120 protein-coding genes, 1 tRNA gene and 1 rRNA gene (1 of these 122 cut by a window edge) are annotated in these 110,305 nt (G+C 71.4%); 51 read left to right on the top strand and 71 right to left on the bottom strand.

What is annotated here, in order from left to right; translation table 11 throughout:
* The 13 genes from J2X63_RS13700 to J2X63_RS13640 form a co-directional block, all read right to left on the bottom strand.
* Positions 1-288, bottom strand: partial view of an FtsQ-type POTRA domain-containing protein gene (locus tag J2X63_RS13700; RefSeq protein ID WP_309978182.1) — the beginning only. 792 nt of this gene lie to the left of the window's left edge; the window shows 288 of its 1,080 coding nt (coding positions 1-288); the start codon lies at positions 286-288; the stop codon falls past the left edge of the window.
* Positions 289-301: 13 nt separating this feature from the next.
* A complete protein-coding gene (gene murC, locus J2X63_RS13695; RefSeq protein ID WP_309978180.1) occupies positions 302-1,702 on the bottom strand; it encodes a UDP-N-acetylmuramate--L-alanine ligase in 1,401 nt (466 codons plus the stop codon).
* Between the two features lie 75 nt (positions 1,703-1,777).
* Positions 1,778-2,878, bottom strand: coding sequence for a UDP-N-acetylglucosamine--N-acetylmuramyl-(pentapeptide) pyrophosphoryl-undecaprenol N-acetylglucosamine transferase (locus tag J2X63_RS13690; RefSeq protein WP_309978178.1), 1,101 nt, complete (start codon positions 2,876-2,878; stop codon positions 1,778-1,780).
* Entirely contained in the window at positions 2,875-4,128 is a 1,254-nt protein-coding gene (gene ftsW, locus J2X63_RS13685; RefSeq protein WP_309978176.1) for a putative lipid II flippase FtsW, read from the bottom strand. The genes J2X63_RS13690 and ftsW overlap by 4 nt, the downstream gene beginning before the upstream one ends.
* On the bottom strand, positions 4,088-5,644 hold the full coding sequence (gene murD / locus J2X63_RS13680; RefSeq protein WP_309978174.1) for a UDP-N-acetylmuramoyl-L-alanine--D-glutamate ligase: 1,557 nt from the start codon (positions 5,642-5,644) through the stop codon (positions 4,088-4,090). Before murD ends, ftsW begins: the two co-directional genes overlap by 41 nt.
* Positions 5,629-6,726 carry a phospho-N-acetylmuramoyl-pentapeptide-transferase gene (mraY, locus tag J2X63_RS13675; protein WP_309978172.1) on the bottom strand — a complete coding sequence of 366 codons (1,098 nt, stop codon included), beginning with the start codon at positions 6,724-6,726 and terminating at the stop codon, positions 5,629-5,631. The genes murD and mraY overlap by 16 nt, the downstream gene beginning before the upstream one ends.
* Positions 6,723-8,135 (bottom strand): UDP-N-acetylmuramoyl-tripeptide--D-alanyl-D-alanine ligase, encoded by a 1,413-nt coding sequence (gene murF / locus J2X63_RS13670; protein ID WP_309978170.1) that lies wholly within the window; start codon positions 8,133-8,135, stop codon positions 6,723-6,725. The genes mraY and murF overlap by 4 nt, the downstream gene beginning before the upstream one ends.
* The gene (locus tag J2X63_RS13665; protein ID WP_309978168.1) at positions 8,132-9,679 is read right to left on the bottom strand and encodes a UDP-N-acetylmuramoyl-L-alanyl-D-glutamate--2,6-diaminopimelate ligase; all 1,548 of its coding nucleotides are present in this window, start codon (positions 9,677-9,679) and stop codon (positions 8,132-8,134) included. Before J2X63_RS13665 ends, murF begins: the two co-directional genes overlap by 4 nt.
* A gap of 13 nt (positions 9,680-9,692) precedes the next feature.
* Positions 9,693-11,486, bottom strand: coding sequence for a penicillin-binding protein 2 (locus tag J2X63_RS13660; RefSeq protein ID WP_309978166.1), 1,794 nt, complete (start codon positions 11,484-11,486; stop codon positions 9,693-9,695).
* 25 nt (positions 11,487-11,511) lie between these two features.
* A complete protein-coding gene (locus tag J2X63_RS13655; RefSeq protein WP_309978164.1) occupies positions 11,512-12,096 on the bottom strand; it encodes a hypothetical protein in 585 nt (194 codons plus the stop codon).
* A complete protein-coding gene (gene rsmH, locus J2X63_RS13650) occupies positions 12,093-13,046 on the bottom strand; it encodes a 16S rRNA (cytosine(1402)-N(4))-methyltransferase RsmH (protein WP_309978161.1) in 954 nt (317 codons plus the stop codon). The genes J2X63_RS13655 and rsmH overlap by 4 nt, the downstream gene beginning before the upstream one ends.
* 98 nt (positions 13,047-13,144) lie before the next feature.
* On the bottom strand, positions 13,145-13,576 hold the full coding sequence (gene mraZ / locus J2X63_RS13645; protein ID WP_309978159.1) for a division/cell wall cluster transcriptional repressor MraZ: 432 nt from the start codon (positions 13,574-13,576) through the stop codon (positions 13,145-13,147).
* Positions 13,577-13,898: 322 nt separating this feature from the next.
* A complete protein-coding gene (locus J2X63_RS13640) occupies positions 13,899-14,276 on the bottom strand; it encodes a DUF3040 domain-containing protein (protein ID WP_309978157.1) in 378 nt (125 codons plus the stop codon).
* A gap of 74 nt (positions 14,277-14,350) precedes the next feature.
* Here J2X63_RS13640 and J2X63_RS13635 point away from each other — a divergent pair, with 74 nt between their 5' ends.
* Entirely contained in the window at positions 14,351-15,463 is a 1,113-nt protein-coding gene (locus J2X63_RS13635; RefSeq protein WP_309978155.1) for a polyprenyl synthetase family protein, read from the top strand.
* 27 nt (positions 15,464-15,490) lie between these two features.
* Here the strand turns inward: J2X63_RS13635 and J2X63_RS13630 are convergent, their stop codons facing one another.
* Positions 15,491-15,829: an Rv2175c family DNA-binding protein gene (locus J2X63_RS13630; protein WP_309978153.1), complete on the bottom strand. Its 339-nt coding sequence runs from the start codon at positions 15,827-15,829 to the stop codon at positions 15,491-15,493.
* A gap of 196 nt (positions 15,830-16,025) precedes the next feature.
* Here J2X63_RS13630 and J2X63_RS13625 point away from each other — a divergent pair, with 196 nt between their 5' ends.
* Together J2X63_RS13625 and pknB are read left to right on the top strand one after the other, a co-directional pair.
* Entirely contained in the window at positions 16,026-17,318 is a 1,293-nt protein-coding gene (locus J2X63_RS13625; RefSeq protein ID WP_309978151.1) for a LysM domain-containing protein, read from the top strand.
* Positions 17,319-17,436: 118 nt separating this feature from the next.
* Positions 17,437-19,359: a Stk1 family PASTA domain-containing Ser/Thr kinase gene (gene pknB, locus J2X63_RS13620; RefSeq protein ID WP_309978149.1), complete on the top strand. Its 1,923-nt coding sequence runs from the start codon at positions 17,437-17,439 to the stop codon at positions 19,357-19,359.
* Positions 19,360-19,440: 81 nt separating this feature from the next.
* Here the strand turns inward: pknB and J2X63_RS13615 are convergent, their stop codons facing one another.
* The 3 genes from J2X63_RS13615 to J2X63_RS13605 form a co-directional block, all read right to left on the bottom strand.
* A complete protein-coding gene (locus J2X63_RS13615) occupies positions 19,441-20,811 on the bottom strand; it encodes a class II 3-deoxy-7-phosphoheptulonate synthase (RefSeq protein ID WP_396133158.1) in 1,371 nt (456 codons plus the stop codon).
* Positions 20,812-20,893: 82 nt separating this feature from the next.
* Entirely contained in the window at positions 20,894-21,583 is a 690-nt protein-coding gene (locus J2X63_RS13610; RefSeq protein ID WP_309978147.1) for a lysophospholipid acyltransferase family protein, read from the bottom strand.
* Between the two features lie 54 nt (positions 21,584-21,637).
* Complete coding sequence (locus J2X63_RS13605; RefSeq protein WP_309978144.1) at positions 21,638-22,588, bottom strand: ROK family glucokinase; 951 nt, start codon at positions 22,586-22,588, stop codon at positions 21,638-21,640.
* A gap of 147 nt (positions 22,589-22,735) precedes the next feature.
* Here J2X63_RS13605 and J2X63_RS13600 point away from each other — a divergent pair, with 147 nt between their 5' ends.
* Positions 22,736-24,565, top strand: a complete 1,830-nt coding sequence (locus J2X63_RS13600) for an AMP-dependent synthetase/ligase (RefSeq protein WP_309978142.1) — start codon at positions 22,736-22,738, stop codon at positions 24,563-24,565.
* Positions 24,566-24,659: 94 nt separating this feature from the next.
* Here the strand turns inward: J2X63_RS13600 and def are convergent, their stop codons facing one another.
* Genes def through J2X63_RS13585 form a run of 3 tightly spaced genes read right to left on the bottom strand, consistent with a single transcriptional unit; the run spans position 24,660 to position 29,998 of the window.
* On the bottom strand, positions 24,660-25,151 hold the full coding sequence (def, locus tag J2X63_RS13595) for a peptide deformylase (protein WP_309978139.1): 492 nt from the start codon (positions 25,149-25,151) through the stop codon (positions 24,660-24,662).
* A 13-nt stretch (positions 25,152-25,164) separates the two neighbouring features.
* Positions 25,165-26,556 carry a MinD/ParA family protein gene (locus J2X63_RS13590; protein ID WP_309978137.1) on the bottom strand — a complete coding sequence of 464 codons (1,392 nt, stop codon included), beginning with the start codon at positions 26,554-26,556 and terminating at the stop codon, positions 25,165-25,167.
* 37 nt (positions 26,557-26,593) lie between these two features.
* A complete protein-coding gene (locus J2X63_RS13585) occupies positions 26,594-29,998 on the bottom strand; it encodes a pyruvate carboxylase (RefSeq protein ID WP_309978135.1) in 3,405 nt (1,134 codons plus the stop codon).
* A gap of 75 nt (positions 29,999-30,073) precedes the next feature.
* Here J2X63_RS13585 and J2X63_RS13580 point away from each other — a divergent pair, with 75 nt between their 5' ends.
* The gene (locus J2X63_RS13580) at positions 30,074-30,907 is read left to right on the top strand and encodes a ParA family protein (RefSeq protein WP_309978132.1); all 834 of its coding nucleotides are present in this window, start codon (positions 30,074-30,076) and stop codon (positions 30,905-30,907) included.
* A 110-nt stretch (positions 30,908-31,017) separates the two neighbouring features.
* Here J2X63_RS13580 and J2X63_RS13575 read toward each other — a convergent pair whose 3' ends face one another.
* The 4 genes from J2X63_RS13575 to J2X63_RS13560 all read right to left on the bottom strand — a co-directional run bounded on the left by J2X63_RS13575 (position 31,018) and on the right by J2X63_RS13560 (position 33,522).
* Positions 31,018-31,572 (bottom strand): MerR family transcriptional regulator, encoded by a 555-nt coding sequence (locus J2X63_RS13575; RefSeq protein ID WP_309978130.1) that lies wholly within the window; start codon positions 31,570-31,572, stop codon positions 31,018-31,020.
* 110 nt (positions 31,573-31,682) lie between these two features.
* A complete protein-coding gene (locus J2X63_RS13570) occupies positions 31,683-32,375 on the bottom strand; it encodes a MerR family transcriptional regulator (protein WP_309978128.1) in 693 nt (230 codons plus the stop codon).
* Positions 32,375-32,881 (bottom strand): FHA domain-containing protein, encoded by a 507-nt coding sequence (locus J2X63_RS13565; RefSeq protein WP_309978126.1) that lies wholly within the window; start codon positions 32,879-32,881, stop codon positions 32,375-32,377. Before J2X63_RS13565 ends, J2X63_RS13570 begins: the two co-directional genes overlap by 1 nt.
* Before the next feature lie 17 nt (positions 32,882-32,898).
* Positions 32,899-33,522, bottom strand: a complete 624-nt coding sequence (locus tag J2X63_RS13560) for a CDP-alcohol phosphatidyltransferase family protein (protein WP_309978124.1) — start codon at positions 33,520-33,522, stop codon at positions 32,899-32,901.
* A gap of 32 nt (positions 33,523-33,554) precedes the next feature.
* Between J2X63_RS13560 and J2X63_RS13555 the strand changes: the two genes are divergently transcribed.
* The gene (locus J2X63_RS13555) at positions 33,555-34,385 is read left to right on the top strand and encodes a DUF1295 domain-containing protein (RefSeq protein ID WP_309978122.1); all 831 of its coding nucleotides are present in this window, start codon (positions 33,555-33,557) and stop codon (positions 34,383-34,385) included.
* Positions 34,386-34,425: 40 nt separating this feature from the next.
* On the opposite strand, the gene J2X63_RS13550 is transcribed toward J2X63_RS13555, so the two are convergent.
* On the bottom strand, positions 34,426-34,875 hold the full coding sequence (locus J2X63_RS13550) for an NUDIX hydrolase (protein ID WP_309978120.1): 450 nt from the start codon (positions 34,873-34,875) through the stop codon (positions 34,426-34,428).
* Positions 34,876-34,901: 26 nt separating this feature from the next.
* Positions 34,902-35,444, bottom strand: coding sequence for a MarR family transcriptional regulator (locus J2X63_RS13545; protein WP_309978118.1), 543 nt, complete (start codon positions 35,442-35,444; stop codon positions 34,902-34,904).
* 62 nt (positions 35,445-35,506) lie between these two features.
* Between J2X63_RS13545 and idi the strand changes: the two genes are divergently transcribed.
* The 10 genes from idi to J2X63_RS13495 are packed head-to-tail and all read left to right on the top strand — an operon-like array spanning position 35,507 to position 42,610.
* Positions 35,507-36,049, top strand: a complete 543-nt coding sequence (idi, locus tag J2X63_RS13540; RefSeq protein ID WP_203230799.1) for an isopentenyl-diphosphate Delta-isomerase — start codon at positions 35,507-35,509, stop codon at positions 36,047-36,049.
* Positions 36,042-37,088, top strand: coding sequence for a polyprenyl synthetase family protein (locus J2X63_RS13535; RefSeq protein ID WP_309978115.1), 1,047 nt, complete (start codon positions 36,042-36,044; stop codon positions 37,086-37,088). Before idi ends, J2X63_RS13535 begins: the two co-directional genes overlap by 8 nt.
* Positions 37,085-37,966, top strand: coding sequence for a squalene/phytoene synthase family protein (locus tag J2X63_RS13530; RefSeq protein ID WP_309978112.1), 882 nt, complete (start codon positions 37,085-37,087; stop codon positions 37,964-37,966). Before J2X63_RS13535 ends, J2X63_RS13530 begins: the two co-directional genes overlap by 4 nt.
* On the top strand, positions 37,963-39,585 hold the full coding sequence (gene crtI, locus J2X63_RS13525) for a phytoene desaturase family protein (protein WP_309978110.1): 1,623 nt from the start codon (positions 37,963-37,965) through the stop codon (positions 39,583-39,585). Before J2X63_RS13530 ends, crtI begins: the two co-directional genes overlap by 4 nt.
* Positions 39,582-39,986, top strand: coding sequence for a lycopene cyclase domain-containing protein (locus J2X63_RS13520; RefSeq protein WP_309978108.1), 405 nt, complete (start codon positions 39,582-39,584; stop codon positions 39,984-39,986). Before crtI ends, J2X63_RS13520 begins: the two co-directional genes overlap by 4 nt.
* The gene (locus J2X63_RS13515; RefSeq protein ID WP_309978106.1) at positions 39,983-40,315 is read left to right on the top strand and encodes a lycopene cyclase domain-containing protein; all 333 of its coding nucleotides are present in this window, start codon (positions 39,983-39,985) and stop codon (positions 40,313-40,315) included. Before J2X63_RS13520 ends, J2X63_RS13515 begins: the two co-directional genes overlap by 4 nt.
* Positions 40,305-41,210, top strand: a complete 906-nt coding sequence (locus J2X63_RS13510) for a prenyltransferase (RefSeq protein ID WP_309978104.1) — start codon at positions 40,305-40,307, stop codon at positions 41,208-41,210. The genes J2X63_RS13515 and J2X63_RS13510 overlap by 11 nt, the downstream gene beginning before the upstream one ends.
* A gap of 9 nt (positions 41,211-41,219) precedes the next feature.
* Positions 41,220-41,588, top strand: a complete 369-nt coding sequence (locus tag J2X63_RS13505; protein ID WP_309978102.1) for an RNA-binding S4 domain-containing protein — start codon at positions 41,220-41,222, stop codon at positions 41,586-41,588.
* A 36-nt stretch (positions 41,589-41,624) separates the two neighbouring features.
* Positions 41,625-41,918 carry a GNAT family N-acetyltransferase gene (locus J2X63_RS13500; protein WP_309978100.1) on the top strand — a complete coding sequence of 98 codons (294 nt, stop codon included), beginning with the start codon at positions 41,625-41,627 and terminating at the stop codon, positions 41,916-41,918.
* Between the two features lie 2 nt (positions 41,919-41,920).
* Complete coding sequence (locus J2X63_RS13495; protein WP_309978098.1) at positions 41,921-42,610, top strand: NAD(P)H-hydrate epimerase; 690 nt, start codon at positions 41,921-41,923, stop codon at positions 42,608-42,610.
* Between the two features lie 38 nt (positions 42,611-42,648).
* Here the strand turns inward: J2X63_RS13495 and J2X63_RS13490 are convergent, their stop codons facing one another.
* Positions 42,649-42,861, bottom strand: coding sequence for a DUF2188 domain-containing protein (locus J2X63_RS13490; RefSeq protein ID WP_309978095.1), 213 nt, complete (start codon positions 42,859-42,861; stop codon positions 42,649-42,651).
* An 81-nt stretch (positions 42,862-42,942) separates the two neighbouring features.
* Complete coding sequence (locus tag J2X63_RS13485; protein ID WP_309978093.1) at positions 42,943-43,791, bottom strand: hypothetical protein; 849 nt, start codon at positions 43,789-43,791, stop codon at positions 42,943-42,945.
* Positions 43,792-43,941: 150 nt separating this feature from the next.
* Between J2X63_RS13485 and J2X63_RS13480 the strand changes: the two genes are divergently transcribed.
* On the top strand, positions 43,942-44,364 hold the full coding sequence (locus J2X63_RS13480) for a YchJ family metal-binding protein (RefSeq protein WP_309978091.1): 423 nt from the start codon (positions 43,942-43,944) through the stop codon (positions 44,362-44,364).
* On the opposite strand, the gene J2X63_RS13475 is transcribed toward J2X63_RS13480, so the two are convergent.
* The 3 genes from J2X63_RS13475 to J2X63_RS13465 all read right to left on the bottom strand — a co-directional run bounded on the left by J2X63_RS13475 (position 44,361) and on the right by J2X63_RS13465 (position 46,116).
* The gene (locus tag J2X63_RS13475; protein ID WP_309978088.1) at positions 44,361-44,837 is read right to left on the bottom strand and encodes a VOC family protein; all 477 of its coding nucleotides are present in this window, start codon (positions 44,835-44,837) and stop codon (positions 44,361-44,363) included. The genes J2X63_RS13480 and J2X63_RS13475 overlap by 4 nt on opposite strands.
* A 48-nt stretch (positions 44,838-44,885) precedes the next feature.
* Positions 44,886-45,509, bottom strand: coding sequence for an NAD(P)H-dependent oxidoreductase (locus tag J2X63_RS13470; protein ID WP_309978085.1), 624 nt, complete (start codon positions 45,507-45,509; stop codon positions 44,886-44,888).
* Positions 45,510-45,624: 115 nt separating this feature from the next.
* Positions 45,625-46,116 carry a carboxymuconolactone decarboxylase family protein gene (locus tag J2X63_RS13465; RefSeq protein WP_309978084.1) on the bottom strand — a complete coding sequence of 164 codons (492 nt, stop codon included), beginning with the start codon at positions 46,114-46,116 and terminating at the stop codon, positions 45,625-45,627.
* 45 nt (positions 46,117-46,161) lie between these two features.
* On the opposite strand from J2X63_RS13465, the gene J2X63_RS13460 reads away from it, so the two are divergent.
* On the top strand, positions 46,162-47,565 hold the full coding sequence (locus J2X63_RS13460; RefSeq protein WP_309978081.1) for a PLP-dependent aminotransferase family protein: 1,404 nt from the start codon (positions 46,162-46,164) through the stop codon (positions 47,563-47,565).
* A 10-nt stretch (positions 47,566-47,575) separates the two neighbouring features.
* Here the strand turns inward: J2X63_RS13460 and J2X63_RS13455 are convergent, their stop codons facing one another.
* Entirely contained in the window at positions 47,576-48,442 is an 867-nt protein-coding gene (locus J2X63_RS13455) for an MBL fold metallo-hydrolase (RefSeq protein WP_309978080.1), read from the bottom strand.
* A 165-nt stretch (positions 48,443-48,607) separates the two neighbouring features.
* On the opposite strand from J2X63_RS13455, the gene J2X63_RS13450 reads away from it, so the two are divergent.
* Positions 48,608-49,306 (top strand): GTP pyrophosphokinase family protein, encoded by a 699-nt coding sequence (locus J2X63_RS13450; RefSeq protein ID WP_159606791.1) that lies wholly within the window; start codon positions 48,608-48,610, stop codon positions 49,304-49,306.
* A gap of 8 nt (positions 49,307-49,314) precedes the next feature.
* Here the strand turns inward: J2X63_RS13450 and J2X63_RS13445 are convergent, their stop codons facing one another.
* Entirely contained in the window at positions 49,315-50,004 is a 690-nt protein-coding gene (locus J2X63_RS13445) for a helix-turn-helix domain-containing protein (protein ID WP_309978078.1), read from the bottom strand.
* A 64-nt stretch (positions 50,005-50,068) separates the two neighbouring features.
* Between J2X63_RS13445 and J2X63_RS13440 the strand changes: the two genes are divergently transcribed.
* Both J2X63_RS13440 and J2X63_RS13435 read left to right on the top strand, forming a co-directional pair.
* A complete protein-coding gene (locus tag J2X63_RS13440; RefSeq protein ID WP_309978076.1) occupies positions 50,069-50,896 on the top strand; it encodes a hypothetical protein in 828 nt (275 codons plus the stop codon).
* Positions 50,890-51,678: an isocitrate lyase/phosphoenolpyruvate mutase family protein gene (locus J2X63_RS13435; RefSeq protein WP_309978074.1), complete on the top strand. Its 789-nt coding sequence runs from the start codon at positions 50,890-50,892 to the stop codon at positions 51,676-51,678. Before J2X63_RS13440 ends, J2X63_RS13435 begins: the two co-directional genes overlap by 7 nt.
* A gap of 13 nt (positions 51,679-51,691) precedes the next feature.
* Here the strand turns inward: J2X63_RS13435 and ligD are convergent, their stop codons facing one another.
* The 3 genes from ligD to J2X63_RS13420 are packed head-to-tail and all read right to left on the bottom strand — an operon-like array spanning position 51,692 to position 54,447.
* Positions 51,692-52,714, bottom strand: coding sequence for a non-homologous end-joining DNA ligase (ligD, locus tag J2X63_RS13430; protein WP_309978072.1), 1,023 nt, complete (start codon positions 52,712-52,714; stop codon positions 51,692-51,694).
* Between the two features lie 18 nt (positions 52,715-52,732).
* Positions 52,733-53,533, bottom strand: coding sequence for a lysophospholipid acyltransferase family protein (locus J2X63_RS13425; RefSeq protein WP_309978069.1), 801 nt, complete (start codon positions 53,531-53,533; stop codon positions 52,733-52,735).
* Positions 53,530-54,447: an EamA family transporter gene (locus tag J2X63_RS13420; protein WP_309978067.1), complete on the bottom strand. Its 918-nt coding sequence runs from the start codon at positions 54,445-54,447 to the stop codon at positions 53,530-53,532. The genes J2X63_RS13425 and J2X63_RS13420 overlap by 4 nt, the downstream gene beginning before the upstream one ends.
* Before the next feature lie 72 nt (positions 54,448-54,519).
* On the opposite strand from J2X63_RS13420, the gene J2X63_RS13415 reads away from it, so the two are divergent.
* On the top strand, positions 54,520-55,437 hold the full coding sequence (locus J2X63_RS13415) for a LysR family transcriptional regulator (protein ID WP_309978064.1): 918 nt from the start codon (positions 54,520-54,522) through the stop codon (positions 55,435-55,437).
* 25 nt (positions 55,438-55,462) lie between these two features.
* Here the strand turns inward: J2X63_RS13415 and J2X63_RS13410 are convergent, their stop codons facing one another.
* Positions 55,463-55,969 (bottom strand): nitroreductase family deazaflavin-dependent oxidoreductase, encoded by a 507-nt coding sequence (locus J2X63_RS13410; protein ID WP_309978062.1) that lies wholly within the window; start codon positions 55,967-55,969, stop codon positions 55,463-55,465.
* Between the two features lie 120 nt (positions 55,970-56,089).
* Here J2X63_RS13410 and J2X63_RS13405 point away from each other — a divergent pair, with 120 nt between their 5' ends.
* Positions 56,090-56,302 (top strand): hypothetical protein, encoded by a 213-nt coding sequence (locus J2X63_RS13405; RefSeq protein WP_309978060.1) that lies wholly within the window; start codon positions 56,090-56,092, stop codon positions 56,300-56,302.
* Positions 56,303-56,313: 11 nt separating this feature from the next.
* Here the strand turns inward: J2X63_RS13405 and J2X63_RS13400 are convergent, their stop codons facing one another.
* Positions 56,314-57,375 carry a YihY/virulence factor BrkB family protein gene (locus J2X63_RS13400; RefSeq protein ID WP_309978059.1) on the bottom strand — a complete coding sequence of 354 codons (1,062 nt, stop codon included), beginning with the start codon at positions 57,373-57,375 and terminating at the stop codon, positions 56,314-56,316.
* Between the two features lie 103 nt (positions 57,376-57,478).
* Here J2X63_RS13400 and J2X63_RS13395 point away from each other — a divergent pair, with 103 nt between their 5' ends.
* Positions 57,479-59,065, top strand: a complete 1,587-nt coding sequence (locus tag J2X63_RS13395; protein WP_309978058.1) for a Na+/H+ antiporter — start codon at positions 57,479-57,481, stop codon at positions 59,063-59,065.
* A gap of 69 nt (positions 59,066-59,134) precedes the next feature.
* On the opposite strand, the gene J2X63_RS13390 is transcribed toward J2X63_RS13395, so the two are convergent.
* From J2X63_RS13390 to J2X63_RS13380, 3 genes are all read right to left on the bottom strand, one after another.
* Positions 59,135-60,061, bottom strand: a complete 927-nt coding sequence (locus J2X63_RS13390; protein ID WP_309978057.1) for a lytic transglycosylase domain-containing protein — start codon at positions 60,059-60,061, stop codon at positions 59,135-59,137.
* A gap of 204 nt (positions 60,062-60,265) precedes the next feature.
* Positions 60,266-61,978: a sodium:proton antiporter gene (locus tag J2X63_RS13385; protein WP_309978056.1), complete on the bottom strand. Its 1,713-nt coding sequence runs from the start codon at positions 61,976-61,978 to the stop codon at positions 60,266-60,268.
* 84 nt (positions 61,979-62,062) lie between these two features.
* On the bottom strand, positions 62,063-62,365 hold the full coding sequence (locus tag J2X63_RS13380; RefSeq protein WP_309978055.1) for a hypothetical protein: 303 nt from the start codon (positions 62,363-62,365) through the stop codon (positions 62,063-62,065).
* Positions 62,366-62,533: 168 nt separating this feature from the next.
* Between J2X63_RS13380 and msrB the strand changes: the two genes are divergently transcribed.
* Together msrB and msrA are read left to right on the top strand one after the other, a co-directional pair.
* Complete coding sequence (msrB, locus tag J2X63_RS13375; RefSeq protein ID WP_309978053.1) at positions 62,534-63,034, top strand: peptide-methionine (R)-S-oxide reductase MsrB; 501 nt, start codon at positions 62,534-62,536, stop codon at positions 63,032-63,034.
* The gene (msrA, locus tag J2X63_RS13370; protein WP_309978051.1) at positions 63,031-63,576 is read left to right on the top strand and encodes a peptide-methionine (S)-S-oxide reductase MsrA; all 546 of its coding nucleotides are present in this window, start codon (positions 63,031-63,033) and stop codon (positions 63,574-63,576) included. The genes msrB and msrA overlap by 4 nt, the downstream gene beginning before the upstream one ends.
* A gap of 58 nt (positions 63,577-63,634) precedes the next feature.
* On the opposite strand, the gene J2X63_RS13365 is transcribed toward msrA, so the two are convergent.
* From J2X63_RS13365 to J2X63_RS13355, 3 genes are read right to left on the bottom strand one after another with little or no spacing between them, the layout of a single operon-like run.
* Positions 63,635-64,438, bottom strand: a complete 804-nt coding sequence (locus J2X63_RS13365; protein WP_309978049.1) for a class I SAM-dependent methyltransferase — start codon at positions 64,436-64,438, stop codon at positions 63,635-63,637.
* Positions 64,439-64,470: 32 nt separating this feature from the next.
* A complete protein-coding gene (locus J2X63_RS13360; protein WP_309978047.1) occupies positions 64,471-65,265 on the bottom strand; it encodes a ferritin-like domain-containing protein in 795 nt (264 codons plus the stop codon).
* A gap of 18 nt (positions 65,266-65,283) precedes the next feature.
* Positions 65,284-66,123 (bottom strand): hypothetical protein, encoded by an 840-nt coding sequence (locus J2X63_RS13355; protein WP_309978045.1) that lies wholly within the window; start codon positions 66,121-66,123, stop codon positions 65,284-65,286.
* Between the two features lie 140 nt (positions 66,124-66,263).
* Here J2X63_RS13355 and J2X63_RS13350 point away from each other — a divergent pair, with 140 nt between their 5' ends.
* Positions 66,264-67,001 (top strand): alpha/beta hydrolase, encoded by a 738-nt coding sequence (locus tag J2X63_RS13350; RefSeq protein WP_309978043.1) that lies wholly within the window; start codon positions 66,264-66,266, stop codon positions 66,999-67,001.
* 68 nt (positions 67,002-67,069) lie between these two features.
* Here the strand turns inward: J2X63_RS13350 and J2X63_RS13345 are convergent, their stop codons facing one another.
* A complete protein-coding gene (locus J2X63_RS13345; protein ID WP_309978041.1) occupies positions 67,070-67,468 on the bottom strand; it encodes an SHOCT domain-containing protein in 399 nt (132 codons plus the stop codon).
* A 173-nt stretch (positions 67,469-67,641) separates the two neighbouring features.
* On the opposite strand from J2X63_RS13345, the gene J2X63_RS13340 reads away from it, so the two are divergent.
* A complete protein-coding gene (locus tag J2X63_RS13340; protein WP_309978039.1) occupies positions 67,642-69,894 on the top strand; it encodes a LuxR C-terminal-related transcriptional regulator in 2,253 nt (750 codons plus the stop codon).
* Here the strand turns inward: J2X63_RS13340 and J2X63_RS13335 are convergent.
* On the bottom strand, positions 69,891-70,238 hold the full coding sequence (locus J2X63_RS13335; RefSeq protein ID WP_309978037.1) for a carboxymuconolactone decarboxylase family protein: 348 nt from the start codon (positions 70,236-70,238) through the stop codon (positions 69,891-69,893). The genes J2X63_RS13340 and J2X63_RS13335 overlap by 4 nt on opposite strands.
* 207 nt (positions 70,239-70,445) lie before the next feature.
* Between J2X63_RS13335 and J2X63_RS13330 the strand changes: the two genes are divergently transcribed.
* The 6 genes from J2X63_RS13330 (at position 70,446) to J2X63_RS13305 (ending at position 73,577) form a co-directional block, all read left to right on the top strand.
* On the top strand, positions 70,446-70,838 hold the full coding sequence (locus tag J2X63_RS13330) for an SHOCT domain-containing protein (protein ID WP_309978034.1): 393 nt from the start codon (positions 70,446-70,448) through the stop codon (positions 70,836-70,838).
* Between the two features lie 24 nt (positions 70,839-70,862).
* A complete protein-coding gene (locus tag J2X63_RS13325; RefSeq protein WP_309978032.1) occupies positions 70,863-71,303 on the top strand; it encodes a DUF6325 family protein in 441 nt (146 codons plus the stop codon).
* A 37-nt stretch (positions 71,304-71,340) separates the two neighbouring features.
* Complete coding sequence (locus J2X63_RS13320) at positions 71,341-71,688, top strand: SHOCT domain-containing protein (protein ID WP_309978030.1); 348 nt, start codon at positions 71,341-71,343, stop codon at positions 71,686-71,688.
* Positions 71,689-71,794: 106 nt separating this feature from the next.
* Complete coding sequence (locus J2X63_RS13315; protein WP_309978028.1) at positions 71,795-72,655, top strand: endonuclease/exonuclease/phosphatase family protein; 861 nt, start codon at positions 71,795-71,797, stop codon at positions 72,653-72,655.
* Positions 72,652-73,257, top strand: a complete 606-nt coding sequence (locus J2X63_RS13310; RefSeq protein WP_309978026.1) for a hypothetical protein — start codon at positions 72,652-72,654, stop codon at positions 73,255-73,257. The genes J2X63_RS13315 and J2X63_RS13310 overlap by 4 nt, the downstream gene beginning before the upstream one ends.
* Positions 73,258-73,361: 104 nt before the next feature.
* Complete coding sequence (locus J2X63_RS13305) at positions 73,362-73,577, top strand: PLDc N-terminal domain-containing protein (protein WP_309978024.1); 216 nt, start codon at positions 73,362-73,364, stop codon at positions 73,575-73,577.
* Here J2X63_RS13305 and J2X63_RS13300 read toward each other — a convergent pair.
* Positions 73,534-75,174, bottom strand: coding sequence for a CDP-alcohol phosphatidyltransferase (locus tag J2X63_RS13300; protein ID WP_309978021.1), 1,641 nt, complete (start codon positions 75,172-75,174; stop codon positions 73,534-73,536). The genes J2X63_RS13305 and J2X63_RS13300 overlap by 44 nt on opposite strands.
* Before the next feature lie 84 nt (positions 75,175-75,258).
* Between J2X63_RS13300 and J2X63_RS13295 the strand changes: the two genes are divergently transcribed.
* The gene (locus J2X63_RS13295; protein WP_309978019.1) at positions 75,259-75,654 is read left to right on the top strand and encodes a hypothetical protein; all 396 of its coding nucleotides are present in this window, start codon (positions 75,259-75,261) and stop codon (positions 75,652-75,654) included.
* Between the two features lie 37 nt (positions 75,655-75,691).
* Here J2X63_RS13295 and J2X63_RS13290 read toward each other — a convergent pair whose 3' ends face one another.
* On the bottom strand, positions 75,692-76,411 hold the full coding sequence (locus tag J2X63_RS13290) for a CDP-alcohol phosphatidyltransferase family protein (protein ID WP_309978017.1): 720 nt from the start codon (positions 76,409-76,411) through the stop codon (positions 75,692-75,694).
* Between the two features lie 91 nt (positions 76,412-76,502).
* On the opposite strand from J2X63_RS13290, the gene J2X63_RS13285 reads away from it, so the two are divergent.
* From J2X63_RS13285 to J2X63_RS13255, 7 genes are read left to right on the top strand one after another with little or no spacing between them, the layout of a single operon-like run.
* Positions 76,503-77,483, top strand: a complete 981-nt coding sequence (locus J2X63_RS13285) for a zinc-binding alcohol dehydrogenase (RefSeq protein ID WP_309978015.1) — start codon at positions 76,503-76,505, stop codon at positions 77,481-77,483.
* A complete protein-coding gene (locus J2X63_RS13280) occupies positions 77,480-77,881 on the top strand; it encodes a 6-carboxytetrahydropterin synthase (protein ID WP_309978012.1) in 402 nt (133 codons plus the stop codon). Before J2X63_RS13285 ends, J2X63_RS13280 begins: the two co-directional genes overlap by 4 nt.
* A gap of 5 nt (positions 77,882-77,886) precedes the next feature.
* Complete coding sequence (locus J2X63_RS13275; RefSeq protein ID WP_309978009.1) at positions 77,887-78,969, top strand: glycosyltransferase family 4 protein; 1,083 nt, start codon at positions 77,887-77,889, stop codon at positions 78,967-78,969.
* Positions 78,966-79,778, top strand: a complete 813-nt coding sequence (locus J2X63_RS13270; RefSeq protein ID WP_309978007.1) for an SAM-dependent methyltransferase — start codon at positions 78,966-78,968, stop codon at positions 79,776-79,778. The genes J2X63_RS13275 and J2X63_RS13270 overlap by 4 nt, the downstream gene beginning before the upstream one ends.
* Complete coding sequence (locus J2X63_RS13265; protein ID WP_309978006.1) at positions 79,778-80,800, top strand: lysylphosphatidylglycerol synthase transmembrane domain-containing protein; 1,023 nt, start codon at positions 79,778-79,780, stop codon at positions 80,798-80,800. Before J2X63_RS13270 ends, J2X63_RS13265 begins: the two co-directional genes overlap by 1 nt.
* A complete protein-coding gene (locus J2X63_RS13260) occupies positions 80,797-81,516 on the top strand; it encodes a dihydrofolate reductase family protein (RefSeq protein WP_309978004.1) in 720 nt (239 codons plus the stop codon). The genes J2X63_RS13265 and J2X63_RS13260 overlap by 4 nt, the downstream gene beginning before the upstream one ends.
* 10 nt (positions 81,517-81,526) lie before the next feature.
* Positions 81,527-82,036 carry an isoprenylcysteine carboxylmethyltransferase family protein gene (locus J2X63_RS13255; protein ID WP_309978002.1) on the top strand — a complete coding sequence of 170 codons (510 nt, stop codon included), beginning with the start codon at positions 81,527-81,529 and terminating at the stop codon, positions 82,034-82,036.
* Between the two features lie 3 nt (positions 82,037-82,039).
* On the opposite strand, the gene J2X63_RS13250 is transcribed toward J2X63_RS13255, so the two are convergent.
* On the bottom strand, positions 82,040-82,714 hold the full coding sequence (locus J2X63_RS13250; protein WP_309978000.1) for a M15 family metallopeptidase: 675 nt from the start codon (positions 82,712-82,714) through the stop codon (positions 82,040-82,042).
* Positions 82,715-82,801: 87 nt separating this feature from the next.
* On the opposite strand from J2X63_RS13250, the gene J2X63_RS13245 reads away from it, so the two are divergent.
* The 7 genes from J2X63_RS13245 (at position 82,802) to J2X63_RS13215 (ending at position 88,999) form a co-directional block, all read left to right on the top strand.
* Entirely contained in the window at positions 82,802-83,497 is a 696-nt protein-coding gene (locus J2X63_RS13245) for a response regulator transcription factor (protein ID WP_309977998.1), read from the top strand.
* A 10-nt stretch (positions 83,498-83,507) separates the two neighbouring features.
* Entirely contained in the window at positions 83,508-84,584 is a 1,077-nt protein-coding gene (locus tag J2X63_RS13240; RefSeq protein WP_309977996.1) for a HAMP domain-containing sensor histidine kinase, read from the top strand.
* Positions 84,581-85,264: a VanZ family protein gene (locus J2X63_RS13235; RefSeq protein ID WP_309977993.1), complete on the top strand. Its 684-nt coding sequence runs from the start codon at positions 84,581-84,583 to the stop codon at positions 85,262-85,264. Before J2X63_RS13240 ends, J2X63_RS13235 begins: the two co-directional genes overlap by 4 nt.
* Before the next feature lie 53 nt (positions 85,265-85,317).
* Positions 85,318-85,710, top strand: coding sequence for a DUF302 domain-containing protein (locus tag J2X63_RS13230; RefSeq protein WP_309977991.1), 393 nt, complete (start codon positions 85,318-85,320; stop codon positions 85,708-85,710).
* A gap of 40 nt (positions 85,711-85,750) precedes the next feature.
* Positions 85,751-86,818 (top strand): sodium:calcium antiporter, encoded by a 1,068-nt coding sequence (locus J2X63_RS13225; RefSeq protein WP_309977989.1) that lies wholly within the window; start codon positions 85,751-85,753, stop codon positions 86,816-86,818.
* A gap of 73 nt (positions 86,819-86,891) precedes the next feature.
* Positions 86,892-87,464, top strand: coding sequence for a YceI family protein (locus tag J2X63_RS13220; protein ID WP_309980135.1), 573 nt, complete (start codon positions 86,892-86,894; stop codon positions 87,462-87,464).
* Positions 87,465-87,607: 143 nt separating this feature from the next.
* Entirely contained in the window at positions 87,608-88,999 is a 1,392-nt protein-coding gene (locus J2X63_RS13215) for a DUF2252 domain-containing protein (protein ID WP_309977988.1), read from the top strand.
* A gap of 601 nt (positions 89,000-89,600) precedes the next feature.
* On the opposite strand, the gene J2X63_RS13210 is transcribed toward J2X63_RS13215, so the two are convergent.
* Positions 89,601-89,677 (bottom strand) — tRNA-Pro (locus J2X63_RS13210).
* Between the two features lie 237 nt (positions 89,678-89,914).
* Here J2X63_RS13210 and J2X63_RS13205 point away from each other — a divergent pair.
* The gene (locus tag J2X63_RS13205) at positions 89,915-90,373 is read left to right on the top strand and encodes a hypothetical protein (RefSeq protein ID WP_309977986.1); all 459 of its coding nucleotides are present in this window, start codon (positions 89,915-89,917) and stop codon (positions 90,371-90,373) included.
* A gap of 18 nt (positions 90,374-90,391) precedes the next feature.
* Here J2X63_RS13205 and J2X63_RS13200 read toward each other — a convergent pair whose 3' ends face one another.
* Positions 90,392-91,048, bottom strand: coding sequence for a hypothetical protein (locus J2X63_RS13200; RefSeq protein WP_309977984.1), 657 nt, complete (start codon positions 91,046-91,048; stop codon positions 90,392-90,394).
* On the bottom strand, positions 91,045-91,518 hold the full coding sequence (locus J2X63_RS13195) for a MarR family transcriptional regulator (RefSeq protein ID WP_309977982.1): 474 nt from the start codon (positions 91,516-91,518) through the stop codon (positions 91,045-91,047). The genes J2X63_RS13200 and J2X63_RS13195 overlap by 4 nt, the downstream gene beginning before the upstream one ends.
* A 91-nt stretch (positions 91,519-91,609) precedes the next feature.
* On the opposite strand from J2X63_RS13195, the gene J2X63_RS13190 reads away from it, so the two are divergent.
* The gene (locus tag J2X63_RS13190; RefSeq protein ID WP_309977981.1) at positions 91,610-92,227 is read left to right on the top strand and encodes a GNAT family N-acetyltransferase; all 618 of its coding nucleotides are present in this window, start codon (positions 91,610-91,612) and stop codon (positions 92,225-92,227) included.
* A gap of 45 nt (positions 92,228-92,272) precedes the next feature.
* Here the strand turns inward: J2X63_RS13190 and J2X63_RS13185 are convergent, their stop codons facing one another.
* From J2X63_RS13185 to rrf, 19 genes are all read right to left on the bottom strand, one after another.
* On the bottom strand, positions 92,273-93,178 hold the full coding sequence (locus tag J2X63_RS13185; protein WP_309977979.1) for a CHAD domain-containing protein: 906 nt from the start codon (positions 93,176-93,178) through the stop codon (positions 92,273-92,275).
* A gap of 58 nt (positions 93,179-93,236) precedes the next feature.
* A complete protein-coding gene (locus tag J2X63_RS13180) occupies positions 93,237-93,680 on the bottom strand; it encodes a nitroreductase/quinone reductase family protein (RefSeq protein WP_309977977.1) in 444 nt (147 codons plus the stop codon).
* Between the two features lie 15 nt (positions 93,681-93,695).
* Complete coding sequence (der, locus tag J2X63_RS13175) at positions 93,696-95,213, bottom strand: ribosome biogenesis GTPase Der (protein WP_309977975.1); 1,518 nt, start codon at positions 95,211-95,213, stop codon at positions 93,696-93,698.
* 28 nt (positions 95,214-95,241) lie between these two features.
* A complete protein-coding gene (cmk, locus tag J2X63_RS13170) occupies positions 95,242-95,958 on the bottom strand; it encodes a (d)CMP kinase (RefSeq protein ID WP_309977972.1) in 717 nt (238 codons plus the stop codon).
* Positions 95,955-97,037, bottom strand: a complete 1,083-nt coding sequence (locus J2X63_RS13165) for a prephenate dehydrogenase (RefSeq protein WP_309977970.1) — start codon at positions 97,035-97,037, stop codon at positions 95,955-95,957. Before J2X63_RS13165 ends, cmk begins: the two co-directional genes overlap by 4 nt.
* Entirely contained in the window at positions 97,034-97,846 is an 813-nt protein-coding gene (locus J2X63_RS13160; protein WP_309977967.1) for a pseudouridine synthase, read from the bottom strand. The genes J2X63_RS13165 and J2X63_RS13160 overlap by 4 nt, the downstream gene beginning before the upstream one ends.
* Complete coding sequence (gene scpB, locus J2X63_RS13155) at positions 97,839-98,576, bottom strand: SMC-Scp complex subunit ScpB (RefSeq protein WP_309977965.1); 738 nt, start codon at positions 98,574-98,576, stop codon at positions 97,839-97,841. Before scpB ends, J2X63_RS13160 begins: the two co-directional genes overlap by 8 nt.
* The gene (locus tag J2X63_RS13150; RefSeq protein WP_396133157.1) at positions 98,566-99,438 is read right to left on the bottom strand and encodes a segregation and condensation protein A; all 873 of its coding nucleotides are present in this window, start codon (positions 99,436-99,438) and stop codon (positions 98,566-98,568) included. Before J2X63_RS13150 ends, scpB begins: the two co-directional genes overlap by 11 nt.
* Positions 99,422-100,309, bottom strand: a complete 888-nt coding sequence (locus J2X63_RS13145) for a ParA family protein (protein ID WP_309977962.1) — start codon at positions 100,307-100,309, stop codon at positions 99,422-99,424. The genes J2X63_RS13150 and J2X63_RS13145 overlap by 17 nt, the downstream gene beginning before the upstream one ends.
* Positions 100,310-100,364: 55 nt before the next feature.
* On the bottom strand, positions 100,365-101,270 hold the full coding sequence (xerD, locus tag J2X63_RS13140) for a site-specific tyrosine recombinase XerD (RefSeq protein WP_309980131.1): 906 nt from the start codon (positions 101,268-101,270) through the stop codon (positions 100,365-100,367).
* Positions 101,267-101,908, bottom strand: a complete 642-nt coding sequence (locus J2X63_RS13135) for an NUDIX hydrolase (RefSeq protein ID WP_309977960.1) — start codon at positions 101,906-101,908, stop codon at positions 101,267-101,269. The genes xerD and J2X63_RS13135 overlap by 4 nt, the downstream gene beginning before the upstream one ends.
* On the bottom strand, positions 101,901-103,673 hold the full coding sequence (locus J2X63_RS13130; RefSeq protein ID WP_396133176.1) for a CTP synthase: 1,773 nt from the start codon (positions 103,671-103,673) through the stop codon (positions 101,901-101,903). The genes J2X63_RS13135 and J2X63_RS13130 overlap by 8 nt, the downstream gene beginning before the upstream one ends.
* Before the next feature lie 50 nt (positions 103,674-103,723).
* Positions 103,724-105,424 (bottom strand): DNA repair protein RecN, encoded by a 1,701-nt coding sequence (recN, locus tag J2X63_RS13125; protein ID WP_309977958.1) that lies wholly within the window; start codon positions 105,422-105,424, stop codon positions 103,724-103,726.
* A gap of 8 nt (positions 105,425-105,432) precedes the next feature.
* Positions 105,433-106,347, bottom strand: coding sequence for an NAD kinase (locus J2X63_RS13120; RefSeq protein WP_396133156.1), 915 nt, complete (start codon positions 106,345-106,347; stop codon positions 105,433-105,435).
* On the bottom strand, positions 106,344-107,153 hold the full coding sequence (locus J2X63_RS13115) for a TlyA family RNA methyltransferase (protein WP_309977954.1): 810 nt from the start codon (positions 107,151-107,153) through the stop codon (positions 106,344-106,346). The genes J2X63_RS13120 and J2X63_RS13115 overlap by 4 nt, the downstream gene beginning before the upstream one ends.
* A gap of 2 nt (positions 107,154-107,155) precedes the next feature.
* The gene (locus J2X63_RS13110; protein ID WP_309977952.1) at positions 107,156-107,395 is read right to left on the bottom strand and encodes a hypothetical protein; all 240 of its coding nucleotides are present in this window, start codon (positions 107,393-107,395) and stop codon (positions 107,156-107,158) included.
* 44 nt (positions 107,396-107,439) lie between these two features.
* Complete coding sequence (locus tag J2X63_RS13105) at positions 107,440-108,474, bottom strand: HAD-IIA family hydrolase (protein ID WP_309977950.1); 1,035 nt, start codon at positions 108,472-108,474, stop codon at positions 107,440-107,442.
* Positions 108,449-109,390 (bottom strand): hypothetical protein, encoded by a 942-nt coding sequence (locus J2X63_RS13100; protein ID WP_309977948.1) that lies wholly within the window; start codon positions 109,388-109,390, stop codon positions 108,449-108,451. The genes J2X63_RS13105 and J2X63_RS13100 overlap by 26 nt, the downstream gene beginning before the upstream one ends.
* A gap of 827 nt (positions 109,391-110,217) precedes the next feature.
* Positions 110,218-110,305 (bottom strand): 5S ribosomal RNA (rrf, locus tag J2X63_RS13095); the annotation flags it as partial.

Below are 110,305 nucleotides of genomic sequence, written 5' to 3'. Positions count from 1 at the left end.
GATCGGAACGACGTCGGATGCCGCGGGCGACGTCGGAGCGATCGTGTCTCCCGGCGATCCGGCGGTGGGCCCGGCGACCACGGGGATCGGCTCGGTCGCCACCCGGTCGCGGTCGGCCGGCCGGGAGGCGGTGGCCACCGGGGCATCCGCCGACGAGGCACCGGCGCTCGCGGCATCCACCGACCGACGCGCGTCGGTCCGGGCATCCCCCGCCGACGGCGCAGCGGCCTGCGCACGTGCGGTCGCCCGCGGTGCGGGCGGCCGGTCGAAGCCCTGGGGCCGCTTCACGCGCGGCGGGCCCTCATCCGCGCTCCCGCTCGAGCGAGCCGAGCAGTTGCGGCACGATGCGGTACACGTCGCCGCAGCCGAGCGTGATCACGAAGTCGCCCTCCTCGGCGATGCGCGCCGTGTAGTCGGCGGCCTCCTGCCAGTCGGGCACGTACGCGACGTGCGACGCGTCGGCGAAGCGCTCGCTCACGAGCGCTCCGGTGACGCCCGGGACGGGGTCCTCGCGGGCGCCGTAGACATCGAGCACGACGGTCTCGTCGGCGTACTGCTCGAGCACCTCGGCGAACTCCTTCGCGAACGTCTGGGTGCGGCTGTACGTGTGCGGCTGGTGCACGGCGATGATGCGACCGGCGCCGACGACGGTGCGCGCCGCCGACAGGGCCGCGGCGACCTCGGTGGGATGGTGCGCGTAGTCGTCGTACACGCTGACACCGCCCACCGTGCCGTGCAGCTCGAAGCGACGACCGGTGCCGGCGAAGCGCGCGATGCCGGCGAGGGATGCCGCGGGGTCGAACCCGAGTCCGACGAGCACGGCGAACGCTCCGGCCGCGTTGATGGCGTTGTGGCGCCCTGGGATCCGCAGGGTCGCCCGATGCGTCACGCCCTCGTGGTCGATGGCGAACGACACGGGTCCGTCGGTCTCGATGGAGTGCACCCGCACGGTCGCATCCGCCGCCTCGCCGAAGCTGACGACCCGCTCGTGCGAGAGGGGGGCGGCGACGCGCGTGGCTCCGGGGTCGTCGGAGGAGATGACGACGAGCTCGCTCGCACGGTCGGCGAAGTCCACGAAGGCCTGCTCGAAGGCCTCCCGCGAACCGTAGTGGTCGAGGTGGTCGGGGTCGACGTTGGTGATGAGCGCGACCGAGGTGTCGTAGAGCAGGAACGACCCGTCGGACTCGTCGGCCTCGACGACGAAGAGCTCACCTGTGCCGGAGGCCGCGCTGACGCCGAGCTCCTCGATGACGCCGCCGTTGACGAAGCTCGGGTCCTCGCCCAGCTCGAGCAGCCCGGTGATGATCATGCCCGTGGACGTCGTCTTGCCATGCGCCCCGGCGACCGACACGAGGCGCTGGCCGGCGATGAGCCAGGCGAGCGCCTGGGAGCGATGCAGCACCGGGAGGCCGCGCTCGAGCGCGAGCTGGTACTCGGGGTTGTCCTGCCACAGCGCGCCCGTGACGACGAGCGCCTCGGCGTCGCCGACGTTCGCGGCGTCGTGCCCGATCGCGATCTCGGCACCGAGCTCACGCAGCGCCGCGATGTTCGCGGAGTCGCGCACGTCGGATCCGGTGACCCGGTGCCCGGCGCCGATGAAGAGCCGGGCGATCCCGCTCATGCCCGAGCCGCCGATGCCGACGAAGTGCACGGCGCCGAGCTCGGCGGGGATCTGGGCGTTCAGGTCGGGCTTGATGGTCACGTGCTGCGGCTCTTCCTCGGGGTGATGCGTTCGGGTCGGCGTGCCACGGATGCCACGGCATCCGCTCACTCCACGTTACGCGCTGCGCGTGGCGGCGCCGGCACCCCCGCCGAGCGCGGCGTCGACGAGGGCGATCATGCGGTCGGTGCCGTCGCGGTGGCCGACGGATGCCGCGGCCGCGGCCATGCGCGCCACGCGCTCGCGGTCGGCGAGCAACAGGACGAGCTCCCGGCGGACCCAGTCGGGGACGAACCCGGCGTCGTCGACGAGCACGCCGCCGCCCGCGGCCACGACCTCGGCAGCGTTGAAGCGCTGCTCGCCGTTGCCGACGGGATACGGCACGTAGACGGCGGGGATGCCGAGGGCGGCCAGCTCGCTCACCGTCGCGGCGCCCGCGCGCGAGACGGCGGCGTCGGCGAGGGCCAGCGCCAGGTCCATGCGGTCGGCGTACTCGACCAAGCGATAGCCGGGAATCGCCGGGTCGACCACGTCGGAGGACGCGCCCGTGATGTGGAGCACCTGCCAGTCGGAGCCCGTGAGGGTGCTCGCGCTCTCGACCATCGTGCGGTTGATGCGGCGGGCGCCGAGCGAGCCGCCCGTCGCGAGGAGCACCGGGCGCTGGGGATCGAGGCCGAAGAACCCGGCCGCCTCCTCGCGAAGCGCCCGACGGTCGAGCGTCTCGATCTCACGGCGGAGGGGCATGCCGACGACCTCGGCGCCACGGAGCGGCGAGCCGCCGAAGGCGACGCCCACCGATGCCGCCCAGCGCGCGCCGAGGCGATTCGCCAGCCCCGGCCTGGCGTTCGCCTCGTGGATGGCCACCGGCACGTGCGCCCGTCGCGCGGCCAGGTAGGCGGGGGTCGAGACGTACCCGCCGAAGCCGACGACGACCTCGACGCCGCGCTCCGCGATGATCGTGGCGACATCGTCGATCGACGTGCGGAAGCGGGAGGGGAACGCGACGGCGGCGCGGTTCGGACGACGCGGGAATGGCACCTTGGCGATCGTCAGGAGCTCGTAGCCGCGAGCCGGCACGAGCCGCGCCTCGAGTCCCTCCGCCGTGCCGAGCACGAGCACCTCGTCGTCGGGCCGTCGATCGCGCAGGCGGTCGGCGACGGCGAGCAGGGGATTCACGTGGCCCGCGGTCCCGCCGCCGGCCAGCAGGTAGGTCGTCATCGGGCGGGCCGCCCCGAACGCGCGGCCGCGCGGGCGACCGCGCGGGCCTCCGCACGCGACGCCGCCTCGGGGTCGCGCGCAACCGAGAGCACCACGCCGATCGCGAACAGCGTCGTGAGCAGGGCGGTGCCGCCCGCCGAGACGAGGGGCAACGGCACGCCGAGGACGGGGAAGACTCCGAGCACGACACCGATATTGACACACGCCTGGCCGACGACCCACACGAGGACCGCCGCGGTGGCCGCCTTCGCGAACGGCGTCCTGGCCGCACGGAGCACCCGGGCGAAGGCGACGGCGAGTACGACGAACAGGGCGATGACGACGATCGCGCCGATGAGCCCGAGCTCCTCGCCGATGATCGCGAAGATGAAGTCGTTGTCGGCTGCGGGCAGCCACGACCACTTCGCCGTGGAGTTGCCGAGCCCGACGCCGAAGATGCCGCCGTTGGCCAGCGCGAACCGGCCGTGCTGGATCTGCCAGCAGTCGGCCTCGTCGATGGTGGCGCAGTTCTCCTGCAGGAACGCGGTGATGCGCCGCATCCGGCTGTCGCTCGACACCGCGACGAATGCGAAGAGGGCCGAGCCGAGGAGCACCGGCGGCAGCAGCAGCCGGAAGCGCACGCCGATGAGGAACAGCGCCCCCAGCAGCATCCCGCCCATGACCATCACCGTGCCGAGGTCGCCGCCGAGGAGCACCAGGCCGATCGCGCCGCCGCCCACGAGGAGGATCGGGAGGATGCCGTGCACGAAGTCGCCGAGCTGCGCCTGCTTCTTCGTCACGATGAGCCCCAGCCAGATGACCAGCGAGACCTTGATCAGCTCCGAGGGCTGGAAGGGCGGGATGGGACCGAGCTGGAGCCAGTTCGTGTTCCCGCCGACCGTGACGCCCAGCGGTGTCGCGACCACGAGCAGCTGCAGCACGCACGACACGATGAGCAGCGGCCACGCCACCCGCATCCACATGCGTTCGGGCACTCGGCTCGCGATGAGCATGATGGGCAGCCCGAACAGGGCGTAGAGGCCCTGCCGCGACGCCTGGACGAAGAACCCCCCGTCCTCGAGGTTCGACTCGACTGATGACGACGAGAGCACCATCACGAGTCCGAACACGACGAGGAAGACCGTCGTGCCGAGCAGCAGGAAGTAGTCCTTGGACTCGACCCGGAAGACGCGGCCGAGGCGGATGCGGGCGGCCGAGACGCCCGCAGGCTCAGCCGTGGCCGGTCGGGCGGTGCCGGTCGAAGTCGCCATCCGCCTCGCCTCCCAGCCTTGCTCTGACCGCCTCGTGGAACCGCCGGCCCCGGTCGGCGTAGTCGGCGAACTGGTCCATCGACGCCGCCGCCGGTGCGAGGAGCACGGTGTCCCCCGGCTCCGCCACCGACGCCGCCAGTGCGACCGCGTCGGGCATCACCGTCTCAGTGTCGTCGGTGACGACCTCGAAGAGGGGCAGCTCGGGCGCGTGTCGCTGGAACGCCGAGACGAGCGCGCTCCGGTCGACGCCGATCACGATCGCCGCGCGCAGCCGCCCGGCGTGCGCGGCCACGAGCGCGTCGGCATCGACCCCCTTGAGGAGCCCGCCGACGATCCACACCACGCGGCCGAACGCGCGCAGCGACGCCTCGGCCGCGTGCGGGTTCGTCGCCTTCGAGTCGTCGATCCAGCGGATGCCGCCGGCCACCGCGACCGTCTCGATCCGGTGCGCGTCGAGGCGGAAGTCGCCGAGCGCATCGTGGATGACACCGACCGGCACGCCGTAGGACCGCGCGAGCGCCGAGGCGGCGAGGATGTTCTGCACGACGTGCGGTGCGTCGAGGCCGTGCGGCTCGAGCTCGCCGAGGGTGATGATCTCGAGCGCGGCGGTGCGACGCTCGTCGAGGAAGGCGCGGTCGCAGAGGATGCCCTCGACGACGCCGAAGTCGCTCGGCCCCGGCACGTCGAGGCCGAAGCCGATGGCGCGCGCGCCCTCCTCGACCTCCGCGTCCTCGACCATGTGCATGGTCGCCTCGTCGGCACGGTTGTAGACGCAGGCCACCTTCGTGTTCGCGTACACGGTGGCCTTCGCCGCCCGGTACGCCTCGGCGGAGCCGTGCCAGTCGAGATGGTCGTCGGCGATGTTCAGCACGACGCTGGCCCACGGATGCAGCGCACCCGGGCCCACCGTGGGCAGGTGGTGGAGCTGATAGCTCGACAGCTCCACGACGAGGACGTCGAAGCCGCCGGGATCGCGCACGGCATCCAGCACGGGCACGCCGATGTTGCCGCACGGCGCCGCCCGAAGGCCGTTGGCCGCGAGGAACGTCGCCGTCATCTGCACCGTCGTGGTCTTGCCGTTGGTGCCGGTGACGAGGATCCAGTCGGCGGCGTTCACCTTGTCGCGGACGCGCCAGGCGAGCTCGACGTCGCCCCAGACGGCCACCTCGTGCTCGGCCGCCCAGTCCAGCACGGGATGGTCGGGATGGAAGCCCGGGGAGGCGACCACGAGCTCTGGTGCGAAGGCGACGAGCTCGTCGGGCACCGAATCGAGCGGATGCCGTACCAACCGCGCGCCGATGACCTCGAGGATGCGAGCGCGATCGTCGTCGGCCGCGGGTGCGAGCACCAGCACGTCGGCGCCCAGCTCCGTCAGCGTGTCGGCGACCGCGAACCCCGTGACGCCGAGGCCGAGCACCGCCACCCGGAGGCCGCGCCACTCGGCGTTCCAGCTGGTGAGCGTCTCGAGGCGGTCGGCGACGGCCGCGGCATCCGACCCGCTCAACTCTGCAGCCATTCGAAGTAGAAGCTGCCGACGCCGGCCGCCACGAACAGGCCGCCGATGATCCAGAAGCGCACGACGATGGTGACCTCGGCCCAGCCCTTGAGCTCGAAGTGATGGTGGATCGGGCTCATCAGGAAGATTCGCTTGCCCCCGGTGAGCTTGAAGTACGCCCGTTGCACGATCACCGAGCCGGTCTCGATCACGAAGAGGCCGCCGATGAGGAGCAGGAGCAGTTCGGTGTGGCTGACGATCGCGAGCGCCGCGAGCGCGCCGCCGAGGGCGAGCGACCCGGTGTCGCCCATGTAGATGTGGGCCGGGTTCGTGTTCCACCAGAGGAATCCGATGAGCCCGCCCACGATGGCCGTGGCGACGATGGCGATGTCGAGCGGGTCGCGTACGTCGTAGCACCGGTAGGCGTCGCTCTGGTTGAGGCTCTCGCTGAAGCAGGACTGGTTGAACTGCCAGAAGCCGATGACGACGAAGGACCCGATCGCGAGGATGGAGGCGCCGCCGGCGAGCCCGTCGAGGCCGTCGGTGACGTTCACCCCGTTCGACGCGCCGGCCGTGAGCAGGCAGATCCAGATGACGTAGAGGATCACGCCCACGATCGTGCCGAAGACCATGAAGTCGAGCGGCAGGTCGCGGATGAACGAGATGCTCGTGTTCGCGGGCGTGACGCCGTCGTCGTTCGGGAACTGGAGCGCGAGGAGCGCGAACGCGGTGGCCACCACCACCTGCCCGAGCACCTTCGCCCACCCGCCGAGCCCGAGGCTCTGCTTCTTGCGGGTCTTCAGGAAGTCGTCGATGAAGCCGACGATGCCGAGGCCCACCATCATCAAGAGCACGAGCATGGCGGAGGCCGTCGGCGGCTCGTTCGACACGAGCAGCGTCGAGGTGAAGTACCCGAAGAGGCTGCCGAGGATGAAGACGATGCCGCCCATCGTGGGCGTGCCGCGCTTGACGTGGTGGCTCTTCGGCCCGTCGTCGCGGATGAACTGGCCCCAGCCCAACCGCGTGAACAGCCGGATGAAGAGCGGCGTCAGGAAGAGCGTGAAAGCGAGCGACAACGCCCCGGCGGTCAACAGTGCTCTCACGAGAACCATTCTCCCAGTCGGTCGCCGAGGTGGCGGAGACCCGCCGAGTTCGAGGATTTCACGAGGATCGTGTCACCCGGGCGGGCCAGGCCCGTCACGAGGTCGTAGGCCTCGTCGGCCTGCTCGACGTACGTCGATTCGCCGTCCCACGAGCCCTCGTTGATGGCCGTGATGTGCAGGCGCCGCGCACCCTCGCCGACGACCACGAGCTGCGAGATGCCGAGGCGCACGGCGAGCAGGCCGATGCGGTCGTGCTCCTCCCCCGAGAACTCGCCGAGCTCGCTCATCTCGCCGAGCACGGCGATCGCCTGCGAGCCGGGTGCGCGCACCTGGGCCAGCGTCTTGAGCGCCGCCGCCACCGAGTCGGGGCTGGCGTTGTACGCGTCGTTGATGACGGTGATGCCGTCGCGGCCGCCCATGAGCTGCATGCGCCAGCGCTCGGCGAGCGTGACGGACTCGAGCGCCGCGACGATCTCGTCGAGGGGCACGCCGAGCTCGGTCGCCGCCGCGATCGTCGCGAGGGCGTTCATCACGTGGTGCTCGCCGAGCACCCCGAAGCGGACCCGGGAGGACTCGCCCCCAGCAAGCTCGACGGTGAAGTCGGTGCCGCGCGCGTGCGCGGAGATGTCGACGGCCCGCACGTGCGCGTCCGCGCCGAGCCCGAACCAGACCACGCGCGCGGCGGTGAGGCCCGCCATGGGAGCGACGCGCGGGTCGTCGAGGTTCAGCACCGCGACATCCGTGTCGAGCAGGTCGGTGACCATCTCGGACTTCGCGCGCACCGTCTGCTCGATGCCGCCGAACTCGCCGGCGTGCGCCAGGCCGACCTTCAACACGATGCCGATGTCCGGACGCGCCATGCGCACGAGGCGGGCGATCTCACCCACGCCCGACGCACCCATCTCGGCGACGAGGTACCGCGTGTCGGCAGCGAGCTCGAGCATCGTGATCGGCGCGCCGACCTCGTTGTTGTACGAGGCGCGCGCGGCGACCGTGGGGCCGACGCGCTCGAGCACGGCGCGCAGCAGGTTCTTCGTCGTCGTCTTGCCGTTGGAGCCGGTCACGCCGACGATCCTGAGGTCGCCGCCGGCCCGCACGCGGGCCACGACCTCGGTCGCGAGGGCGCCGAGCGCGTCGACGGTGTCGGCGACCACGATCTGCGGGGCGGGAAGGTCGAGCGGGTGCTCCACGACCAGCAGCGCAGCGCCCCGCTCGACGGCGGCCGGCGCGAACCGGTGCCCGTCGTCGAACTCTCCGCGCTTCGCGAAGAAGACATCGCCCGGCTCGATCTCACGCGAGTCCGTCGTGACGGTTCCGTCGACGACCGTCTCGCCAGTGGCATCCGTGCCGCCCAGGTGCAGGCTGCCGCCGATCACCGAGGCGATCTCGGCGAGGGTGAGCGCGATCATGCGCCCCAGCCCGCCTCACGCAGTGCCTGCTTCGCGTCGTCTCGCGCTGAATAGGGGATCTTCACGCCCTTCACCTCGTGGTAGTCCTCATGGCCGGGGCCGGCGTAGAGGATCGCGTCGCCCTCGCCGGCCATGGCCAACGCCGCCCGGAACGCCTCGCGGGGATCGGCGATCTCGTGGATCTCCCGATCGGGAACGGCCTCGCGCGCTCCGGCGATGAGCGCAGCGCGGATGGCGGCCGGATCCTCCCACCTGGGGTGGAAGTCGGTGATCACCACGACGTCCGCGCCCCGCGCCGCGATGGCGCCCATGTCGGCGCGTTTCGTGGTGTCGCGGTCGCCGTCGGCGCCGAACAGCATGATGACGCGTCCGGCGGTCGACCGCCGGATCGCTCCCAGCGTCTGCAGGAACGCGTCGGGGCTGTGCCCGTAGTCGATGTAGACGATCGGCCCGCGGTCGCCCGAGATGCGCTCGGCCCGGCCCGGAATGTAGGCGTCGACACCGCCGTCGCGCTCGAGCACTTCCGCGATCTGCTCGAGGTCGTAGCCCGATTCGACGAGCATCACGATGGCCAGGGCCGCGTTCGCCGCCATGTACCAGCCGAGCAGGGGAACCCGGGTCTCGAGCCGGCGACCCGCCGTGCCCTCGAGCACGAACGCGGTGTCGGTGGGGGTCTCCTCGAGCACGGTGAGGCGCCAGTCGGCCTCGATCGCGGGGTCGGTCGACAGCGTCGTGACAGGCACGCGCGACTCGGCGAGCAGGCGCCGACCCCACTCGGAGTCGATCGTGACCACGCCGCGCCGGGCGCGCTCGGGCTGGAACAGCTCTCGCTTCGCCTCGAAGTAGGCGTCCATCGAGGCGTAGTCGTCGAGGTGGTCGTGCGTGAGGTTCGTGAAGCCGACGACGTCGAAGACGAGGCCGTCGACCCGGTGACGGGAGAGCGCCTGCGCCGACACCTCGACGCCCACGGCGCGCACGTCGACCTCGCGCATGCGGGCGAGCAGGGCGTGGAGCTCGCTCGCCTCGGGCGTCGTCAGCGAGCTGGTGACCGCCTCGTCGCCGATGCGCCGCTCGGCCGTCGACGTGAGGCCCGCGGTCACCCCCAGCTGGCGCAGGATGCCGTAGAGCAGGTAGACGACGCTCGTCTTGCCGTTCGTGCCGGTCACGGCGAACAGCGTCGCGGGGTTCTCGGCCGTGCGGTGGATCCACGCGGCGACTTCGCCGAGGGCGGCGCGGGCGTCGGGAGTGACGAGGACGGGCAGGCCCGAGCCGCGCGCGAGCTCGGCGCCCTCGGCATCCGTCATGACGGCGACGGCACCGGCATCGCGCGCGGCATCGGCGTAGCGAGCGCCGTGCGCGTTGCGCCCCGGCACGCCGACGTAGAGGTCGCCGGGCCGCACCGCCGACGAGGCGAGCACCACGCCCGTCACCTCGAGGTCGTCGATGTCGCCGTGCACCTCGAGGCCGAACGTCTCGGCCAGGCCGTGGAGCGATCGGGGGCTCGGATGCTGCGGCCGGAGGGCCGCGGGGGGCGATCCGGTCACGAACCCAACTTTCTCACCAGGTGGCTGGCAGCTCGGGCGCCGGGGCGCCGGATGGAACGGTCCGATACTTCTTCAGCACCTGGCTCATCACCTGTTGGAAGACGGGAGCGGATGCGGCGGACGAATTCATCTTAACGGGATTCATGATGCTCACCGAAACGACGAACTGCGGATCGTCCGCCGGCGCGAAGCCCGACACGGAGACGAGGTAGCCGTGGAGGTAGTGGCCGTTCCCGTCGGGCACCTGCGCCGTGCCGGTCTTCGCGGCGACCCGGTAGCCGGGGATCTCCCACTCGTCGGCGAGCCAGCCCTCGAGGTACACGCGCTCGAGCATCTGGCTGGTCTGGTCGGCCGCCTGCTCGGAGACGACCCTGGTGCCCGCCGGCTCAGCCGTGGCGTCGTCGCCGCAGCCGTCGACCAGGCGCACGGGCATGCGCACGCCGCCGTTCGCGATGGTCTGGTAGGCGCTCGCGATCTGCACGGCCGTCGTGGTGAGGCCCTGGCCGAACATGGTCGCGTACTTGGTCTGGTTGTCCCAGTCGTCGGGGTCGCCGTGCAGGTCTCCGGACGCCTCGGCCGGGAAGCCGACCTCGGTCTCCTGGCCCAGCCCGAACTTCCGCATGTCGTCGTAGCGCTCGCGGTCGGTCATCAGCTCGCCGAACTTCGACATGCCGGTGTTCGACGACTCGATGAGCACGCCGGTGAGCGTGAGCCGCTCGTCCTCGTGGAAGGCGCTGTCGTTGATGTCAGCCTCGTTCGGCGGCCGATAGCGATAGGGCGCCACGATCTGGCTCAGCGGGTCGGCCTTGCCGGCGTCGATGACGGATGCCGCGGTGAGCGCCTTGAAGGTGGACCCGGGCTCGAACGGGGCGGTGAACGAGCGCGAGCCGCGGTCGTCCTCGTCGGTCGAGGAGGGATCGTTGGGATCGACCGTGGGCACATCGGCGACGGCGAGGAGACGCCCCGTCTTCGCCTCCATGACCGTCACCGTCGCCCAGTCGGCCCCGACGGCCTGCACCTGCGCCTCGGCGATGCGCTGCACCATCCACTGCAGGTCGGAGTCGATCGTGAGCTTCAGCGTGCCGCCGTCGTGCGCCTGCTTGTGGATCACCTGCGTGCCCGGGATCTGCACCCAGTCCTGCAGGCTGTGCAGGTAGCTGAGCTCGCCGTCCTCGCCCGCGAGGCACTCGTCCTCGGAGTATTCGAGTCCGGCCACGGCGTTGCCGTCGGGATCGACGAAGCCCAGCAGGTTGCCCGCGACGGCGCCGTTCGGGTACCGCCGGCTGGGATGCTCCCACGGCACGACCCACGGGATGTCGAGCGCCTTCACCTGCTCGTAGGTGTCGGTGTCCACGAGCTTCGCGACGAACGCGAAGTCCGACTCGGGGTCGCCGGCGAGGGCGTCGGTGATGATCGCCTGCACCTGCTCGCCCGTCAGCCCGACCACCGCACCGAGCTCGGCGGCGGACTGCTCGAGCGGCACCTTGACCCGCTTCGTCGTGTCGGGGTCGGCGGGATCGGGCTCCTCGCGGATGATCGGACCGGCGCTCGCGTTCTTCGGCGAGAGGGCGATGTCGTACCGCATGACGGTGTCGGCGAGCACGATGCCGTTCGCGTCGACGATATCGCCGCGCGACCCGTACACCTTCACGTCCGTCGAGCGCCGGCCCTCGGCCTCGGCGCTGAGCTCCGCGGCCCGCACGACCTGGATGTCGACGAGACGCACGACGAACACGCCGACGAGCGCCACCAGGATCACGCCGGCCAGGAGGATTCGCCGCATCGGGTGTCGGCTCGTGCGGTTCATTCGCGCCTTCCTCGTCGGGTGCTGGTCAGTGCGTCGCGGGCGTCGGCAGGCCGTCGGCCGGTGGCGGGACCACGGCCGCGGCGTCGGGCGCCGCCGCCGCACCCTCCCCGGGTGTCGTTCCGTTCGGAGTCTCCCCCGTCGCCTGCTCGGTCACGAGCGGCACGCCGTCGATGAGCGCATTCGGCACGAGCGGGGCGGATGCCGCGGCGCCGCCGCTCGCCGGCGTGGGCTGCCCGAGCACGGCGCCGTCGGAGAGCCGCAGATAGACCGGGTTGGCGTTGGGCACCATGCCGAGCGCCTCCGCGTTCTTCGCGAGGTACTGCGGTGACTCGACCCGGTCGAGGTCCTCTGCGAGCTTCTGGTGCTCTCGTTCCAGTTCGGCCTGGCGAACCTGGTAGCCGTCGATCTCGTAGGCGCCCTGCGCCACCGCGATCGAGAGGAGCAGTTGCGCGACGACGATCACGGCGACCCCGCCCAGCGCGATGACGGCGTAGGCGAGCCGCGGCTTGGCGCGCCCGTTCGGCTGCGGCGCCGGGCGGAGTCGCCGTTCGGGTCGTGGTGCCGGGCTCCGCCGTGGGGCCGGAGCGCCGTGGGCCGGCAGTGCGGTCATGACGGCCTCCTCACTCGTTCGGCCGCACGCAGCCGCACGGGCTTGGCGCGCGGGTTCTCGGCCTGCTCCGACTCGCTCGCCAGTTCGGCTCCGCGCACGAGGAGCCGGAACTGCGGACGGTGCTCGGGCAGCTCCATCGGGAGCCCGGCGGGTGCCGTGGAGCTCGAGGCGGCCTGGAGCACGCGCTTCACGATGCGGTCCTCGAGGGACTGGTAGGCGAGCACCACGATCCTGCCGCCGACCGCCACCGTGTCGAGCGCCGCGGGCATCGCCCGCTGCAGCACGGACAGTTCCTCGTTCACCTCGATGCGAAGGGCCTGGAACACGCGCTTGGCCGGATGCCCCTGCCGCTGCACCGCGACGGGCGTCGCCGCCGTGATGACGGCGACGAGCTGGGCCGACCGGGTGATGGGGGCATCCGCCCTCGCCTTGACGATCGCCCGGGCGTACCTGGCCGACAGCTTCTCTTCGCCGTAGTCCTGGAAGATGCGTCGCAGTTCGTCCTCGCTCGACTCGGCGATCACCTCGGCCGCGGTGCGGCCCTGGGTGAAGTCCATGCGCATGTCGAGCGGAGCATCCTTCGAGTAGGCGAACCCTCGCTCGGCACGGTCGAGCTGGAGCGAGGAGACGCCGAGGTCGAACAGCACACCCTGCACCTCGCTGAAGCCCTCCGACCGCACGGCCTCGGCGATGCCGTCGTAGACCGTGTGCACGAAGCGCGCCCGATCGCCGAACGGCGCGAGACGCTCCCGCGCGATCGCGAGGGCGTCGGTGTCGCGGTCGAGCCCGATGACCGTGAGCTTCGGGAAGCGGGTGAGGAAGGCGCTCGCGTGCCCGCCCATGCCGAGGGTGGCGTCGACGAGCACGGCGCCGTCGGCCTCGATGGCCGGGGCGAGCAGCTCGAGCGTGCGCTCGAGCATGACCGGGGTGTGGATGCCTTCGATGTCCATGATTCCTTCGGGACTGGTCCCGGATTCCGATCCCCATCCGTTCGTCCTGGTGCGGGGAAGTGCATCAGGCGCGTACGGCTGGGAGTCGCAATCCGGGACTAGAAGAGTCCCGGGATCACCTCCTCCGCCGTGTCCGCGAAGGCCGCCTCCTGCTCGGCGAGGTATGTCTGCCACGCCGTCGCATCCCAGATCTCCACTCGGCTGCCCGTGCCGATGACCGTGAGGTCCCGGTCCAGGCCCGCATACGCGCGGAGCGTTGCGGGGATGGTGACGCGATGCTGCTTGTCGGGGGTCTCCGCGGATGCCCCCGAGAGGAAGACGCGCATGTAGTCGCGCGCCTGCTTGCTCGTTACCGGGGCCTGGCGGATCTTGTCGCTCATGCTCTCGAACTCGCGTGCGCTGAACACGTAGATGCAGCGCTCCTGCCCGCGCGTGAGCACGAGGCCGCTCGACAGCTCGTCCCGGAATTTCGCCGGAAGAATGACGCGGCCCTTCTCGTCGAGCTTCGGCTCGTAGGTCCCGAGGAACACCGCACCACCCCCTTTCCTCCGGCCAGAATCCAGGTAACCCCACTTTACTCCACTCTCATCCACCGATCAACGACATTCGCTCGGTTTCGGCCACTGGGAGGTGTGAGATCCCTGTGAATACGGGCGAGACGGACGGTGGAGGCGAGTGGAGGGAATGTGCCATCCAGGGAGTCGCCGGCACGCACTCGCTCCGCTGCGGGTCGCAGGATTGGCGGTGTGGAGACGCACGGAGGGGAAGCGGGCGCCCCCGGATCAGCGTCGGCGCAACGAAAAACGGGCCGATCCGAGGATCGACCCGTTGCGGTGGTGCGAAGTGGAGGGCCTAGTCGTGACCGTCCTGGCGACGGTCCCAACGCTCGTTCAGGCGGTCCATGAACCCGCCCGAGCGTCGAGCCTTGCCCGAGGCCGGTTCGGCGGGCGCGGGCGTCGCCGCTCCGCGCTTGCTGGGCGTGATCGCGATGAGCACGCCGGCGAACATGAGGGCGAAGCCGAGGATGCCGACGATGAGCAACTGGAGTGCGACGCCGGCGATGAGGGCTCCGACGCCGGCGACCGCGACCAGCACTCCAAGCACGATCGCCCGGTAATTGGGTCGTCGACCACGTACGCCGCCGACGGCATGCACGAAGTCCGCGTCATTGCGGTAGAGGTTCCGCTCCATCTCCTCGAGAAGACGTTGCTCCTGCTCTGAAAGCGGCATCTCATTCCCCTCAGGCTCGGGCTCGACGCATCCGAGGTCATTCTAGCCCCGCCCCGCCTCACTAGGCTAGGCGGGTGGCTCACGGTTCCCGGCTGGTCGATCTGGTGCAAGCGCGCATCGAGGAGTTCCTCTCCGAACGCACCTCCATTCTCCGCTCGATCGGCCCAGACCTGGACTCCCTCGACGAGTTCTCAAGGCGGTTTCTCAGCGGCGGCAAGCGCTTCCGGGCCCGGTTCTGCTACTGGGGGTGGGAGGCGGTCGGCGGACGTGGCTTCGATCCCTTCGAATCGGAGGCGGGACGCGACTGGTTCCCCGTCGTCTCGGCGGCGTCCGCCCTCGAGCTCTTCCACGCGGCGGCGCTCGTGCACGACGACATCATCGACAACTCCGACACCCGCCGCGGCGCCCCGGCGGCGCACAAGCTGTTCGAGCAGCTCCATGCCGACTCCGGGTGGGCCGGAAGCCCGGCCGACTTCGGGCGGGCATCGGCCATCCTGCTCGGCGACCTCCTACTCGGCTGGAGCGACGAGCTCCTCGACGAGGGGCTGCAGGCGCTTCCCGACCGACAGGACGCCCGCGCGGCACGGGCCGAGTTCATGCGCATGCGCACCGAGGTGACGGCCGGCCAATACCTCGACATCCTCGAGGAACGGGCCTGGGTGGTGCAGTCCGACGCCGACCAGCGCACGCGCGCCGAGCGCGTCATCGTCTACAAGGCCGCCAAGTACTCGGTCGAGTCACCGCTCGTGATCGGCGGGGCGATCGCCGGTGCGTCCTCAGCCCAGGTGGCCGCGTTGCGCGCGTTCGGGTTGCCGCTCGGCATCGCGTTCCAGCTGCGCGACGACCTGCTCGGGGTGTACGGCGATCCCGAGGTCACGGGCAAGCCCAGTGGCGACGACCTCCGCGAGGGCAAGCGCACCCTGCTCGTGGCGATCGCGCGTGAGCGTCTCGCCGCCGGACCGCGTCGCCTGCTCGACGAGCTCCTCGGCGACGCCGATCTCGACGCCGAGCAGGTGCGGATGCTGCAGCGCACCATCTCGGACTGCGGCGCCGTCGACGAGATCGAGCGACTCATCGCCGAGCACGTCGCGCGCGCCACCGCGGTCCTCGCCGATGCACCGATCAGCCGCGATGCGCGCGCCGAGCTCGGCTCACTCGCCAGGGCGGTCTCGCGGCGCACGAGCTGACCACCCGTCGGCCTGCCGCTCGTGGCGTCAGGCGAGCGCCTGCGCGACTCGCCGCACCTCGGACTTGCGACCGGCACGCAGGGCGGCGATCGGCGTGGTGCCGAGGCTGTCGTCCTCACCGAGCAGCCACTCCAGCGCCTCGGCGTCGGAGAAGCCGGCATCGGCGAGCACGATGGCCGTGCCGTGCAGCTCGGGCAGCGGAGCGGCGTCGCGGAGGAACGTCGCGGGCACCTTCAGCACGCCGTCCACGCGGGCGGCGAGCAGGTGGCGGTCGTCGATGAGCCGTCGGATCCTGCTCGGGCTCTGCCCGAGCAGTTCGACGAGGTCGGGAACAGTCAGCCAGTCGGTCTGGTCGGCGTCGGTCACGGCTCCAGCCTGCCAGACGAACCCGCGACTCGGAAAGCCGTCGCGGGTCCCGAGGCCTGCCGCGCGCCGCGTCCACCGTCCCGGGGCGGTTCGCGCATGGAGTCCGCGGACTCGCGGCGAGGTCGTTGACTCGCCCTACCCCCTGTGCGACCGTGGCGACGGACGAGGAGGTCCGACGCCGACTTCAGGGGGAACGATGGCGAACGAGACGGACGCATTCCGGGCTGCGGGTGGCGGCGACGCCGACAGGGCCGCGCGACCGCGCCGCCGCGGCATCCGGGTGCTCCTCGGGGTGCCCATCGCGATCGTCAGCACCGTGGCCGTCACGCTCGGCATCGCCCAGCCTGCCGACGCGGCACCACCGCAGGTCAAGCGGCAGGCGAAGCCGAGGGCCCAGGGCGCCGACGTGCACCGGATCGTGCGAGCCACCGCTGCAACGCAGCCACCGGGCGAGTACGTCGTCGCCGAAGGCGACACCGTCAGCGGCATCGCCGAGCGATTCGGTCTCGCGACCGCCGAGGTGCTCGCGGCGAACGGACTGGGGTGGTCGAGCCTGATCTTCCCGGGTCAGCGACTGGCGTTGCCCGGCGGCCTTGCGCCCGACGCAGTCCCGGCGCCGATCGCCGTCGCCCCTGAGATCGCCCGCCACATCGTGGCGGAGGGAGACACGGTCAGCGGCATCGCCGCCGCATACGGGCTGACGCTGGCGGACGTGCTCAGTGCCAACGGGCTGAGCTCGTCGAGCCTCATCTTCCCGGGTCAGGCGATCGTGCTGCCGCTCTCCGGTCCGACCGGCGAGCCAGCGCCACCCGCGGCAGAGCCGCCCCCGGCACCCGCTCCCGCTCCGGACCCCGCGCCCGAGCCCGCGCCTCCCGCCTCGCCGGTCGAGCCCGGCGGCGACCAGCACGTCGTCGTCGCCGGCGACACGCTGTCGGGGATCGCCGCGGCCGCGGGCCTGAGCGTCGCTGAGCTGGACGCCCTGAACGGCCTCGGCGGGTCGACCCTGATCGTTCCCGGCCAGGTGCTCCTCACGCGGCGGCCTGATCCGGTCGTGGCCGTCGCCGTCGCCGCGGTGAGCATGCCGCTGACCGACGAGACCCGGAGCAACGCGCAGCTCATCGTCGACGTCGGCCGATCGCTCGGCGTGCCCGACCAGGGCATCGTCGTCGCCCTCGCCGCCGCGGCCCAGGAGTCGGGCCTGAAGAACGTGCACTCCGGCGACCTCGACTCGCTCGGCGTCTTCCAGCAACGGCCGAGCCAGGGCTGGGGCACGCCCGAGGAGGTGCTCGACCCGGTGCGTGCGGCGACCGCGTTCTACGGCGGCCCGACGAACCCGAACCCGGGCCGCACGCTGGGTCTCCTCGACATCCCCGGGTGGGAGTCGATGAGCGTCACCCAGGCCGCCCAGGCCGTGCAGCGGTCGGCGCATCCCGACCACTACGCGAAATGGGAGGCCCAGGCGCGCGCCTGGCTGTCGGAGCTCGGCTGACGGCGAGCATGCGCACGGGGCCGGCACGCGGCATCCGTCGGTCACGAAGGCGTTTCGATCTCGGCGTTGCGCGGCGTTTAGTCGGCGACGGGCATACACCTCTTCGTACACTCGAACGGTGACCACCGCGCCCGCCGACCCCATGATCGGCCGTCTCGTCGACGGCCGCTATCAGGTGCGCTCGCGGATCGCCCGCGGCGGCATGGCCACGGTGTACCTCGCGACCGACCTCCGCCTCGAGCGACGGGTCGCGATCAAGATCATGCACGGCCACCTCGCCGACGACAACACCTTCAAGACCCGGTTCGTGCAGGAGGCCCGCTCGGCGGCCCGCCTCGCCCACCCGAACGTGGTGAACGTGTTCGACCAGGGCCAGGACTCCGACATGGCGTACCTCGTCATGGAGTACCTGCCGGGCATCACCCTCCGGGAACTGCTGAAGGACTACAAGAAGCTCACACCCGAGCAGACCGTCGACATCATGGACGCCGTGCTCTCGGGCCTCGCCGCAGCACACCAGGCGGGCATCGTCCACCGCGACCTCAAGCCAGAGAACGTGCTGCTCGCCGACGACGGCCGCATCAAGCTCGGCGACTTCGGGCTGGCCAGGGCGGCCAGCGCGAACACCGCGACCGGGCAGGCGCTGCTCGGCACGATCGCGTACCTCTCCCCCGAGCTCGTCACGCGCGGCGTCGCCGACGCTCGCAGCGACATCTACGCCGTCGGCATCATGATGTACGAGATGCTCACGGGCGAGCAGCCGTACGTGGGCGAGGCGCCCATGCAGATCGCCTACCAGCACGCGAACGACACCGTGCCGACGCCCAGCTCGAAGAACCCGGGCGTGCCGGTCGAGCTCGACGAGCTCGTGCTCTGGGCCACGGCACGCGATCCCGAGGAGCGCCCGAACGACGCCCGGGTCATGCTCGAGCGCCTGCGCGAGGTGGAACCCGACATCCGCTCGCCGCGGCCGCACGGACGCACCCAGGCCACGATGGTGCTCGCGGGCGGAGCCATGGCAGCGGGTGGCGTCACGGCGGAGACGACGGTGCTCGGCGGAGCGGTCGCCGCTGCTCCGGTGACGACGCCCGAGGCATCCGGTGGCGACGACGGCCACGACGCCGCGGTCCTCTCGACGAGCGCCGACCGCCGCAAGCGCCGCGGCTACTGGATCTTCGCACTCGTGCTCCTCCTGACCGGACTCGCGGCCGGCACCGGGTGGTACTTCGGGGCAGGCCCCGGGGCGCTCGCCACCGTGCCCGAGACGGCCACGTTCCTGCCCGAGAACGCCCAGCAGGTGCTCGAGGAGGCCGGCTTCGAGGTCGTCGCCGCCGAGCGCAACGACCCGACGGTACCGGTGGGGCAGGTGTCGGGTACCGACCCCGCCGGTGGTGCACAGGCGCGCAAGGGCTCCGAGGTGACGATGTTCGTCTCGCTGGGGCCGCGCATCCTGGCCGTTCCCGACGTGGTCGGCCAGCCCGAGGCCGATGCACGAGCCGCCCTCGCCGACTTCACCGTCGCCGAGCAGAGCGCGCAGCAGTTCTCCGCCGACGTGCCGCCCGGCTCCGTGGTGGCGGCACTCGGTGCCGACGGCAACCCCTTGGGGGCTGAGTATCCCGAGCTCGGCGACATCACGCTCGTGGTCTCCGTCGGCGCCGTCCCCGACGTCACCGGCATGCCGGTCGCCGACGCCGAGGCGGCCCTCGCCGGCGTCAACCTCGCGGTCGACTACGCCGAAGCCGAGTTCAGCGACGACGTGCCGCTCGACCATGTCATCTCGGCGACGCCCGCCACCGACCCGGTTCGACCGGGCGACACCGTCGTCCTCACCCTTTCGAAGGGCGAGGACCTCGTCGAGGTGCCCAACGTCATCACCGGCGGCACGATCGCGCAGGCGCGCGAGCAGCTCGAGGCGCTCGGCTTCACGGTCACATCGAACGTGCCGGCCTTCCTCGAAGGCGCCGTCGTGGCATCCGTGCAGAGCCCGGCCGCCGGCGAGAAGCTCAAGCGCGGCGCAGAGGTCACGGTCAACTTCGGCTGAACCGGCCACGCGCGTCGTCTGCACGACGGCCGCGATCATGCGCGACGTGGGACACCCGCACGGATGCCCCACGCCGGACGCTCAGCGAGCGGTCAGCTCCTCGGCCACGAGGAACGCCAGCTCGAGCGACTGCATGTGGTTCAGTCGCGGGTCGCACAGCGACTCGTACCGGGTCGCCAGCGTCGCCTCGTCGATGTGCTCGGACCCGCCGAGGCACTCGGTGACGTCGTCGCCGGTGAGCTCGACGTGGATGCCGCCCGGGTACGTGCCGGCCGCACGGTGCGCCTCGAAGAAGCCGCGCACCTCGTCGACCACGTCGTCGAAGCGACGCGTCTTGTAGCCGTTCGGCGTCGTGATGCCGTTGCCGTGCATCGGGTCGGTGACCCACAGCGGGTTGGCGTCGCTGCGCTTGATGGCCTCGAGGAGCGGGGGCAGCGCATCGCGGATCTTGCCGGCGCCCATACGCGTGATGAACGTGAGGCGGCCCGGCTCGCGATCGGGATCGAGCTTCTCGACGAGCTCGAGCATCGTCTCGGGCGTCGTCGACGGGCCGAGCTTCACGCCGATCGGGTTGCGGACGCGCGACAGGAAGTCGACGTGCGCGCCATCGAGATCGCGCGTGCGCTCCCCGATCCAGATGAAGTGGCTCGACGTGTCGTACGGCGTGCCGGTGCGCGAGTCGATACGCGTCATCGGCCGCTCGTAGTCCATGAGCAAGCCCTCGTGGCCCGTGTAGAACTCGGTGTGCTTCAGCGCCTCGAAGTCGGCACCGCACGCCTCCATGAACTTGATCGCGCGGTCGATCTCGCGTGCGAGCGACTCGTAGCGGGCGTTCGCCGGGTTCACCGAGAAGCCCTGGTTCCAGGAGTGGACCTGGCGCAGGTCGGCGAATCCGCCCGTGGTGAAGGCGCGGATGAGGTTCAGCGTCGACGCGGCCATGTGGTAGCCGCGCACCAGTCGGGCCGGGTCGGCCGCGCGGGACTCGGGCGTGAAGTCGTAGCCGTTGACGATGTCGCCGCGGTACGCGGGCAGGGTGACCTCGCCACGCGTCTCGGTGTCGCTCGACCGGGGCTTCGCGAACTGCCCGGCCATCCGGCCCATCTTCACGACCGGCATCGAGGCGCCGTACGTGAGCACCACGGCCATCTGCAGCACCGTCTTCACGCGGTTGCGGATCTGGTCGGCGGTCGCTCCGGCGAACGTCTCGGCGCAGTCGCCGCCCTGCAACAGGAACGCCTCGCCACGCGACGCGGCGGCGAGCCGGGTGCGCAGCATGTCGACCTCGCCGGCGAACACGAGCGGCGGCAGGGTCGCGAGCTCGGCGGATGCCGCGTGCGCGGCCTCGGCGTCGGGCCACTGCGGCTGCTGCTTGATCGGCAGGGTGCGCCAATAGTCGAGACCGTCGATCACGGAGGGATCTGCACTGATGACGGGCTCGACGAGCTGTACCACGGAAGTGTCCTGAGGGGTGCGGGGCGCGGTGCGCCGGGAATGGGAACGCGGCGCCGCACGTCGCGCCGCCGCTGCATCGAGCCTACCCCGAGGTCGTCGCGCGTTGCTCCCGCACGGAGCTCGCGTAGACGTCGACGTACTGCTGGCCGCTCAGCGCCCGGAGTTCGTAGACGAGCTCGTCCGTCACGGAGCGCAACACGAAGCGATCGCCCTCGAGGCCCTCGAACCGGGTGAAGTCGAGCGGCTCGCCGATGATGATGCCGATGCGCCGGATCTTCGGCAGCCTCGTGCCGATCGGCATGACCTTCTCGGTGCCGATCATCGCGACGGGGAGCACGGGCACGCCGGCCTCGAGCACCATGCGCGCGACCCCGGTGCGGCCACGATAGAGCCGCGCATCCGGGCTGCGGGTGCCCTCGGGATAGATGCCGAGGATGCCGCCTTCGCCGAGCACGCGGAGACCGGTGAGGAGTGACGCCTCCGACGCCTTGCCACCTGACCGGTCGATGGGCAGCTGCCCCGCCGCCTGGAAGAACGTCTTCGTCGCCCAGCCCTTGAGGCCCTTGCCGGTGAAGTACTCGCTCTTCGCGAGGAACACCACCGGTCGGTCGACGACGAGCGGGAGGAAGATCGAGTCGATGAACGAGAGGTGGTTGCTCGCCAGCACCACCGCGCCCTGCTTTGGCACGTGCTCGAGGCCGACCACCCACGGCCGGAAGATCGCGAGGAGGATCGGGCCGATCACGATGTGCTTCATGATCCAGTAGAACACCGGCGGACTCCCCTCCCGTGCGGACGAACGCTTCAGCCTAGCGCCGGGCGCGCGTCAGGCGTGGTCCTGGACCCAGACGCGTGCCAGGTCGGCCGCGCCGACCACTCCGGCGTCGTTGACGAGCTCGGCGATCACGAAATCGGGCTCGGGGTGGTAGCCGCGCGCCGGGAGGTGCTCGAAGAACGACTCGCGAATGGGAGCCAGGAGCAGCTCCCCCGCCACCGCCACGCCGCCGCCGAACACGAAGCGCTGCGGGTCGAGCACGGCCGCGAGGGACGCCGAGGCCTGCCCCAGCCAGTGGCCGAGCTGGCGGAGCGCGGCGACCGCCCCCGGGTCCTCGGCCTCGATGAGCGAGCCGACGAGCCGACCGTCGAGGGCGCCGTGCTCGTCGCGCACCCGCGCGAGCGACTGTCCGATGCCGCCCGCGTCGGCGATCTCGTTGGCCATGCGCAGCAGCGCCCGGCCCGAACCGTACTGCTCGAGGCATCCGTGCTGCCCGCAGCCGCAGGCGATGCCGCCCGGCACGACCCGGACGTGGCCGAGCTCGGCGCCGGCGCCGAAGCCGCCGCGGAACAGGCGGTCGCCCGCGACGATCGCGCCGCCGACGCCCGTGCCGATCGTGAGCATCACCATGTCGCTCACGAGGCGGCCCGCACCGAACCGGAACTCGGCCCACCCCGCGGCATTCGCGTCGTTGTCGACGACCACCGTCGTGCCGACGCGGGCCTCGAGCTTCTCGCGGAACGGCTCGTTGCGCCAGTTGATGTTCGGCGCGTAGTAGACCGTCGACTGGGCGGCGTCGATGAACCCAGCAGCGGCGACGCCGACGGCCGCGACGTCGCCGTCGGCCGAGAGCGACTGGATCATGGCGACGACGGCGTCCTCGAGGAGCGCGGGATCGCCGGCGGCGGTCGGAACGCGCTCGCTGCGCACGATGGCCCCGAACTCGTCGACGACCGCTCCTGCGATCTTCGTCCCGCCGATGTCGATACCGATCGCATGCACCAGCAAGCCGCCTTTCGTACGGGGTGAGGCCGAATGATCCCGGGGCCTCAGGGCCGCACGAGCAACGACTAGAGTGTAATCGACCCCAACGCCGAGGTTCGCGCGCCCCGAGGCCGCGCGGCCTCCTCCGGTGCCGAAGGAGCTACCGTGATCCAGTTCGATACCCCCGCCGTCGTCCCGGCCGACCCCGACGCGAACGCGACCGACCTCCTCGTCGACCGGGTCGCCGCCACGCCCGACTCGGTGCTGTTCTCCCTCCCGACGGCCGACGGCGGCTGGTCGCCGGTCACGACCCGCGAGTTCTACGACCAGGTCATCGCGCTCGCGAAGGGCCTCGTGGCCGCTGGCATCCAGCCGGGCGACAAGATCGGGCTCATGTGCAAGACCCGGTACGAGTGGACCCTCATCGACTTCGCCACCTGGTTCGCCGGCGCGGTGCTCGTGCCGATCTACGAGACGAACTCCCCCTCGCAGGTCAAGTGGAACCTCAGCGACTCGGGCGCCGTCTCCGTGATCCTCGAGACGCCCGACCACTTCGCGCGCTTCGACGAGGTGCACCCCGAGCTGCCGGCCATCCGGAACGTCTGGCAGATCGACCTCGGCGATCTCGACAAACTCGCCGCGTCGGGCACCGGCGTGGCCGACGAGGAGATCGAGCGGCGACGCAACCTCGCGGTCGGCTCCGACATCGCGACGCTGATCTACACCTCGGGCTCCACCGGCAAGCCGAAGGGCTGCGTGCTCACCCACTCGAACTTCGTCGAGCTCTGCCGCAACTCCGCCGTGGCGCTCAAGGAGGTCGTGTCCGAGCCCGGCGCGTCGACCCTGCTCTTCATCACGACCGCGCACATCTTCGCGCGCTTCATCGCCGTGCTCGCGGTGCACGCGGGCGTGCGGGTCGGCCACCAGCCGGACACCAAGCAGCTGCTCCCGAGCCTCGGCAGCTTCAAGCCCACGTTCCTGCTCGCCGTCCCGCGCGTGTTCGAGAAGGTCTACAACGTCTCCGAGCAGAAGGCCGAGGCCGGCGGCAAGGGCAAGATCTTCCGCGCCGCCGCCGAGACGGCCGTCGCCTACTCGATGGCGAAGGAGTCGGGCGCCGTGCCGTTCGGCCTGAAGGTCAAGTTCGCCATCCTCGACCGGCTCGTGCTCTCGAAGCTGCGCGCCGCGATGGGCGGCAACGTGAAGTACGCGGTATCGGGCTCGGCGCCCCTCGGGCCGCGTCTCGGCCACTTCTACCACGCCCTCGGCATCACGATCCTCGAGGGCTACGGCCTCACCGAGACGACGGCGCCGGCGACCGTCAACCTGGCCACGAAGTCGAAGATCGGCTCGGTCGGCCCGGCGCTTCCCGGCGTCTCGGTCCGCATCGCCGACGACGGCGAGATCGAGGTCAAGGGCATCAACGTGTTCAAGGAGTACTGGAAGAACCCCGAGGCTACCGCCGACACCTTCAACGGCGAGTGGTTCAAGACCGGCGACCTCGGCTCGTTCGACAGCGACGGCTTCCTCTCGATCACGGGGCGCAAGAAGGAGATCATCGTCACGGCCGGCGGCAAGAACGTGTCGCCCGCCGCCCTCGAGGACCCGATCCGCGCGAACCCGCTGGTGGGGCAGGTCGTCGTCGTCGGCGACAAGAAGCCGTTCATCTCCGCGCTGGTCACCCTCGACCCCGAGATGCTCCCCGTCTGGCTCAACAACAACAACGAGGACGCGGGCATGAGCCTCGAGGAGGCCACCACCAACGCCGCGGTGCTCGCCGAGGTGCAGCGGGCCATCGACGCCGCCAACGAGAACGTGTCGCGCGCCGAATCCATCCGCAAGTTCACGATCCTGGCCACCGAGCTCACCGAGGCGAGCGGGCACCTCACCCCGAAGCTGAGCATCAAGCGCAACGTGATCCTCGAGGACTTCTCGGGCCAGATCGAGTCGATGTACTCGGGCGCCCCGGCCACCGAAGGCCACTCCATCGTGCACTGAGCCCACGCATCGTCGATTGCACGAAGAAGGGCCCCGCGGCATCCGCGGGGCCCTTCTTCGTCATGCGTGTCACGGCCGGGTCGGCCCGGCGCGGTCAGAACCAGTCCGACTCGCGCACCTCCTTCATCGCGACCCGACGTTCGGCCTTCTCGAGCCGGTCGAGGTAGAGGATGCCGTCGAGGTGGTCGGTCTCGTGCTGCAGTGCCTGCGCCATCAGGCCCGAGCCCGAGAGCTCGACCTCGTTGCCGTCGAGGTCGATGCCGCGAACCCGGGCGAACGGATGCCGCGGCGTCTTGTGCCAGAGCCCCGGAACCGACAGGCACCCCTCGTCGATGGCCTCGACCTCGCCCGACACCTCGACGATCTCGGGATTCAGGATGTATCCGACCTCGCCGTCGACGTTGTAGCTGAACGCGCGCAGGTTGACCCCGATCTGCGACGCCGCCACCCCCGCACGGCCCGGGAGCTTCACACTGTCGATGAGGTCGGCGACGAGCGCGCGCACGCCATCGTCGATCTGTTCGACGGGGGCGGAGACGGTCTTCAGGACAGGGTCGCCGAACAGGCGAATGGGGCGTTCCGGCACGTGCGCTCCGATATCAGTACCCGCGGTCGGCGGGCAGGCCTTCCACGACGAGCGCCGCGAGTTCGCGGGCCGCGTGCTTGGTCACGGGACGCAGCTCGTGCCAGTTCACGACGGATCCGGCGGCGAGCTGCGGGTCGTAGGGGATCCGCACGATCTCGCGCACCCGCGACGCGAAGTGCGCCTCGATCTCGTCGACCTTGACGAGGTGGGTGCCCTGGGTCGCCAGGTTGATCGCGACGACCGCGTTCCGCACGAGCTCGCCGTAGCCGTTGGCCTCCAGCCAGGTGAGCGTCTCGGACGCGAGCCTCGCCTCGTCGACGCTGCCGCCTGACACGATGACGATCGAGTCGGCCCGCTGCAGGGTGGCGCGCATCACCGAGTGCACGATGCCGGTTCCGCAGTCGGTGAGCACGAGGGAGTAGTACCGGGCCGCGAGCCCCGCGACCACGTTGTAGTCGTTGTCGTCGAACGCCTCTGACAGCGTCGGATCGGTGTCGGACGCGAGGATGTCGAGCCGCGTCTCGTCGCGGGAGACGAAGGCGGAGAAGTCCGTGTAGCCGCCGATCGACGAGGCCTTCGTGACGACGTCGCGCACCGTCTCGCGGGTCTGGCGATCGACGCGCTCGGCGAGCGTGCCGCGGTCGGGGTTGGCGTCGATCGCGATGATGCGATCGTCGCGCGCATCGGCGAGGGCCATGCCGAGCAGGGCGGTGATCGTCGTCTTGCCGACACCGCCCTTGCGAGTGAGGACCGGCACGAAGCGGGCGCCGCCCTCGAAGCGCTTCTGGATGCGAGCGGTCAGCTCCTTGTATGCCCGGGCCTTGGCCGAGTCGCCGAGGTTCACGAGGTGCAGCGACGCCTCGTAGAGGAAACGGTTGAACCCGCCGTGCGGCGCGGGCCGCGTGGTGCGGTTCAGGTCGATGAGCCGATCGGCGGTGAGGGACTCGGACGGCTCGGGCAGCTCGGAGGGTGCGAGCTGGTCGGTCGGCACGTCGACGACGGCGACGTGGCTGCCGGTGTCGGTGCTCACGCGCTCGCGCCGGAGCTTGGAGGCGTCGGAGGCGAGGAGCGCACTGTAGGGCGACGCGTCGCGCCGGTAGGAACTGCGATATCCGGCATTGGAGAGCGCCGGCGTGACGACCTCGACCGAGGTGGTCGAGGGCCCGCCGCCGACCACGGTGCCCGGATTCACGGCCACATCGTCGATCGCGACGGCGACCTCGTCTTCCGGCATCTCGGGCCGCGGCGCGGGAGGCAGGTCGACCCGGATGTTCAGGCTCTCGGGGAGGGCACTCGCTGCGTGCGCGCCCGTCGTCGGCTCGAGCTCACCGTGCTCGTCGGGGGTTCGACGCGCTCCGGTCGCCCGACGTGTCGTCATCTCGCGATCACTGCTGTCGTCAGCCACGGATAGCCCTCCTCACCAGTGCGAACACATCGACAGCCTAGCGCGGGCGCACCACCACGAGGAGATCGCCCGCCTCCACCTGCTGCGTCTTGGGGATGGCGAGCCGCTCCACGACACCGGCGACGGGCGAGGTGATCGCCGCCTCCATCTTCATCGCCTCGATCGACGCCACGCTCTGCCCGGCGGCGATCTCCGCGCCCGGCTCGACCTGCAGCGTGACGACGCCCGAGAAGGGCGCGGCCACCTGGCCGGGCTGCGAGGCATCCGCCTTCTCGGCCGCGCGGGTCTCGACCACGATGCTGCGGTCGCGCACGAAGACGGGTCGGAGCTGGCCGTTGAGGATGGTCATGACCGTGCGCATGCCCTTGTCATCGGCCTCGCCGATCGCCTCGAGGCCGGCGTAGAGCCGCACGCCCTTGTCGATCTCCACCACGTGCTCGGAACCCTGGCGCAGCCCGTAGAGGTAGTCGGAGGTGTCGACGACCGACAGGTCGCCGAAGAGCTCCCGGATCTGCTCGAACTGGCGCGTGGGTGCCGGGAACAGCAGGGCGTTGAGCGTCGCGCGACGGGTGACGCTGTCCCCGTCGAGGGCGCTGCGCTGGTCGTCGGTGAGCTCCGTCACGCCGATGCGCACGTCACGGCCGGCGAGCACCTTCGTGCGGAAGGGCTCGGGCCACCCGCCCGGGAGGTCGCCGAGCTCTCCGGCCATGAAGCCGACGACCGAGTCGGGCACGTCGTACTTGTCGGGGTTCTCCGCGAAGTCGGCCGGATCCGCCTTGACCGCCGCGAGGTGCAGCGCGAGGTCGCCGACCACCTTCGACGAGGGCGTCACCTTCGGCACGCGGCCGAGGATCTTGTTGGCCGCGGCGTACATGTCCTCGATGAGCTCGAAGTCGTCGGCCAGGCCGAGCGCGATCGCCTGCTGGCGCAGGTTCGAGAGCTGTCCGCCGGGGATCTCGTGGTGGTACACGCGGCCGGTGGGGCCGGGCAGGCCGGACTCGAACGGCTTGTAGAGGCGGCGGACCGATTCCCAGTACGGCTCGAGGTCGGTGACCGCGTCCAGCGAGATGCCGGTGTCGCGCTCGGTGTGCGCGAGCGCCGCGACCAACGACGAGGCGGACGGCTGGCTCGTGGTGCCGGCCATCGGCGCGCTCGCCACGTCGACCGCGTCGACGCCGGCGCGGCTGGCCGCGAGCAGCGTGGCCAGCTGACCGCCGGCGGTGTCGTGGGTGTGCAGGTGCACCGGCAGGTCGAAGCGCTCGCGCAGTGCCGTCACGAGGCGCTCGGCGGCGGCTGGACGGAGAAGGCCGGCCATGTCCTTGATCGCGAGGATGTGCGCGCCCGCCGCGACGATCTCGTCCGCGAGCCCGAGGTAGTAGTCGAGCGTGTACAGGTCTTCGGCGGGGTCGAGCAGGTCGCCCGTGTAGCAGAGGGCCACCTCGGCAACGGCGTGGCCGGTGGCCAGCACTGCGTCGATCGCCGGGCGCATCTGGTTCACGTCGTTGAGGGCGTCGAAGATGCGGAAGATGTCGACGCCCGTGGCTGCCGCCTCGCGGATGAACGCGTCGGTGACCTCGGTCGGGTACGGCGTGTAGCCGACCGTGTTGCGCCCACGCAGGAGCATCTGGATGTTCACGTTCGGCAGTGCCTCGCGAAGCGCGGCGAGGCGCTCCCACGGGTCCTCGCCGAGGAACCGGAGCGCCACGTCATAGGTCGCGCCGCCCCACGCCTCGACCGAGAGCAGCTCGGGGGTCATACGAGCCACGTAGGGGGCGACGGCGACGAGGTCCTTCGTTCGCACCCGGGTCGCGAGCAGCGACTGATGCGCGTCCCGGAACGTCGTCTCGGTGACGGCGAGCGGCGTCTGCGCACGCAGGGCCGCGGCGAAGCCCGTGGGGCCGAGCTCGAGGAGGCGCTGACGCGACCCCGCCGGCGCCGGCTCCGAGAGATCGAGCGCCGGGAGCTTCTCGGCCGGGTTCACCGACGTGGGCGCCGGTCCGTTCGGCTGGTTCACGGTGACATCCGCGAGCCAGTTCAGGATCTTCGTGCCGCGGTCCTTGGACACGCGGCCACGGACCAGCTGCGGGCGCTCCTCGATGAAGGAGGTGCTGAGGTCGCCGGCGACGAACGCCGGGTCCTCGAGGACCGCCTGGAGGAACGGGATGTTCGTGGAGACGCCGCGGATGCGGAACTCGGCGAGGGCGCGCTTCGCCCGGGCCACCGCGGCCGGGTAGTCACGGCCGCGGCACGTGAGCTTCGCGAGCATCGAGTCGAAGTGCGGGCTGATCTGGGCGCCGGGGTTGATGGTGCCGCCGTCGAGGCGGATGCCCGCACCGCCGGGCGACCGGTAGGTGGTGATCTTGCCCGTGTCGGGCCGGAAGCCCGCCGTGGGGTCCTCCGTCGTGATGCGGCACTGCAGCGCCGCGCCGCGCAGGCGGATCTGGTCCTGCTCGAGGCCGAGGCTCGCGAGCGTCTCTCCCGCCGCGATGCGGATCTGCGAGACGACGAGGTCGACGTCGGTGACCTCCTCCGTCACGGTGTGCTCGACCTGGATGCGCGGGTTCATCTCGATGAACACGTGCTCGCCGGCACGTTCGCCCGCGGTGTCGAGGAGGAATTCGACGGTGCCCGCGTTGACGTAGCCGATCGACTTCGCGAACGCGATGGCGTCGCGATAGAGCGCCTGGCGCACGTCGTCGGACAGGTTCGGCGCCGGCGCGATCTCGATGACCTTCTGGTGACGACGCTGCACCGAGCAGTCGCGCTCGAACAGGTGCACCGTCTCGCCCGAGGCATCCGCCAGCACCTGGACCTCGATGTGGCGGGGGCGGAGCACCGCCTGCTCGAGGAACATCGTCGGATCGCCGAAGGCGCTGTCGGCCTCGCGCATGGCCTCTTCGAGCGAGCCGCGCAGCTCGTCCTTCGTGTTGACGCGGCGCATGCCGCGACCTCCACCGCCGGCGACCGCCTTGGCGAAGATCGGGAAACCGATCTCGTCGGCCTGGGCCACGAGCGCCTCGATGTCGCGCGAGGGCGGCGTCGACTTCAGCACGGGCACGCCCGCGGCGATCGCGTGCTCCTTCGCGGTGACCTTGTTGCCCGCCATCTCGAGCACGTGCTTCGGCGGGCCGATGAAGGTGATGCCCGCCTCGGCCGCGGCCTGCGCGAGCTCGGGGTTCTCCGAGAGGAACCCGTAGCCCGGGTAGATCGCGTCGGCGCCCGACTCGCGCGCCACGCGGATGATCTCGGCCACGTCGAGATACGCCCGCACCGGATGCCCGGGCACGCCGATCTGGTACGCCTCGTCGGCCTTCAGACGATGCAGGGAGTTGCGGTCTTCGAACGGATACACGGCGACGGTCTTCGCGCCGAGTTCGACGGCCGCACGGAACGCCCGGATGGCGATCTCCCCGCGGTTGGCTACCAGGATCTTCGTGAACATGCAGGCCTTTCGACGCGGTTTCCGCACAGCGAACATTTAGGTATCGCCCGAGGACTAAAGGTAACGTATCTGTTCGTGCACGTACTCAGCGTCAGTTCCCTGAAGGGCGGTGTCGGCAAGACGACCGTCACCCTCGGACTGGCCTCAGCGGCCTTCGCCCGAGGGGTGCGGACGCTCGTCGTCGACCTCGACCCGCAGTCCGATGTGTCGACCGGCATGGACATCCAGATGGCCGGCCACCTCAACGTCGCCGACGTCCTCGCGTCGCCGAAGGAGAAGATCGTCCGCTCGGCGATCGCCCCGAGCGGCTGGACCAGGTCCAACCCGAGCTCGACGATCGACGTCATGATCGGCAGCCCCTCGGCCATCAACTACGACGGCCCGCATCCGTCGATCCGCGACATCTGGAAGCTCGAGGAGGCGCTCGCGAACGTCGAGGCCGACTACGAGCTCGTGCTCATCGACTGCGCGCCCTCCTTGAACGCGCTCACCCGCACGGCCTGGGCCGCAAGCGACCGCGTCGCCGTGGTCACCGAGCCCGGCCTCTTCTCCGTCGCCGCAGCCGACCGTGCCCTCCGCGCCATCGAGGAGATCCGCCGCGGCCTCTCCCCCAGGCTGCAGCCGCTCGGCATCATCGTGAACCGCGCCCGCGTGCAGTCCCTCGAGCACCAGTTCCGCATCAAGGAGCTGCGCGACATGTTCGGTCCGCTCGTGCTGTCGCCCCAGCTGCCCGAGCGCACGTCGCTGCAGCAGGCGCAGGGTGCGGCGAAGCCCCTCCACATGTGGCCGGGCGAGAGTGCAGAGGAGATGTCGAACCACTTCGACCAGCTCCTCGACCGGGTGCTCCGCACGGCGAGGATCGCCGAGTACGCCGGCACGCCGCTGGAGCTCGAGTCGCCCGTCATCTGACGTCATCTGGGACGCCCGGGCGTGGCGCGACCATTGCGATGGGCTCGACGGCGGGCAGCGGAGCGGTCAACGGATCCGTGGCACGGCGTGATCGCCGAGCCCGCTGAGGGTCAGGAGATCTTGCGCGAACGCGCGCCGCGGCGCGCGGCCAATTCGTCCATCGGGTCGGCCGGATGCGTGTCGAGCTCGACCAGCGTCGACTCGACCTCGCGGAGGACCTTGCCGACGGCGATGCCGAACACGCCCTGTCCGCGGTTCACGAGGTCGATGACCTCGTCGTCGGAGGTGCACAGGTAGACGCTCGCACCATCGCTCATGAGCGTCGTCTGCGCCAGGTCGTCGATGCCCGCCTCGCGGAGCTGGGTCACCGCGGTGCGGATCTGCTGGAGCGAGATGCCGGTGTCGAGGAGCCGCTTGACGAGCTTGAGCACGAGGATGTCGCGGAATCCGTAGAGTCGCTGCGAACCCGAGCCGGCCGCGCCGCGCACGGTCGGTTCCACGAGCTGGGTGCGTGCCCAGTAGTCGAGCTGCCGGTAGCTGATACCTGCCGCGCGCGCGGCGACTGCTCCGCGATATCCCGCAGCGTCGTCGTGATCGGGGAGCCCATCGGTGAACAGCAGGCCGAGGTCGTAGCGATCTCGTTCACTCCGGTCGAGCTCGCTCATCCGATCGCCCCTCACTCTCACGCCCGCACCCCGATGGCGCGAGTCCCACGCTACCGACGCCAAGGGTCCGCGCCAAACACATCGGGCCGAACGTCACGGCGTGTCGCGGATCAGCGTGCGAGTCGCGCGAGCGCGTCCCTCACCACGGCGCTGCGCACCGTCTCGAGCTGTTCGGCGAGCTCACGTGCGCGCTCTGCCGCACGCGCCTTGTCGGCCGGGTCGGAGCGTCGCGACGGGGCGATCGCCCGCTCGACGAGCGCGGCCTCCCGTTCTGCGGCGGCGCGCAGGCCCCTGAGGTGGCGGGTCTCGATGCCGACCTCGCGCAGGGCGACGAGCGCCCGGAGCACGGTCAGCGCCTCCTCGCCGTAGGGTCCGGCGGCCGGCAGGAGCGAAGCGGAGACGGCGTCGTCGAGCAGGGTCCGCGTCGCACCGGCGACCTCCACCAGCTCGTCCCGCCCGTATCGGCGCGCACCGGCGAGGAAGGATGCCGCGCTCACCGCCCCGGGCAGGGCGGGCGTCTCACCGGCGTCGATCGCCTCGAGATGCGCCCGGATGACCTTGAGCGGGAGGTACTGGTCGCGTTGCATCGACAGCACCACGGTGATGCGCTCCACGTCGGCGTTCGAGAACTTGCGATAGCCGGACGGCGTGCGCGCCGGCGAGACGAGGCGCTGCTCCTCGAGGAATCGCAGCTTCGACGGCGTCAGCTCGGGGAACTCGGGCTGAAGCAGCGCGAGTACCTGGCCGATGCCGAGCAGTTGGGCCTGGCCGCTCGCGTGCGTGGAGGCGGCGGTGCCCGGCACTAGCTGCTCGCCAGCGGCGCCAGGTCGCGTCGGGAGGCGTAGAAGGTGAGCCGGTATTTGCCGATCTGCACCTCTGCGCCGTCACTGAGGAGGGCCGTCTCGATGCGCACGCCGTCGAAGTACGTGCCGTTCAGCGAGGAGAGGTCCTTCACCTCGAAGGCCGTGCGGTGGCGGAGGAACTCCGCGTGCCGTCGGGAGACGGTGACGTCGTCGAGGAAGATGTCGGCGTCGGGGTGACGGCCGACCGTCGTGACGTCGGTGTCGAGCAGGAACCGGGCTCCGCTGTTCGGACCGCGGCGCACGATGAGCAGCGCCGACCCCGAGGGCAGCGCGGCGATCGCCTCCTGCTCCTCGGCAGTGATGTCACCGTCGAGGGCGGAGAGCTGCGCGGCCGCCTCGCGGCTGAATCCGATGGTGGTGTCGGTGGAGCCGTCGCCGACGGCGCCGTTCGACCGCGTGGCCGGAGACCCGCCGTCGTCGGCCCCAGCTGCGCCAGCCTGAGTCATGTCGTCATCCGCCACGGCTAACCTCCCTGTTCCAGCGTATCGGATCGTGACTTGTCCGCCACACGGGGAATGCGGATGACGCGCGCCGTCTCGATCGCGTAGATGATGCCGGCCCACCAGTAGAGGAACGCCCCCCACATCGTGATGGCCCAGCCGATCGGCTCGCTCACCGCTTCGACGGCCGGGAACGCGAGTCCGAGCATGATGACGGGCAACCCGAAGAAGAGGGCGAACGTGGCGACCTTGCCGAGCTGGTGCACGGGCAGGGGTCCGTAGCCGTGGTTCGCGAGCACGATGCCGAGCACGAGGAGGAACACGTCGCGCGCGACGATGACCAGCACGATCCACCACGGGACGAGCTCGTTGGCCGCGAGTCCGACGAGCGCCGCGAAGATGTAGAGCCGGTCGGCCGCGGGGTCGAGGAGCTGCCCCAACCGCGTCACCTGGCCCAGCCGCCGGGCGAGGTGGCCGTCGAGCGCGTCGGTGAGGCTCGCGACGACGAGCACGATCAGTGCCGCGACGTAGTCGCCGACCACGATGAAGGCGAGGAACGCCGGGACGAGCGCGAGCCGGAGCATCGTGAGCACATTGGGGATCGTCCAGATCCTCGTGCTCACCGTCCCCGCATCGTCCCCGCCCACGGTGCGATCCTATCGACCCCTAGAATGCGGCCATGGGTCCCCTCCTCGTGTGTCTCGTGATCTGCGCGATCGTCATCGCCGCAACCTGGGTCGCGTCACTGCTGACCCGCGAGTACTCGTGGGTGGACCGCATCTGGTCCGTCGTGCCGGTCGTCTACGTCTGGGTGTTCGCGGTGGCGAGCGGATTCGACGCGCGGCTCGTGCTGATGGCCGCCCTGGTCACCGCATGGGGCATCCGGCTCACCTACAACTTCGCCCGGAAGGGCGGCTACCGCGCCGGCGGCGAGGACTACCGTTGGGCGGTCCTGCGCGAGCGGATGTCGCCGACGGCCTACCAGCTGTTCAACCTGTTCTTCATCTCGATCTACCAGAACGCGCTGATCCTGCTGTTCTGCCTCCCGGCGTTCACGGTGTTCGAGGCGGGCGGCTCGCCGCTCGGGATCTGGGACCTGGTGCTGACGGCGGTGTTCGTCGCGTTCCTCGTCGGCGAGAGCGTCGCCGACCAGCAGCAGTGGGTCTTCCACCGGTGGAAGGCGGCCGAGCGCGCCGCAGGGCGCACGCCGCGTCCGGGCTTCCTCACGACCGGACTGTTCCGGGTGTCGCGGCATCCCAACTTCTTCTTCGAGCAGGCCCAGTGGTGGGTGTTCTACGGCTTCGCCGTCGCCGCCACCGCGGTGTGGCTGCACTGGACGATCGCCGGGGCGGTGCTGCTCACGCTCCTCTTCATCGGCTCGACCGTGTTCACCGAATCCATCTCGCGGGTGAAGTACCCCGACTACGACGAGTACCGTGCGCGCACCTCGCCGATCGTGCCCTGGTTCCCCCGCTCGCGTGCGGCGGCTCGTGAGGAGCGCACCGCCTGACGCGGCGGCCGGTGCTGCGGCGGCTCGTGCTGCGGCCCCTTCAAAGCCGACTTCGCAGGCCGGGCCAGGACTCGGCGAATCGCGGATGCAGCGGAAGGGCGTCGACGTCGGCGACCGGCACCCACCGAAGGGCGATGCTCTCCGGGTCGCTGACGACGGGCGTGAAGCGCGACGACGCGTCGGCGACCACCGTCGTGTACGACCAGTACCCGAGGTCGAGCACGGTCGTGAACCGCACGTCGAGCGAATCGGCCGGCACTCCCGCCTCCTCCCCCGCCTCGCGAACGGCTGCGGCGACCGCCGTCTCGCCTTCGTGCCGTGCCCCGCCGGGCACGCCCCACGTGCCGCCGAAGTGACTCCACTCGGCACGGTGCTGCAGCAGCACCTCGAAGTCGGGGCTCACCACGAGGAGGCCGGCGGCACCGAAGCGCCCCCAGTACCGATCGCCGTCGGGACCCTCGACCCACGCATCGCCGCTCGCACCGCTCATCTCTCAAGCATGGCGCACGCCGGCGGTCAGGTTGCGGGAGGTGACGACGGCGAGGGCGGCGACCCGCCGAGGTCCGGGGCGTCCTCGACGATCTCCGACAGGCGGTCGAGGAAGCCGACGACCACCAGCCGTTCCGCCGCGGTGAGGGACGACGCGAGGCGCAGCATCCGCTCGTGCATCGGACCGAGCGCACGCCGAAGCCGTTCGTGCGCACCGGGCAGGGTGCCGAGGAGCAACGACCGCCGGTCGGTGGGATGCTCCTGGCGTTCGACGTAGCCGCCGGAGACGAGCCGGCCGACGAGCTTCACGGTCGCGGCGCTCGTGATGCCGAGCTCTCGAGCCAGGGCCGCGCTGGTGGCGAGCCGGCCCGACCGCTCCTGGCGGATGATCCAGCGCAGGGCGGCCAGGTCGGTGTCCCCCATGTCCATGTCCTCGCGGGTGCGCCGCCGCATGGCCGCCTCAGCGTCGCGATGTCGGCGGATGGCCTCGAGCACCTCGAGTGCCGACGGGTCCGAGCGGTCGTACCAGTACCCCTCATCACTCGAACTTTCGGTTGTTCCCAACGCCATAGCGCGATGATATCTTCGGATCACTAACTTGGTTAGCAAATTCGGCGGATCTGGAGGAAGCCATGTCGCAGACGATCGAAGCGATCGAGGACGAGGTCGTCCTCCTCGACGAGTCGGGCGCGCCCATCGGCCGTGCCCCCAAGAGCGCTGCGCACGGGCCTGACACGGCGCTGCACCTCGCCTTCTCGTGTCACGTGCTGAACGCGCTCGGCGAGGTGCTGGTGACGCGCCGCGCACTCAGCAAGCAGGCGTGGCCCGGCGTCTGGTCCAACTCCTTCTGCGGTCATCCGAAGCCGGCCGAATCGCTCACCGCCGCCGTGCGGCGGCGTGCGGAGTTCGAGCTCGGCATCGAGCTCACCGAGCTGGAGCTGGCGCTCCCGCTCTTCCGGTACCGCGCGATCGACGCCAACGGCACGGTCGAGAACGAGGTGTGCCCGGTCTACGTCGCATTCACCGACGACCAGCCCGACCCGAACCCCCGTGAGATCGCCGAGTACGCCTGGGTGTCGCCGCAGGAGCTCGGCCGCGCCGTCGAGGCCGCGCCCTGGGCGTTCAGCCCGTGGCTAGTGCTGCAGGCACGAGAACTGGAGCTCTTCCGTGACTGACGTCGTGCACTCGGCGATCGACGACGAGTTGCGCGCGGTCTTCGCCGATGCCCGTGCCCGCGCCGACGAGTTCGGCGCGGACTACGCGGCCCTCTGGGAATCCCTCGAACTGCAGAGCGCCGGCGGCAAGCGGATCCGGCCCCATCTCGTGAATGCGGCCTACGTGGGACTCGGCGGAGCCGACCGCGCGCTCGCCACTCGCGTGGGCGTGGCGTTCGAGGTGCTGCACACCGCGTTCCTCATCCACGACGACGTGATCGACCGGGACACCGTGCGCCGTGGCGCGCCGAACGTCGCATCCCGGTTCGCCGGCCGTGCCCTGGCGCGCGGCGCGGGAGACCGCGCGAGCGAGGTGCTCGGCGAGACGGCCGCCGTGCTCGCCGGCGATCTCGCGCTGAGCCTCGCCCACCGCGAGATCGCGATGCTCTCGATCGAGCCCGAGCGCCGTGGCCGGCTGCTCGACATCCTCGACCGTGCCGTCTTCGTCTCCGCGGCCGGCGAGCTCGCCGATGTCGTGCACGCGGGTTCCGTCGAGCCGCCGGAGGTCGCCCGCGTGCTGGCGACGCTCGAGCAGAAGACCGCCGTGTACTCGTTCGAGTGCCCGCTCACCGCCGGGGCGGTGCTCGCCGGAGCGGACGAGGCTGCGGTCGGCGCGCTCGCCCGGTACGGTCGCTTCGTGGGCGTCGCGTTCCAGATCACCGATGACATCCTCGGCGTGTTCGGCGATCCGGCCACGACCGGCAAGTCCACGACGTCCGACCTGCGCGAGGGCAAGCAGACCGCCCTCACCGCGCACGCGGCGACCACCGATGCCTGGCCGTCGATCTCGGGGCGGCTGGGCGACCCCGAGCTCGACGATTCCGGCGCCGACCTGCTCCGTGAGGCGCTGCTCGGCTGCGGCGCACTCGATGCCGCACGCCGGCTCGCCGACGAGTACGTGACCCTCGCCCGGTTCGAGCTCGACACGGCCGAGCTGCCCGAGCCGCTCCGCACCGAACTGGGCGAGCTCGCCGGACGAGCCGCGGAGCGTGCGCGATGACCGACGACCCGACCCTGCTCGGCCGCTACGACGACGCCGCCGAGGCGAGCGCCGCCGTGGTGATCAGCCGGTACTCGACCTCGTTCGGCGCGGCGGCGCGGCTGCTCGACGAGAGCTCGCGGCGACGCATCCGCTCGATCTATGCGCTCGTGCGGGTCGCCGACGAGGTGGTCGACGGCACGGCTCGCGAGGCCGGCCTCTCGGACGCCGAGCTGCTGACCGTGCTCGACGACCTCGAGGCGGAGACCGAGATCGCGGTGCGGCGAGGCTACTCGGCGAACCTCGTCGTGCACGCGTTCGCGAAGACCGCACGCGAAGCCGGGATCGACGAACGCCTCACGCGCCCCTTCTTCGCCTCGATGCGCCGCGACCTCGACCCAGCGCCGTTCACGGCCGACGAGATCGCGCCCTACATCCACGGGTCGGCAGAGGTGGTGGGACTCATGTGCCTCGCGGTGTTCCTCGTCGAGGACCCGGTGGACGCGGCGGAGCGGGCGGTCCTGGAGGAGGGTGCGGTGCACCTCGGCGCCGCCTTCCAGAAGATCAACTTCCTTCGCGACCTGGCGGTCGACTGGCATGAGCTCGGCCGCAACTACTTCCCGTGGCTCGACCCCGACGCCTTCACGGAGGCCGACAAGGCGAGGATCCTCGACGACATCGACGACGACCTCGACATCGCGGGACGCACGATCCGCCGCCTCCCCCGACGGGCCAGGGCCGCGGTCGCGGCCGCGCACGGACTCTTCTCGCACCTCACGGCACGCTGCCGGCGAACTCCCGCGGAGCGGCTCATCGCCACCCGCATCCGGGTTCCCGACGGCGAGAAGCTCGCCATCGCGCTGCGGTCGGCACTCACGGCGGGCGGGATCGGGCGATGACCGCCTCGTCGGAGCGCATCGTCGTGATCGGCGGCGGCATCGCCGGGCTGGCCTCCGCCGCGCTGCTCGCCCGGGACGGACACCGTGTCACCCTCCTCGAGGCGCGCGGAGAACTGGGCGGGCGTGCCGGCACCTGGGAGCGGCGCGGCTTCCGATTCGACACCGGTCCGTCGTGGTACCTCATGCCCGAGGTCTTCGACCACTTCTTCCGGCTCTTCGGCACGAGCGCCGCCGAGCAGCTCGACCTCACGCCGCTCGACCCCGGCTACCGGGTCTACGGCGACGGCTACGACGCCCCCCTCGACCTGCGCGCCTCCCGCGCCGAGAACGTGGCGCTCTTCGAGTCGGTCGAGCCGGGCGCGGGGGCCGCGCTCGAGCGATACCTCGACTCCGCGGCGTCGACGTACGACATCGCGCGCCGCCGCTTCCTCTACACGAACTTCGACGACATCCGGGCCTTCGCTGCACCCGAGGTGCTCGGGGGCGCGATTCGCCTGGGCCGGCTCCTCGCGACGCCGCTCGACCGCTTCGCGGCCCGTTCGGTGCACGACCGGCGCCTGCAGCAGGTGCTCGGCTATCCGGCGGTCTTCCTCGGCGCCTCGCCGTCCTCGGCGCCCGCGATGTACCACCTCATGAGCCACATGGACCTCGAGCAGGGGGTGCTGTACCCGCAGGGCGGGTTCGGCACCGTGATCGCGCGCATCGCCGCGATCGCCGAGGCGGCCGGGGTCGAGATCGTGACCGGCGCCGAGGTGCAGGCCATCGAGCTCACCGACGACTCCACGCCGTCGGTGACCGGCGTTCGCGTGACGGATGCCGCGGGCCACTCCCGGCGCGTACCGGCGCACCGCGTCGTCTCCGCCGCCGACCTGCACCACACCGAGACCGAGCTGCTGCCGCGCCGGGCGCAGACCTACCCGGAGACCTGGTGGGACCGGCGCACCTCGGGCCCCGGCGCGGTGCTCGCGATGCTCGGCGTGCGGGGCGCCCTGCCCGGGCTCCTGCACCACACGCTCTTCTTCACCGAGGACTGGGAGGAGAACTTCGACCAGATCTTCGGCGACGATCCCCGTATCCCCGACCCCGCGTCGTTCTACGTGTGCAAGCCCAGCGAGACCGACCCGACGGTCGCCCCGCCGGGCGACTCCAATCTGTTCGTGCTCATCCCCGTGCCCGCCGACGTGTCGATCGGCCGCGGCGGCGAGGACGGCACGGGCGACCGGCTCGTCGAGCAGGCCGTCGACCGTGCGGTCGCACGCATGGCCGTCGCGGCCGGCGCCCCCGACCTCGAACGACGCATCGTCGTGCGCCGCACCGTCGGTCCCGCCGACTTCGCCGACGACCTCCACTCCTGGAGCGGCGGCGCCCTCGGCCCGGCGCACACGCTGCGGCAGAGCGCCTTCCTGCGAGGCACCAACCGGTCGCGCCGGGTGCGGGGACTGCTCTACGCGGGCGGTTCGAGCGTGCCGGGCGTCGGCCTGCCGATGTGCCTCATCAGTGCGGAGAACGTGCTGAAGCGGGTGCGCGGAGACCGGACCAGCGGCCCGCTTCCCGAACACGCGGTGGACGCGCCAGCCCCGGCGACGGCCGAGGCGCCGTTGGAGCGACACCCGCAATGACGCCGTTCGCCTACCTCGCGGGCCTGCTGCTCTCGCTCGCCGCCATGGCGCTCGTCGATGCACGGTGGCGCCTCGCCTTCTGGCGTTCACCCGGCGCGTCGGCGCTCGCGGTGGGTACGGGCACCGTGCTGCTGCTCATCTGGGACCTGACCGGCATCGGCTTCGGGGTGTTCTTCCGCGGCGACTCGCCATGGGCGACCGGCGCCGTGCTGGCGCCCGAGCTGCCGATCGAGGAGCCCGTGTTCCTGCTCTTCCTCTGCTACCTCTCCTTGGTGTGCGTGCTCGGCGTCGAACGGATGCTGCGCCACGGCGGACGCCGGCGCGCGCGTTCGGGCGGGTCGGCCACGGCGGCACCGCCGACGGGCGATGCCGCGAGCACGCCCGGCGGGGGGCATCCGTGACCTACGCGCTCATCTGCCTGCCGTTCCTCGCCGTCGCCCTCGTCGTGGCTCTCGTCGCGACGCGCACGCTGCCGCCCGGCGAGCGACGCCGACGGTGGGCGTCGACCGGGATCGCGGCGGCCGTGCTGCTCGCGCTCACCGCGGTCTTCGATTCGGTCATGATCGCCGCGGGACTCTTCGGCTACGCCGACGGCACGCGCCTGGGACCCGTCGTCGGGCTCGCGCCGATCGAGGACTTCGCCTACCCGATCGCCACGGTGCTCCTCGTGCCCGCCGTGTGGACGCTCGCGCGGCGGCGGGGCGCGAAGGCGGCGCATGATGAAGACTGAGACGGTGCAGCCGGGAATCCTCCACACCGTCGCCCAGGTGCTGCTCTCGTCGCGGCCGATCAGCTGGATCAACACGGCCTTCCCGTTCGCCGCCGCCTACCTGCTGACGGCCGGCACGGTCGATGCCCTCTTCGTCGTCGGCACCCTGTTCTTCCTCATCCCGTACAACCTGGTGATGTACGGCGTCAACGATGTCTTCGACTACGAGTCGGACCTGCGGAATCCGCGCAAGGGCGGGAGCGAGGGGGCGCTCCTCGAACCGCGCCTGCACCGGCTGGTGGTGTGGGCGGGCGTCATCACGGCGACCCCGTTGCTGGTGGCGATGGTCTGGCTCGGCGGCACGGGGCATCCGTGGTCGTGGGCGGTGCTCGCGGTGAGCCTGTTCGCCGTGCTCGCCTACTCGGTGCCGGGGCTGCGGTTCAAGGAACGTCCGGTGCTCGACTCGATCACGTCGAGCACCCACTTCGTGAGCCCCGCCGTCTACGGGCTCGCGGTGGCCGGAGCGGTGGCGACTCCGCAGCTGGTCGCGCTGCTCGCCGCGTTCTTCTGCTGGGGCATGGCCAGCCACGCGTTCGGCGCGGTGCAGGACGTCGTGCCCGACCGCGAGGCCGGCATCGCGTCGATCGCGACCGCCTTCGGCGCCCGCGCCACCGTGCGCATCGCGCTGGGGCTGTGGCTTGTGGCCGGACTGCTGATGCTCGCGACCGAGTGGCCGGGGCCGCTGGCCGCGCTCCTCGTGCTGCCATACCTCGCCGCGGCATGGCCGTACCGGTCGGTGAGCGATGCGGAATCGGGACTCGCGAACCGCGGCTGGCGGTGGTTCATCGCCATGAACTACGGGGTCGGGTTCCTCGTGACGATGCTCCTCATCTGGTGGGCGCTCATCCGGTCGTAGGCTGGACGCATGCCCGACGGACCCGTGCGCATCGACGCCTGGCTGTGGGCCGTGCGCCAGTTCAAGACGCGCTCGGCGGCCACGGCGGCCTGCCGTGCCGGACATGTGCGCGTGAACGGCGAGCGCGCCAAGGCCGCCCAGTCGGTGCGCCCGGGCGACGAGGTGCGCGTGCGGGTCGACGGCTTCGATCGACGGCTGGTCGTGCGCCAGACGCTCGTGAAGCGCGTCTCGGCGACGGTCGCCGCCACGGCCGTCGAGGACCTCACGCCGCCGCCTCCCCCGCGCGAGACGGTGGCGATCGTGCCGGTGCGCGACCGCGGCGCCGGGCGTCCGACGAAGCGCGAGCGACGCGACCTCGAGCGGCTGCGCGGCCGGTGAGCCGCCGTGGCGACCTCCCGGGCGTAGCCTGAAACGGTGCAGAAGGAACTCACCCACGAACCGGATGCCCGTCGCTACGTGCTGAGGCTCGGAGGCGACATCGCCAGCGTGCTCGACTACCGGGTGCTCGGCGACGCCGTCGCCTTCACGCGCACCTTCACGAACCCGCGGTACCGCGGGAGCGGCCTGGCCGGCGAGCTCGTCGAGTTCGCCGTCGACGACGTCGAGGCGACCTCCGATCGCCGCATCGTGCCGAGCTGCTGGTACGTCGGCGAGTGGTTCGACCGGCATCCCGACCGGGCCGCGATGCTCGACCCCCGAACGGCCTGACCATGGTCGACGGGTACTCCGCCGAGCAGGTGCGCGCTGCCGAGGCCCCGCACCTCGCCGCGGGTGAGCCGCTCATGCTGCGGGCCGCGGCGGCGCTGGCGGGAGTGATCCGTCGCGAGGCGGGACGGTCGGATGCCGCGGGCGGGCCGGTGGTGCTCCTCGTCGGGTCGGGCGACAACGGCGGCGACGCACTGTTCGCCGGTGCGGAGCTCGCGGGCGACGGCATGGCGGTGACCGCGATCCCGGCTTCGGAGCGGATCCACGCGGACGGCGCCGTGGCGGCTCGAACCGCGGGCGTGCGGTTCCAGGGCCGCGACGACGCGGCCGCGGTCGACCGGGCGCTCCGTTCCGCGGCGCTCATCGTCGACGGACTGCTCGGCACGGGGACGAGCGCTGCGCCGGCCCTCCGGGGCACCGCCCGCGACCTGGTGGCCGCTGCGATGCCGATCGTCGAGGAGCGCGGCATCCCGGTCGTCGCGGTCGACCTGCCGAGCGGCATCCATCCCGATGACGGGTCGGTGCCCGATCCGACGGTGCTGCGCGCCGAGGTCACGGTCACCTTCGGCGCGGTGAAGGCGGGGCTGCTCCTCGAGCCGGGCGCCAGCCGGGCCGGACGCATCGAGCTCGTCGACCTGGGGCTCGGGCCCGAGCTCGCGGCGATGACCCCGCTCGTCACGACCGACCGGTCGTAGTCGCGTCGGCGTCGGCGCGGGCGCCGTCGCGTCCGCGCTCAGGTGCCGTCGTCGATCTCCTCGTCGGTGATCACGCCGGTCTCCTCGCTGTCGACCACGACATGTCGGCTGCCGAGCTGCGTCGCGAGCGAGCGCCCGGCGTCGATCGCCTCATCGCGGCTGCGGAAGCTCTGGGAGAGCTCCTCGCCGCCCACCACGCGGTTGACCCACTGGCCGCGCTTGGACATCGTGATCACGTCGCCGTCGTCCATGCGAATTCCCCGTTCCGCGGTGCGCGGTGGCATCCGCCCCACCAGTCAAGCGCAGGGCGCGGGGAATGGGAACCCGGGAGATCAGTACCAGTTCATCGACTGCGAGTGCGACCAGGCGCTGCAGGGGCTGCCGTACGAGCCCTTGATGTAGCCGAGGCCCCACTTGATCTGCGTGGCCGCGTTGGTCTCCCAGTCGGCGCCGGCGCTGGCCATCTTGCTGCCGGGCAGCGACTGCGGGATGCCGGTGGCGCCGCTACCCGCGTTGAACGCGGTGTACGACCAGCCCGACTCCTTCTGCCAGAGCTTGTCGAGGCACTGGAACTGGTCGGCGCCCCAGCCGTACTGGGACGCTGCGAAGTCGGCGGCGAAGGCGCGCGCACCGTCGGGGGTGTTCGCGGCAGCGAGCGCTGCGGCCGCGGCGGCGGCGGCCTCGGCCTGCGCCTGGTCGAAGGCGGCGGCGGCGGCCGCCGTCTTCTCCGCCTCCGCGCGCGTCACCTTGGTGAGGTCGACGACCTCGTCGACCGGGATGCTGCGGTAGCCGCTGAGCGAGGCGACGGATGCCGCGAGACCCGACGCGTCGACCTTGCCGTTCGCCGCGGCGAGGGTCGCGTTCGCGGCGGTGATGGTGTCCTCGGCGTTGTCGAGGGCCTTGGCCGCGGCGATGCCGCGATACACGCCGAGCTGCTCGTGGCGCAGGCCGCTGGTGGCGTTCAGCGCCATGGTGGCGTCGACGCGGGCCTGGGTGGCGACGGCGTTCTGCACGGTGAAGCCGGTGCCGACGAGGACACCGGTCGCGATGACGGCGCCGGCCACGATGAGGCGGCGGCGGCCGAGGCGTCGGCGGCGCAGCCCACGGCGGGAGCCGGGGTTCGCGGTGTCGGTCGTGGGGGTGGAGGAGTGGGCACGGGTGATGGCAGTGATGATTCGCATAGGTTCAGGGGCGGCTCGGACAGGTGGTCGGGGTGCGCCTCCGAGCCGGGGCACAAGTCAGACACTCTGCCGGGCGAATCTGGACAGATCCTCAGTTTGTCCTGTGCAAGTTATGACTGCGGACGGCCGCGCCCCCGGGATACTGGGAGGATGCCGACTCCCTCCAGTGCCTTCCCGCAGCCGTCGGCGAGTGACCGGTGCCCGTGCCTCAGCGGGTCGCCGTTCGGCGAGTGCTGCGACCGGTTCCTCACCGGGGGTGCGCACGCGCCGACGGCCGAGCAGCTCATGCGGTCGAGGTACACGGGCTACGCAGTGGGGGCACGCGACTACCTGCTCGAGACGTGGCATCCGTCGACGCGACCCACCGAGCTCGCGCTCGACCCGGCCGTGCGGTGGTATCGGCTCGACATCGAGCGACGGGAGCGCGGTGGCCCGCTCGACCGTGACGGCGTCGTCGAGTTCCGCGCGTACTGGCGGAATCACGCCGACCGCACCAACCGCGGCGTGCAGCACGAGACGAGCCGCTTCCTCCGCGAACGGGGCCGGTGGCGCTACGTCGACGCGATCGACTAGCTCGGCGTCGCGTCCCGCTCCTCGTCGGTGGCGAAGCCGTCGAGCACGGCGCGCTCGCCCGACTCGAGGAGTTCCTGGAAGAGCGTGACCTGCACGCCGGCCGGCGCATCGAGCCGGGAGTTCAGTGACTGCCACGGCGTGACGACCGGTTCGGCGATGACACGCGCGCCGACGCCCTCCAGACGACGGGTCATCCCCGCCGCGTCCTCGACCTCGAAGGCGAGGCGGATGTGCGGGCTCTCCGCGCCGCCCGCCTCGATGCGGTCGATCGCGCGCTTGTGCGCCGGGTTCGCGATCTCGAGGGTCGCACGCCCGGCGTCGAGGATGACGACGCGCTCGTCGCCGCCCTCCGCGAACGCGAGGTACTCGGGCAGGCCGAGGGTGTCGCGGTAGAACGCGACCGCGGCGTCGTAGTCGGTCGCCTCGACGACGACGCGGAGTTGGAGGACCGGGCGTGCTGGAGCATCCGTCATGGCCGCATCCTCGCAGGATGGCACCGATCGCGCGACCCGAGACGGTGATCAGCTGCTCGGGACGACCGGGTACGGATGCTCCGTCAGCACGCGTGCGAGATGCACCGCGTTCGCCACGAGCGTGGCGTTCGCCTGGAGCACGGCGGGCGGCGTCTCGCCCAGATCCTTATAGTCGGTCGTCTCCATGGCGGCGCCGTTCCAGTAGGTGCCCCCTTGCGCCGGCACCGTGAACCCGACGTCGTTCAGCGCCTGGTGGAGGTCGGCCGTGATCTTGTGGGCCCCGTCCTCGTTGCCGAGCACCGCGGTCGCCGCAACGTGGCCGAACAGGATCGGCCGGCCCTCGTCGTCGAACGCGGAGAGCTCGGCGTCGAGCCGCTCGAGCACCCGCTGGGCGACGCTCGACATGTGGCCGAGCCAGGTGGGCGTGATGATGACGAGGATGTCGGCGTCCAGGATGCGCGCGCGAAGCGCGGGCCAGGCGTCGCCCTCGCCCATGTCGGCCTCGACGCCCGGAGCGACATCGAGGTCGACGACCCGCACGATGTCGCCGTCGGCCCCCCGACCCGCGAAGCCCCCGAGGAGCTGCTCGGCCATGAGCTGGCAACTGGATTCCTCGGGGGCGTGCTTCAGCGTGCAGTTGAGGAGGAGGACGGTCTGGTCGGTGATGCGCATGTGCTGCCCTTCGTGTCGTCCCTTCCGTTCCTATCGGCGAACCTGCGGGCGCGGTAGCGGCTTGACACGATCCCGCCACGGGTTGGGGTGCGGCTCGGGCGGGGTGCGGGGCGGCTCAGCCGGCGGTACGGTGCACCGGCCAGCAGCGCGTCGTGACCCCGATCATGTTCCAGGCGTTGATCGCGACGATGAGCGAGAGCAGGGCGGCGAGCTGCTCCTCGCCGAGCACGGCCCGAGCATGGTCGACGACGGCGTCGGGCACATGCGTCTCCGAGAGCCGCGTGACGGATTCGGTCAGTTCGAGGGCCGACCGCTCGGCGGCGGTGAACAGGCCGGAGTCGCGCCAGATCGCGACGGCGTGAAGCTTCTGGTCGGTGACGCCCGCCGCGCGGCCGTCGTTCGCGTGCTGGTCGACGCAGTAGGCGCAGCCGTTGAGTTGCGATGCTCGCAGTCGCACGAGCTCGCGGAGCGCCGGATCCACCCCGGCGCGGTCGAGCTCACCCGTGGCGGCGTGGTCGAGCGAGGCGACGGCCCGCGAGAAGCGGGGCACGAGCTGGTCGAAGTCGAGGCGGACGGGGATGTCGACGAGCGAATCCGTGAAGGTCATGGCTCAACGCTACGAAAGAACGGCCCACTGCTACAGTCCAATTCCATGGACCGAACATGGGCCATTCCGGGCCTCGACCTGCACCTCGAGCTCGGCGCGGGCGGGAGGGCGGCAGCGCTCGAGCACGGGCTCCGATCGGCGATCACCGAGGGCCGTCTCGCCGCGGGCACCAGGCTCCCCGCGTCCCGCACGCTCGCCGCCGACCTCGGCATCGCGCGCAACAGCATCGCCGACGTCTACGCGCAGCTCACCGCCGAGGGGTGGCTCGAGGCCCGCGTCGGCGCAGGCACGTGGGTCAGCCGACGTGCCGCCGAGCCGACGACCCAGGCCACGGATGCCGCGACGGCGCCGCGCCCCGGCCTCGACCTCCGAGGCGGCATCCCTGACGCCTCGTCGTTCCCCCGTCGCGCATGGGCCGCCGCTGCGAGGTACGCCGTGCTGAACGCGCCGGCGGCCGGGCTGGGCTACGCGCCGGATCGCGGCACCGTGGCACTGCGTGCGTCGCTCGCGGAGTACCTCGGCCGCGTGCGCGGCGTGGCCGCGACCGCCGATCGCACGATCGTGACCCGAGGATTCGGGGAGCTCCTGAGCCTGACGTGCCGCGCGCTCGCGTCCGAGGGCGCGCGACGCATCGCCGTCGAGGAGGTCGGCCACGAGGCGCACCGCGAGATCGTCCGCGCGGCGGGGCTCGCACCCGTGCCGGTGCGGGTCGACACGGGCGGCGCCGTGATCGAGGAACTGGGCGACGTGGACGCGGTGCTCCTCACCGCCGCGCACCAGTTCCCCGTCGGTGTTCCGCTCAGCCCGTCCCGGCGGCGCGCGGTGGTGGAGTGGGCCGAGCGCACCGGCGGGCTCGTGATCGAGGACGACTACGACGGCGAGTTCCGCTACGACCGACGTGCGGTCGGCGCGCTCCAGGCGCTCGCGCCGCGCCACGTGCTCTACGCGGGCACCGCGTCGAAGAGCCTCGCTCCCGCCGTTGGCCTCGCGTGGGCGGTGGTGCCCGAGCGGCTGCTCGCACCGATCTCGGCGCAACGGCGGCTCACAGGCGCCACCTCCGATGTGTTGAACCAGCGGACCCTCGAGCGGTTCATCGCCGCGCACGACTACGACCGCAACGTCCGACGGCTCCGCGCCGAGTATCGGGCACGACGGCTCGCCCTCGAGGCCCGGGTCGCGGATGACCTGCCCGGATGCCGCATCACGGGCCTCGCGGCCGGGCTGCACTGCCTCCTCGAACTGCCGCCCGCGACGAGCGAGATGCAGGTCACCGAGGCAGCCGAACGCCTGGGACTCCGCTTCGACGGGCTGGCCTCCTTCCGCCTCGCAGGCAGCGAGTGGCGGCATCCGCCGGCCATGGTGGTCGGCTACGGCGCTCCCCCGTCGCATCGCTTCGACGAGGCGATCGACGTCGCGATCAGGGCCATACGCTCGGTCGACACCGGCTGACCGGTGCCGCTCAGGCGTCCTCGATGCTGCCCTCGTCGAGCGGCAGGCCGTCGAGGGCCGCGTAGGCACGCTCCACCGCGCCGCCGAGTCCGTCGACCGGCACCGGCCACTCGGCGTGGGCCGCCAACGCCTCCGCCGTCGACCGCCCCGCGTCGTGCGACTCCCGGAAGCGGCGGGCGACCTCGGCGAGCTCTGCGGCCTGCCGGGCCACGAAGGCGCGATCGACCACCTGCCCGTGTCCGGGCACCACGACGTCTCCCGCCCGCATGCCGGCGACGAGCCCTTCGAGCACCCCGGGCCAGTCGAGCGGGTAGCTGCCCGACCCGTACATCGGCGGACCCGACTCCTCGACGAGGTCGCCCACGATCCACGTACCCACGTCGGGGACGAACAGCACCAGGTCGGTGTCGGTGTGCGCCGGCGGCTGGGGTCGCAGCTCGACGATGCGGCCGCCGAGGTCGAGGCGCGTCATCCGTTCGACCGGTTGCGTCGGCGGGACGAGGCGCACGTCGTGCCACCGCCGTCCGGGCTCGCGGGTGTGATCAGCCCGCCACGCGGCGAGGCGCGGGCCCTCGTAGCGCTCGAAGTGCGCCGCGATGCCCGCATGGCCGTGGATCGCGGCATCCGTCGCCGAACCGGGGCCGAAGGCCTGGTTGCCGAACGTGTGGTCGAAATGCGCGTGCGTGTTCACCACCCACCGCACCGGCGCGGGGAACCGCGTCGCGATCTCGGCGAGCAGGTCGGAGGCCTCGATGGGGTCGGCCCCCGTGTCGACGACGAGGAGCCCGTCGCCGCCCTCGATGACGACGACGGAGAGATCGAACGGGCCGCCGCGATGCTGGTGCACGCCGGTGGCGACGATGGTCCAGGTGCCCATCGTCCGAGCCTAGCGATCCGCCCTCGACGCGACACCAGCGGAGCTTGGCCGGGCATGGCCGGGGCATGGCCGGGTCAGAGGGAATCCAGAGGTTGCGCCCGTAGCGTGGCTCGGGTGACCCCGCTCGACGGCATCCAGAACACTCCCCGCGACGACGCGCCGCACATGCTCACGGCTCGCGCCCAGCGCACCCTGGAGTCCATCGACGGTCGCACGCTCGACGAGATGCGCGCCCTGCGCGACGACACCGAGCGCTTCATGCTGCGCTACAAGTTCGGCATGGACGAGGTCATCACGAAGCTCTCGATCCTGCGCGAGGAATTCAGCCAGACGCACGACTACAACCCCATCGAGCACATCTCGAGCCGGCTGAAGAGCCTCGACAGCGTCATCGCGAAGATGCAGCGCAAGGGCATCGAGCCGACGTTCGACTCGATCCGCGAGACCATCACCGACATCGCGGGCGTGCGGGTGACGTGCAGCTTCGTCACCGACGCCTACCGGCTCGCCGAGCTGCTCACGGCGCAGCGCGACATCCGGGTGCTCAAGGTGAAGGACTACATCGCCGAGCCCAAGGAGAACGGCTACCAGAGCCTGCACCTCATCGTCGAGGTGCCCGTGTTCCTCTCGTCGGGCGCCCACCCGGTCGCCGTCGAGGTGCAGATCCGCACCATCGCGATGGACTTCTGGGCGAGCCTCGAGCACAAGATCTACTACAAGTACGACCGGCAGGTGCCGCAGGAGCTGCTCGACGGGCTCACGGATGCCGCGCACACAGCGGCCGAGCTCGACGCGCGCATGGAGCGACTGCACCGCGAGGTGCATGGCGCGCCGTCGTACGAGCGCGGGCGCGTCGCCATCTGACGGGCCGGTCAGCCGAGCTCGGCGAACGCCGCCCTGCCCGCGTCGGTGACACGCAACGACCGGTTGCCCGGCACGCGCGCGAGCCATCCCTCGGCGAGCACGGCGTCGAGGAGGTGCGCCCCGAGTCGCCCGGCGATGTGCGGCCGCCGCTCGGTCCAGTCGAGGCATCCGCGCACGGCCGGACGACGACCGGCGGATGCCGCGACCTCGGCCGCTCTTAGGCGTGCGGCGAGCGTGCCCGGCACCGCGGCGTCGGCGATGAGGCGTCCGGCGCTGCCCGGCTCGAGCCGCTCGATCACGCCCTCCGCGACCAGGGCGTCGGCGAGCTGGAGGGCGACCCGTCCGGCGAGGTGGTCGTAGCAGGAGCGCGCCTCGGCGAGCCGCTCGGCGGTCGCCGACTGGCGGTAGGACGTGACCGCCTGACGCGGGGCGATGCGCTGCAGCGCCTCGACGGCGTCGGCCACGTCAGGCCCCGCGAGCGCGAAGTAGCGGTGCCGGCCCAGCCGGCGATCGGTCACCAGACCGCCCTCGACGAGCTGCGCCAGGTGCGCGCTCGCGGTCGGCGGTCGTACGCCCGCGATCGCGGCCAGCTCGCTCGCGGGCAGCGACCGCCCGTCGAGGAGCGCGACGAGCATCGCCGCGCGCGCGGGCTCGCCCATGAGCCGGGCGGGCGTGGCGAGGTCGGCGTCTCCCTGCATGCCACCACGATACGACCGGCACACTTCGCCGCGCGACGAACGGTTGCCGACCTACCGTTGCAGGATGGATGACGTCCTCGATCGGGGCGACGTGGCGCGAATCCTCCACGACCCCCGGTTCACCGTGCCCGAGGCGGATGCCGCGGTGCCCGGTCCGTTCGGCAGGTTCCGCTCGCGTGCCTCCCGCTTCGTGAACGGCGACGTGCACGACCGACGCCGGCGCGCGATCGAGCAGACGCTGGCGCGGCTCGATCCGGTCGAGCTCGCCGCCGACGCGGCATCCCGGACCCGCGCGATCGTGCGTGAGGCCGGAGGGGCGGTCGGCATCGAGGTCGTCGCGACCGTCGCCCGCACCGTACCCGTCGCCTGCCTCGCCGCTCAGCTGGGCTTCGACCGCCCCGACGATCTGGCCGCACTCGTCGCCGAGGTCGCGCCGGCCTACACGAGCGGCGTGGGCACGGCCGACGCCGACGCGAGCGTCGCGGGCCTCGTCGCCGCCGCGCCGAGACCGGCCCGAGCCGTGACGGGCGCCGGCGGCGACGTCGACGACGAGACCCGTGAGCTCGGCGTCCAGGTGCTGGTGCAGGCGCATGCCGCCACGGCCGGCCTCATCGCGGGGGCGATGCGGGGTGCGCAGGCGGCGCCGACGACCACCTCGACCGCCGACCTGCTCGCCACCGCGCTGCGCGACGACCCGCCGGTGCGATCCACGCGCCGCGTGGCACCTGACGGCACGGTGATGACGCTGCACCTCGACGGCCCCGACTCCGACGCCGGCCCGGGACATCCGCCGCGCTCGCTCGCCTTCGGAGCCGGCCCACGCTCCTGCCCGGCGCCCGCGCTCGCGCTCGCCATCGCCGGCGCCGTCGTCGAAGAGCTCCGCGCATGCTGACGCCCGAGGGCTTCCGCGCGCTGCACCGGCGCGGCGATCCGTTCGTGCTCCCGAACGCGTGGGACCTCGCGTCGGCGCGATGGCTGACGGCGCAGGGGTTCCCCGTCGTCGGCACCACGAGTCTCGGCGTCGCCGTCGCCGCAGGGCTCCCCGACGGCGCCGGCCGGACCGCCGACGAGACCGTGGCGCTCGCGGCACGCCTCACCGCCGCGTCGATCGCCGTGACCGTCGACGTCGAGGCCGGGTTCTCCGACGACCCCGCGGCGGTCGCGGCCTACGTGGCGCGACTCGCCGAGCTCGGCGTGCTCGGAGTGAACCTCGAGGACTCCGACGTCGCGGGGCGCCTCGTCGATCCGGCCCTGGCCGCCGCGAAGATCGCCGCGATCTCGGCGGCGGCGCCGGCGATGTTCATCAACGCGCGGACGGATCCCTTCTGGATCCACGGCGACGCCGTCCCCGAAGCGCGCCATGAGGAGGCGGTGCGTCGTGGGCGTCGGTACCTCGCGGCCGGGGCGACGGGCGTGTTCGTGCCCGGAGCGCTGACCACCGAGCGCATCGCGGCCCTCGCCGACGAGATCCCCGCACCGCTCAACGTCCTCGTGCAGGCGAGTGTGCCGCTGGCCGAGCTCGCCCGGGCCGGTGTGGCACGGGTGAGCACGGGATCGCTGCTCCTCAGGGTCGCGCTCGGCGCCATCGAGGCGGCCGCCGGTGCGGTGCGCGACGGGGCGTTCACGCCTCCGCCGGGCACGCCGACGTACGACCGGGTCGCCTCGATGTCGTGAGGGCGGCGCCGCCTCACTCGGCGTTGCGCGCGCGGCTCGGCTGGACCCGCATGGGCTCCCCCGGCATCTTCGGGAAGTCGGGCGGGAACGGCAGCTCGCCGAGCCCGTCGTCGAGGTCGCGCTGCCACCACTCCAGCAAGGTGGTGAGGCGTCCGGGGTTGGAGCGCATGCCGGCCCAGGGGTCGCCGACATCGCGCAGCCGGTCGGGGATCGTGCGGATCGTGAACCGCGCGGGGTCGGCCGTCTCGAGTTCGTCCCATTCGAGCGGGCACGACACGGGCGCGTGCGGAAGCGGTCGCGGGCTGTAGGCGCCCGCCATCGTGCGGTCGCGGTTCGCCTGGTTGTAGTCGATGAAGATGCGGTCGCCGCGCTCCTCCTTCCACCAGGCGGTGGTGAGCTGCTCGGGCATGCGGCGCTCGAGCTCGCGAGCGAGCGCGATGACCGCGTGCCGCACGTCGAGGAACTCGTGCTCGGGCCGGATCGGGGCGAAGACGTGGATGCCACGGCTCCCCGACGTCTTCACGAACGCGGTCAGCCCCACCTCGGCCATGAGCTCGCGCAGGGCGAGCGCGGCGGGCACCGCCTCGGAGAAGCCCGTGCCCGGCTGCGGGTCGAGGTCGATGCGCAACTGGTCGGGGTCGTCGGTGTCGTCGGCGCTCGACGCCCACGGGTGGAAGACGATCGTGTTCATCTGCGCGGCCCAGACCGCAGCGGCGGGTTCGTCGAGCACGAGCTGCGGATGCCGCCGGCCACTGGGGTACGTGACGGTGACCGATCGCACCCACTCGGGTGCCCCCTTCGGCGGGTTCTTCGAGAAGAACTGCTCGCCGTCGATTCCCTCGGGGAACCGCTGGAGCGACACGGGACGGTCACCGTTCGCCTCGATGAACGCGTCGCCGACGGCGACGAGGTACTCGGCGAGCTCGAGCTTCGTGATGCCCGGTTCGGGCCAGAGCACCCGCGTGGGTGAGGAGATCCGCACGTCGCGATCACCGTGCGGACCGGGGACAGTGAGCGTTGCAGCAGCGCCGGCCATGCTGCCGACGCTACTCCCTCAGTGCGACACGCCCCCGGTGCCACGCGCCTTCGCCCGAGCGGCCTCGCGCGCGGCATCCCGAGCGGTATCCGCGGCCGCGGCCTCCTCGGGCGTCGGGGCAGTGCCCCCGAGGTGCCTGGGCTGCCACCACGCGCCGGTGCCGTCGACGGGGTACCGGCGCTGCAGGTCGTCGACGAGGCCCTGAAGCGACGTGCGCAGCCGATCCGTGGCGACGTGCGGCTCCTCGTCGGCTGCGACCGTGATGGGCGGACCGAAGGCGAAGGCGACCGGCACGCCGAAGCGCTCCCGGAACCTGATGCGATGGCGTTTCGTGAGCAGTCGCTGGCCGCCCCAGACGGCGACCGGGACGACCGGCACGTCCGCCTCGGCGGCGAGGCGCACGGCGCCGGTCTTGAGCTCGCGCACCGTGAACGACGCACTGACGCCCGCCTCGGGGAACACGCCGAGCAGCTCGCCGCTGCGGAGTGCTTCGACCGCCTTGGCGTAGGCCGCCGCTCCGGCCTTCATGTCGACGGCGATGTGCCGCATCCCCCGCAGGAGCCGTCCGACCACGGGCTTGTCGAATGCGCCCTGCTTGGCCATGAAGCGGATGCGGCGGCGGTTCGCCAGCCAGGTCACCCACTCCACGAGGGCGAAGTCGAGGTAGCCGAAGTGGGTCATCGCGAGCACCGCTCCGCCCGAGGCGGGCACGTGCTCCACCCCGCTGACCTGCCGCTTGAGGCGCCAGAAGGCGAAGAGCCCGCGGCCCGCGACGATCGCCACGCTGTAGATGGGTTCGCTCTCGCGTCGACGCGTCATCCCCTGAGCGTAGGCGCTGCCACTGGACGGCGCCTGAACCATCGCTCGCCCAGGCCGCGCAGCTGGCTGGCCGCCACGCCGGCCACGAGCACGGCGCTGCCGACGAGTTCGAGCGTGTTCGGGATCTGCCCGAGCCAGAGCGCGGCGGCGGCGAGCCCGACCGGGGGGACGAGGAGCGCGAACGGTGCGACGAGCGCAGCCGGGTACTTCCCGAGCAGCATGTTCCAGATCGTGTAGCCGACCAGCGACGCGACGCCCGCGGTGTAGCCGACGCTGACGATGGTCGGCCATCCGATCGTGGCGAACGCGTCGCCGACCACCGCCGGGCCGTCGAGCACGAGGCTCAGGAGGAGCACCGGCACCGGCACGAACAGCGCAGACCACACCACGATGCCGAAGCCGTTGGCACCCGCCGCGGAGCGTGAGATCACGTTGCCGATCCCCCAGCTGAGGCCGGCGGCCACGCAGACGAGCATCGGCACGATCGCCGCGGTACCCGCCGCCCCCTCGAGCCGTCCCGCGGCCACGATCCCCAGTCCCGCCACCGCCACGAGGGCCCCGAGGAGCTGGATCGGCGACGGCCGTTCGCGCAGGGCGACGGCGCCGATCACGAGCGTGAAGATCATCTGGCACTGCAGCACCACCGCGGCGAGGCCGGCGGGAAGCCCGAGGTGCATGGCGGTGAACAGCAGGCCGAACTGGCCCGCGCTCATGAACAGGCCGATGCCGGCGAGCACTCGCCACGGGGCATCCGGCTTCGGCACGAGGAAGACGAGCGGCACCGCGACCAGGGCGAACCGGAGGGCCACGAGTACGAGCGGCGAGGTGTCCCGCAGGCCGAGGTCGATGACGACGAAGTTCACGCCCCAGACGATGGCGACGAGGAGTCCGAGGAGCAGATGGCGGGGAGTCACCACGCCAGCCTCGCAGCAGGGAAACTGCAGCACCAGTTCCGAATGGTTGCGCTGATCACGTAGGATCACTTCATGATCGACCTGCAGGGCCTCCGTGCGCTCGTCGCCGTCGATCGCGACGGCTCGGTCGTCGCGGCCGCGGAGCGACTGGGCTACACGCCGTCGGCCGTCTCCCAGCAGGTGAAGAAGCTCGAACGCGACCTCGACGCCGTCCTGCTCGAGCGCCGCGGCCGGGGCGTCCTCCTCACCGATCGCGGACGCGCCCTGGCCACCGAGGGCCGGGAGCTCCTCACGGGCCTCGAGCGGCTCGAGGCGCTCGCGGCGAGCGGCACCCGCCGTTCGGCGCCGATGCGCATCGCCTCGTTCTCCACCGCCACGCGCGGCCTGGTGGCGCCCCTCCTGCGCGACCTCCGCACCGGCGACGAGCCCGTGCTCGCCACGGTCACGAGCGTCGACCCGTTCGTCGCGATGGAGATGGTCGCCTCAGGCGTCGCCGACCTGGCCGTCGTGCACAACTGGAACTCGGTGCCGCTGGTCGCGCCCGCGCACGTGGCCACGGAGCACGTGTGCAGCGACGAGGCCGACGTGGTGCTTCCGGCGCGGCATCCGCTCGCCGAGCTCGACGAGGTGGAGCGAGCCGACCTCGTCGACGAGGCCTGGGCGAGCACGCCCAAGGGTGCGATCTGCCACGAGGCGCTGCTGCGCATCTTCGCCGACCTGGGGGCGGTACCGCGCATCGTCGTCGAGGACCCCGACTTCGCGTCGCTCATCGAGCTGGCCCGCCAGGAGATCGCCATCTCGCTCGTGCCGCGGCTCGGCCGCCAGCCGATGCCCGAGGGCGTCGTCGCACGCCCGCTCGCCGACCACAGCCAGGTCCGGGGGGTGCGCGTGGCCTATCGCCGCTCGATGTCGGAGAGCCCCGCCATCCGTCGCGCCGTGCGCCTGCTCGTCGACGCCGGCGCGCGCGTGACGCTCGCAGGGGCCGTCTGACCCGACGTCCCGCACGCGGGTCGGCTCACATCGACGCGTGATGCGGGTCGGCCAGTGGCTGCAGGCGGAAGAGCCGCACGACCCGGCCCGAATCGCGCTCATAGCCTCGATACCCGGGCCACTGCGACTCGATGCGGGCCCACGCGGCGTCGCGCTCGCCCTCGGGAATGAGCATCGCCCGCACCGGCATCCGCCGCCCTCGCACCGTGATCGCCGCGTCGGGGTGGGCGAGCAGGTTGTGGGTCCATGCCGGATGCCGCTCCTGGGCGAACGTGGTGCCGGCCACGATCGCGCGACCTCGGCCGTCGGGCGTGTACATGAGGTACGCGTCCCGCGGCTCGCCCGACTTGGCGCCCACCGTGTGCAGCACGAGCGAGGGCACGAGCAGTCCGCTGAGCTGGACCCGCCCGCCGGTGAGGCGCCTCAGCAGGCGCTCGACGGGCGGCAGGACGACCGGCCCGAGAGCTCGGAACAGTCGGGTCCTCGTGAGCGGCGCCACCACGGATCGGACGGCCTGCAGCACAGTGGGCATGACGCCATTCTGCTACCCCTCGTGGCGGGCCGCGTCAATCCCCTGCGGACACTCCATCGCCGCCGTACCTTGGGCGCAGGCCGTCGCGGACGCGATCCGGCCCTGACGATCGGAGGAGCCATGTCCGACGCACGACGACCCGGAGAGCCGCTCGAGGGCGAGTACACCGACTCGGAGCTTCCACTGAGCGCGGAGCTTCCCAAGGAGGAGTACGAGGAGGTCGAGGAAGTGCTCGACGCCGACGATGACGACCTCGGCGACACGCTGGAGGTCGACGAGGTCGAGGTCGTCGAGATCGTCGACGTCGATGACGTCGACGACGGACTTCGCTGACACTTCGCTGACTAGTCGCCTCGCGCGGCGTCGGCCCGCTCGCGATCGACCGCGGCGCGGGCCGACGCCAGTTCCGTCGCGGCATCGGTCGCCCGCCGTTCGGCCCGCTGGAGCCGCCGCAGTGCGAGCGTCGACGCGCCGTAGCGGGCGCGGACGCGGTCGTGCTCCTCGTCGACGGCCGCGACGATGAACGACCCGACGATGAGGATCACCTGGCTCGAGAGGTTGAACCAGAGCAGCAGTGCGATGAGCGAACCGAACGAGGCGAGCAGCGGATTGCTGGTCGCGCCCGCGACGAAGAGGCTCGAGAGCACCTGCAGCACGGTGAGGCCGACGCCGCCGAGGAGCGCACCGGCCCACAGCGACCGGGCGCTCGGCCTGACGCCCGACAGGATCCGGAACATCGCCGCGATCACCACCGTGTCGATGGCGAAGATGACCGCGGTGGAGACGACCCGGGTGACGACCTCCGAGGTCGCGTCCGTCTGCGAGGCGCCGAACCATCCCAGGATGGTGTCGACCGCGCTGGTGCTGAAGAACGTGACGAAGGCGGCCGCGGTGAGTGCGGCGCCGAACCCGATGGCGAGCAGCAGGTCGCGGCCCAGCACCCAGACGAAGAAGGTCTGGTCGTCGGGCTGATCCGCCAGCGTCCGGAACGCGATGCGGAGTGAGCCGACCGCACCCATGGCCGCACCGATGAGGCCGACCAGCGCGAGGATGCCGGTGATGCTCAGGGTGAGCGGCTGGATGAGGTCGGCCGGGTCGATGAGCGCGTCCTCGCCGATGAGACCGGGGATGGCGGCGTCGATGGTCGTCACGATGGCCCGCATCGCCTCCGGTTGCCCCGAGAGCCAGACGCCGCCGATGGCGAACCCGAGGAAGACGCCGGCGAACACCGAGAAGAGGGTGCGGTAGGTGATGCTGTCGGCGAGCATCGGACCGTGGTGCTCGAGGTAGATGAACCACGCCCGCACGGCCCGCGTCGCGAGCGCCAGGGCCGTGACCCGCTTGCTCCACGCGATGAGCCCCGCGAACGGCCCTCCTCCGGCGGTCTTCGTCTGCTCATCGGCCATGCCGTCAGGCTATCGAGGGCGGATGCCGCGTGCAGACGCTTGACACGCGACCGCCTCCGCCCGCTCCCCTACATTGGACGTCACACCCGATGGAGGAGCGCACATGGAAGGCCTGATCCTCGTGGTGGTGCTCGGCGCCACCATCCTCGGCGGCGGGATGCTCGCGCAGCGAGTGCCCGTGCCGGCACCCCTCATCCTGCTCCTGGCCGGCGCCGCCCTGAGCTTCGTGCCCGGCATCCACGTGGAACTGCCGCCCGAGCTCGTGCTGCTGCTGTTCCTCCCCGCGCTGCTCTATTGGGAGTCGCTCAACACCTCGCTCCGCGAGATCCGCGACAACCTCCGCGTCATCGTGCTGCTGGCCGTCGGACTCGTGTTCATCACGGCATTCGCGATCGCGTGGCTCGCCTCGTCGTTCGGCCTGCCGTGGCCCATGGCCCTCGCGCTGGGCGCCATCCTGTCGCCGACGGATGCCACGGCGGTGGCCGCGGTCGTGCGACGCCTCCCGCGCCGGCAGGGCACGATCCTTCGCGCCGAGAGCCTGCTGAACGACGGAACCGCCCTGGTGCTCTACTCGGTCGCGGTGGGGGCGGCGACGGCCGGCGCCTCGATCACGGCAGGGAGCCTGTCGGTGCAGTTCCTCTACGCGTACGCCGTCGGCATCGGGATCGGGCTCGCCGTCGGGTACGCCGCGTACCAGGTGCGGAAGCTCTTCCGCGGGGACCGGCTGCTCGGCGGCACCCTCAGCGTGCTCACCCCGTTCGTGGCCTACCTGCCGGCAGAGCTGGTCGGGGCATCGGGCGTCGTCGCCGTGGTCGTCTGCGGCCTCGTCATCAGCCAGGTCGGTCCGCGCATCATCACGGCAGCGACGCGTGCGCAGACGTTCGGCTTCTGGCAGCTGGCGAGCTACGTGCTGAACGGCGCCCTGTTCGTGCTCATCGGGCTCGAGCTGAAGCCCGTGCTCGACGGGCTGGGCGCCGACTGGCCGAGCGCCCTGCTCTTCGGGCTGGCCTGCGCCGTCGGCGTCATGGCCGTGCGACTGCTCTGGGGGGTGACCACGCCGTACGTGATCCGCCTCATCGACCGGCGGCCGGTGCAGCGCACCCGCCGGGTCGGCTTTCGGCAGCGGTTCCCGATCAGCTGGGCGGGATTCCGCGGCGCCGTGTCGCTCGCCGCCGCGCTGGCGCTCCCGCAGCAGACCTCGGACGGCGCCCCGCTGCCAGGCCGCGACCTCGTGATCGCGGTGACGTTCGTCGTGATCCTCTTCACCCTCGTCGTGCAGGGGCTGACCCTCCCGGCCGTCGTGCGATGGTCGGGGCTCACTCGCGACCCGCGCGAGTTCGATGAGGAGCTTCTCGGCGAGCAGGCGATGCTCCGGGCCGCGCTGGAGGCGCTGCCTCGCGCGGCCGGCGAGCTCGGCACGAGCGGCCCGATCGTGGACGGGCTGCGCACGTCCTACGAAGACCGGCTGCAGCTCATCCACCGGGAGGACGGCCGGCCGGAGGCCGCGGCCCGCGACGCGAGCACGCGCGACGAGGAGGACGCACTGCACCTGGCGATCCTGCCGGCCAAGCGCGCCGCGCTCCTGGCGCTCCGGCACGACCGGCGCATCGACGACGTCATCCTGCGACGCCTCCAGGCGCGCATCGACCTGGAGGAACTGCGCCTGTCGGCGCCGATCGAGGAGGACTGAACGGCGAACGCCCCCGACGGCGGACCGTCGGGGGCGTTCGGAGCGACAAGGCGTGTGGCTGGAGCCGGATCAGTACCAGCCCTGCGAGTTGAAGGAGTCCCAGGCGCCGCACGGGGTGCCGTAGCGCCCGGTGATGTAGCCGAGGCCCCACGAGATCTGCGTGGCGGGGTTGGACTGCCAGTCGGGACCGGCCGTCGACATCTTGCTGCCCGGCAGGGCCTGCGGGATGCCGTAGGCGCCGCTCGGGTTGGACGCGTACACGTTCCAGCCCGACTCGTGGTTCCACAGCTCGACGAGGCAGCCGAACTGGTCGTCGCCCCAGCCGCGGGCGAGGAGCATGTCACGGGCGATGGCCTGGGCGGCGCTCGGGTTCGAGGGCGCACCGGGTCGCGACGAGGGCGACGAGGACGACGACGACGACTCGGCCGCCTCGGCGGCAGCGGCCTCGGCTGCGGCTTTCGCCGCGGCAGCGGCGGCCGCGGCAGCGGCGGCCTGCTCGGCGGCGACCCGGTCGGCCTCGGCGACGGCGCCGCGCACCGTCTCGGTGTGCACCTTCGTGGAGTCGACGAGCGCGAAGACCCGCTCGGGGGCGAGGAGCCGGTAGTCGTCGAGGGCAGCCACGGACGCGGCGAGGGCCGTGGCGTCGGCCTTGCCCTGGGCGGCGGCGATGGTGTCGCTCGCGCCGGCGAGGGTGTCCTCGGCCTGCTTGACCGCGCGGGCTTCGAGGATGCCGCCGTGGGAGTCGAGCTGCTTGACGTCGGGGTTCGCGGCGTCGGTCAGCGCCCGGGTCTCGGCGATGCGGTCGTTCTGCGCGGCGACCGCGCCCTGCACGGCGAAGCCGGTGCCGACCATGGCGCCGATCGCGGCGACGGCGCCCGCGGCGAGGAGTGGTCCGCGTCGCCAGCCGGCGGGCCGGCGTCGATCGCGGCGGGTGGCCGACTCGGACTCGGGTGCGGTGGTGGAGTGCTCTGAAGTGGAGGAAGGCTGGTTCTGCATGACTTTCACGGGGCGGAGTCCCGAGGCTCGAGGCCACGTGATTCCTTGCTCGACGTTCCACAGACGCGGGGGCGCCCGGGCGAAGTGGCCAGTCTGACGACCTCTTCTGTACGTCTCCGCACATGTTCCTGTGAATGTCATCCAAGGTATTGACGATCGCTCGATTATCACGGTTCGGTCACGGCCGCCCCGGATGCCGCGCGATCACGCCACGTCGCGATGCTCCCCGCGCAGGTCCATGCTGATCTGGTCGGCGTCCAGCGTCTCGAGCGCCCCCGTCAGCACCGACGCGCTGAACGTGCCGTCGTCGCGCGCGGCGAGCAGCGCCTCCCGCTGCGCCTCGATGATCTCGAGCCGCAGGGTGCGGAAGAGTTCCCGATCAGCGGCGGGATCCCGGTCGCCGTGCTGGCGTTCCCCGGTGGCCGCCCGCGCCTCGCGATGCTCGCGCACCAGGTCATCGGCCACGCCCCGCAGCATCTCCTCCAGCTGCGCCCGTTCGGTGCGGGCAGCCTCGATGTCGACTCCGGCCGGCTTCACGAGGCGGACGAGCCACGGCAGCGTGCCGCCCTGGATGAGCAGCGAACCCGCTGCAACGAGGAATGCGATGAAGATCACGAGCGACCGGTCGGGTGTGCCCTGCGGCAGCGTCTGCGCGGCGGCCAGCGTGACGGCGCCGCGCATTCCCGCCCAGACGATCACCGTTCCCTCGCGCCAGCCCAGTGGCACGGCCATGAAGTAGTCGATGTCGGCCACCTTGCGACGGATACGGGTCTGGAACCGCTGGAGGGAGGCGGCGGACAGCACCCGGCCGGCCCGGCGACGACCCGAGCCGCCCTGGGGCTCGGGCGCGACCACTTCGCCCGGCTCGACCGTGTCGAGGCGCTCCTGGAACGCCGTGAGGTGCGGCTTGATGCTCGCGCCGCGGCGCGAACTGCGTCGCTGGAGGCCGAGCATGGGCAGCACGAACGACGCCCGCACCAGGATCACCGCCACGAGCGTGATCGCCGCCACCCGAGCGCCGAGCTCCACGCCCCGCGTCTCGTCGGTGAGGTCGCTGAGGATCGTCGAGAGCTCGAGGCCCATCACGAGAAACACCGTGCCCTCGAGGATGAGCTCGATCGTGCGCCAGTTCTGCACGTCGGACATCCGGTGCTGGGGCGAGAGGCTGCGGATCGCCCCACGCCCGGTGACGAGCCCCGCCACGACCGCGGCGACGAGACCGGATGCCCCGAGCGCCTCGCTCGGCACCGAGGCGAGGAACGGCACGGTGAACGAGATGACCGTGTTCACCGTGGCATCCGTCACCCGCGACCGGACCCACAGGTTGGCCCGCCCGACCAGCCAGCCGATCACGACGGCGACCGCGACGGCGAACACGAAGTCGCCGACGACCTCCCAGAAGGTCACGGTGGCCGCAGTCGCGGCGATGGCCGAGCGCAGCAGCACCAGGGCGGTCGCATCGTTCAGCAGGCTCTCGCCCTCGAGCACGGTGACGACGCGCGGCGTGACGCCGACGCGCTTCACGATCGAGGTCGCGACCGCGTCGGTGGGGCTGACGATCGCCCCGAGCGCGATGCCCGCGGCAAGCGTCACGCCCGGCACCAGCCACCAGAAGAGGAGCCCGAGCGCGACCGAGCTCACGACCACGAGCGCGACCGAGAGGCCGCTGATCGCACCGAACTCCCGCCGGAACTCCATGGACGGCATCGACACCGAGGCCGAGTACAGCAACGGGGGAAGGACGCCGGCGATGATCCACTCGGGGTCGACCTCGATGTCGGGCACGAACGGCAGGAAGCTCACGAGGATGCCCACGACGACGAGCAGGAGCGGTGCGGAGAACCCGAGCTTCGGGCCGATGGCGGTGGCCGCGGCGATGCCGAGCAGGCCGAGCACGGCCACGATCAAGAGTTCCACGAGGCTCCTCCCCACACGCCTGCCCGCCAGTCTGGCGCATGAGCGCGCGGCGGCGCGACGCGGCATCCGATCACCGCGTCGCGGTCACCGGGCGCGGAAGTCGGGATAGCCGGGCCATTCCCCGGGCCCGTGGGACCGCACGAACTCCTGGTGCACGCGCTCGCAGGCGCCGCGCAGCGTCGTGCCCCAGCCGAGCAGGCGGCCGCCGAACTCCGCGCGGTAGCGCACCGCGCCGTCGACGCGCAGGATCGTGACGGTGCCGTACTCGCGTCCGGTGCTGTCGACGAGCCGCCAGCGGCCCGGTTCGGGTTCGGTCGCGGCGAGGATCGGATGCCAGGTGGTGGCCAGTGCTGCTCCTTCCAGAGCGCCCCGGCCGGCGTGCTCCAATCGTACGTCGGCGCTCCCGCATCCGCGCTCACAGCGAAGTCACAGCGGGGAGGCGTGGGATGCGGAACAGGGCGGCGCCGCAGCCGGTTCTACATGGTGACGTGCGACACCGCAGGGTGTCCCCCGTCGAGGCGCCGCAGCCAGCGACGCCCCCGAAGGAGGAACGAAGTGTCAGAGGACTACCGCAGGACTCCCGGGGCGGTCGCCCGCCTCACCCCGCAGCAGTACAAGGTCACCCAGGAGGAGGGCACCGAACCCGCCTTCCGCAACGAGTACTGGAACCACCACGAGCCGGGCATCTACGTCGACGTGGTCTCGGGCCAGCCGTTGTTCGCGTCGACCGACAAGTACGACAGCCGCTCGGGCTGGCCGAGCTTCACCCGGCCGATCGAGCCCGACGCGGTCACCGAGCGGGTCGACGGGTCGCTCTGGATGAAGCGCACGGAGGTGCGCTCTTCGGCCGCGGACAGCCACCTCGGCCACGTCTTCGACGACGGCCCCGCCGAGGCCGGAGGGCTGCGATACTGCATGAACTCCGCCGCGCTGCGCTTCGTGCCGGCGTCGGAGCTCGAGACGGAGGGCTACGGCCGGTACCGCTCCCTGTTCCCCACCACCAGCACGACCACGGATGCCGCGAGCGCGGCGTCCGAGAAGGAGGACGCATCATGACGGCCCCAGGCGACGTCACCCGCATTCCCGGAACCGAGACCGCCGTCCTCGCCGGCGGCTGCTTCTGGGGCATGGAGGACCTGCTCCGCAAGCGCCCGGGCGTGATCGACACCCGCGTCGGATACACCGGCGGCGAGAACGCGAACGCCACCTACCGCAACCACCCCGGCCACGCCGAGGCGCTCGAGATCGTCTACGACCCCGCCAAGGTGTCGTACCGCGACCTGCTCGAGTTCTTCTTCCAGGTGCACGACCCGACCACCCTCAACCGGCAGGGCAACGACATCGGCACGAGCTACCGTTCGGCGATCTTCCCCCAGTCGCCCGAGCAGGAGGCGGTGGCCCGCGACACGATCGCCGACGTCGAGGCGTCGGGGATCTGGCCGGGCGACGTGGTCACGACGATCGAGCCGGCCGGTCCCTTCTGGGAGGCCGAGCCGGAGCACCAGGACTACCTGGAGCGCATGCCGTGGGGCTACACCTGCCACTACGTGCGCCCCGACTGGAAGCTGCCGAAGCGCAGCGCCGAGCCCGTGGCCTAGGCGCACCGGTCGCTGACACGACGGCCCCGGCGGACAGAGTCCGCCGGGGCCGTCCGCGTCAGCCGGGCACGACCCCGCGCACGGTCCACGCCCGCGCCACGAGGCGGATGGACCCGTCGGGCTCCGTCGGCACGAGCTCCCGCAGCCGTTCACGCAGGCGTTCCCGCGCCGGCTCGTCGATCGACATGGCGTAGGCGGGCGCGACGCCCTGGCCGCCGAGGAACGGCGTCCAGTAGTCGTCGAAGTCGGCGAATGGCGTGGGGACCTCGACGGCGCCCGACTCCACGTCGACGAGTCCGGCGCTCGCGAACCGCCAGCTGAGTCCCTCCGGCGTCAGCGTCTCGAAGCGCGCGCCCTCATCGAGCGCCGCGGCCCTCGGGTCCAATTCGACTGCGGCGCGCCAGAACCAGCGCATGAGCTGCATCCGGTCGGCGTAGTCCCAGACGTATCCGGCGACGATCCCTCCGGGGACGGCGACCCGCGACATCTCCGCAAGGGCGGCGTCGAGGTCGGGGAGGAAGTTGAGCACGAGCCCCGACACCACGACGTCCACCGAGGCGTCGTCGAGCGGCAGGGCCGCGGCATCCGCCCGATGGAAGGTCACCCGGTTGCCGAGGTGGCCGACGGCGGCCTCGAGGAACCCCTTCGACGGTTCGACGCCGTCGACCGAACCGGGCTCCTGCGTCGCGAGCACGGCGGCGGACAGCGCCCCGGTGCCGCATCCGACGTCGAGCCAGCGCAGGCCGGCGGGCATCCGCAGCCAATCGAGGAACTCGGGCGCGACCTGGCGGCTCCATCGCCCGACGTACCGTTCGTAGGCCGGACCCTGTTCCCAGGTGTCCGGGGCCTCGATATGAGCCATGCTCAACGGTACCGCGCTCTCCGCCCGTGCGGTCAGGCGGGGACGCCGAGCTCGTCGAGCGCGTCCTGCACGATCGTGAGTCCGCCGAGGCCGGGCATCGCGCTGATGCTGTCGTCCACCTTGCGGGCGGCGCGTCGGCCGTCGGGCCCGCTCATGAGGTGCGTCATGACGTGCCGCACGTCCGCGGTGGTGTTGATGCTCGAGCCCACGGGCGCCCAGAACCGGCTGAGCGCGAAGCGCGTGATCTTCTGCGCCTTCGTGCTCGCCGCCAGCCGCTCCCGCGCCTGCGACGTGTAGAACGCCACGTGCCGCGCTTCCTGCTTCGCGATGCGACGCAGCAGCTCGGCGAGCACGGGATGCTCCTCGAGCTCGGCCATGCGCTGGTACGCCGTGATCGCCGACCACTCGTTCGCCGCGCCCCACGACATGTGCACCGCCACGAAGTCCGCGCCCACGAGGGACCCCATGACGGACTGCTTGATGGGGTCGAGGCGGTCCTTCCAGCCGAGCTTCAGCCGGTTCGCCTTCAGCACGTCGTAGTCGACGGTGACGTCGTACATGGCGAGCACCGCCGCGAGCGCCTCGCCGTGCCAGAACTCCTCGCGGTTCCACATGGTCATGAAGGCGCTGACGTCGCTCTCCCGATGCGAGGGCGTGGTGAGCAGGTCCCTCGTGTAGCAGACGGTGTGGTACTCGACGTCGGCCATGTAGCGCAGGGTGCGCAGCGACTCGGGCGGCAGCGGGTGGCGCCGGAAGTCCTCGAAGTCGAGGTCGTCCCAGTGCACGCTCACCGAGGTCGCCGTGTAGCGGTCGATGTCGAACCCCATGTGCTCGCCTCCGTCTGGTCAGTGGTCTCGTCGGTTGGGCGTGTCCGGCTCGAGTCGCCTCGAGACGACGGATGCCGCGGCCGTGCCGATCCCCGGGATGCCGGCGATGCGGCGCTCGAGCGTCCCGAGCGCGGCGCGGCCCTCGGGGCCCGGCCACGCGAACCTGGCCAGCGCGCGCCGTCGCCCGGGTGCGAGCGCGGCGGCGCCGAGCGGCCAGGGCGTGATGCGGAGCTCGCGTCGCGCGAGCCGTGCCGCCTTCCGCGACGCCGGGAGGCGCCGGCCGGACTCCGCTTCGAAGAAGCGCGTGTGCCGCTCCCTGATCGCCGCGACCCGCGCGATGGCGACGGCGAGCGACGGGTCACGGGCGAGCACGCGTGCGTACAGCGCCTCGCCGATCCAGTCGTCGACGAGTCCCACGGTCAGGTGCGCGCCGACGACGCCCGAGCCCTGCGTGAAGCCGGCGACGGCGCGGCGTACAGGACCCGGGCCCCGTCGGATACCGGGTGGCAGCGTGGAATCCGGACCGCCGGCGACGCCCGCGCTTCCCCCGCACGCCTCGATGACCGCCGCGAGCGCGTCGGCGATCCAGAACTTCTCGAACGCCCAGGTGACGAGGAACGCCGTGACCCGCGCGTCCTTGTGCGTCGGCGTCACGAGGACGTTCCGGAGGTGCGCCATCGTCGCCCCCTCGAGCGCGCGCAGGTCGCCCAGCACCGCCACGACGTCGCGGTCGTGCGACGCTGAGGCGATCGCCTCGAGGTCGAGGTCGTCGCGCAGGCTGCCGTGGGCGCTCCTCGCGTACTCCCGCACGTCGAAGCCGGCCGGTTCGGCCGGCTCGGTCGACGGTGAGCGCGCCATGAGCCGAGGCTACGGGGTTCCGCGGCAGCGTGCCACCGATCCCGGCGCAGGCCCGGCTCTGGTGTACCACCGGCGTCTCGGCGTAGTCTGCGCCGTGGCGGCGGCGGTCGGATCGTCGCCCAGGCGAAGGAGGGCGAACGATGACGGATGCGACGACGAAGCCGACGATCGTGCTGGTGCACGGGGCGTGGGCCGACGGTTCGAGCTGGGACGCGGTGACGAGGGCGCTGCAGGCGCAGGGATACACGGTGCTCGTCCCGCCGAACCTCCTGCGGGGACTCACGGGTGACGCCGAGTACGTCGCCTCGTTCCTGGCGCAGCGAACGAGCGGGCCCGTCGTGCTCGTCGGCCACTCCTACGGCGGAGCCGTGATCACCAACGCCGGTGCCGCCGCGGGCGACGTCCGCGCGCTCGTCTACGTCAACGCGTTCATGCCCGACGAGGGCGAGACGGTGCTGCAGATCCTCGACGGTTCGGGTTCGGCGCTCGCCGTCGCCGACCCGACCACGGTCTTCGACATCGCCGGATATCCGGGGGCGCCCGAAGGCGCGGCGGAGGTCTTCCTGAAGGCCGACGTCGTGCACGGCTCGTTCGCACAGGACCTCCCCGAGGCCGACCGGTGGACGATCGTCGCCAGTCAGCGCCCCGCGTCGCTCGTGGCGAACGTCACGCCGTCGGGTGCGCCCGCGTGGAAGACGATCCCGAGTTGGGCGGTCATCGGCACCGACGACCGCGTCATCCCGGTCGCCGTGCTGCGCCGCATGGCCGAGCGCGCCGGGTCGACGGTGAGCGAGGTCGACGGGGCGTCGCACGTGTCGATGGTCTCGCACCCGGACGCCGCGGTGTCGGCCATCCTGGCGGCCGTGGGCACGGTCTGATCACGCCGGTCCGGCGGGCGTCGCACCGGCCCGCCGGATCGTCGCGCGTCGGTGCGCGCGCCTCGGCGTCAGAACTTGTTGCCCAGCGCCTTCGCCTTGAGTGCCTCGAACTCGCCGTCGCTGATGACGCCCTGGTCCCGCAACGCCTGCGCCTTCGCGATCTCGTCGGTGGGGCTGGCGAACGACACGGAACGCACCTCGGCGTCGGAGTACTCGACGATGTTCGGGTTGCGCCGCGCCTCCGTGCGCTCGGACATCGACTTGCCGCGCACGATGAGGTACACGATGGCGGTCAGCCAGGGCACGAACACCAGGAGGAGGACCCAGAGCGCCTTGAGCCAGCCGTTCAGCGTGTGGTCGCGGAAGATGTCGATGAGGATGTACACCAGCACGAAGAGGTACGCGATGTACGCGAAGATCATGAAGTAGAACCAGAACACGTCCCAGACGCTGCTCAAGAAGGTCATCGAAGTCTCCTACGGTGTCGGATGCCGCGGCCGCCCTGGCGGCCGTGTCGCCAACCTACTCCCCGGGGTGCCACGGATGACACATCCCGTGCGGGGAATGTTCGCCTGCTGTTCCGACACGCCGGGACCTTCGGCTCTTGAGCAATCCTCTGTGTGATGAATAGGCTTCGAACGTGTTCGAGGAAGCTCCGTCGTCCCTCGCGTCGGAGGTCGAGCTGGATCGCCTCCTGCTCGACGCCAAGTTGTCAGTCCCGGAGCCCCCAGCCCGTGGCTCCGTCAGCCGCGCCCCGCTCATCGCCGAAGCCCGAGCCGCGCGTCGTCGGGTGGTCGCAGTCACGGCTCCGGCCGGATACGGGAAGTCGACCCTCCTCGCGGAGTGGGCTCGCCTCGAGCACCGCCCCGTGGCCTGGGTGTCGCTCGACCGGTTCGACGACGACCCCGCCGCCCTGCTGACGCTGCTCGCCTCGGCGTTCGCCCGCATCTCCCCGGGGCGCGAATCCCTCGCCGACGAGGTGCGGGGGCACGGGGGGTCGGCACTCGGACGCGCCGCTCCGCTCCTGGCATCCGCCCTGCGCACCGCGCCCGCGCCGTTCGTCCTCATGATCGACGACCTCCATGTGGTGCGCTCCCCCGCGTGCCACGACGTGCTCGGCATCGTCCTCGCGGCGGTCCCGCGTGACTCGCAGGTGATCGTCGCCAGCCGCGGGGAGCAGCCGCACCTGGCCCGACTCCGGGCCTCCGGGCAGACGTTCGAGCTCACCACGTCCGAGCTCGCCCTCGACGCGGTCGGCGCGGCGGCGATCTTCGCCGACGCCGACGTGCCGTTGAGTCCCGACGACGCGGCGATGATCGCCGAGCGCACCGAGGGGTGGCCGGTCGGGCTGTACCTCGCCGCAGTCATCGCGCACGACACCGGCGCCCAGTCGGTCGCCGTCTCCGGCGACGACCGCTACGTCGCCGACTACCTCTATCGCGAGTCCATGGCCAAGCTCACCGAGCCGCAACAGCAGTTCCTCCGCCGCACGGCGACGCTCGACACCTTCTCCGCGCAGCTCTGCGACGCGGTGCTCGACCGCGCCGACTCCCAGGAGATGCTGCGCGAGCTCGAGGCCGCCAACGTGTTCCTCGTCCCCCTGGATCGCCGGCGCGAGTGGTACCGCTACCACGCGCTCTTCCGCGAGTTCCTGCTCGGGGAGCTGCGCCGGGTGGAACCCGACGAGGTCGCTCCCCTGCACCTCGCAGCTGCCTCCTGGTTCGAGGACCACGGCTCCCCCGCCATGGCGATCGAGCACCTGCTCGACCACGCCACCGAGCGTCCTCGGGCGACCCACCTCGTGTCGAGCGTGACGCTCGACACCTACCAGGCCGGACAGCTGACGACGGTGCAGCGCTGGTTCGCCGCCCTCGGCGACCCGGCCATCGAGGCGTACCCCCCGCTCGCCGTGCTGGCCGGCTGGCTCGCGGCGCTCACCGGGCAGGTCAACGAAGCGGACCGCTGGGCGTCGGTGCTCGAGCACGCGTCCTACGACGGCGTGCCCGACGACGGATCCGCCTCGTTCGAGTCCGCGCGCGCGATGCTGCGGGCGATGATGTGCCCGGCGGGGCCGGAACAGGCGCTCGCGGACGCCCGGTTCGCCCTCGACGCGGAGCCGTCGTGGAGTCCGTGGCGAGACCAGGCGCTGGCACTCCTCGGCCAGGCGCACCTGCTGCTCGGCTCCACCGAGCTCGCGGCCACCGCCTTCGCGGAGTGCTCGGCGACCGCGGCGGCACGAGGCAACAACGACGTGCTCATCGTCAGCGAGTCCGAGCTTGCGAAGATCGCCATGGACTCGGGCCGGTGGAGCGACGCCGACGGCCATGTGCAGACCGCCCTCGCCGCGATCGAGCGCCGGCACATGCACGACTACGCCACCGCCGTGCTCACGTTCGTCGAGGCCGCCCGCTTCGAGGTGCACCGAGGTGACCTTCCGGCCGCGCACCGACAGCTCACGAGGGCGATGCGGGCGAGGCCCACGTGCACGTCCGCCGTGCCGCACATCTCGGTGCGCGTTCGACTCGAGCTGGCCAGGGTGTTCTGGGCGCTCGCCGATCGCGCCACCTCCGCGCACCTCCTGCGGGAGATCGACGACATCCTCCTGCATCGTCCGGCGCTGGGGACCCTCGTCGACGAGGCCGCCCGACTTCGCGAGACCGTGACATCGAACGAGCAGCCGGGCCCGATCGGCGGCCCGCCGCTCACGCCCGCCGAGCTCAGGCTGCTGCCGTACCTGCAGACGCACCTGTCCATCCGGGAGATCGGCGAGCGCCTGTTCATCTCACGCAACACCGTGAGCTCCGAGGTCGGCTCCATCTACCGCAAGCTCGGCGTCTCGGCGCGCAGCGAAGCGGTGGAGCGCGCCATGGGGCTGGGCCTGCTCGGCGCCTAGTCGCGAGTGACGCCGGCGTCGTCGAACGCGTCGTCGATGTCGTGGCCCAGCGCCATCGCGACCTTCGGCGCCGCCGCCACCACGCGGGGCAGCCCGACGACGGGGATGATGCCCACCAGCACATCGACGATCTCGCCCGGTGTCGCCCCAGCGCTCACCGCCGAGTCCGCCTGCGACCCGAACGACGGCTCCGCTCCGCCGACCGCGACGAGGGCGGCGATGCGGGCGAGCGCCAGCGACTTCGCGTCGAGTCCGACGACGCCGACGCCCAGGTCGTCGAGGCCCTCCTCCGCGAGCCGCTCGTCGTTGATCGCGAGCCTGCGCAGGCGGTCCGTGTAGTCCACGGCGGCCCCCTTCCCCGTCGGTCGAAGCTACGCACCAGTGCACGCCCTGCGGCGATCCCACGCATCATGCAGATGAGATGATTCGGCACCACGACGGGGTGAAGCGGTGAGGATCATCCGATCTGCGTGATGCGAGGGCGAACCCCGCCGCCTAGCGTCCGAAGGGATACCGGCGAGACCGGTCAAGCGGAACGAAAGGCCGTTGGTATGAACAGCTTCTGGGACTTCCTGGTGTGGCTCTTCTGGTTCTACGTGATCATCGCGTGCATCTGGATCTTCATCACCGTGTTCGTCGACATCTTCCGGGACAACACGCTGAACGGCTGGGGCAAGGCGCTGTGGGTCCTGTTCCTCGTCTTCCTGCCGTTCCTCGCCGCGTTCATCTACCTGATCGCGCGCGGCCGCGGGATGGCCGAGCGCAACGCAGCGCGCGCCGCTGAGGCCCAGGCCGCCAACGCGGACTACATCCGCACGGTGGCGGGATCCTCCTCGTCGTCGACGGCGGCCGAGATCGAGAAGGGCAAGCAGCTCCTCGACTCCGGTGCCATCACGCAGGCGGAGTTCGACGCGCTCAAGGCCAAGGCGCTGCAGGGCGCGTAGGGCCGGCAGCGGGGAAGGCGAATCATGACCGATCTGGAATTCGGGCCCGTCGAGCTGGTGCTCGCCGCGTTCGAGGGCGACCGTCCGAAGGCCGGCGTCCTCGACGCGATCCTCGACCTGGCTGATGCCGGGACCGTGCGCCTGCTCGATCTCGTCTACGTCACCCGGGCCGAGACCGGGGAGATCGAGTGGATCGAGCTCGACGAGGCGGGCATCGAGATCGGCGAGATCGACCTCGCCGCCTCGGGCATCGCGTCGCACGAGGACCTCGAGGAGCTGAGCGGGCGGCTTCCGCTCGGCACCTCGGCGCTCCTCCTCGTGGTCGAGCTCACCTGGGCGAAGCACCTGGCCTCGAAGCTGTTCGAGGCCGACGGGTTCGTCGTCGACTCCGTGCGCATCCCGGCTCCGGTCGTGAACGCCGTGGTCGAGGAAGTGCGCGCCGCCGGCGCGCTCACCGAGAACTGAGCACGGAAGGACGAGACCGATGCCGATGATGAGAAGGATGGGCCGACCCGGACTGGTGGGCATGGCTGCCCGCACCGCGGTGGTCGCCGGCACGGCGACCGCCGTGAGCGGCAGCATGCAGCGCAATCAGCAGGCGAAGGCCGACCAGCAGTACGAGGCGCAGCAGTACGAGGCGCAGCAGCAGCAGGCCGCCATGCAGCAGGCCGCTGCCGAGGCGGTCGCGCAGCAGCAGGCCGCCGCCGCCGCGGCCGCTCCGCCACCGGCGGCTCCGGCAGCCGGAGGCTCGGACGTCATCGCCCAGCTCCAGCAGCTCGCCGACCTGAAGGCCCAGGGCATCCTGAGCGACGAGGAGTTCGCGGCCGCGAAGGCCAAGCTGCTCGGCTAGCCGGAATTCCGGTGAGCAGGGCCGACCGGCGTCGGGGGACGCGCGGTCGGCCCTTCGTCGTGCGCAACCCCTGCCCCGGTCCCGCGTCCCGCCGTAGGCTGCTCGGATGACGGATGCCGCGCTCATCGGACCGGTGCCGGCCCCCGAGCTGCACGTGATGACGTACAACATCCGTCGGCGTCTCCCCCACGTCCTCCCAGGCAGCCCCGATCGGTGGAGCACCCGAAGGCCGCTCGTCCGCCGCATCCTCGCTGCGGAGCAGCCCACCATCCTCGGCGTCCAGGAGGCGCTCGCCGACCAGGTCGACGACGTGGGTGATGCGCTCGGGTCCCGATACCGGTGGATCGGGTTCGGGCGCAACCCGTCGGGTCGCGGCGAGCGCTGCCCGATCTTCTACGACGACGACCGGCTCGAGCTCAGGCAGTGGCGGCAGTTCGCGCTGTCGTCCACGCCCGAGGTCGCCGGTTCCCGTTCGTGGGGCAACCTCGTCCGTCGCGTCGTCGTCACGGCCGAGTTCACCGATCGGGCGACGGGGGCCAGGGTGCTCGCGTCCAACACGCACCTCGACCACCTGTCAACCCGCTCGCGCCTCGAATCGGCACGGTATCTCGTCGCTCGGGCGACCGCGGCGAGCGCCGCCGACCCCGAGGCCACGATCGTGCTGACCGGCGACGTCAACGCCGACGTCGACTCCGCCGTCCACCGGCGCCTCACCGAGACCGGCGTGCTGCGCGACACCTGGGAGGCCGCGACCGAGCGGCTGACCCCGCAGTGGGGAACGTTCTCGAACTACCGGCGTCTGCGTCAGGGCGGCAAGCGCATCGACCTCATCCTCGTCGGCCCGGGCGTCGTCGTCGAGCGCACGGGCATCAACGCCGTGCGATTCGACGGCGCCGCGGCATCCGACCACGAACCGGTGCAGGCCGTGATCCGGCCGGCCGCAGCCGTCCGGGCGGAGGCAGCGTGATCACGACCTTCCTCCGCCGGCCGCACGGCGCCGAGCTCGCCGCCGACGCGCTCAGGATCCTCGGTGCCGTCAGCATCGTCGTGGCGGGCATCGGCTGGGGCCCGCTCGCCGCGCTGACGGTGTCGCTCGCCGTCTTCGCGTCGCTCTTCCCCCGCCTGCTCGGCGTCCGTCCGAGCGTGGACCTCGCCTTCGGTGTGGCGGTGCTCGTGTCCGCGTGGAGCAGCGTGCTCGAGGTCTACCTGACGACGCGCTGGTGGGACATCCCCACGCACTTCGTCACCAACGGCCTCACCGCGGCGCTGCTGTACCTCCTGCTCGTGCGAACCGGGGTGATCGCGGATGCCGCGGCGCTGCGGCATCCGTTCGCCTCCGCCGTGCTCCTCACGACCGCACTCGGCCTGTCGCTCGGCGTGCTGTGGGAGGTCGCGGAGTGGTTCGGGCACACCTATGTGGACGAGACGATCTACGTGGGCTACTCGGACTCGATCGGCGACCTCGTGGTCGGCGGCGCAGGCGCACTGCTCGCCGGGTGCACCATGCGGTTCCTCGCCGGTGCGTCGCGATTCACGGAAGGACCGCGGCAGTCGGTCGCGGCTCGGTGAACGGCTGCACCGCAATCGTCCGCGGGGCGTATCCGCCGTCGCAGCGCGGGACTAGGGTGACGACGAGACACTCGATGTCGAGGGCCTCGAGAAGGGAGTCGGACATGCCGGCGCAACGATGGAGCGATCTCTCCCCCAGACGCCAGACCGGGATGCTCATCGCCGCATCCGTGCAGCTCGCGCTCGCGGCCACCGCCTGGACGGATCTCGCCCGCAGGCCCGCCGCACTGATCCGCGGGCCCAAGGCACTCTGGGCCGTGCTCATCGCGGTGAACTTCATCGGTCCGCTGAGCTACTTCGTGGTGGGCCGCCGGCGCTGAACGCGTCGAGGAACCGATCCCGGAAGGCGCTCATCGGCCAGACGGGCCCGTCGGGCGCCGGCAGCATCCCGTCGTGCCAGTGCCATCCCCCGATCGCCTCGAAGACCGTCGGGTCCTTCGAGATGATGCTGATCGGCACGTCATGGCCGGCGCCCTGGCCGCTCACGATCGTCGCGGGCTGGTGGTCGCCGAGCACGACGAGCACGAGGTCCGGGTCGTCGGCCTCGTGCAGGAACGCGAACATCGCGTCGAGCGAGTACTCGATCGACTGGGCGTACGCCCGCTGCACCCTCCTCGGGTCCTGCCAGACGCTGGTCGCCGACTCCCCTTGAGCCGGCTGCGGACCGAACACCGAGCCGTCGCCGACCTTCGACCAGGGCACGAGCCGAGGGAGCGGCGCCCACGGCGTGTGCGACGAGACGAGGTCGATCTCCGCCATGACCGGCTGGTGGTCCCCGGTGAGCTCGTGGTCGGCGAAGTACTTCCACGTGTACTGGTCGGGGATCCGCGCGTACCCGAACGACGGCCCCCGATAGCCGACGTTGTTCGCGTCCAGCAGGGTGTCGAAGTGGTAGAACGAGGTGCCGAAGGACCACGGCTCGGTGTTCGAGGGCACGACGCTGACGGTGCGCCAGCCCGCTCTCCCGAATGCCCGGCTCAGCGTCAGTCGGTCGCTCCGGATGACCGCGCTGTAGAGCGGTTGCCGGTCGATCCACAGCCCCGTCTGGAAGGTGGAGTGCGCAAGCCAGCTGAGGCCCCCGAACGTCGGGGAGGTGAGGAAGGCGCTCCGGGACGTGTAGCCGTCAGCGCGCAGCTGCGCCTCGCCGTCACGGAGCGCCTGGTCCACGCCTCCCGAGAAGCCCGATTCCTGCACCGCCACCTCGCCGTAGCTCTCGATGAAGGCGAAGACGACGTCCTTGCCCTTCAGCGCGGTCAGCAGGTCGGGGCCCGCGACATCCCGGTAGGGATCGGTCGCGATCTGCTCCGGAAGGTCGGCCAGGGCGGCGAGCCCCGCCGCGGCGCGTGCGGCCGAGGCGGTGATGGCCCGGAAGGAGGCGGCGGCCGCGGTCGGCTGCCCGGCGACCGGCTGCGAGCCCACCAGGGCGGCGATGAGCCACGCTGCGGCGAGCGCGGAGATCACGGCCGCGCCGTGCCCGCGATCCGGACGGATCGCGTGTCCCACGCGGAGCGCGGCCCACGACAGGGCGACGATGAGCCCGAGGGCGACGACGATGAGCAGTGCGATGAGCGCGTGCGCCGGGGCGGCGCCGATCGAACCCTGGACGACCCCGAACGCGTCGCTCAGCTGCTGCCAGTCGAGCGGATCGAACGGGATGTCGAGCACGGATCGGTAGCCGGCATCGACGCCGGCGAGCACGAGCGCGGCGACGACCGTGACCGCGAAGCCGGCTGCGGCGATGATGCGCGCCGGGGGCCAGGGAATGAGGAGGAGCAGGAACAGCACGAGGATCGACTCCGCAGGGAGCCCCATGAGCGCCGACGGAGCAGCATCCGCGAGCGCTCGCGGCACGAGCGGCGTCACGACGAGGAGCAGGATCGCGACCACGAGCGAGACCCGATCGCGCGCTCGGGGCATCCACGCGAGTGAACCCCTGCCCCCGCTGTCTCGTGTCATGGTCAGGGGCTCCGCCGGAGGCCTCGATCGGAAGCGAGGATGAACATGACTGCAAGCAACCGGCCCGTCCCGCGGGTCCTTCGGATCCTCAGCGCGATCGTCCTCGCCGCGATCGGCGGGATCCACCTGTTCCTCGTCTTCGACGGCGTCGGCGGCATCCTCGGCGTGTTCTTCGTCCTGAACGGGATCGCCGGCGTCGTGCTGGCGATCGGGATGCTCGTGCTGCACGGGCGGCTCCTGGGTCTGGTCACCGTCCTCAGCCTGCTCTTCGTCATCGCGAGCCTCGCGGCGCTCCTGCTCGCCCTGACCGTCGGCCTCTTCGGCATCACCGAGTCGTGGGACTTCACCCTCGTACCGCAGACGGTCGTCATCGATGCCATCGGCGTCGTGATCCTCGGCATCGCCACGCCGGTCGTGCTCCGCAGCCGGCGGGCCGAATGACGTCTGGTCGGCTCCCGCGATCGACCGGGCGCGTCGGTCACGTCGCGCCCACCTCGACGCGTGGAGCCCGGGTTCGGAGCGCCAGCCACACCACGTCGCGACCGAACGACTCGAGCAGCAGGACCAGTGCGAGGGCGACGACCACGCCCCCGAGCTCGGGGACCAGGCCGGATGCCGCAAGGGTGAGGGCGATTCCCTGCGCGGCCGTCACCACCTTGCGCCAATAGCGATACGGGAGCCGCAGGCGAAGCCTCGGAAGCACCCATCCCGCGGCGACGAAGACGTAGCGCATCAGGCCGATCGCGAGCACCCAGAGGCCGAGGATCGGTGCCACGTACGCACTCAGCACGAGCAGGAGGAACGCGTCCACCTCCATGTCGAAGCGCGCGCCCAACTCCGTCATGGTCCCGGTCCGTCGGGCGACCCACCCGTCCACCGCGTCGAGGACCAGGGCCGAGACGACCAGTCCCACCAGGAGCGGCACCGGGATGGGAGCGACGAAGGATGCCGCGACCAGCCCGGTGATGATCGCGACCAGCGTCGATCTCATCGCCGTGACGGCATTCGCCCAGCCGAGACGGGAGGTGCGCGCGCGGCGCAGTGCTCCGAGCAGGAGGGCGTTGCTCACCACGAGATATGCGAGCGCGGCCATCCAGCCGATCGGCGGCAGCCCCTCGGCGGCCCAGATCACCAGCACGCCCGCACCGCCGAGTCCGGCCAACCCGATCGGTGCGAGGTGAACCTCCTTGATCGCCATCACGTGTCCTTGTCAGGGAGCATCTCACGGAGCATATTCATTCATGTACACGTCTGGCATCCCCGGAAGGTTCACCGAAGGAGGCGTACCGTTGCTCGAGGCCGTGGCGTTCTGGATCGACCGGCCCGGCGTCGGGGTCATGCGACGAGCGTCGATCGGCCCGGTCGGCGAGGGCGACGTGCTCGTCCGCACGAGCCGCACGGGCATCAGCCGGGGCACGGAGACCTCGGTCTTCCTCGGTCGGGTGCCGCCCAGCGAGCACGAGCGAATGCGCGCGCCGTTCCAGGAGGGCGACTTCCCCGGCCCGGTCAAGTACGGCTACCTCAACGTCGGCGTCGTCGAGCAGGGACCCGACGAGTTGCGCGGCCGCACCGTCTTCACGCTGTTCCCGCACCAGTCCGCCTTCGTCGTTCCCGCTGAGGCCGTGGTCCCCCTTCCCCACGGCGTTCCCACCCGTCGTGCGGTGCTCGCCGGCGCGGTCGAGACCGCCGTGAACGTGCTGTGGGATGCCGCCCCCCTGATCGGGGATCGGGTGACGATCGTGGGCGCGGGCATGATCGGATGCAGCATCGCGCGGCTGGCCCGCGGCATCCCGGGTCTCGACGTGGTGCTCGTCGACGTCGACCCGTCGCGTCGCACCGTCGCCGACCGGCTCGGCGTGCGATTCGCCGAACCGGGCGACGCGCCGGGCGACCGCGATCTCGTCGTCAACACGAGCGGGTCGGAAGCCGGGCTGCAGCTCGCGCTCGCATCCGTCGTGACGGATGGGGAGGTGATCGAGGCCAGCTGGTACGGCGACCGGCCGGTCACGCTCGCACTGGGTGCCGACTTCCACTCGCGCCGCCTGTCCATCCGGTCGAGCCAGGTTGGTGCCGTCGCCCGTCCTCGCCGCGGCACGCGCACGACGCGCGACCGGCTGACGCTCGCGCTCGACCTCCTGCGGGATCCTGCGTTCGACGCGCTGCTCACGGGCGACTCCCCGTGGACCGACCTTCCGGCCGTGATGGAGGGGCTCGCGACGGGGCAGGGCGCGGAGCTCTGCCACACGATCGATTGGACGGATGCCGAATGACCTTCACCCTGACCGTTCGGGACCACATGATGGTCGCCCACAGCTTCTCGGGAGCCACGTTCGGGCCGGCGCAGCGCCTGCACGGCGCCACCTTCGTCGTCGACGCGTCCTTCCGCGCGAGCGACCTCGACGCGGACGGCGTGGTCGTCGACATCGGACGCGCGGCCGAGGCGCTCAGCGAGATCACGGGCTCCCTGACCTATCGCAACCTCGACGACGAGGCCGAGTTCGCCGGCATGAACACCACGACCGAACGACTCTGCCAGGTGATCGCCGACCGACTCGCCGAGCGCATCGCCGACGGACGACTCGGGTCTGCCGATGGGCGGCTGTCGTCCATCGAGGTGACGCTGCACGAGTCCCATATCGCCTGGGCGACGTACGAGCGGACGTTGTGAGACGAATGCCAGACGCAGCCGTGCAGTTCCTGGTGCCCGAGGGCATCGAGGATGACGAGCGCGTCAGCGGCGGCAATGTCTACGACCGGCGCATCGGCGAGGCCCTCCGGGCGCAGGGCGTCGATGTCCGAATGGTGCGTGTCGGAGCAGACGGCGGTCTGGAGGTCGCGAGCGCGTTGTCCGCGCTCCGCCGCGACGACGTCGTGCTGATCGACGGATTGCTCGCGGTCGCGGCCGCGCGAGTGCTCGAGGCGCAGTCGACGCGGCTTCGGATGGTCGTGCTGGCGCATATGGTCGCAAGCGCCCTGCCCCGGATCCAGGACCGGGCGTCGACGGCCGAACGGGAGCGCGTGGCGCTGAACGCCGCCCGGCGGGTCATCGCGACCAGCGAGTGGACCCGCTCCGAACTCGTCGCCCGCGCGCTCGCCGAACCCGATCGCATCGTCGTCGCCCGTCCGGGCACCGACCCCGCACCGACGGCGACCGGATCCGCATCCGGGGGCCACCTGCTCTGCGTCGGCGCGGTCGCATTCCACAAGGGGCAGGACGTGCTGGTCAACGCGCTGGCGGGCATGGACGACCTGCCCGGATGGAGCTGCTCGATCGTGGGCTCACTGGACACCGACCCGGAGTTCGCGACCCGGACCGCTGCGGCCATCCGATCGGCTGGGCTCACGGAGCGCATCGAGCTGCCGGGGGTGCTCACGGGTCGCCGGCTCGCCGAGGCGTATCGGGCGGCCGACCTCGTCATCGTGCCGTCGCGCGCCGAGAGCTACGGCATGGTGGCCGCGGAGGCGGTCGCTCGCGGCATCCCGGTCGTGGCGGCTCGCGTCGGCGGGGTGCCGGAGGCGATCGCCGGGAGCACGGCCGCCGTCCTGATCCCCCCCGACGACCCGGTGGCGTTGCGTGCGGTGCTCCGGCAGTGGTGGGCGGAGCCTCCTCGGCGTGCAGTGTTGAAGGCCGAGGCGGTGCGCTCCCGTACCATGAGGCGAACCTGGGCCGAATCCGCTCGGATCGCCGCAACGGTCCTGCGACGAACCCGCCCCGGCGCGGGCGTCGTCGAGTCCGAGCGGCGGCGCGCCGGATGAGCGAGGTCATCGAGGTGAGCAGCGATTGGCTCGCGCTCCGCGAACCCGAGGACGCACGCGCCCGGTCCCGCGACCTCGCGCTCGAAGCAGCCGCACTGCTCGAGCCGGGACCGATCGTGATCCACGACCTGGGAAGCGGGACCGGCTCGATGATGCGATGGCTCGCGCCGAAGCTGCCCGGCCCGCAGACCTGGGTCCTGCACGACTGGAACGCGACCCTCATCGCGCGAGCGGCGCGCGCAGGCGCGACCGATCGTGAAGGACGACCGGTCGCGATCCGCACGCGGAGCGGCGAACTCGCGCACCTCGGGTCCGAGCACCTCGACGGCGCGGCGCTGGTGACCGCTTCGGCGTTGCTCGACGTGCTGACGTCGAGGGAGGTCGGCGCCGTCACCGACGCATGCGTCGCCGTCGGACGCCCCGTGCTGCTGAGCCTCAGCGTGACCGGGCAGGTCCGCCTCGACCCCGGGGATCCTCGCGACGACGCGTTCGAGGCCGCGTTCAACGCGCACCAGCGACGTCGTGCGGGGGCGCGCCGCCTCGTCGGGCCCACTGGCGTCGCGCTCGCGCGACGCCGGTTCCTCGCAGCCGGCTGGAAGGTTCGGACCGCCGCCACCCCTTGGCGGCTCGGCGACCACGATCGACCGCTGCTCGACGAGTGGTTCTCCGGATGGTGCGATGCCGCCCTCGAGGAGCAGGCCGACCTCCGAGCGGACGGCGCGGCGTACCGCGCCCTTCGTTCGTCGCAATCGCGACGCGGTGCGCTGTCAGCCGAGGTCGCGCACGCCGATCTCCTGGCGTGGCCCTGATGTCCCCGATCAGGATCGCGTCGTCCTCGACGAGGATCGGGTCACGGGCACGCGCGGCCTGGGGGTCGCGACGGCTCCGACTCGCGGTGCGTGTGCTCGTGGGGGTCGGCGTGCTCATGGCGGTGGTCGCCCAGGTCGGCACGGGGCCGTTCGTGCACGGGCTGCTCAGCGTCGACCTGCGCGTCATCGTCGCCGCGCTCGCGCTCTCCGCTACGGCGACCGCTGCCGCAGCCTGGCGCTGGAGCATCATCGCGAAGCGACTCGGGGTGGGGCTGCCCTACCGACGCGCCATCGGCATGTACTACCGGTCGCAGCTGCTGAACACGGTGCTTCCCGGTGGCGTGGTGGGCGATGTGCAGCGTGCCCTCACGCAGGGACGTGACGCCGGCGACGTCGGGCAGGGCGCTCGGGCCGTCGTCATCGAGCGCACCGTCGGGCAGGTCGTGCAGGTCGCGCTCGCGGTGGTCGTCATCGCGTGCTTCGGCGCTGAGTTCCAGGGCTACCTGCTTGCAACGACCGGCCTCGTCGTCACCGTGATCGCACTCGCCACGCTCGCCATGACCGCGACGAGCGCCCGGGCGCGCGCGACGCTGCGACGCGAGCTCGAGGAGCTCTCGGCCGGTGTGGGATCCGCCCGCGCGCTCCTGCAGGTCGTCGTCGCGTCGATCGTGGTGGTCGCCTGCCACGTCGTCACGTTCGGCGTCGCGGTCGCTGCGGTGGGAGCGAGCGTGCCGCCGATGCGCCTCGCCGCCCTCGCGCTCGTCGTGCTGCTCGCGGGATCCATCCCGTTGAACCTCGGTGGCTGGGGTCCGCGCGAGGGGATCGCCGGCTGGACGTTCGCCCTCGCCGGCCTCGGCGCCTCCGCGGGTGTCGCCGCCGCCACCCTGTTCGGCATCCTGGCGATGATCGCCGTCACCCCGGCGCTCGTCGTCGCCGCGACATCCGCCGCTCGAAGCGCGCAAACGACCGCACCCGAGCGTACGGTCGTTCTCACCGGCACGGGCCGGAAGGAGGAATCGTGATCGACCGTCCGTACGTGATCCTCAGCGCAGCCATGTCCATCGACGGATACCTCGATACGGCTTCCCCGCCGCGTCTGGCGCTCTCGAACGAAGCGGACTTCGACCGGGTCGACGAGGTGCGCGCGCACTGCGACGCCATCCTCGTCGGAGCACGCACCGTCCGGGCCGACAATCCGAGGTTGCTCGTGCGCAGCGAGGAGCGTCGGAGTCGGCGCGAGGCCGAAGGCCGTCCCCCGTCGCCCTGGAAGGTGACCGTCACGGCGACCGGCGACCTCGATCCGCAGTCGAGGTTCTTCACCTTCGGAGACACGGAGAAGCTGGTCTACTGCCCCAGGTCCGCGACGCGCGACATCCGGGAACGGCTCGGTGATCGTGCGACCATCGTGGGATTGGCCGACGAGCTCACCGCGGTCGATCTCGTCGGCGAGCTGCACGACCGGGGTGTGCGGACGCTCCTCGTCGAAGGCGGCGGAACCGTGTTCACCCAGTTCCTGGCGTCCGACCTCGTCGATGAGCTCCAATTGGCGATCGCCCCGTTCTTCGTCGGCGACCGGCGAGCCCCGCGCTTGATCGGCGACGGCACGTTCCCGTGGAATGCCGACCGCCGCGCACCCCTCGCTGAGAGCCGTCGAGTCGGCGACATGGTGCTGCTGCGGTATGCACTGTCAGAGCGCGGACCAGCATCCGGTGCTTCCCTCCCCGGCGGACCGGACTAGCCTGACGCCCGTGGCCCAGGCAGCTTCGCCCGTGCGCGCGTGGATCGGCACGATCGTCTTCCTCCTCCTCGCGCCCGGAATCGTCGCCGGTATCATCCCGTGGCTCATCTCCGGTTGGCGTTGGTACGACTGGGGCACAGCCGCCTGGGTCGTGCTGCCGATCGCCTGGATCGCGATCGGCGTCGGGGTGGGCTTCCTCCTGCACGCCTTCGCGCTGTTCGCCCTGCACCGCGGAACGCCCGCTCCGGTCGCTCCGACTGCGACGCTCGTCGTGACCGGGGTCTACCGATACGTGCGCAATCCGATGTACCTGTCGGTGCTCGCGATCGTCCTCGGCCAGGCGCTGCTGTTCGGCAGCTGGTCGCTGCTCGTCTACGCCGTCATCGTGCTCGCCGCGGTGGTGGCGTTCGTGAAGGGCTACGAGGAGCCGACCCTCACCGAGACCTACGGCGAGCAGTACGCCGCCTACCGGCGCAACGTCCCGGGCTGGTGGCCGCGGCTCACGCCGTGGCGCCGCTGACCGTCACTGCTGCATCCTCGGATCATCCGTGGGGTCGGCATACGTGGTGGGGCAGCCCTGCGCGAGCGCCTCGGGACGCAGTTCGAAATGCCAGGGCTCGTTGTCGTAGATCGGGCACAGGCCGTAGCGGGCGCCGTTCGCCGCCAGCCACGCGTCGGCGTCGGCGTCGCCGATGTCGACGGCGTCTCCCGAGACATGGGCCGACGTGGCCGCCGAGGCGACCCATCTGGCTGCCTCCGCTTCCGAGCCGTACGTGGCGACCGCATCGCGCTGCAGCTGCTCCTGGTACCCCGCGGACCGCCAGCCGCTGTTCACCACGAAGCCGATGCCGTCCGTTGCGGCATCCGTCGCCGCGTCGCGCAGCGCAGCGAGCAGCTCGGGGTCGAGATCGCCGACGCCGGGGTACTCGTCGTCGAACACCGTCACGCCGTCGGGCATCATGCCGTCGGCCTCGCTGAGGTCGCCGATGGTCGCGCCGTCGGGCATGACCGGCGCCGCACCCGCGTCACCGCGCGCACCCTCACCGAATGACGAGGCCGACGACGAAGAGGCCGGCGCAATGAGCGTTCCGAGCACCGTCGCGGCGGCGATGACGAGGAGGAGGGCGACGACGATCGCGGCGAACATGCGCCGGGCGCGGCGTCGGCTCGGGGACCGGGACGGGGTGGTTCGACTCATGTTGCCAGCCAACGCGACCGCGCGTTGCCCGGGCGTATCCGCATTCGGATACGCCGACGATATGCGTCGGCTCCTAGCATTGCCAGCATGCGCGTGTTGGTGGTCGAGGACGAGCCGTTCATGGCGGAGGCCATCCGCGATGGGCTGCGCCTGGAGGCGATCGCGGCGGACATCGCCGGCGACGGGGACGCCGCGCTCGAGCTGTTGAGCGTCAATTCCTACGACCTCGCCGTGCTCGACCGCGACATCCCGGGTCCGTCCGGCGACGAGGTGGCGGCGAGCATCGTCGCCTCGGGCAACGGGATGCCGATCCTGATGCTCACCGCCGCCGATCGGCTCGACGACAAGGCCTCAGGGTTCGGGCTCGGTGCCGATGACTACCTCACCAAGCCGTTCGAACTGCGGGAACTCGTGCTCAGGCTCCGCGCGCTCGACCGCAGGCGGGCCCACAACCGACCGCCGGTGCACGAGATCGCCGGGCTGCGCCTGGATCCGTTCCGCCGCGAGGTGTTCCGTGACGGACGCTACGTCGCGCTGACGAGGAAGCAGTTCGCGGTGCTCGAGGTCCTCGTCGCCGCCGACGGCGGGGTGGTCAGCGCCGAGGAGCTGCTCGAGCGCGCGTGGGATGCGAACGCCGACCCGTTCACCAACGCCGTGCGCATCACGGTCTCGGCCCTGCGCAAGCGGCTCGGCGAGCCGTGGGTCATCGTCACCGTGCCCGGCGTCGGGTATCGCGTCGAAGCCGAGGCATCCGGCTCAGCCGAAGGCGGCGCGCGTGGCTAGGCCGCCGGGAATGAGCGTCCGCCTCAAGCTCACGCTCAGCTACGCGGGCTTCCTGATGGTCGCGAGCTTCCTGCTGCTCGCGGCCGTGTGGCTGTTCCTCCTCCGCTACGTGCCCGCTCGCGCGAGCGAGACGATCGACGGGTTCGTGCCCGGTCGCGACGATCTCGTCCGCGCGTTCGGTCCGGTCGTCGCGTGGGTCCTCCTCTTCCTGCTGGCGTTCGGCCTCGTCGGCGGCTGGTTCCTCGCCGGGCGCATGCTCGTGCCATTGGCACGGATCACGGATGCCACCCGGCGGGCCGCGAACGGGTCACTCTCCTACCGCATCGAGCTCGAGGGACGGAACGACGAATTCCGCGAGCTCGCGGACAGCTTCGACGCCATGCTCGCCCGCCTCGAGGCGCAGGTCGCGGAGCAGCGGAGGTTCGCCGCCAACGCCTCGCACGAGCTGCGGACCCCGCTCGCCATCACGCAGACGCTGCTCGAGGTCGCGCGCAACGACCCCGACCGCGACCACGGCGCACTCATCGAGCGCCTGCGCATCGTCAACGACCGCGCGATCGCCCTCACCGAGGCGCTGCTCCTGCTCAGCCGCGCCGACCAGCGGTCATTCACCCGGGAGGAGGTCGACCTGTCCCTCCTGGCCGACGAGGCCATCGAGACACTCCTGCCCCTCGCCGAGCAGCGCGGCGTCGGCCTCGAGACCACCGGCGAGATCGCGCCCACGTTCGGCTCGCACGCGCTGCTGCTGCAGATGACCACGAACCTCGTGCACAACGCCATCGTGCACAACCTGCCCGACCACGGCACGGTGCACGTGAGCACCGCCATCGATGCGCGCTCCGTGACGTTGACGGTCGAGAACACCGGCGAGCACCTCGCACCGCACGTCGTCTCCACGCTGACCGAGCCGTTCCAGCGGGGCACCGAACGCCTCAGGGGCGACCATGCCGGTGTCGGTCTCGGCCTCGCGATCGTGGCGAGCATCGTCACCGCGCACGACGGACGGCTGACCATCGTCGGTCGTCCCGAGGGAGGGATGCGCGTGACGGCGGCCCTCCCGGTCGCGACGGCGGGCCCGATCCGATGAGCGTCGACGAGCTGCCCAGGTCGTCGCCGACGGACGGTGGGAGTGAGGCGGCACGATCGCGCAGTCGCAGCCTGCCAGCCCTGTTCGCCGTGTACCTGGTGCTGCTCACGTGGATCGTGATCTGGAAGCTCGAGCTCCCATTCGTCGGAACGGGCGACCTGCGCCAGCTCAAGCTCGTCCCCTTCGCGCCGAGCACGTGTGACGGGGCCAGCTCGCCCTCCGAAGTGGTCGTGAACATCCTGCTCTTCGTCCCCTTCGGCCTGTACCTCGGCCTCCTCGCGCCGGCCTGGTCCTGGTGGCGGACGACGGCCATCGTCGCGGGTGCGAGCCTCGCGATGGAGGTGCTCCAGTACGTGCTGGCCGTCGGGAGTTCCGACGTCACCGACCTCATCACGAACACCGTCGGCGGGCTGGCCGGACTCGCCGTGCTCGCGCTCGCGCGACGCCGGCTGGGCGAGCGCACCGGCCTGGTCATGTCGCGGTGCTGCGCCGTCCTGACCGTGATCGCGCTGCTGGCGGCGGCGATCGTCGTCGTCTCCCCGCTGAGCTTCGCACCGCCGCGCGACGTCCTGGTCGACGGGCCTGCTGCTCCAGGAGCAGCGACGGGCATCGACTCGGTCGAGCGCCGTCGGCTGGATCGCGCGACCCACGCGCGGTACTGCCGGGAGAACCCGTTCTGACGTAGCCTGCTCGGAGACCGGTGACGAGGCCGCTGCCGGCGAAGGAGACCCCGATGGCGAACCTCGTGGAGACGACGACCGGTCGATCCGTCGCGCAGGTGGTGGACGCCCTGCTGGCGGCGCTTGCGCGCCGTGGCATCCACGTGTTCGCCGTCATCGACCACGCCGCGGCCGCCCGGAACGCCGGCCTGGAGCTGCCAGATGAGACCGTCGTGATCTTCGGCGATCCGGGCGTCGGCACCGCCTTGATGCTGGCGGACGCGCGCGTGGGAATCGACCTGCCGCTGCGGATCCTCGCCTGGTCGGACAGCCGAGGCACGCATGTCGCCTATCGCGACATCCGGGATCTCACCGAGACGTTCGACGTGACCTCAGCGCAGGAGACGATCGGTCGGCTGGGCGGGTTGCTGCCGCAACTCGTCACGGAGATGACGACCGGCGACTGATCCCCGCCCCGTCCGCGCCGTTTCCGTGTTCACTGGCGTTATGGACGGATTGCCCCTCTGGCTGTTGGCCGTGATCTTCGTCGCCGCCGCGGTGGTGGTGTGGGTCGCCGGCGTCCAGTTGTCGCGCACGACGGATGTGCTGGACGCGCGGCTGGGCATCGGCAGCGCCCTCGGCGGGCTGGTCGTGCTGGCGATCGCGACGAACCTGCCCGAGATCGCGATCACGGTCAGCGCGGCGATATCCGGGAACATCTCGGTGGCGGTCGGCAACATCCTCGGAGGCATCGCCCTCCAGACGGTCGTGCTGGTCATCCTCGACGTCTTCGGCAGGCGGGCTCCGGGCGCCCGCCCGTTGACATATCGCGCCGCCTCCCTGGTGCTGGTCGTCGAGGCCGTGATGGTGGTGGCCATCCTCACGGTCGTGATGGCGGGCACGCAACTGCCGGCCGATGCGCTCTTCGGGCGCCTCACCGCCGATGTGGTGCTGATCGCGGTGCTCTGGGTCGCCGCCCTCGTCCTCGTGCGGCGTGCCTCCGTGGCCCTGCCCTGGCAGGCGACCGGAGCGGCGCCGACCTCGACGCCCGGACCGCGCCGCCGACGCCGCCGGCCCGAGCCGCCCCACGCGTCGATGAGCACGGCGAAGGCATGGCTGGTCTTCACGATCGCGGCGCTGGCCACGCTGGGAGCCGGCGTCGCGCTGGAACGCAGCGGGGATGCCGCGGCCGACGTCCTCGGCATGTCGGGCCTGCTCTTCGGTGCCACGTTCCTGGCGCTTGCGACGTCGCTTCCCGAGATCTCCACGGGGCTTCAGGCGGTGAAGCAGGGAGACGACGACCTCGCCGTCAGCGACATCTTCGGCGGCAACGCCTTCCTCCCCGTGCTCTTCCTGGTCGCCACGCTGATCACCGGCAGGGCGGTGCTCCCCGACGCCGGAGCGGCCGACATCTACCTCACCGCGCTCGGAGCGCTCCTCACGCTGGTCTACGTGGTCGGCCTCATCTTCCGCCCGACGCGACGCGTGCTCGGAATGGGCGTCGACTCGTTGGTCGTGCTGGTGCTCTACGTCATCGGCATCGTGGGGCTCTTCGCGATCGCCGGCAGTGGATGAGAGCCAGGTGGAGCATTCGATCAGCCCGCGGATGACAGACTGTTCGGGTCCGTGCAACGACTCAGGGGAGATCATGAACGACAATCGACCAGACCTCAGCGGCGACTGGGACCTGGACCCCGCCCACACTCGCATCGGCTTCTCGGCCAAACACGCCATGGTGGCGAATGTCCGCGGTGCCTTCAACGACGTCACCGGCAGCCTGCACGTCGATTTCGACGACACGACCAAGTCGACCGCCGAGATCGTGCTCAAGGTTGCCAGTGTGGACACCCGCAACGCGCAACGCGACGAACACTTGCGCAGCGCCGACTTCTTCAACGTCGAGAAGTGGCCCGACGTCGTCTTCAAGAGCAGCAGGATCGAGGAGGTGGGTGACAACGCCCTCGTCGTCTCGGGCGACCTGACGATTCGCGACGTCACGAAACCGATCACCATTCCGATCGAGTTCACCGGCGTGGAGACTGACGCCTTCGGCGCACTGCGTGCCGGATTCGAGGGCACGCGGCGCATCGACCGCCGGGAGTACGGCCTGGAGTGGAACATGCCGCTCGACTCAGGCGGCTGGCTCGTCTCGGAGAAGATCACGCTCGAGTTCGAGATCTCGGCGATCAAGCGCGAGAGCGACGCACAACAGGCCGCCTGAGGTTGGGGCGCGCAGATCGCCGCGCCCGAGCGGCAGCCTGAGCTCGAACGCGAGTCGCCCGGTCTCCATCGGCTGCCTGGTCGGAACCCGTACAGCTCGGAATAAGCCCCGCGGTCGCTCGCCGTCCGCGGTAGCCTGCGCACATGGGTAACGTCGAGCGACGGTCATCCGCGAATGAAGCCGGGCGCCGGGTGCGCAAGCGTCTGCCGCGGCGGGGCCTGGCCGAGCTGGTCCTCCCTGTCGACCGGGATCCCCTCGGCATCCTCGAGGAACAGCACGCGTCGAGACTGAAGGATCTCGTGCCGGTGCGGGTGGGACGGATGCTGCAGTCGCCGTTCTCGTTCTACCGGGGCACGGCGGCGGTCATGGCGGCCGACCTGCGCGGTGCACCCACCACCGACCTCGAGGTCGTCGCCTGCGGCGACGCCCACATCTCGAACTTCGGCTTCTTCGCCTCGCCCGAACGCGCGCTCGTCTTCGACCTCAACGACTTCGACGAGGGCGGCGTCGCGCCGTGGGAGTGGGACGTGCGCCGGCTCACCGCGAGCGTGTACCTCAGCGGGCGTGACATCGGCTTGAGTGAGGATGCATGCCGCGACGCGGCCTTCGACGCGGCTGACGCGTATCGCGAGATGTTGCGGGGCTATTGCCGCCTCTCCACGCGAGAGCGCTACTACACCCGGGTCGACACGTCCTCGGTCGCGCGTCACCTCGGGGAGAAGGGCGAGCGGACGGTCCGCAAAGCGGCGAAGAAGGCCCGCGCACGCACGTCCGAGCGGCTCCTGCAGCGCCTGACGACGATTTCGGTCGACGGCGGCCTCCGCATCGTCGATCAACCTCCCATCCTGCGCCACGTCGATCACGCGACCTTGGGCGAGGTCACCGATCTCTTCACCCAATACCGCGCGACCCTGCGCGAGGACATCGCGTTCCTGCTGGAGCAGTACCGGGTGGTCGACTTCGCCCTGCGGGTCGTCGGTGTCGGCAGCGTCGGCACCCGCTGCTACCTGCTCGCAGTCGAGGGCCCCACCGGCGACATGCTGTTCCTCCAGGCCAAGGAGGCTCCGCCGTCCGTCTTGACGACGTACGGGGGCCGTCGGTCGATCATCCCCGGTCGCCCCGACGTGACCGACTTCATCGAGGGCCACCGCGTCGTCGCCGCCCAGCGGATCCTGCAGGCGAACTCCGACCTCTTCGTCGGATGGATGCGCGGCTGGGCCGGTGACTCCGCGGACCGTCGCCGGGTGGACTACTACTGGCGGCAGTTCCGCGACATGAAGGGGTCGATCGAGCCGGACACGCTCGACACCGAGCAGTTCCGCTCGTACGGGGCGCTGTGTGCCGCACTCCTGGCTCGGGCGCACGGGCAGTCCCCCGCCTCGGCTGCGATCGTGGGCTATCTCGGCCGATCCGAAGAATTCGCCGAGGCGACGGCGGCATGGTCGGCCGCGTACGCCGATGTCACCGAGGCCGACTTCGAGTTGCTGCGCCGAGCCGTCGCATCCGGACGCCTCCCGGCCGAGACCGGAGTCTGACCGCGGTTCGGGGCGTGCACTCACGGACGCCGTCGCGAGGCTCACGTTCGGGTTCGGGGCGCGTACCGTCGGCGGTCCCTACCAGTCAGCCGGACGCCGATCTCCAGCGCGCCCGCGCCCGAGCCATGCTGGATCCACTCGGCGGGTGTCGTTCAGCGGCTTTCACGTCGGAGACGTGGGGCGCGACGTCCCCCTGCGATTCCTCGTCGGGTGCGGTTCGGTAATCCCGCCGGAACGCGGGGATGGTCAGCCAGTGCAGCATACCGGTGTCGGTATCGAGCAATTGGACGCCTCCGGCCATGACCGTGTTGACGATGTACGTTCGACCGGTTCGGGTATTCCGGTACGTGTGACCTGGGGTCGGCGCTGCCATTGCGGCCCTCTCCCTCGGGTTCAGGTGACAGGCACTCATCTTCCGCGGACGTGGTGACGCGCGCAATGTTCCGCCCACTCCCTTGACACGGCGCATTCGCGCGTCACCGGGAACGACCGACTCATCGGGCCATGCTTCGACCGGCACGACCCTTGAGGGGTTCTCGATGGGAGGATCACATCCCTTAACGTCAGAAGTCCCGGAAACCCTTAGGTTTCCGGGACGTTCTGGTCGGGCTGACAGGATTTGAACCTGCGACCCCTTGACCCCCAGTCAAGTGCGCTACCAAGCTGCGCCACAGCCCGATGCCGACCGCATTCGCGGAAGACAACTTGACCATCATAGCGGCATTCGAAGGAGTGCTCGTGCACACGGGGCGGGCCGATGCCGCTGCCCAGCCCTGGGCCCGCAGGGCTGATGCACGGCGCGGACATAGCCAACGCAGAGGTGCGCCTCCTAGCTTCGTGGGGACCGATCACGGTCGCACATGCAGACGAGCGGGGCCGCGGATGCCGCGAGCCGCCGCCGAACGAGGAGGACCCTTGCCCACCACGAACCGCCGCCCCGCGCCCAACCTTCCGCTCATCGGCCTCTGGGTCGCCGCCGTCGTCGTCGCGGGCGCGGGCACCTGGATGGTCCTGAGCGGCAATGCCGGCCAGGCGGACTTCTACAACCAGGGCGGCTCGGACCCTGCCGAATTGCTCGGCCTGCAGTCGAGGGCCACGATCGGCGGGTTGCTCATCGCCGCGGGCGTCCTGGGTATCCTCCTCGCCCTCGCGACCCACGCGCGCACTCGAGCGGCGGCCCTGACGGCGAACCAGTCGTCCGCTACGCCGCCGGACGCGACATCCGACGTGCTCGGCGACGTCGACGACCTGGACGAGGAGGACGGCGAGCGCGTCCCGGCCGGAGCCGACGCCGGGGTGGTGCAGGCGCCGGACGACCTGACCGACCAGCCCACGGCCGAGCCCGAGCGCGACGCCGAGCCTGCCCGCGCGTGACGCCCGCGGCATCCGTCGTCAGAGATGCCTGCGCACCGCGTCCATGAACGCGCCGGGGTCGTCGACCCAGAGGCGCAGCCCGGTGATCACCTGGTCGCCGCCCTTGGGCGGGAGCCCGGGAAGGCGCACGACGGTCGGGCGCTCGAGCTCGATCTCGATGTCGGTCTCGTCCTGCATGCGGAAGACGAGCACGCGCGCGTCATCCGTCGCTTCGATCCGCGGCGATTTCGGCTCGTCGACGCGCGTGACGCGCGCGACCGAGGCGATGTCGTCCCAGCTCAGGTGGAGGTCGGTCTCGAGGCCCTGTCGCACGCGGATGCCGTCGGGGCCGACCAGGTGCGGCCGCATCAGGTACGCGCAGAGCAGGCCGAACATCCAGGTGACACCCCAGATGCCGAGGACGAGGAACGTGACACGGACCGCGGGCCAGCGGTGCACGATGAGGTCGATGATCGGGATCTCGACGGCCGAGAGCACGATGAAGATCATGAGCACCGTAAAGACGGGCTTGTGATAGCCGAACCCGGCGGCGCCCTGCGGAACGGCTCGGCGGCGAGCGATGAACCGCCCGATGTTCGCGTAGATCTTCAGCTCGACGAGCAGGGCGCGCTGCAGGAGGCTGCCGATGCGCTGCCACACGGATGCCGCGGGGCGGCGGGTCGCCACGACGGTCATGCCGGGGCCTCCATCCGGTCGGCCTGACGGGCTTCCTCGGCGGCGACCAGTTCGCGCAGCCGTGCCGCGATCGCGTCGATGCCGCGCTCGAGGGCCGGTCGGTCGGCGGGTGCGACCGCGCCGAGGAGGTCGGCCGTGAGCTCGGCGTGCTCGCGCTGCATCTCGCGCATCAGCTGCTCGGCGGATGCCGCGAGCGAGACGATGATCGCCCGGCGATCGGTCGGGTGGGGCGACCTGGTCACGTACCCGCCCGCTTCGAGCGCGTCGACGAGCCCGGTGATGTTGCGGGGGCTCACCTCGAGCCTCGCCGCGAGCGCGTGCTGGGTGGACGGACCCGAGTGCGCGAGGTCCCAGAGCACTCGGGTGCGCGCGGGCGTGAGCGGCGTTCCGCTGAATGCGCGCGCCATGTCCTTCTGGAACAACTCGCCGATCTCGAGCAGTCGGTCGAGCACGGTGATCGCGGTGGCCATATCGTGATGATACTACATCATTACCTATCTTCACGAACCGGCCCATGCGGGTCGATGCCGGATGTCGCCCCTCGCCGATACCGTGGTCGTCATGGATGCCCGCGTCACCGTCGACACCCCCAGCGCCGCACTGCGCATCATCCCCGCGCAGGACGCGCCGTTCGCCGACGTCGAGGCCGTGTTCGGCACGAAGGGCGATCCGGCGCACTGCTGGTGCCAGTGGTACAAGATCCCCGGCAGCGACTGGCGAGGCATCGGCGACGAGGCGCTGCACGATCGATTGGCCGCCCAGCTGGCCACCCCCGACGCCGGGCCGGGGCTGCTGGCATATGACGGCGAGACCCCGGTGGGCTGGTGCGCGGTCGAGCCGAGAGTCGATCTCATCCGCCTGCAGCGGAGTCGCATCATCACTGACGGCACCCAGCACCCCGACTTCGGCGACCCCGAGGTCTGGGCGGTGACCTGCTTCGTGGTGCCCCGCGCCCATCGGCGCAAGGGCGTCGCCGGCGCCCTGACCGAGGCGGCGGTGAGCTACGCCCGCGAGCACGGGGCGCGTATCCTCGAGGGCTACGCGATCGACCCGTCGGCCCGTGGCAAGACCCCCGCGGCCGACCTGTTCCATGGCACGGTCACGATGTTCGAGGGCGCCGGGTTCGAGGAGGTCGCACGGCCCACGGCCGACCGCGCGATCATGCAGCTCCGGCTCTGACGACCGGGCGCCGCCCGTCACTCCATGATCAGGTCGCGGAGGCGATCACTCCGCAACGAGGTCGCGGAGCCGGTCGACGACGTCCGGCAGCTTCCGCAGGTGGTCGGCCGCGCGCGCATCCGCCGCCGCCGCCAGCTGCTCGAACACGAGCGATGCGCCGCCCTCGTGCGCCACGTGCGCCCCAGTGCGTCGGGCATGCACGGCGAACAGCACCTCATCGCGGTGGTCGCCCAGCACGTCATGCAGGTCGTCGCCGACCTCCGCGAGCGCCCGCACATGGGTCCCGAACAGCGCGACCGGGTCGTCGGTGAGCGCCTCGGCGGCGTAGCGCAGCCGGCGGCCCGCCTTGCGCACCTCGTGCAGGGCCTCATCGTCTCCCCCGTCCCGCACCCGGTCGGCGCGACGGAGCGTGCGACGGGCCTCATCGTCGATGAGACGGCGCAGCACGTCGAGTGCGAGCTCGGTCGCCGGCGGCGCCAGCGGAGGTGACGCGAGGAAGGCGTCGAGCTCGGCCCGACGCGCGCCCGCTCGAGGCAGCGCCTGGCGGTCCACGAAGCGCGCGTGCGCCAACGCGTAGTCCGCGCGCTCGGCATCGAGCAGGCGGGCGCGGGCCACGTCGCGCTGCGCCGCATCGACGCCCGCGGCTTCGTCCGCGGCCTCCTCGAGCGCGCGCTCGGCGACCTGCACACGCACCTCGATGTCCCTGACGACCCCGAGCTCGGCCCCCAGCTCGCTGTACCGTCGGCGGAGTGAGACGACCGGTGCAGCGTCGAACACCGGCGTGAACGCCGCGAGGACGCTGCGGACCCGGCGCACGTGCGTGCGGAGCTGGTGCACGCCGTCGGGCTCGTCGGCGAGGGCGGCGGACTCGAGCTGCGGCATCCGACCACCGATCGCGCGCAACGCCGTCGTCACGGCCGTGCCGGCGTCGAGGTCTGCGTCGTACCCCATGACGCAATGCTAACCACGAGGCGCGCGGCCGAGGCGAACGGCCGCGCCGCCCCGCGGGTCAGCTCCGGGTCGTGCAGATGACGAGGGGGATCTCCCTGCTTGTCCGGCGCTGGTACTCCGCGTACCCGGCGTATGCGGCGACGATGCGGGGCCAGAGCTCCGCCCGCTCCTCGGGCGTCGCCGTCCGGGCCACCATGGCGGTCCTGACCCCGCGCCGCGTCACCTCCACCTCGGGGTGGGCGACGAGATTGAGGTACCAGCCGGGGTGATGGTCATCGCCGCCGCGCGAAGCGACGAGCACGAGACGCTCCGGCTCGTCGACGGGCGCCGAGAGCACGACGGTGCGGGGCGCGCCGCTCCGACGACCGATCGTGTGCAGCTCCACGATCGGCATGCCGGCGATGCGGGCAGCCACACGCCACCCGAACACCGCAAGCACGCCGCGATGGAACGCCGAGAGCAGGCGGAAGCCGAGATCGGCGGCCCGGCCGCGACGGGCCATGTCGCCCGACCCCGCCTAGCGCTGCCGCTTCTCGCGGACGCGCATGTTGATCACGATGGGCGAGCCCTCGAAGCCGTAGATCTCACGGAGGCGACGCTGGATGAACCGGCGATAGCCCGGGTCGAGGAATCCGGTCGTGAACAGCACGAATGTCGGCGGACGGCTCGCGGCCTGCGTGCCGAACAGGATGCGGGGCTGCTTGCCGCCGCGCACCGGGTGGGGGTGCTCCTGCGTGAGCTCGGTCAGGAACGCGTTGAACTTGCCGGTGGCGATGCGCGTGTCCCACGACTCGAGCGCGACCTCGAGGGCGGGCACGAGCTTCTCGAGGTGGCGGCCGGTCCTCGCGGAGATGTTCACCCGCGGGGCCCATGCGACGTGGTGCAGGTCCTGCTCGATCTCGCGCTCGAGGTACCGGCGGCGGTCGTCGTCGAGGAGGTCCCACTTGTTGTAGGCGAGCACGAGTGCCCGGCCCGACTCGAGCACCAGGTCGATGATCCGCACGTCCTGCTCGGAGATCGGCTGCGAGACGTCGAGCAGCACGACCGCGACCTCGGCCTTCTCGAGCGCGGCCTGCGTGCGCAGGGACGCGTAGAAGTCGGCGCCCTGCTGCAGGTGCACGCGACGGCGGATGCCCGCGGTGTCGACGAAGCGCCAGATCTTGCCGCCCAGCTCGATCTGCTCGTCGACCGGATCGCGGGTGGTGCCGGCGAGCTCGTTCACGACGACCCGCTCCTCGCCGGCGGCCTTGTTCAGCAGGCTCGACTTGCCGACATTCGGGCGCCCGAGGATGGCGACGCGGCGCGGGCCGCCGAACTCGTCCTTGGCGACGGCGGAGACCTGCGGGAGGACCTTGAAGACCTCTTCGAGCATGTCAGCGACACCACGGCCGTGCAGTGCGGACACCGGGTGGGGCTCCCCCAGCCCGAGGTTCCACAGCGCGGCGGCCTCAGGCTCCTGGCGGGCGTCGTCGACCTTGTTCGCGACGAGGAACACGGGCTTCTTCGTCTTGCGGAGCAGCCGTACGACGTGCTCGTCGGTCGAGGTGGCGCCCACGGTCGCGTCGACGATGAACAGCACGACGTCGGAGAGGTCGATCGCGACCTCGGCCTGGGCCGCGACGGAGGCGTCGATGCCCTTCGCGTCGGGCTCCCAGCCACCCGTGTCCACGAGGGTGAAGCGGCGGTCGAGGTACTCGCCCTTGTAGGAGACGCGGTCGCGCGTCACGCCGGGCGTGTCCTCCACCACGGCTTCGCGTCGGCCGAGGATGCGGTTGACGAGCGCGGACTTGCCGACGTTCGGTCGTCCGACGATGGCGATGACCGGCAGTGCGGGAAGGTAGCGGATGCCTTCCTCGCCCTCCTCCGAGATCTCGAGGACCTCGAGGTCGTCCTCGTCGAGCTCGTAGTCGGAGAGCCCCGACCGGAGGGCCGCCGCACGCTGCTCGGCGAGGTCGTCATCGACGTCGGCGAGCCGCTCGGCGAGGTCGTCGGCGGCGACGGACTCGTCGTCGTACTCGTCTCGCTGGTCGGTCATGGTCTCTCCTCTGGGTCTGCTGCGCTCACTACGGCACGTCGCGGTGCTCCTGCACCGCCTCGGGCCGTGCAGCCCGGATGACGCCGATGACCGCATCGACGGTCTGCTCGAAGTCGAGCGCCGTCGAGTCCACGGTCGTGACGCCCTCGGCGGCGGTCATGAAGTCCACGACCTTGGAGTCCGCCTCGTCGCGCCGGTGGAGCTGTTCACCCGCAGCGAGCGCCTGGTCGCCGACGAGCTCCGCGGAGCGCCTCGCTATTCTAACGTCTTCCGCAGCGGTCAACAGGATCCGCACGGGGGCATCCGGCGCGACGACCGTCGTGATGTCGCGCCCCTCGACGACGATCCCCGGTCGGGGCTCGGCGACCATGATGGCGCGGAACAGCTCGATGAGGTGCGCACGCACCTCGGGCACCCGCGCGACGCGGCTGACGACCGCCGAGATCGCGGGGTCGCGGATGGCGTTGGTCACGTCGATCTCGCCCACGTGCACGGCATAGCCGGCGGGGTCGGTGCCGATGCGGTAGGCGAAGCTCGGCAGGCACGAGACGACGGATGCCGCGTCGTCGGTGTCCACCCCGGATGCCTCGGCATGCCAGGCCAGCGCCCGATACGCGGCACCGGTGTCGAGGAAGCCGAAGCCGAGCCGGCTCGCGACCTCCTTGGAGACGCTGGACTTGCCGCTGCCGGCTGGGCCGTCGACGGCGACGACGACGGGAACGATGGGCGGGTGTGGCACGGTCATCCTGCGATCCGCCAGCCGCGTGCGGCCAGCTCGGTGGTGAGTCGGTCTGCGGCTTCGGGCAGCACCGCGATCTCGGCGAGTCCGACCTGGCGGCCGGGCGAGTGCTCGAGCCGGAGGTCTTCGAGGTTGACGCCGATCTCGCCGACCTCGGCGAGCAGTCGCGCGAGTTCGCCTGGCCGGTCGTCGACCATGACGATCACCGTCGTGAAGCGCTTGTCGGTGCCGTGCTTGCCGGGGAGGCGCTCGACGCCGGTGTTGCCGCCGGTGAGTTCCTCGGCCACGCGACGCCGGGCGCCCGGCGCAGCGGGATCGGCGAGGGCGTCGATGAACCGGTCGAGGTCGTCGCGATAGGCGACGAGCACGTCGCGCACCGGTGCGGCGTTGGCGCCGAGGATCTGCACCCAGAGGTCGGGGTCGCTCGCGGCGATGCGGGTGACGTCGCGGACGCCCTGACCGGCGAGGCCGAGGGCGGCGTTCGGCGCGTCGATGAACCGCCGCGCCATGATGCTCGAGATCACCTGGGGCACGTGGGAGATGAGCGCGACGCCGCGGTCGTGCTGCTCGGGGGTCATCTCGACCAGCGTCGCGCCGAGGTCGAGGATCAGATCGTCGATCGCGCTCGCACGCCGGTAGGTGATCTCGTCGTGCGCGGCCACGACCCAGGGCCGTCCGGCGAAGAGATCGGCTCGGGCGGCCAGCGGCCCCCCGCGCTCACGACCGGCGAGCGGGTGCGAGCCGATGTAGCGCGAGACGTCGGCGCCACGGGCGACGAGGTCGTCGAGGATGCCGCCCTTGACGCTGGCGACATCGGTGACGATCGCCTCGGGGAACGCGCCGAGCTCCGCGGCCACGACGGCGGCCGTGACGTCGGGCGGCACCGCCACCACGACGAGTTGCGGTGCGTCGTCGGGCCGGGCCGGGCGGCCGGCGCCGAGGTCGACCGCGATGGCCACGTGCGTCGGGGAGGCGTCCGCGAGGATCACGTCGAGGCCGCGGCTGCGCAGGCCGAGGCCCACGCTCGTACCGAGCAGGCCGGCACCCACGACCCGCACCGGGCCGATGAGGCGTGATTCGGTCACGAGTCCCCTTCGTTCGATGCGGTGCCGGCATCCCGGGCGGCATCCGCGGCGCGGGAGATCGTGAGCAATTGGCCGAGTTCCACCTTAGTCAACTCGCGCATGGCGCCCGAGCGGAGGGTGCCCAGGTTCAGCGGACCGAAGCTGCGCCGCACCAGTTCGACCACCGGATGCCCCACGGCGTCGAGCATGCGCCGGACGATGCGGTTCCGGCCCGAGTGCAGGGTGAGCTCCACCATCGAGTGGCGGTCGTCGCCCTGTTGCTGGATGATCTTGGCCCGGTCGGCCTTGATCATGCCGTCCTCGAGCTCGACGCCGTGCTTGAGCTGCTGCACCACCTGCGGCGTGACGCGGCCGCGCACCTTCGCGATGTAGGTCTTCTCGACGCCGAACGAGGGGTGTGCGAGCACGTGCGCGAGATCCCCGTCGTTCGTCAGCAGCAGCAGGCCGCTGGTCTCCGCGTCGAGGCGGCCCACGTTGAACACGCGCTCCTCGAGCCCCTCGGTGAACCGGGTGAGGTCGGGGCGCCCCTGTTCGTCGCGCATCGAGGAGACCACCCCGCGCGGCTTGTTGAGCATGTAGTACCGCTTCGCCGGGTCGAGCTGCACCGCGACGCCGTCGACCGCCACGAGATCGGTCGCCGGGTCGATGCGGCGGCCGAGTTCGGTCACGACCCGGCCGTTCACCTCGACGCGGCCCTCGACGATGAGCTGCTCCGAGACCCGCCGGCTCGCGACTCCGGCCGCGGCCAGCACCTTCTGCAGGCGCACTCCCTCGGCGAGGCCGGCGCCCTGGTCGTCCTGGTCAGTCACGATCGAATCCCTCCTGGCCGTCGTCGAGCAACGGCGAGATGTGCGGCAGCTCGTCGAGCGAGTTGATGCCGAGGTTGGTGAGGAGCGCATCGGTCGTCCCGTAGAGGATGGCGCCCGTCTCGGCATCCGTCGCGACCTCGGTGATGAGGCCGCGGCCGAGGAGCGTGCGCACGACGGAGTCGACGTTGACCGCGCGGATCGAGGCGATTGACGAGCGTGAGATCGGCTGCTTGTAGGCGATCACCGACAGGGTCTCGAGGGCGGCCTGCGACAGCCGAGTCGACGACTGGGTGATCACGAAGTCGGCCACGAGCGCGTCGTAGTCGCCACGCACGTAGAACCGCCAGCCGCCGCCGACCTCCCGCAGCTCGAAGCCGCGACGGATGCCCCGGCCGGCCGGCCGCTCGTCGGCCACGTCGGTGCGCGGCTCCCCCGACGGCGCGCCGCCGTCGTAGTCCGCCAGCAGGCGTGCGATCGACGCGCGCACCTCGGCCACGGGACGCGCGACCGCGGCGGCCAGCGTCACGATCGAGAGGGGCTCGTCGGCGATGAAGAGGATGGCCTCGAGCGCGCGATCGAGGTCGAGGTGCGGTTGTCCGGGCACGTCGAGCGGCGTGACGATCGAGAGCTCGGGTCCCTGGGCCGTGTCGTCGGGCGTCGCCTCGACATCGGCCGCGTCCGGTTCCGTCGCGGCATCCGTCACGGTCGCGGCATCCGGGTCATTCGTCATAGTCGGCTCCAAGGCTGTCGAGATTCTCGTCGTCCCACGACTCGGCCGCCCACCGCAGCGTGAGCTCGCCGAGCGGCTCCACCTGGTCGAAGCCGATCGCGGCGTGCCGGTACAGCTCGAGCACGGCGAGGAACCGGGCCACCACGACGCCCGGCTGGGCGATGCCGGCGATGAGCTCCCGGAAGGTCACCGGCTCGCCGCGACGCAGCACCGCGACGACGTGCGCGGCCTGCTCGCGGATCGACACCAGCGGTGCGTGCAGGTGGTCGAGGCCGACCGCGGGGATCGCACGCGGCGTCAGCGCCAGGGTCGCGATCGCCGCGAAGTCCTCGGCGCTGAGGGTCCAGCGCAGCTCTGGCTCGCGCTGCCGGAAGCGGTCCTCGAGCCTGACCACTCGCGCGTGACGCCGGGATTCCGCCTCGAGGTGCGAGGCGAACCAGCGCGACGCCTCCTTGAAGGCGCGGTACTGCAGCAGGCGGGCGAAGAGCAGGTCGCGCGCCTCGAGCAGCGCCACGTCCTCGGCATCGACGAGCTCGCCCTGCGGCAGGAGTCCGGCGACCTTCAGGTCGAGCAGTGTCGCCGCCACCACGAGGAACTCCGACGCCCGGTCGAGCTCCTCCTCGGAGTCGACGCCGCGCAGATACGAGATGAACTCGTCGGTCACCGCGGAGAGCGACACCTCCGTGATGTCGAGCTCGTGCTTCGAGATCAGCGAGAGCAGCAGGTCGAATGGACCCTCGAAGTTCGTGAGCGCCACCCGGAACCCGGCATCGGATGCCTCGGACGGCACGCCGGCGTCAGGGCCCGCCGCGCCGTCGGCGCCCGCTCCAGGTACCGGCAGGGCTTCAGGCGACCGCGCCACGGAAGACCAGCTCCCTCGCGAGCTGCCGGTACGACTTCGACGCCTGGTGCTCGGGGGCGAACTCGGTGATCGGCGTCGCGGCGACCGTCGCGTCGGGGAACTTCACCGTGCGCGTGATGACCGTCTCGAGCACCTTCTCGCCGAACGCGTCGACCACGCGCTCGAGCACCTCGCGCGAGTGGAGCGTGCGCGCGTCGTACATGGTGGCGAGGATGCCGTCGAGCTCGATCGCCGGATTCAGTCGGTCGCGCACCTTGTCGATCGTCTCGATGAGCAGCGCGACGCCGCGCAGCGCGAAGTACTCGCACTCGAGCGGAATGACGACCCCGTGGCTCGCGGTGAGCGCGTTCACGGTCAGCAGGCCCAGCGACGGCTGGCAGTCGATGAGGATGACGTCGTAGTCAGATGCCACGCGCCGCAGCACGCTCGCGAGGATCTGCTCACGGGCGACCTCGGTGACGAGGTGCACCTCGGCGGCCGACAGGTCGATGTTCGCGGGGATCACGTCGAGGTTCTCGAGCATGGTGTGCTGGATGGCGTCGGCCGGCTCGACGCTCCGCGAGAGCAGCAGGTCGTAGATCGTCGGCACGTCGTGCGTCTGCACGCCGAGGCCGGCCGAGAGGGCGCCCTGCGGGTCGAAGTCGACCGCGAGCACTCGGCGTCCGTACTCGGCGAGCGTCGCGCCGAGGTTGATGGTCGTCGTCGTCTTGCCGACGCCGCCCTTCTGGTTGCAGAGCGCGATGATGCGTGCCGGGCCGTGCGAACGCAGCGGCTTGGGCTCGGGGAAGTCGCGCAGGGGGCGACCGGTGGGACCGACCTCGGGCTCCAGCGAAGCGATGCCGTCCGCCGGGTCCTGCGTCTGGTGCGTCACGTGGTCTCTCTCCTGGGTCCTTCTTGCCTGCGGCCGTGCGGGCGTCTGGTCGATTCTAGCGAGCACGAGGGTGGGCGGCCGTGTACATCTCCCGGAGTGTATCGGCTGTGACGAGGGTGTAGATCTGGGTCGTCGCGACCGACGAGTGGCCGAGCAGCTCCTGCACCACCCGCACGTCGGCGCCGCCTTCGAGCAGGTGCGTCGCGAACGAGTGCCGCAGGGTGTGCGGTGAGACGGATGCCGCGATGCCGGCTCGTTCGGCCGCCCGGTGGATCACGTCCCACGCCGCCTGTCGCGACATCCGTCGACCGCGCAGGCCGAGGAGCAGCGCCGGCGTCGCGGTGCCGCGGGCGGACAGCGCCGGCCGCGCCCGCACCAGGTAGGCGTCGACCGCCCGCCGCGCATAGGAGCCGAGCGGCACGATGCGCTGCTTGCCGCCCTTGCCGAGCAGCCGCACCACGTCGCCGTCGACGAGGTCGTCGACGTTGAGCGAGACCGCCTCCGACACCCGGGCGCCGGTCGCGTAGAGCAGTTCGAGCAGCGCGGTGTCGCGGAGCTCGTGCAGCTCCTCACCGCCGACCGCGGCGATGAGGGCCTCGACGTCCTCGACCGGGATCGCCTTCGGCAGCCGCATGGGCAGCTTCGGGGGACGCAGCTCCCGCGACACGTCGTCGGCGATCACGCCCTCGTCGGCGAGGAATCGGTGCAGCCCGCGCACGGCCGAGAGGATCCGCGCGATCGACGAGGTCGCGAGCGGCGGCTGTCGCTGCGCGCCGAGGAACCGCACGAAGTCGGCCAGGTCCTGTTCGCGCACCGTGCCCGGCCCGTGGAGCCCGCGGTACGCCAGCCAGTCGGCGTAGATGGCGAGGTCGCGACGATACGACACCACGGTGTTGCGGGACGCGCCGCGTTCGACCGTGAGGTGACGGAGGTACCCGTCGGCCCACGCGGCATCCGTCATCGCGGTGCCGGCTCGCCCCGCGGCGTCGATCGCGTCGGCCACGCTGCATCCGCCTCGCCGAGGGTGCTCCAGTCGCGCGCGCGCGACGCGTGCGCGGCGAGGACCCCGATCGTGAGCGACGGATTGCCCACGCGGCGCGCGAGCACGGCGTCGACGCACTCGTCGAGCGGCACCCACCTCGTCTCCATATCGGCCTCCTCGTCCTCGCGGTCGAATGCCTCGGACGCGTCCTCCAGCCCGCGGGCGAGGTAGATGCGGATCGCCTCGTCGCTGCCGCCGGGCGAGGTGAAGAAGTCGGCGAGCACGGCCCAGTCGGATGCCACGAGGTCGCCCTCCTCGGCGAGCTCCCGCTGTGCGGCGACGAGCGGGTCCTCCCCGGTGACATCGAGGAGCCCCGCGGGGATCTCCCACTCCCGCGTGCGCACCGGATGCCGGTACTGCCGGATCAGGAACACGCGATCGGCGTCATCGAGCGCGAGCACGGCGACGGCACCGGGGTGGTCGACGTACTCGCGCACGATCGGCTTCCCGCCGTACTCGACGGTGTCGCGGCGGAGGTCCCAGACGCGCCCGCCGAACACCTGCTCGCTCTCGCGCACGGGCAGGTCGGCGGGTTCGTCGTGGAGCGGTTCAGCCATTCGCGACGTCGAAGAGCAGGCTCGCCTGCTGGCGCTCGAGGGCCGCCGCGACGAGGCCGCGGAAGAGGGGGTGCGCGTCGTTCGGGCGGCTGCGCAGCTCGGGATGCGCCTGCGTGCCGACGTAGAACGGGTGCACGTCCCGGGGAAGCTCGACGAACTCGACGAGGTGCCGATCGGGCGACATGCCCGAGAACACGAGGCCGGCGTCGGCGATGCGATCGCGGTAGCCGTTGTTGACCTCGTAGCGGTGCCGGTGGCGCTCGCTGACCTCGGTCGAGCCGTACAGCTCAGCAGCGATCGAGCCGTCGGCGAGCTTCGCCGGGTAGAGGCCCAGGCGCATGGTGCCGCCGAGGTCGCCGCCCGCGATGATCTCGACCTGCTCCTCCATGGTCGCGATGACCGGGAACCGGGTGTCGGGATCGAACTCGCTCGACGACGCGCCGTCGAGGCCCACGACGTTGCGGGAGTACTCGATGACCATGCACTGCAGCCCGAGGCACAGCCCGAGCACCGGGATGCCGTTCTCGCGGGCGAAGTGGAGCGCGCCGAGCTTGCCCTCGATGCCGCGCACGCCGAACCCGCCGGGCACGCAGATGCCGTCGAGCCCGGCGAGGTGCTTCTGCGCGCCCTCGGGCGTGCGGCACTCGTCGGACGGGATCCACTCGATGTGGACCTTCGTGTCGTTCGCGAACCCGCCTGCGCGGAGCGCCTCCGTCACCGAGAGGTAGGCGTCGGGCAGGTCGATGTACTTGCCCACCAGGCCGATGGTGACCTCGTGCTTGGGGTCGTGCACCACGTCGAGCAGTTCGCGCCAGCCCGACCAGTCGACGTCGGCGGCCTTGCCATCGAGGCCGAGCGACTCGATGATGTAGGCGTCGAGGCCCTGGTCGTGCAGCATCGTGGGGATGTCGTAGATGGACGGCACGTCGACGGCGTTCACGACGGCCGCCTCGTCGACGTCGCACATGAGCGCGATCTTGCGCTTGTTCGACTCGGTGACGGGGCGATCGCTGCGCAGCACGAGCGCGTCGGGCTGGATGCCGATGGAGCGAAGGGCCGCGACGGAGTGCTGCGTGGGCTTCGTCTTCTGCTCCCCCGACGCGCCCATGAACGGCACGAGCGAGACGTGCACGAAGAACACGTTCTTGCGGCCGAGCTCGTGTCGCACCTGGCGCGCCGACTCGATGAACGGCTGCGACTCGATGTCGCCGACCGTGCCGCCGATCTCGGTGATGATCACGTCGGGCTTGGGCGTCTCGGAGGCCTGCAGGCGCATGCGGCGCTTGATCTCGTCGGTGATGTGCGGGATGACCTGCACGGTGTCGCCGAGGTATTCGCCGCGACGCTCCTTGGCGATCACGGTCGAGTAGATCTGCCCGGTGGTGACGTTCGCCGCTTGGCTGAGATTGATGTCGAGGAACCGTTCGTAGTGACCGATGTCGAGGTCGGTCTCCGCGCCGTCGTCGGTCACGAAGACCTCGCCGTGCTGGAACGGGTTCATGGTGCCCGGATCCACGTTCAGATATGGATCGAGCTTCTGCATGACGACTCTGAGGCCCCTGGCTGTCAGGAGATTGCCGAGACTCGCCGCCGTGAGTCCCTTGCCCAACGAAGAAACGACACCACCGGTCACGAAGATGTGCTTGGTCGTGTCGTTCGAATTGTCTGTGCTCGAAAGAGCTCTGCCGCGTTCATCCACCACGGGCTTATAGCCTAACCCACGTTCCTGACCGTTCGGCTCGACATGCCGCACGCGCTCCCCCATTCCCTCGGCACCGGTCGGATGCCGCGACTCGGACGCCCTGGCCGAGACCGTCACGCCGCGCGATCCGCCGCGATCTCCAACAGCTCACGCGCGTGCGCCAGGCCGCTCGCCGAGTCGCTGAGCCCCGACAGCAACCGCGCCATCTCGGCCTCGCGCTCGGCACCCTCGAGCTGGCGGACGCTCGACGAGGTGACCTGCCCGTCGGTGCCCTTCACGACGCTCAGGTGATTCGTCGCGAACGCCGCGACCTGGGCGAGATGGGTCACGACGATGACCTGCGACTGTTCGGCGAGGCGGGCGAGTCGACGGCCGATCTCGATCGCGGCGGCGCCACCGACGCCGGCGTCGACCTCGTCGAACACGAACGTGGGCACGGGGTCGCTGCCGGCGATGACGACCTCGATGGCGAGCATCACCCGGGAGAGCTCGCCGCCCGAAGCCCCACGAGCGACGGGCCGCGGCTCAGTGCCGGGGTGCGGCTGCAGCAGGATCGAGACCTGGTCCCGTCCATGCGCCGCTGGTTCGTGGTGCGGGTCCACGACGACGGAGAGTCGGGCGTCGGGCATCGCCAACGCCCCGAGCTCGCTAGTGACCGCCTCGGCGAGGCGCGCAGCGGCCTCCGTGCGCAGTTCGGAGAGCCGGGCCGCGAGCCGGTCGACTTCGATCGTCAACCGCTCGACCGACGCCTCGAGCCCTTCGATGCGCTCGTCGTCGCCGTCGAGCTCGATGAGCCGGAGCCCGCCGCCGCGGCGGAACTCGAGCACGTCGTCGAGGCTGGTGCCGTGCCGTCGCACGAGGGACGTGAGCAGCGCGCGCCGCTCCTGCACCACCTCGAGCTCTCGTCCACCATCGGCATCGAGGCCCGTGAGGTAGCCCGACAGTTCGGTCGCGGCATCTGCGAGCAGGAACCCGGCGCTCTGCAGCGCCTCGGCGACCGGGGAGAGCGCGGCATCGTGGTCGATGACACGGTCGAGGTGCCGCCTGGCGCTGTCCACGAGCGCGATGGCGTCGGGGGCGCCGTCGCCGAGGTCTTCGGCCGATATCAGCGCCTTGGCCTGCGCCGCCGCCGCGCGCAGCTCCTCGAGGTTCGACAACCGGTCGGCGCGCTCGGCGAGCTCCACGTCTTCTCCCGGCTGCGGATCGGCCGCCTCCACCTCGTCGAGCGCCTCGCGCAGCTCCTCTGCCTCGCGAACCCGGGTGTCGTGCGCGGTGCGCAGCAGCTCGAGCTCCGCCGAGTCGGCCCGCCACGCCGTGAACGCCTCGCGATACCGGGACACCGCCTCCTGCAACGGGGCGCCGGCGAACCGGTCGAGCGCCTCGCGCTGGGCGAGCACCGATCGCAGGCGCTGCTGGTCGGCCTGGCCGTGCACGACCACGAGCTCCTCGCCGAGCTCGCTCAGCACCCCGACGGGCGCGCTGCGTCCGCCCACGATCGCCCGGCTGCGTCCCTCGGCCGAGACGGACCGGCCCAGGAGCAGCTCGCCGCCCTCGACGTCGCCCCCGGTCTCGGCCACGCGATCGGCGATCGCACCCTCGTCGGGCACCAGCCACCGGCCCTCGACCCATGCCTGCTTGGCACCGCTTCGCACGGCGCCGGCGTCGGCACGCGCGCCGAGCAGCAGCCCGAGCGCGGTGACGACCATGGTCTTGCCGGCGCCGGTCTCGCCCGTGACGGCGGTGAACCCGCGCCCCAACGGAAGCGTCGCCTCGGCGATGACGCCGAGGTCGCGAATTCCGAGCTCCTCAATCATCGACGACCTCAATCACGCCCGACCGGGCCTCGCCAGCCGGTGACGGGCAGCTGGAACTTGTTCACGAGTCGATCGGTGAACGGCGCCTCGTGGAGGCGCGCCAGTCGGACCGGCGTCGGTGACTTGCGCACGATGACCCTCGCGCCCGGCGGCAGGTCGAAGGTGCGACGGCCGTCGCACCAGATGACGGCGGACGCCTGGGTGCGCTGCAGGATCTCGACCGCGAGCGAGGAGTCGGCGCCCACGACGAGCGGGCGCGCGAAGAGGGCGTGCGCGCTGAGCGGAACCATGAGCAGGGCTTCGAGGCTCGGCCACACGACAGGTCCGCCGGCGGAGAACGAGTAGGCCGTCGACCCGGTCGGCGTCGCCATCACGATGCCGTCGCACCCGAAGGATGACAGGGGCCGGCGGTCGACCTCGACCACCACCTCGAGCATCCGCTCGCGTTCGGCCTTCTCGACGGTGGCCTCGTTGAGGGCCCAGCTCTCGTACACGACCTCATCGCCGAGCTTGGCGCGCACCGACAGCGTCATGCGCTCCTCGACGGTGTAGTCGCGCGCGAGTGCCCGGGCGATCGTGTACCCGAGGTCGTCGCGCTCGCTCTCGGCGAGGAAGCCGACATGCCCGAGGTTCACGCCGAGCAGGGCGACGGGATGGTCGCGCATGAGCTCGGCCGCCCGAAGGATCGTCCCGTCGCCGCCCAGCACGATCACGAGCTCGATGCGAGCCGGGTCGGTCTCCTCGAACCGCCTGACCTCGCCATTGAGCGCGGGAACGAACGCGTGCACATCGTCCCAATGCTCGGCGGCGATCACTGGCACCGCGCCGGCAGCGAGCAACTGCGTGCACACCTCGCCGGTCGCTTCGAGTGCGGACTGACGGCCGGTGTGGGAGACAACGAGGAAGTGCCGTGCGTCGTTCACGCGATCGCGCCTCCTGTCACTTCGTCCACCCGACGCATCCATTCTGTCGGATTCACCCCACGCGCTGCGCTGAGGTGCGCGAGATACTCATGGTTCCCGTGGCTTCCGACGATTGGGGAGGACAGGACTCCCGCGGTTCCCAGGCCGAGGTCGAACGCGGCCCAGAGCACGTTCGCCAGCGCCTCGGCCCGGAGCGCGGCATCGCGCACCACGCCCTCGCGCACGCCCCCGCGGCCGACCTCGAACTGCGGTTTCACGAGCAGCACGAAATCGGCGTCGTCGGCCCCGGTCGCCCGGAGCGCCGGCATCACGGTGGTCAGCGAGATGAACGAGAGGTCGGCGGTCACGAGCGACGGCGGCTCGTCGACTCCCGTCGCCCTGGCGAGTGCCGCGCGATCGAGGTCGCGCACGTTGCATCCCTCGACGAGGACCATCCCGGGTGCGCCGTGCAGCTCGGGCGCGAGCTGGCCGTGGCCCACATCGACCGCGAGTACCGTACGCGCGCCGCGCTCGAGGAGCACCTGCGTGAATCCTCCGGTCGACGCGCCGGCATCGAGCGCCACGCGTCCGGCGGGGTCGACGGCGAACCCGTCGAGCGCGGCGATGAGCTTGTGCGCGCCTCGGCTGACGTAGTGGTCGGATGCCGCGACGGCCAGCTCCGCCGACTCCGGCACCTTCAGCGACGGCTTCAGGGCCGGCCGGCCGTCGACCGTCACGACGCCCGCGGCGATCAGCGTCGCGGCCTGCGTGCGCGACCGAGCGAGCCCGCGCGCGGCCAGCGCCGCATCCAGTCGCTGTTCGGGCATCGTCAGTTCGGGTCGCGCGACGGGTCGGATCGCTCGAGCTCGGAGCGAAGGCGATCTGCGAGCTCCTGGTAGCGGGGCGCCCGCTCGGCCAGCGGAACCGACTCGATGTCGTGGATGTCCGCCGCCGCGTCGTCCGACGCCTCACCCGAGCCCGACACGGCACCCGACGCGTCTGCGGATGCGGCAGCCGCCGCTTCGACGCCATCGACGTCGTCTGGCTCTCGGAGGTCGTCGGTGCTCATCGCACCAACGCTACCCCGACCGGCCGACGCCGCGGTGGCACGAATCACGCGTAGAGGCTCGGAGGCACATCCAGGGCGTGGATCGCGGTACCCGACTGCCAGATCGCCGCGCAGGCGGCGCGGAGCAGGTCGAGCCCGCCGTCGCCGGGCGAGACGATGACGACCTTGCGGCCGTCGATGCGCACGCGCGCCTCGTTCACGCGCACCCCACCACCACGTACCGGCTCGACGACCGGGTACGGCTCGTGCAGCCCGCGCAGGTCGCGCAGGATGAAGTCCGGCCGGCTCGCGGCATCCGCGGCCAGCACCTGCTTCGCGCGGTCGATGCCCGTCAGCACCACGGCGCTCGCCATTCCGGCCCGGTTCGCACCGAGGATGTCGGTGTCGAGGCGGTCGCCCACGACGAGCGGGCGGTCGGCGCCGAATCGACGCTTCGCCTCATCGAAGATCGGCGTCTCCGGCTTGCCGGCGACGACCGGGAACCGGCCGACCGCGGTGTGCACCGCGGAGACGAGGGTCCCGTTCCCGGGTGCGATGCCGCGAGCGACGGGGATCGTCCAGTCCATGTTCGTCGCGATCCATGGGATGCCCGGGGTCGCGGCATCCGGACCGCCGTGGGCGTTGAGTGCGAACGATGCCTCGGCCAATTCGCGCCATCCCACCTCGGGAGCGAAACCCTGCACGACCGCGTCGGGCGCGTCATCGGCGGAGCGCGTCACGCGGAAGCCGCGCTTCTCGAGCTCGACCACGATGCCCTCACCGCCGACCACGAAGACCAGCGCGCCGGGGTCGACACGCTCCTCGAGCAGCCGCATGGCGGCCTGCGGCGACGTGACGACATCGTGGGGCACGACCGCGAGGCCGAGCTCGGCCAAGTGGCCGGCGACGGATGCATCGCTGCGCGACGCGTTGTTCGTGATGTAGCCCACCGAACGCTGCGCCTTGGCGCGATTGAGGCTCTCCACCGCGTGCGGGATCGCACCGGAGCCCGCATAGACCACGCCGTCCAGGTCGGCGAACACCGCGTCGATCCCCTCGAGCGGGGTCGTCGGCTCAGTCCTCGTGCGGAACAGGCCCATCGGGCGCGTCCTCGTTCGCATCGGTGGGGTCATCCCGCTCGAGCGCCTCGCCCTCTGCGAGCACGGCGGCGACCTCGTCCTCGAGCACGTCACCGGGGTCGCCGGCAAGCCCGTCGTGCACGACAGGCGCCGGGTTCGCCGACTCGGTGGCGACCGGACCAGTCGACACGACGTCGGCCATCACCGATGTGCTGGGTGCCGCCGCCTCGTCGTGCTCCACACCGTCCTCGAGTTCGACCTCGAAGATCTCGACGAGCTCGGATTCCGCCGCGGGGCCGTTGAGCGCTTCCTCCGCCCGGTTCGCACGGGAACGCCAGTCCGCAGCTTCCGAGTCACGCCCGAGCTCCTCGAGCACCTCGGCATAGGCCGCGAACAGCGCTGGGCTGTACGAGAAGGCGCGGTCGGGATCGAGCTGGGGGATCTCGAGCTCCGCAAGCGCGAGCTCGGGCTGTTCCAGGTCCAGGCGGGCACCCGACATCGCGATCGCGAGCCCGACCTGCACCGCCGCCGGCAGTTCATTCCGGTCGACGGCGCGACCGACCTCGAGCGCGCGGTCGGGTCGTCCGACACCGCGTTCACTGTCGACCATCAGGGGCAGCTGGTCGTTGCTGCCCGAGATCCGGCGGAACGTGCGCAGTTCGCGGAGCGCGAGCTGGAAGTCGCCGGTCGCGTACGCCGTGATCGCCAGGGTCTCACGGACGACGGCGATGCGCCCGGCGCGGCGAGCGGCGGACATCGCGTGCTGGTGCGCGAGCTCGGGGTCCTCGTCGAGGTACTCGGATGCCGCGACGAGGTGCCGCGCCACCCAGTCGGCGTTCTCCTTGCTGAGCGTCTTCAGTTCGGCGCGGGCGCCACGATCGAGGTCGCGCGCCTCGATGCGGTCGGGGATCTCTGGGTCGTCATGACGCGGACGCACCGCGAGGTTCGCGGCGCCGAAGTTCTCGCGCGGCTCCTCGTACTTCGGTCCGCGGGCATCCGACCGAGGTCCGCGTCGATCGTCGGAGCGATTGCCGGCACCCGAGTACGGACGCTTCTCGCCACCACCCGAGTACGGACGCTTCTCCCCACCCGAATAGGGACGCTTCTCGCCACCCGAGTACGGACGCTTCTCCCCGCCACCCGAGTACGGACGCTTCTCCCCACCCGAATAGGGACGCTTCTCCCCACCACCCGAGTACGGACGCTTCTCCCCACCACCCGAGTACGGACGCTTCTCCCCACCACCCGAGTACGGACGCTTCTCCCCGCCACCCGAGTACGGACGCTTCTCCCCGCCACCCGAGTACGGACGCTTCTCCCCGCCACCCGAATACGGACGCTTCTCCCCGCCACCCGAATACGGACGCTTCTCCCCACCACCCGAATACGGACGCTTCTCCCCACCACCCGAGTACGGACGCTTCTCCCCACCCGAATACGGACGCTTCTCCCCGCCCGAATACGGACGCTTCTCCCCGCCACCCGAATAGGGACGCTTCTCGCCACCACCCCGTGATGCGTCGCGCCCGGCGCCCTGGCCGCTCCTGCTCGATGAGGAGCCTCTGGCGCTTCCTTGCGCCCGGTCGCCACCCCGATCGTTGCGTTTGGGGCGGTCGTGCTCACCCGAGTCGTGCGTCGAATCGCTCACGATTGTCCCGTCGTGTGTGGAGTCCTCATCGGACTCAACCGTACTGCGACCGACGTCGCATCGGCCCGTTAACGAGAAATGGCCACCCGTCTTCGGGTGGCCACTCCTCAATGAATGTCCGGCGGTGTCCTACTCTCCCACAGGGTCGCCCCTGCAGTACCATCGGCGCTGCGAGTCTTAGCTTCCGGGTTCGGAATGTGTCCG

It is taken from the genome of Agromyces sp. 3263, assembly GCF_031456545.1.
In the GTDB taxonomy this organism is placed as follows: domain Bacteria; phylum Actinomycetota; class Actinomycetes; order Actinomycetales; family Microbacteriaceae; genus Agromyces.
Note: the sequence above shows the minus strand (reverse complement) of the source record. Positions and strands in the feature narration are given on the sequence as shown.

Bases quoted from the DNA above. Each gene is read 5' to 3' on its own strand.
- J2X63_RS13690 (WP_309978178.1), bottom strand. From the start codon at position 2,878: ATGACGACCTACCTGCTGGCCGGCGGCGGGACCGCGGGCCACGTGAAT.
- ftsW (WP_309978176.1), bottom strand. From the start codon at position 4,128: ATGGCGACTTCGACCGGCACCGCCCGACCGGCCACGGCTGAGCCTGCG.
- murD (WP_309978174.1), bottom strand. From the start codon at position 5,644: ATGGCTGCAGAGTTGAGCGGGTCGGATGCCGCGGCCGTCGCCGACCGC.
- murF (WP_309978170.1), bottom strand. From the start codon at position 8,135: ATGATCGCGCTCACCCTCGCCGAGATCGCCTCGGTGATCGGCGGCAGC.
- J2X63_RS13660 (WP_309978166.1), bottom strand. From the start codon at position 11,486: ATGAACCGCACGAGCCGACACCCGATGCGGCGAATCCTCCTGGCCGGC.
- J2X63_RS13655 (WP_309978164.1), bottom strand. From the start codon at position 12,096: ATGACCGCACTGCCGGCCCACGGCGCTCCGGCCCCACGGCGGAGCCCG.
- rsmH (WP_309978161.1), bottom strand. From the start codon at position 13,046: ATGGACATCGAAGGCATCCACACCCCGGTCATGCTCGAGCGCACGCTC.
- J2X63_RS13640 (WP_309978157.1), bottom strand. From the start codon at position 14,276: ATGCCGCTTTCAGAGCAGGAGCAACGTCTTCTCGAGGAGATGGAGCGG.
- J2X63_RS13625 (WP_309978151.1), top strand. From the start codon at position 16,026: ATGGCGAACGAGACGGACGCATTCCGGGCTGCGGGTGGCGGCGACGCC.
- J2X63_RS13585 (WP_309978135.1), bottom strand. From the start codon at position 29,998: ATGTTCACGAAGATCCTGGTAGCCAACCGCGGGGAGATCGCCATCCGG.
- J2X63_RS13575 (WP_309978130.1), bottom strand. From the start codon at position 31,572: ATGAGCGAGCTCGACCGGAGTGAACGAGATCGCTACGACCTCGGCCTG.
- J2X63_RS13565 (WP_309978126.1), bottom strand. From the start codon at position 32,881: ATGACTCAGGCTGGCGCAGCTGGGGCCGACGACGGCGGGTCTCCGGCC.
- J2X63_RS13555 (WP_309978122.1), top strand. From the start codon at position 33,555: ATGGGTCCCCTCCTCGTGTGTCTCGTGATCTGCGCGATCGTCATCGCC.
- J2X63_RS13550 (WP_309978120.1), bottom strand. From the start codon at position 34,875: ATGAGCGGTGCGAGCGGCGATGCGTGGGTCGAGGGTCCCGACGGCGAT.
- J2X63_RS13545 (WP_309978118.1), bottom strand. From the start codon at position 35,444: ATGGCGTTGGGAACAACCGAAAGTTCGAGTGATGAGGGGTACTGGTAC.
- idi (WP_203230799.1), top strand. From the start codon at position 35,507: ATGTCGCAGACGATCGAAGCGATCGAGGACGAGGTCGTCCTCCTCGAC.
- J2X63_RS13530 (WP_309978112.1), top strand. From the start codon at position 37,085: ATGACCGACGACCCGACCCTGCTCGGCCGCTACGACGACGCCGCCGAG.
- crtI (WP_309978110.1), top strand. From the start codon at position 37,963: ATGACCGCCTCGTCGGAGCGCATCGTCGTGATCGGCGGCGGCATCGCC.
- J2X63_RS13520 (WP_309978108.1), top strand. From the start codon at position 39,582: ATGACGCCGTTCGCCTACCTCGCGGGCCTGCTGCTCTCGCTCGCCGCC.
- J2X63_RS13510 (WP_309978104.1), top strand. From the start codon at position 40,305: ATGAAGACTGAGACGGTGCAGCCGGGAATCCTCCACACCGTCGCCCAG.
- J2X63_RS13505 (WP_309978102.1), top strand. From the start codon at position 41,220: ATGCCCGACGGACCCGTGCGCATCGACGCCTGGCTGTGGGCCGTGCGC.
- J2X63_RS13495 (WP_309978098.1), top strand. From the start codon at position 41,921: ATGGTCGACGGGTACTCCGCCGAGCAGGTGCGCGCTGCCGAGGCCCCG.
- J2X63_RS13490 (WP_309978095.1), bottom strand. From the start codon at position 42,861: ATGGACGACGGCGACGTGATCACGATGTCCAAGCGCGGCCAGTGGGTC.
- J2X63_RS13485 (WP_309978093.1), bottom strand. From the start codon at position 43,791: ATGCGAATCATCACTGCCATCACCCGTGCCCACTCCTCCACCCCCACG.
- J2X63_RS13480 (WP_309978091.1), top strand. From the start codon at position 43,942: ATGCCGACTCCCTCCAGTGCCTTCCCGCAGCCGTCGGCGAGTGACCGG.
- J2X63_RS13475 (WP_309978088.1), bottom strand. From the start codon at position 44,837: ATGACGGATGCTCCAGCACGCCCGGTCCTCCAACTCCGCGTCGTCGTC.
- J2X63_RS13470 (WP_309978085.1), bottom strand. From the start codon at position 45,509: ATGCGCATCACCGACCAGACCGTCCTCCTCCTCAACTGCACGCTGAAG.
- J2X63_RS13465 (WP_309978084.1), bottom strand. From the start codon at position 46,116: ATGACCTTCACGGATTCGCTCGTCGACATCCCCGTCCGCCTCGACTTC.
- J2X63_RS13460 (WP_309978081.1), top strand. From the start codon at position 46,162: ATGGACCGAACATGGGCCATTCCGGGCCTCGACCTGCACCTCGAGCTC.
- J2X63_RS13455 (WP_309978080.1), bottom strand. From the start codon at position 48,442: ATGGGCACCTGGACCATCGTCGCCACCGGCGTGCACCAGCATCGCGGC.
- J2X63_RS13450 (WP_159606791.1), top strand. From the start codon at position 48,608: ATGCTCACGGCTCGCGCCCAGCGCACCCTGGAGTCCATCGACGGTCGC.
- J2X63_RS13445 (WP_309978078.1), bottom strand. From the start codon at position 50,004: ATGCAGGGAGACGCCGACCTCGCCACGCCCGCCCGGCTCATGGGCGAG.
- J2X63_RS13440 (WP_309978076.1), top strand. From the start codon at position 50,069: ATGGATGACGTCCTCGATCGGGGCGACGTGGCGCGAATCCTCCACGAC.
- J2X63_RS13435 (WP_309978074.1), top strand. From the start codon at position 50,890: ATGCTGACGCCCGAGGGCTTCCGCGCGCTGCACCGGCGCGGCGATCCG.
- ligD (WP_309978072.1), bottom strand. From the start codon at position 52,714: ATGGCCGGCGCTGCTGCAACGCTCACTGTCCCCGGTCCGCACGGTGAT.
- J2X63_RS13425 (WP_309978069.1), bottom strand. From the start codon at position 53,533: ATGACGCGTCGACGCGAGAGCGAACCCATCTACAGCGTGGCGATCGTC.
- J2X63_RS13415 (WP_309978064.1), top strand. From the start codon at position 54,520: ATGATCGACCTGCAGGGCCTCCGTGCGCTCGTCGCCGTCGATCGCGAC.
- J2X63_RS13410 (WP_309978062.1), bottom strand. From the start codon at position 55,969: ATGCCCACTGTGCTGCAGGCCGTCCGATCCGTGGTGGCGCCGCTCACG.
- J2X63_RS13405 (WP_309978060.1), top strand. From the start codon at position 56,090: ATGTCCGACGCACGACGACCCGGAGAGCCGCTCGAGGGCGAGTACACC.
- J2X63_RS13400 (WP_309978059.1), bottom strand. From the start codon at position 57,375: ATGGCCGATGAGCAGACGAAGACCGCCGGAGGAGGGCCGTTCGCGGGG.
- J2X63_RS13395 (WP_309978058.1), top strand. From the start codon at position 57,479: ATGGAAGGCCTGATCCTCGTGGTGGTGCTCGGCGCCACCATCCTCGGC.
- J2X63_RS13390 (WP_309978057.1), bottom strand. From the start codon at position 60,061: ATGCAGAACCAGCCTTCCTCCACTTCAGAGCACTCCACCACCGCACCC.
- msrA (WP_309978051.1), top strand. From the start codon at position 63,031: ATGACGGCCCCAGGCGACGTCACCCGCATTCCCGGAACCGAGACCGCC.
- J2X63_RS13365 (WP_309978049.1), bottom strand. From the start codon at position 64,438: ATGGCTCATATCGAGGCCCCGGACACCTGGGAACAGGGTCCGGCCTAC.
- J2X63_RS13360 (WP_309978047.1), bottom strand. From the start codon at position 65,265: ATGGGGTTCGACATCGACCGCTACACGGCGACCTCGGTGAGCGTGCAC.
- J2X63_RS13355 (WP_309978045.1), bottom strand. From the start codon at position 66,123: ATGGCGCGCTCACCGTCGACCGAGCCGGCCGAACCGGCCGGCTTCGAC.
- J2X63_RS13350 (WP_309978043.1), top strand. From the start codon at position 66,264: ATGACGGATGCGACGACGAAGCCGACGATCGTGCTGGTGCACGGGGCG.
- J2X63_RS13345 (WP_309978041.1), bottom strand. From the start codon at position 67,468: ATGACCTTCTTGAGCAGCGTCTGGGACGTGTTCTGGTTCTACTTCATG.
- J2X63_RS13330 (WP_309978034.1), top strand. From the start codon at position 70,446: ATGAACAGCTTCTGGGACTTCCTGGTGTGGCTCTTCTGGTTCTACGTG.
- J2X63_RS13325 (WP_309978032.1), top strand. From the start codon at position 70,863: ATGACCGATCTGGAATTCGGGCCCGTCGAGCTGGTGCTCGCCGCGTTC.
- J2X63_RS13320 (WP_309978030.1), top strand. From the start codon at position 71,341: ATGGGCCGACCCGGACTGGTGGGCATGGCTGCCCGCACCGCGGTGGTC.
- J2X63_RS13315 (WP_309978028.1), top strand. From the start codon at position 71,795: ATGACGGATGCCGCGCTCATCGGACCGGTGCCGGCCCCCGAGCTGCAC.
- J2X63_RS13305 (WP_309978024.1), top strand. From the start codon at position 73,362: ATGCCGGCGCAACGATGGAGCGATCTCTCCCCCAGACGCCAGACCGGG.
- J2X63_RS13300 (WP_309978021.1), bottom strand. From the start codon at position 75,174: ATGCCCCGAGCGCGCGATCGGGTCTCGCTCGTGGTCGCGATCCTGCTC.
- J2X63_RS13295 (WP_309978019.1), top strand. From the start codon at position 75,259: ATGACTGCAAGCAACCGGCCCGTCCCGCGGGTCCTTCGGATCCTCAGC.
- J2X63_RS13290 (WP_309978017.1), bottom strand. From the start codon at position 76,411: ATGGCGATCAAGGAGGTTCACCTCGCACCGATCGGGTTGGCCGGACTC.
- J2X63_RS13280 (WP_309978012.1), top strand. From the start codon at position 77,480: ATGACCTTCACCCTGACCGTTCGGGACCACATGATGGTCGCCCACAGC.
- J2X63_RS13275 (WP_309978009.1), top strand. From the start codon at position 77,887: ATGCCAGACGCAGCCGTGCAGTTCCTGGTGCCCGAGGGCATCGAGGAT.
- J2X63_RS13270 (WP_309978007.1), top strand. From the start codon at position 78,966: ATGAGCGAGGTCATCGAGGTGAGCAGCGATTGGCTCGCGCTCCGCGAA.
- J2X63_RS13265 (WP_309978006.1), top strand. From the start codon at position 79,778: ATGTCCCCGATCAGGATCGCGTCGTCCTCGACGAGGATCGGGTCACGG.
- J2X63_RS13250 (WP_309978000.1), bottom strand. From the start codon at position 82,714: ATGAGTCGAACCACCCCGTCCCGGTCCCCGAGCCGACGCCGCGCCCGG.
- J2X63_RS13245 (WP_309977998.1), top strand. From the start codon at position 82,802: ATGCGCGTGTTGGTGGTCGAGGACGAGCCGTTCATGGCGGAGGCCATC.
- J2X63_RS13240 (WP_309977996.1), top strand. From the start codon at position 83,508: ATGAGCGTCCGCCTCAAGCTCACGCTCAGCTACGCGGGCTTCCTGATG.
- J2X63_RS13235 (WP_309977993.1), top strand. From the start codon at position 84,581: ATGAGCGTCGACGAGCTGCCCAGGTCGTCGCCGACGGACGGTGGGAGT.
- J2X63_RS13230 (WP_309977991.1), top strand. From the start codon at position 85,318: ATGGCGAACCTCGTGGAGACGACGACCGGTCGATCCGTCGCGCAGGTG.
- J2X63_RS13225 (WP_309977989.1), top strand. From the start codon at position 85,751: ATGGACGGATTGCCCCTCTGGCTGTTGGCCGTGATCTTCGTCGCCGCC.
- J2X63_RS13220 (WP_309980135.1), top strand. From the start codon at position 86,892: ATGAACGACAATCGACCAGACCTCAGCGGCGACTGGGACCTGGACCCC.
- J2X63_RS13215 (WP_309977988.1), top strand. From the start codon at position 87,608: ATGGGTAACGTCGAGCGACGGTCATCCGCGAATGAAGCCGGGCGCCGG.
- J2X63_RS13200 (WP_309977984.1), bottom strand. From the start codon at position 91,048: ATGACCGTCGTGGCGACCCGCCGCCCCGCGGCATCCGTGTGGCAGCGC.
- J2X63_RS13195 (WP_309977982.1), bottom strand. From the start codon at position 91,518: ATGGCCACCGCGATCACCGTGCTCGACCGACTGCTCGAGATCGGCGAG.
- J2X63_RS13190 (WP_309977981.1), top strand. From the start codon at position 91,610: ATGGATGCCCGCGTCACCGTCGACACCCCCAGCGCCGCACTGCGCATC.
- J2X63_RS13185 (WP_309977979.1), bottom strand. From the start codon at position 93,178: ATGGGGTACGACGCAGACCTCGACGCCGGCACGGCCGTGACGACGGCG.
- J2X63_RS13180 (WP_309977977.1), bottom strand. From the start codon at position 93,680: ATGGCCCGTCGCGGCCGGGCCGCCGATCTCGGCTTCCGCCTGCTCTCG.
- der (WP_309977975.1), bottom strand. From the start codon at position 95,213: ATGACCGACCAGCGAGACGAGTACGACGACGAGTCCGTCGCCGCCGAC.
- cmk (WP_309977972.1), bottom strand. From the start codon at position 95,958: ATGACCGTGCCACACCCGCCCATCGTTCCCGTCGTCGTCGCCGTCGAC.
- scpB (WP_309977965.1), bottom strand. From the start codon at position 98,576: ATGACGAATGACCCGGATGCCGCGACCGTGACGGATGCCGCGACGGAA.
- xerD (WP_309980131.1), bottom strand. From the start codon at position 101,270: ATGACGGATGCCGCGTGGGCCGACGGGTACCTCCGTCACCTCACGGTC.
- J2X63_RS13135 (WP_309977960.1), bottom strand. From the start codon at position 101,908: ATGGCTGAACCGCTCCACGACGAACCCGCCGACCTGCCCGTGCGCGAG.
- J2X63_RS13130 (WP_396133176.1), bottom strand. From the start codon at position 103,673: ATGGGGGAGCGCGTGCGGCATGTCGAGCCGAACGGTCAGGAACGTGGG.
- recN (WP_309977958.1), bottom strand. From the start codon at position 105,424: ATGATTGAGGAGCTCGGAATTCGCGACCTCGGCGTCATCGCCGAGGCG.
- J2X63_RS13115 (WP_309977954.1), bottom strand. From the start codon at position 107,153: ATGCCCGAACAGCGACTGGATGCGGCGCTGGCCGCGCGCGGGCTCGCT.
- J2X63_RS13110 (WP_309977952.1), bottom strand. From the start codon at position 107,395: ATGAGCACCGACGACCTCCGAGAGCCAGACGACGTCGATGGCGTCGAA.
- J2X63_RS13105 (WP_309977950.1), bottom strand. From the start codon at position 108,474: ATGGGCCTGTTCCGCACGAGGACTGAGCCGACGACCCCGCTCGAGGGG.